Consider the following 115,343-nt stretch of genomic DNA (forward strand, 5'->3'; position numbering starts at 1 on the left):
CTTCTTCGGCAACCAGCTGCACAACTCAACCCCGCAGTTATTGTTTTTGAATACAACACAGGCGGTCACCTATAATAACGGAACCAATCAAAATAATATCAACCAACCGATTAAGATCATAAAAGAAAAAAAGTTCCATAAAAAACATGTCCGGACATTTCTGCAAAAACTTGCAGCAAAAAAAGACCGGTCAACCGCTGCGAAAATTTTACTCATTACACTCACTGTAATTGTCGCTCTTGCTTTATTATACTTGCTGGCTGCTTTGTCATGTACCATTGCCTGTAACGGAGTTGAAGCTGTGGCTATATTGGTTGCTGTTGCGGGAACGTTTGGAATTGTTTTTGGTGCAATTCGTATAATTCAGGCGATACTTGGAAAAGAGCGAAAGAAAAAAAGAAAGGAAACAGCTACTGGTTGATCTTTAACTACAAATCAATTCATTCGTCATCATGTTTTATTCCTATAAAGGATTTGTACCGGTTGTTCACGAAACATCGTTTGTGCATACGCAAGCTGCAGTAACAGGCAATGTTGTTATTGGTAAGCATTGTTATATCGGGCCGGGCGCTGCATTGCGGGGCGATTGGGGCGGCATTGTTTTAGAAGATGGGTGTAATGTGCAGGAGAATTGCACCATACATATGTTTCCCGGAGTAACGGTGCTTTTAAAAGAAGGAGCACATATTGGTCATGGCGCAATAATACACGGCGCAACAATTGGTAAAAACTGTTTAGTGGGCATGAACAGTGTGATCATGGATAACGTGGTGCTGGGAGATGAATGCGTTGTGGGGGCTTTAAGTTTTCTTAAAGAAGGCGATGTGTTTGAAGCAAGAAGTTTAATTGTGGGCAACCCGGCCAAAAAAATAAAAGAAGTAACAGATGAAATGATAAGTTGGAAAACAAAAGGCACACTACTGTATCAATCATTGCCTGCTCATATGTTTAAGGAATGGGAAGTTTGTGAACCGTTGAGGGAAATGCCATCCTCTCGTCCGAAGCAGGAAACTTTGTATGAGAACTGGAAAAAGTTGAATGAATAATTTAAAGCCCACGGTTAGCCGTGGGCTTTAAAATTTTATTGAATTGGATTGTTTCGTTGCTCTGCATTTTTTATAAGGCCGGCAATGCGACTTCTTTCTCTTGAAATTCTCCTTCCACGAAAGAAGAGATAAAGATTAAAGAACAGCATGATGCCAAGGTAAATGCTAAAGCCTCCAATTTTATAACTCAGTATCTCCAGCATTGTTTGTCCATCAAGTATGTCAACTGCTATTTTCATGATCACAAGTGCAAAGCCAAGGTTCAATAAGTAAAAACCTGTTTTGAACAATGTATTGGTAGATGTTGCAATTTCTTCTTTGCCATTAAAAATATCGAGCATAAATGTTCGGCTGCTTTTAAATAATATATAAGCAACATACCAGGTTAAAATAATAACAACAGGCAGATAAATAAGATAAGCGGTGAAGTTGAAAGAAGCGTTCATGATAATTTATTTTTAGAAGTTAGAGAAGTTTGTTTTTGCTTACTCAGAAAATAAATGACAGTCATATTGATAAAATGAATAAAACCAAGTGTAAGCATGATGCGGCCGGTCATGATGCAAATGCTGGTGAACAGATCGATCCAGCTGGTAATGTTTTCCCAAAAGCTGATCATGATAGCTGCATAGCCCAGATTGAGCAAGTAATAGCCCACCAGTAATAATCGGTTGATGAAATGTGTAAGAGGCTCATCTCCGTTGAGCAAGTTGAGAATATACAGCCGGCCATTTTTATAAAAACGAAGCCCTACGTGAACAGTGATAATATAAGTGAGCAGTAAGTAAACGATGTAGGCGATTGTGTTCATAAAACCTGTTTTGATTAAATGACAAAACAAACTTAAATCTTATTTTCCGAATTTTCAATATTTTCTGAAAATAAAGTCTGCCAGCTCATTCTTTTGCATCGGTACAAGAGTGCGACGCCAATGTAGTTCAATAGAAATACGGCAGCTCGGCTCATAAAAACTATCTTTGCCGCCAGCATGGAAAAGAACTTTATTGATTACATACGGGTATTTTGCCGCAGCGGACATGGCGGAGCAGGCATCAAGCATTTTATGCGTAATAAGCTTACTGCTTTTGGCGGGCCCGATGGTGGCGATGGTGGCCGTGGTGCACATATTATCCTGCGGGGCAATTCGCAATTGTGGACCTTACTGCATTTGCGTTACTATAAAAATGTACTGGCCGATGATGGCGACCCGGGCGGTAAAAATAATATGACGGGCAAGGATGGAAAAGATATCATTATCGAAGTTCCACTTGGCACCATTGCACGTGATGAAGAAACAGGAGTAGTAAAGGCCGAAATATTAGAACATGGTCAGCAGATCATTTTAATGAAAGGCGGGCGTGGCGGTTTGGGTAATGCCAATTTTGCTACACCAACCAACCAGGCACCTGAGCATGCGCAACCTGGTGAACCCGGAGTTGAAGGCTGGATGTTACTTGAGTTGAAAGTTTTGGCCGATGTTGGTTTGGTTGGATTCCCTAATGCAGGTAAATCAACTTTGCTATCATCTATCACAGCAGCGAAACCAAAGATTGCTGATTATGCATTTACAACGTTGGTTCCTCAACTTGGCATGGTTGAATACCGTGATGGAAAAAGTTTTTGCATTGCCGATTTGCCGGGCATAATTGAAGGTGCGGCAGAAGGTAAAGGTCTTGGCCATCGTTTCCTGAGGCATATTGAACGCAATGCGGTGTTGTTATTTTTAATACCTGCCGATAGCAACGATCATAAAAAAGAATTTGAAATTCTGCATAAAGAACTGGAAGAGTATAATCCTGAAATGCTGCAGAAAGAATTCATCATTGCAGTAAGTAAAAGTGATATGCTGGATGATGAACTGAAAGCTGCTATTACCAAAGAACTGCCAAAGAATATTCCGCATGTATTTATTTCTTCTGTAACCGGTAAAGGTCTTACTGAGTTGAAAGATGTATTGTGGCAGAAATTAAATTCGTAAGCAAACGTTTCGTTGGTCAACACTAACTTTTTGTGAAAAAACTAATCGCCAATACTGTTGCCGACCTGCTGCAGCCTGCAATGTTCAGAAAATATGCCATCAGCTTTTTGTTGATAGCTGTTACCTGCTTCCTGAACTATTATACAGGTTTTTCATTCTGGTTACGTAGTGCTGCTTTTTCGCATGCGCTTGTTTGGTACAGTTTGCTGTTCTTCTTCTTTTTTACAGCTGGCTTCCTCGTTCAAAACGGAACTGCACTTGTACAAAAAAAACAGGTGCAGTTCATATTGATCGCTGCATCCATTTTGTTTGCATTGAAAGTGGCGCTGCCTTTTCACAAATTACTACCCGCTTCCCTCGGCAGTAATTACCAGAAAGCTTTTCAACAACCGATGAACTGGCTGGGCGCTTTACTTATTATGCTGCCATTGCTCATGTTCATGCATTGGCTGCTTGAAAAAAAATGGAACCTATACGGAAGTAAACAAACTCAATCGCTGAAAACGTATGTTCTGCTGATCGCTTTCATGATGCCACTGCTGGTATGGGCATCTATGCAAACTGATTTTTCATTGGTGTACCCTAAAGCAGCAATTGTTGGGCGGCAGTTGGGCGACGATGCAAACCCTTTTCATTACCTCTTGTTTGAAATTGCTTACGCTGCCGATTTTTTCACCATTGAATTTTTCTTCAGGGGCTTTCTCATCATTGCTCTTTCAAAGCTTATCGGCAAAGAATGCATTTTGCCGGTAGCATTGTTTTATTTCTCTATTCATCTAGGCAAACCCATGATGGAAGCTGTGAGTAGTTTTTTCGGCGGCTTGATTCTTGGCAGCATTTCTTACCACAGTAAAAGTATCTGGGGCGGCTTATTGGTGCACATCAGCATTGCCTTGCTAATGGAGATTTTCGGGTTTATTTTTTAACAAGGCTGTGCGGCAGCTTTCGTTAATTTTATCTTTCATCAATTCGTTATTCATGAAGCCGATAAATGTTGTTTTAGCATTCTGTGTTTGCGGTATTTTTTTAGTCACATCGGTTAGTGCTCAATCTGTACGCCAATTACGTAAAACCATTGAGCTGAAAATGCCTAGAGGTGGAGAGAACGGTGGCACCGTTGCTCAAAACGGCAAGACCCGTAATTTCTACGCAACTATTGCCGGTAATAAAACATACAGCTTCGCTTATTTTAACCAGGTGGGTGAAATGATGTCGGCTCCCGATCTTTCTTTGTTGGCTGATGTTCGTGGTCTTTGGTATAACAACGCACTCAAAACGTTCCAGGGAAATACATATGGCAATGGTGGTTGGGTAACCTATGTGATAGATGATTATGGAGTACCTTTCGACGTGAAACCATTTTTACCGGGTCAATTGCAACCGCACCCTAATTCAGTTGCGCAGTATAACCTGCGTGAAAATCTTGTTCATTTTCTTAAAGGATCAACAGTTGTTTCATACAATGCTGCAACCGGTGCAGAGGTAAAAGAAAAAACTTTTTTATTGAAGACAGGCTATTCAAAAAAAGTTCCACCACCTGCTGATCTTGTGATCGACTCTAATACAGTGCTTTCAAAATACAATTCAACTACTGTTGTGTATACCGGCATCAGCAACGCAGAGTTTGGTTTGCTGAATATTCAAACAAAAGAAATTGAATTGTACAGCAAGAACGACGGTTTAATGTACCAGAAATTAAAGCTTCCGGCAGATGCTGTGGTAAAAGACAAACTTAATTTCAGTTTCAGCAACAACACTTACTTTTTATACGACTCACGTAACAGAACCTGGGTAGGTTACCGTTAATTCCACTAGTTTGTTTTTTCATTTGCTGTATTTAATTTAGGGTATGCAGCAATGTCTTTTTTGTGGTCATACAGTTGAGCTGGTTCATGTGCATGGCCATTACCAATGTCCTGTTTGTTTTACCAATGCATTGCCTTGTTGCGATGGAGATAATTGTCACACCAATATGTTCATGAAGGACAATGAGAAAATTGAAGTGGATAAACCCAAGGAAGATCTTCATTTAAAAAATAAACTCCTTTAATAAGCAAAAGAGCGTTCAATCGAACGCTCTTTTTTATTTTATCCCTGGTAATTGTTATCGCATGATCATTTCATCCAGCGCTACATAATGTCTTTTGGTTTTATTGTCTTTCCAGATATTATAGCGTGTAGGATAATTTGTTCCTGTTGGTGAAAACAATAATGGTTGCCGATACCATTTTTGAATGGTGGCACCACTATTTAAAAATGCATGTGTGATCATGGGCTCCACAAACGTAACTTCTCCATCATACGAACCATAGATCATGGTATGCGTAAAAGCAGCATAACCCGGGGCATTCGGTGCTTGTAATTCAGGAGACATCAAGTCAACCCAATGTGCTCCCATCATGGGCACACCGCCTGCAAACAAATAAGCCGTTGGAATATAACCTGCCGGCGGCTGTATATTAAACTTCACCGGATCAGTTGTGCTCATCACTTCTTCCATACTTACTTTATAAAAATGAAAATCAAAATGCGGCAGGCCATAAATGGGCGGCGGCTCGTGACCCATAACATTCCAATTGATCATGAGGTGATCAAAAGGAGTAACGTCATGCGCTTTCTGATGCAGCTTTACATGCCAGGTTGCTTCCATATGATTGGCAGGATCAGTTGGAAGATTACTTAAAGCACCATCTGTCATTTCAAGGCCAATTGCCAGTGGTCGTCCGCTATGTGTAATGTTGATCCAGGAACGCATGTGGCCGTTTCCTATTTCTAATTGCGGACCGTAAAATGTATTATACTTTTCATCATTTCTTCCAATCACGTTCGAAGAAGAAGAATTGCCACCAGGCATTACTACCAGACTAGCATCATTTTCCGGAAAAGGATCATCCATTTTCGCAAGCTGGTCGTTCACCGATTTCTTACAAGAAACTAAAACTCCGCTGATCATTATCAACAATAGCAAAAGTTGAAAAGAATGTTTTTTCATGCTCTTAGTTTTAAGGTTAAATAATCTGTTACATGTTCACGAGCAGGATCAATCCGTGGCTGAGGTAATAAACTGTGTGCGCCAAATAGCTATTGTAGCGTAGAAACGAAGAACGGGTTAGTTTTAAAAAGGAAATATAAGTTAGTCAAGCTTTTACGCAACTGCAAGGATGTGAACGTATATTTTTTAAACTAAAGTTTGATACAGATATTCTTCATCATTATCTTCATTCATACAATTAGAACCTCCTTATTAAGTTACCGGGTGGTTTGTTATTGTTTAATGATTCTCACCAATGAAACGATTTGTTCTTATAACCCTCTCCTTCTTTTTATACCTGCAGCTTAATGCACAGGACAGTGCCTTCATTGCAAACTCGTTCAACCGCTATTACCGCTCTTCTGTTGAAAAACTACGGGATCTTTATATGGCTAGGGGAGCAACATTTATATGTGATGCAGATGGTACAGATAAAAATTTTCTCGCCGAAATGGATCACTTCCTGGGTGAGTATGGAAGCGTAAAGCGATTGATGGGTGTATTGTTCTATAGTCATCAAAACGACACGCTCCGAACCTGGCTTTATAAAAACGGGCAGCTACATTTTGCAGCCCAGGCAATTACAACTGAGCAACTCATTCAACGGGAGTTTGAATTACGACATTCCCTAAACGTAACACGTATGGTTACAAAACGAACAGTAACCCTACGTGGATCAGAAGCTGAGGCAAGCACAAATGAAAAACCAATGCTCCTGAAAGATGCTATTCAACAAACAACCGACTTGCTGTTGCCTCCAGCCATCAGGAATAAACTGGCGAATACAACACATCTCATCATTATACCTGAATTCAACATTGGCCAATTCCCATTTCATCTATTAAAGCCTTTTGGCAATGATCAATACCTTGTTGATCGTATCTCTTATTCATTTGCTCCACATCTCTGCAACCTGAAACAATTTGCAGAAAAGAATGATCAGAGAATTGGCAAGGCCAATGGTTTAAAAACTCTGCAGCCATTTATTGCCGGCAATCCTTCGTTTAGTAAATCCGGAAAATATAATTTCCCTGATCTTCCTGCGGCGGAAGAAGAAGCGAGAAATGTTGCTGCCGTTCTACATGCTACTCCATTTATTGGACCATCAGCAACAGCCGATACGTTAATTAAGAAAGCTGCAACTGCTGACTTCATTTACCTCGCTACTCATGGTTATTTTAATTTTGAAAAGATATTAGATGGTAGCTTCTTGGCGTTTACTCCCGATCAACATCATACTGAAGGATTGCTTACGGCCCGTCAAATTCAGGAATTACATTTAAGAGCAGAAATGGCGGTTCTCAGTGCTTGTCAAACGGGTTATGGCAAAGTTGTACCCGGAGGTTTTATTGGTTTAGCACGTGCCTTTTATAAAGCTGGTGTCGATTTTACGGTGATGAGTTTATGGAGTGTTGACGATGAAAAAACAAAAGAACTGATGTTACTGTATTTAGAAGAACTCCAGGAGCCTTCGTATTTTTATCCGGCATCCAATCTGCGTAAAGCGATCAAACGATTAAAAGAAAAAAATCCTGATCCGGTTTATTGGGCACCTTTTTCAGTTTTTGGTTTCACCTATTAATTAGCATACATGCAAATTACTTCCGTTGAATTATACAAACTAAGTATTCCGTTAAAACAACCTTTTGTTATTTCATTAGGGCCACAGTATGATGCTGATAATATTATTGTCGTTATTAACACCAATGCAGGCATAAAAGGTTGGGGCGAATGCAGTCCATACATGAGTATTAACGGTGAGAGCATGGATACTTGTTTTGTTGTAGGTCAATATTTAGCCACAGCGTTAAAAGGAAAAGATCCATTAGATATTGAAGCATGTACAACTGTAATGGATCGCATTATTACCCGTAACGAAAGTATTAAGAGTGCATTTGATATGGCTCTATATGACATTGCAGCGCAACACACCGGCTTACCATTGTATAAATTTCTTGGAGGCGAAAAAAATAAGATCATTTCAACAGATATGACTGTTGGCCTCGGCAGCCCAGAGAAAATGGCAAGTGATGCTTCAGAATATAAAGCAGCTGGTTTCCCTTCCATAAAAGTAAAGCTGGGCACAAAAACGGAAGAGGACGTTGCCCGTATAAAAGCTATTCGTGCTGCTATTGGCAATGAATTGCCATTGCGAATTGATGCTAATCAAGGCTGGGCTGTTGAAACAGCCATTGCAACGTTGCAAGCCTTGAAAGGGTTTGGTATTGAACATTGTGAAGAACCGATTGCACGTTGGAACTATATGAGTTTACCGGAAGTGAGAAAGAACAGCCCGATAAAAATTATGAGCGATGAAAGTTGCTTTGATGAACATGATGCCTTACGACTGGCTCAATTGAATGCCTGCGATTATTTTAATGTGAAGCTGGGTAAGAGTGGTGGTATTTTTCATGCGCTGAAGATTCTTGAAGTTGCGAAAGAATATAACTTGAAACTGCAGGTCGGCTGTTTTATGGAAAGCCGTTTAGCTATTACTGCTTTGGTTCATTTTGCTTACAGCAGCGATTTGATTGTTCATTATGATCTTGATACTCCGTTAATGTTGAAAGAAGATCCCGTTATGGGCGGAATGAAATTCCTTAATAATGGCGTAGTGGAAATTGATGAAACGCTTGGTATTGGTGCAACGGTTGATGAAGAGTATTTGAAAAGCTGCGAAAGGGTAATCGTTTAGTTTTTGTCGTAGAGAAAGGAGATAGAGAGTTCAACGCAGAGTTACTCTGCGCAACCTAAGCGTTCTTTTTTCTCTGCGGTTAGGAAAATTAATCCAACCTCTTCAACACCACCGCAACATCATCCAAAGATCCTGATCTAACAAGAATCAACCCTTCCTTATCCAGCAACATATATGTTGGGAACTCTGATATTTTTAATACATCAATTACATTAGCGCCTTCAGAATTTGTTTGCCGGTATTGCAGTAAGTGTGCCCAGTTGAGTTTATGTTTTGCTGTCATGGCTTTTGCAGCAGGTATCTGTTGTTTGTATTCGTAAGGAAAGCCATACACGGTGATCTTTTTTTCATATTGTTTGATCAACGCTACCAATGCAGGAAATTCTTTCACACAACTATCGCTTTCGCTTTTCCAGAAATGAAATAATGTATACTCTTTTGCCTCCCTGAATACAACATCAATCACTTTGCCCGAGATCATATCCACGCCCGACAGTGACCGCAAAGCTGAACCTGCCGTCGGGCCATCCTGTGCACGCAAGTGCGTGGCACAAAACATCAAGGCTATCAACAGAAATTTATTCATTCGGCATGCTACTTCGTTTTGTCAACCGGTGGTTTATTATCCTTCCATTTCCACAGGTGTACACAAGCATAAGTGCGGTAGGGCTTCCATTTGGTTGCATGCTTTTGCATTTTTTCGTAAAGTTCTTTTTTAGTTTCGTATTCTATCTTGTAAAGTTTGGTCATTGCCTGCTGAATACCAAGATCATCTACTGGCAACACATCTTCGTGCTGTAAGGCAAACATCAGGATCATCTCGGTTGTCCAACGACCCACTCCTTTTATCTGTGTTAATTTTTCGATCAGCAATTCGCTGTCCATTTTATAAAGCTGAGCATCGGTAATTTTTTCTTCGATAAAAAACCGGCAGACATTGTGCACATAGTTTGTCTTTGCATTGCTTAAACCAATACCACGAAGCGTTTCAAATGGTGTATCAAGTATCTGTTGTGCGGTTGGTTCTTTCTTTCCATAGAGAGCAAGAAAACGATTGTAAATGACCTCAGCCACTTTCGTGCTTAACTGCTGACTCATGATGGATGCACACAGGTATAAGTAAATCTTCTTCCGCTTCACCAATTTGTGCGGCTCCTGTGCGTCAAGTACTTTTTTTAGCTTTTTATCTTTTGACAGATGTGGAATATAATGCATAACAAAAAATAGGAAGAGAGTGCTTAACAATTTCCTTACAATTTATTCATTCTCTTTTAATCATTCATCAATATTATGGTAACAGGAGAATGGAAGCTTTGTAAAACCTTTCGCTGTGAAGACCTATTATAAAACAATTATCCTCTCCGACATCCACCTTGGAATCCGAAACTCACGTGTAAAAGAAGTTGTGGATTTTCTGAGTCATCACAAGTGTGATACTCTGATTCTCAACGGCGACATCATTGATGGCTGGCAACTCCGTAAATCAGGCGAATGGAAAAAGAAACACACCTCTTTTTTCCGCATCATTATGAAGTACATGCACAAATACAATACAAAGGTTATTTACCTGCGGGGCAATCATGATGATTTTCTTGATGAGATATTGCCGTTCTCGTTTGGGCAATTCATTATTAAGCGTCATCATATTCTGCAAAGTAGAGATAAGAAATACTATGTGGTGCATGGTGATATATTAGATACGGTTACTACCAAATTAAAATGGCTTGCAAAGCTGGGCGATATCGGTTACACTTTTTTACTCTGGCTCAACCGTCATTACAATCATTACCGCACCAAAAGAGGGTTGCCTTACTATTCGTTATCGCAGGTTGTAAAAGCAAAAGTGAAATCAGCCCTTTCTTTTATTTCTGATTATGAAGAACAGTTAAGTGAAGTAGCAGCTGCTAATCATTGCAATGGTGTTATCTGCGGACATATTCACCAGGCTGCGGATAAAACCATCAACAATATTCACTATCTCAACAGTGGCGATTGGGTGGAAACCATGAGTGCATTAGTTGAAACAGAAAACGGACAGTGGAGTATTCTCTATTATAAGGATTGGCTTCAAAAGCAATCGACCGTTGCAAGACCATATTCAACTGTAAACAGCAATGGTGATATTTATTTTCCAAGTTTAACACCTGAATTACTATGAACAACCGTTTTGTATTTGCCGTGCAGGGCGAAGGACGTGGACATTTAACGCAGGCCATCGCTACTTATGAAATGCTTATTGCACGTGGTCATACAATTTGTGCTGTATTGATTGGTAGCAGCAAACGAAGAGAGATTCCCTGCTTTGTTCGTGAACGCATTAAAGTACCGATCATCAGTTACCGCAGCCCGAATTTTGTAACGGATAAGGCAAACAAATCAATACGCATTGGCAGAACGATTGTAAAAAATATGTTGCAATGGAGAACATACCGCAGAAGCATGCGCATGATCCGTGAAGTAATTGCACAATACCAACCGGACATGTTACTGAATTTTTTTGAACCATTGATTGGCTTATCCTCCATCTTTAAAAAACTGGATACCAAAATTATTTCCATTGCTCACCAGTTCATTTACCTGCATCCTGAATTTCAATTTCCCGAGGAAGGAAACAGGAGAGATGCATTTGCAATAAAACAATACACAAAACTTACTGCAAAAGGATCTGATAAATTATTAGCGCTTTCTTTTTATCCATTAAACCTTTCATCTTATAAAAATGTTTTGATCTGCCCGCCATTGTTACGTAAGGAAGTATTTCAGCAGGAAGTGTTTGCTGGCGATCATGTCCTGGTGTATTTGCTTAACTCCGGTTATATGCAGGATATAATCAGTTGGCATAAAGATCATCCGGATATTGAACTGCATTGTTTTACAGATAGCGCTACCGTGAAAGGGAAATGGCATTTCGATGAAACACTTTGCTTTCATTCAATCGACGATCAAAAATTTTTGCAATACATGGCCAGCGCAAAAGCGTTGGTTACAACCGCAGGTTTTGAAAGTGTTTGCGAAGCCATGTATTTAGGCAAACCCGTGTTGATGGTTCCGGTGAAAGGACATTTTGAGCAATGTTGCAATGCAAGAGATGGCGCCAAAGCAGGAGCCGGCACACATGCCGATTCATTTAACCTTGATGTGTTGCTTGATTACATGCCGGGGCATACAAGCAGCAGCACATCTTTTCACGCATGGAGCAAACAAACAAAACATATCATGCTTCAATGTTTCTCCGACGTGTTACATCAACCAATGGAAGAAGACGCAATAGAAGAAAAGTCAACGCCGTTTTTCCAGTTGCCTTCCATTCTCTCCATTAACCAGCAATTAGGACATAGCTGAAGAAAGTACGAGGTACGAAGTGTGAAGTAAGTTGCCGAAAGAAGTACTGCCGTGAGCAAAGTCGAAAGGTGTCTTGCTTGTATCGAGCGGAGTCGAGATACAAGCGTCTTAAAATAAAAAAGAGGAGCGACGCTCCTCTTTTTCTATACTGCTAAAAAATATTACAAAGAATAACTCATCCCGCCATCTTTCTCATCTTTCAACTGAATACCAAGTTCAGCCAGTTGATTGCGGATTTTATCGCTCGTTACAAAATCCTTTTTTGATTTTGCGTCTTTGCGTAAGTCAATCAGGATCTGCATCACCGAATCAAAACGTCCACTGTCTTCACTGCTGATGCTCTTCAATCCAAAAATATCTTCGATATACGTCTTCATTTTTGTTTGCAGCAAAAGAATGGTTTCACTGCTTAGTGCATCTGCAGCAATATGTTTGTCTTTTAACCCGTTGATAACGGGAACAAGTTCAAACATACTCGCCAATACTTTCGCCGTGTTCAAGTCATCATTAATAAATTCATCAAACTCGGCAATCAACTGCAACACTTTTTCATTTAGCGATTTGTCTTTTGCGTCGTACTTCGCATTTCCAACTTCGTACTTACCAAACCATTCATGTGCTTCCAGCAAACGTTTCAATCCTTTTTCTGCTGCCTGCAATGCTTCGTTACCAAAATCAAGTGTGCTTCTGTATTGTGTTTGCAGAATAAAGAAACGAACTGTCATTGGGTGATAAGCTTTTTCCAAAAGTGGATGGTCGCCACTAAACAATTCCGTTAACTTGATGACATTGTTATAACTCTTTCCCATCTTTTTGCCGTTGATGGTGATCATGTTATTATGCATCCAGTAACGAACAGGTGCTGTATGATTGCAGATGGTACTTTGTGCAATTTCACTTTCATGATGAGGAAACTGCAGATCCATACCACCACCATGTATATCGAACTGTGCACCTAAATATTTTGTTGCCATGGCCGAGCATTCAATATGCCAGCCTGGAAAACCAACGCCCCACGGACTTTGCCAACGCATGATATGTTCAGGTGCTGCACTTTTCCAAAGAGCAAAATCTGCACGGTCACGTTTTTCTTCCTGTCCTTCCAGCTCACGTGTGGTTTCTAACAAATCATCAATTACACGTCCGCTTAATTTTCCGTAATCATGACTTGCTGCATATTTCTTTACGTCGAAATAAACTGAGCCATTTGTTTCATAGGCATAACCGGCTTTAATAATTTCCTGGATCATCCCGATTTGCTCCACAATATGTCCGGTTGCTGTGGGCTCAATGGATGGAGGAACAGTATTGAACTGATCCATCGCCCAATGAAAAAGATTAGTGTATTTCTGCACCAGTTCCATCGGCTCCAGCTTTTCTAATATTGCTTTGGTAGAAATTTTATCTTCTGCTTCACGACCTTCTTCTTCAAAATGCCCTGCATCAGTAATGTTGCGTACGTAACGCACTTTATAACCAAGATGAGTTAAGTAGCGATACAATACATCAAATGTAATGTAAGGCCTTGCATGACCAAGATGACTTTCGCCGCTAACCGTTGGTCCGCACACATACATACCTACATGACCGGGTGTGATGGATTCGAATACTTCTTTTTGACGTGTAAGCGAGTTGTAAACTTTTAACTGAGACATAAATACGTAATGGTTGAAATGAAGAATGTTGTACGAGGGGAATGCGTTGCTAAAAATCAGCAACAGCAGCTACAACAACAGGTATAGAAGTATTTCTTCATTGAAACAAAGATAATGTTTCAGATTATTTCTCCGGCAAATTAAAATCGGCAAGAACGGGGCTGTGGTCACTTTGTCGTGACCTTAACACTTGCACCCGTTTCAAGGGTAACGATTGACTATGCAGCACATAATCGATACGCAAGGTGGGCGACAGGAACTTAAAAGTGCGCCCTATTCCCCAGCCTTTTTCGGTGAATGCATCGTGCAGGCCATCGCTTATGATCTGGTATGCATTTGAATTGGGCACATCATTCATATCGCCACAAACAATGACTGGGTAAGGACTTTTTTCAATTACTTCTCTCACAGCTCTGGCCTGGCTCGAGCGTTGTAAGTTGGCCATTTTCATTTTCCGCAGAATATTTTTTCCGGTGGTTTGCACTGCGTCCACATCTATTCCTCCCTCATCAATCTTCTCCACAAACTCGTAATCTTTCTTTGCAAAATGCATGCTTTGCAGGTGAATATTAAAAAGCCGAATAGTATCACTATTCACTAAAAGATCAACCCACAAAAACGTGTGATTGTACTCTTTAATATCCTGCACTTTTTCCCAACGTAAAATGGGATAATTTGAAAAAACGGCAACACAAAAAGGATGATAGCGTTCATTCTTTTGCCTGATGTTGGTATGCACCCCAAAGGCCCGGTCGTTTGCTGCAGCCACATATTTATAGCCGAGCTTTTTCTTTACTTTCTCCAGTGTAATGGGCGAAAAAGTATCGAGCGAAAAAACAAATTCCTGCACAGCCAACACATCAGCTTTAAAGTTTTTTGCTTCCTGCAACATACCAAGATCGAGAAAGCCCTGGTTTTCAAAAAAATTAAAAAGATGGGCATTCCATGTGGCTACCCTCAGTGTTGACTGGCCAGGTTGTTCTTTGTTTGTTGATGGATGAAAACCAAAAAAGGAACCAATAAGGTTCCAGCAAAGCAATAATGTAACGATTGGAATGAAAACAAGTTTTCGTTTAGCAATCAACCAAAAAATGAGAAAGCCGATTTGAAGAAGAAGAAAAAACGGGAATAAAAGCGCAAACAAATTAACGATCCATGAAACAGAAGGCGGAAGCATTGTTAGGAAATAAAGCAGCAGCATACAAACACTAAGTGCAACGTTGCAGAAAATAAAAAAGCGTTTTGTAAAACTGCGAAAAAATCCGGCCATTTGGTTTTCAGGTTTCGTTGTCAGCCGCTTTTTTCAGAATATCTTTTTCTTCCTGTGTCAATGAAGAGTATCCTTTCTGGCTGATTTTGTCGAGGATATCATCAACACGTTGCTGTGTAATATTGGGTTTCTTTGAAAACGGCTCCTGCCCTTTTGTATTGTAAAATACTTCTTTCTTAATTGTTCTCTTCACAGGTTTTTTATTTGGTTCAAATAAATTGATGAACCAGTTATACAGCGCATGCATCCATGCACCGGGATCTCTCCCGTTTTGTATTTGTTTGATGTAAACAAAACCTATTGCTGCCCCACCAAGGTGAGCGAGGTGATGAGGAAAGGCAGAACTCGCAAGACCGGCAAAATCAATGATGACATAGATCAACGTGATTACCCATAGCGGTATACCGCCATTAAGCATGGGGAACACACGGTAATCGGGAGCAGTTACGGTAGCTGCAATAGCAATGGCCATTACACAAGCGCTTGCACCTAAATAATTAAAACTATTGATCTCAGCAGCAAAACGTGGCAACAGGTTAGCGCTTGCAATAAACAAAACAGCGCCAGCTAATCCGCCATAAAAATAAAGGGGAACAATATGTTTATTGCCTACAAGGTCCTGCAACAAAAAACCAAATGCCCAGAGAAAAAGCATATTGCCCAGCAATGCCCATAAGCTGTAATGTGCTATCATGTGAGAGAGCAACACCCATGGCCTTGTAATAAACGTATTAAGATTTGCAGGTAAGCTTACCCAGTCAAGCACTTGTGATTTGTATAAACTCACATTGGCATCGGGCGTAAGCTGAAATACGATTTCAATAAATTTCAGTATTACGAATACGATCACATTAACAGCGATTAGCCGCATTACTGCATCGCCATCTTCACCAAATCTTATCCCTCTTTTCTTTTCTGCCTCCAGGTAACTCATACTTAATTTCTTTTATCAATAAAACGTACGCCGGTTGTTTTTGTTCCAGTACCACACTAATATAAAACCAATTAAGGCGCCACCGAGGTGAGCAAAGTGCGCCACACTTCCACCACTGTTACGAATGCCCATCCAAAGTTCGGCAGCCGCATACAAAATCACAAACCATTTTGCTTTTATAGGGAAGAAAAAATAAATGTAGATAAGCGTATTGGGAAACAGGTAACCGAATGCAGCCAGGCATCCAAACACGGCACCTGATGCGCCAACAGTGGGCGTATTCAACATCACATCGGCTCCCTGCTTTACGTAAACAATACTTTGATCGATATAAGCCTGGTTGCTGATATCGTTCGACCACGCATCAGCAAACGCCTGCAACTGTTGTCTGTCCAACAATCTTGTGAGGCCATTTTGATCAAAGAAACTCATAAATGCCGATGGCGAGGGTGAAGTATTGTACGAAGCATAATCCCGCATCAACGGCTGTATTTCATAAAACAGCCAGCCGAGGTGAATAGCTGCAGCGCCTAAACCGCATAATATATAGAATATGAGAAAACGTTTTGATCCCCACAAATTCTCCAGCATGTTACCAAACATCCACAACGCAAACATGTTAAACAGGAAGTGGAAGAAATCACCATGCATGAACAGGTGAGTAATGAGCTGGTGCGGTTTAAACAAATCGGATTGAACGCTGTGTAAAGCAAAAAAATCGGTGAGTGTTTCTTCACTTCCCCAAACACCACTGGTGTATTGTGCCAACAGCACCAACCCGTTAATAATGATAAGATTTTTTATTACCGGTGGTAATACATTAAAACCGCCGGGCCGTATTTGCTGATAACTCACTAAAATTTAATTTGAATGATGAAGTACAAATTTCGGGATTGTGGTTGAATACTATAGCAAACATATTTGCCGAAAATGTTAAACTGTTTACTTCCTTAATATCAACGCCGCCACATTTTCAATATGATGAGTATGCGGAAACATATCAACCGGTTGCAATTGCTCTACTACATATTTTTCGTTAAGCAGTTGCAAATCTCTTGCCTGTGTGGCAGGATTACAACTCACATACACAATACGTGGCGCTTCAATCTCCAGCAGTTTTTTTACCAGCTTTTCATGCATGCCCACACGAGGCGGATCGGTGATGATCACATCGGGCCGGCCATGCGCTGCAAAAAATTCATCATTACAAATATCAATTACATCCCCCGCATAGAATGATGTGTTGGTGAGGCCATTTGTTGCTGCATTTATTTTTGCATCTTCAATTGCTTCGGCTACCGCTTCCACACCTATAATTTTTTTTGCGCCTTTACTGCAGAAGATACCAATGCTGCCCGTACCGCAATAAAGGTCGTACAGGGTTTCATTGCCCGTAAGCTTTGCAAACTCTCTTGTTACTTTGTATAATTCTTCTCCTTGTTTGGTATTGGTTTGGAAAAATGATTTGGGGCCGATCTTAAAAAGAAAATCTTCCAGTTTTTCGCTCACAAACCCGCTGCCGAAATACGTTTCAGGTTGCAGATCATAAATGCTGTCGTTCCATTTAGGATTGATGGTATAGAGCAAGGTTGTGATCTCCGGAAACTCAGCAAGCATGGCGTTAAATAGCAATTCACGGTTGGGCACATCTTCATAACCAAAAGTAATATTCACCATCACTTCGCCCGTGCTGGTCATGCGGAAGATCATGGTGCGCAACCAGCCTTCATGAGCTTTAATATCGTAAAATGAAAACCCACTCTTCTTTGCAAATTCACGTACAAAATTGCGGATGGCATTGTTGGGTTCCTGTTGCAGGTAGCAAGTGTGTATGTCGATCACCTTATCGAAGATCTTGGGAACGTGAAAGCCTAAGGCCACATCTGCCGGTGCAGGTGTTTGATCAGTTTCTTCTCCATTATTCACTTGTGCTGTCTTAGCCCGCTCTTCATCTTTTTTCAACAGTTCCTCACGGGTTAGGTAACGTTTATTGCTAAACGTGTACTCGAGCTTATTTCGATAATACTTGGTTTGTTTCGCACCAACAATGGGTAGCAGTTCCGGTAAATCAACACGGCCGATGCGCTTCAGGTTTTGCTCCACCTCCCGCTGTTTATACTCCAATTGCTTTTCGTACGGTAACATCTGCCATTTACAACCGCCGCATAAACCAAAATGTTCACAAAAGGGGTTTACACGCTCAGGCGAATACTCATGAAAAAACACTGCCTTTCCTTCGGCCCAGTCTTTTTTGCTTTTCCCTAATTGAATATTTACCACGTCGCCGGGCACAGCGCTTTCAATAAAGATCACTTTGCCATCAACACGGGCTATGGATTTGCCTTCGGCAGCATAATCTTCCACTTTCACCTTTTCGAGTATGCGTATTTTCTGTTTTTTTCTCACGGCGCAAAGGTAACAATCAACCACTTTGCAAATCGTTAACAGCTAAAGAAAGCTTTTGAATTAACTTTACGTATTCGCTATGAAGAAGACAACCCTTGTCCTTTCAATCCTTTTATGCTGCAGTACCCTTTTCAGCCAGGGTTATCGTATTGCCGTACAATACAAGCCTGTACCCAACAGTCATATTTACCTGGGCTATTATTTTGGCACGCAAAAATATGTGCTTGATTCAGCCATGCTCAATGCTAAGGGGGAAGCAGTTTTTACAGGAGCGGAGAAACTGACCGGCGGTTTATACATTGTTGTTGATCCTCAAAAGAAAACTTTTGTTGATATACTCATAGATAAGGAGCAGGATTTTAGCGTCAGCATTGATACGAACGCATTCACCATTGTTTCTATTAAAGGTTCTAAGGAAAACGATTATCTGAAAAAATACAAAGATGCTTCCGCCTTATACTACAGCACTTATCCAAAGTTGATGAATGAACTTGCGGCTGCTAAAACAAGACAGGACAGCACTGCTATTCAGCGCCAGCTAAACGAAGCGAATATAAAAGCACAGCAATGGCGTGATAGTTTCATAGCTGTTCAACCCGATGCTTATCTTGCTTTGCTCTTCCGTTTGTTGAAAGAACCTGTTTACTCTGCCGCTGCTGCAAAGAACAGGCAAGACAGCATCAATGCATTTTATAATTACAAGAAACAGTTTTGGCAGGATATTTCATTTGCTGATGATCGCTTGCTTCGCACACCTATGTTCGAGCAAAGGCTTAGCAGGTATTTAGAAACAGCGGTGATACGTGAGCCCGACAGCATTAAACTGGAGCTGGATAAATTTATTCTTACCAGTCGCACCAACAAAACCATGTTCCGTTATTTCATCAATCGTTTTACCAACGAGTATATGAATCCAAAATACATGGGGCTTGATGTAGTGTTTCTCCATCTTTTTGAAAAATACTATATCACGAATCAAGTCGACTGGCTGGAGAAAAAGGACCGTGACCTTGTGTTTAACCGGGCTTACAGTCTTTACGGCAATATACTTGGAGAACCAGCCGCTGAATTAAATCTGTTGGATACACTAAACAGAAAGGTTAATTTGTATTCCGTTAAATCGCCTTATACCATAGTTATTTTTTGGGATCCGGATTGCGGACATTGCAAAGAAACTGTTCCAAAAGTTGACAGTCTTTACAGGGCCAGCTGGAAAAAACAGGGTATAAAAGTAATTGGCGTACTCAGCGACGGCTCAGGTGATGATGAAGCAAAGGCAAAAGAAATACAAAAACGCTGGACCGAATATATACGCACACATAATCTGAATGAATGGGTTCATCTTTATCAGTCAACTCAAATGCGTAAGGCGGAACAAGCCAGTCAGACACCGGGTTTTAGACAAGCATATGATGTTTTTCAAACGCCCACAATATATTTGCTAGACGAACAGAAGCGAATTGTCGCAAAAAAAATAAATCCTGAGCAGGTTGATGAGATCCTGCAAGCTAAAAAAAACAACCAAACGTCCAAACATCCATAACCACAGCTTATGCGTAACATTCTATTTTTTCTTTTGATGGTTGCCGCAACAGGCAGCCAGGCTCAAACTCTTTTTACCTACGGCACCAACAAAGTTGATAAGAAAGAATTCTGGCGTGCATTTTCAAAAAACAACAATGGTGCAACCGATGAGAAATCGATACGTGAGTATCTAGATCTTTTTATTCGTTTCAAACTGAAAGTGCAGGCAGCAAAAGATGCAAAGCTCGATACCTTGCCCAATATTCAAAATGATATCGCTGCTTTTCGTGCACAAATGATTGAGCAATACATGCGCAACCAGGGTAGCAATAAAGAACTGGTGAATGAAGCCATTGAACGCAGTGGCACCGAAATGGAAATAGCACATGTGTTTGTTGGGTATGATAATGATACATCGAAAGCAAAAGCTGCCGTTGACAAAGCATATGCTCAGCTGCAAACCGGTGCCGATTTTTCAGCAACATCAAAAGCATTCTCTACAAATGAATATGTAAAATCAACTGCTGGTTATATTGGTTATGTAAGTGTATTCTCCCTGCCTTATGATTTGGAAAATGCCATTTATACAACTACACCCGGCAGCTTTTCAAAACCTGTTGCAGGCAAAAGCGGGTACCATATTTTTAAAGTGATTAGCAAGCGTGCAGCAGCAGGCAAAATGAAAGCGGCACAAATTCTTGTTGCTTTACCTGCCAATGCATCACAGGAAGAAATTGCAGCAGCACGTACAAAAGCAGAAATGATTTACGGTTTAGCGAAGAAAGGCGATGCATTTGATAAACTGGCGCAAACGTATAGCGATGACAAATTAACCTTTCAAAATGGTGGTGAGTTACCAGAGTTTGGTTTTACAAAATATGATGCAGCGTTCAGCAATGCCGCTTTTGGCCTCAGGAACAATGGCGATATCAGCACACCAATACAAACAGCTTCGGGTTTTCATATCATCAAACGATTGGAATTAAAACCGGCAGTAACAGATAAGAATGATGCGGCACTTGTTCAGGAGTTTAATGAAAAAGTAAATACTGACGCTCGTATTAATGTGGCTATTGCAAAACAAAGAGAGCAAATTTTAAAGAACAGTCATTACAAAGCACTTCCGTATAATGAAAAAGAAGTGTGGATCATTACTGATACATTACTGAAAGCAAAAAATTATGCAGCCATCTATAAAGCCAACCAACAAAAGCCAATATTCCAGTTAGGTACAAAAGTTTCTTCGGTTGCTGATTGGTTGAAATATGTAAAGAGTTTGCAAACGGCTAACTACATTCCTAAACAAACAGATTACAAAGAACTGATGAAGCAGTTTGTTTACGCAACTGCGGAGCAGTATTATAAAGATCGTCTTGAATCAACAAATGAAGAAGTGGGTTTCCAGGTTAAAGAGTTCCGTGAAGGGAGTATGCTGTTTGAAATTATGGAACGTAAGATATGGAGTGTTGCACCTGCTGATAGCGCCGGGCTGGTTGCATATTATAATCGTAACAAACAAAAATATACCTGGCAGCCAAGTGTAAATGCCATTGTCTTTAATTGTGCAGATACTGCAGTTGCAAACCGTGCATTGGAAATGATGAAGAAAAATCCTTTAAAATGGAAAGATCATATGGAAGTTCTTGGTGGAACGGCTTTAGCTGACAGCAGTCGATTTGAATTGAACCAATTACCTGTGGCAGAAGGAACAAAATTTACTGCAGGTCAATTTACACCGGTTGTTACCAACCCGAACGATGGTTCTGCTTCTTTCTGTTATATTCTTAAAGTGTACGACAGCAAAGATCAACGTACGTATGATGAAGCAAAAGGTCTGGTGATTAACGATTACCAATTGGAGATGGAAGAAAAATGGATCAATCAACTTAAGAAAAAATATCCCGTAAAAGTGAATGAAGCGGTGGTGAAGAGTATGGTGAAGTAGTTAATTAAAAGGCCGGTGTAATTCACCGGCCTTTTAGTTTGGTTCGTGATTTTTTTTTACATCACAGCTTTCACCACATTATAAATTACTTTCGGACTACCGAGTGTATAATAATGCAATACCGGCACACCAAAATCTTTCAGTTCTTTTGATTGCTGAATGAGCCATTCCGTTCCAACTTTCTTACAATCTTCATCCGTTTTTGCACGCATTATTTCATTACTAAGTTCTGTTGGAATATCAACATGAAACGTCCGTGGTATAACAGAAAGTTGTTTCTTGCTTGTCAGTGGTTTTAGTCCCGGGATGATGGGAACATCAATGCCCATGTCACGACATTGTTTTACGAACGCAAAAAATTTACTGTTGTCGAAGAACATTTGCGTCATGATATATTCGGCACCAGCATCAACTTTATCTTTCAGGCGCTGCATTTCAATTTCCTGGTTGGGTGTTTCAAAATGTTTTTCAGGATAACCTGCAACACCTGCGCAGAAATCGGTGCGGAAACCATCACGAATATCTTCTTCCAGATAAATGCCGTGATTAAGATTAATGGTTTGTTTCAGCAAGTCAATTGCTAAACGGTTGCCTTCGGGATGAGGTTCAAAAAATGTTTCATTCTTTGCAGCATCACCACGAAGCACCAATACATTCTGTACGCCAATAAAATTGAGGTCGATTAATGCATCTTCCGTTTCACGCTTCGAAAAACCGCCACAAATCAAATGTGGAACAGCATCAAGATTGTAATGATTCTGTAACGCTGCACAAATGCCAACAGTGCCCGGGCGTTTGCGCACTTCCACTTTTTCAAATGTACCATCTACTTTCTTTTTAAACACCTGCTCTGCACGATGATACGTTACGTTGATCCATGATGGCTTGAATTCCATTAATGGATCAAGATGATCAAAAATGGAATTGATGGTCTTTCCTTTTAATGGTGGAAGTATTTCAAAAGAAACAAGCGTGTCTTTTGCCTGTGCTATATGCTCGGTTACTTTCATTTGCTGATTCTGTTTTATTTGATTGCTGCTGTTTCCTGCTCAATACCTGCATTTAAGACGAAAGGATTGCGACGCAAGGAACGATGCCACAAGGAACCAAAGCCCGTATCAAAAAATGTTTCCTGCAAACATATAACAGGAGTGGCTCTTAATCAAACAATGTTTGGCTGCTACTTTCACATTTTAAAAGGGAATGAAAGGGTTGCTATTAACGGGAATGCGGTATTTTCGCAACTATAATTTTTTGCTTTGAGTTTAACTATCCACACATCTGAACTTGTTAAGCGTTACCGCACACGCACGGTTGCCAATAAAGTGAGTATTGAGGTGAAACAGGGAGAGATCGTTGGTTTACTGGGGCCCAATGGTGCCGGTAAAACAACAACGTTTTATATGGTGGTGGGATTCGTAAAGCCCGATGAAGGCGAAGTGTTTCTCAACGATGAGAATATTACCAATATGGCCATGTACAAACGGGCGCAATTGGGTATTGGTTATCTGCCACAGGAAGCGAGTGTGTTTCGTAAATTATCGGTTGAAGAAAATATTGCTGCAGTGTTAGAGATGACAAAGCTGAGTAAAGATGAACAACGGGAAAAACTGGAAGATCTGTTGAGCGAATTTCGTTTGCATCACGTGCGTAAGAATAAAGGCGATTCGTTGAGCGGTGGTGAACGCAGGCGTACAGAAATTGCCCGTGCCCTTGCAGTTGATCCGAAGTTTATTTTGTTGGATGAGCCGTTTGCAGGTGTTGACCCGATTGCCGTTGAAGATATCCAGGCCATTGTTGCAAAATTGAAATATCGCAATATCGGTATCCTGATCACAGATCATAACGTGACCGAGACCTTATCAATCTGCGACCGTGCTTATTTGCTGATTGAAGGAAAGATCTTTAAACATGGTACAGCCGAAGAGTTGGCGGATGACGAACAGGTGCGTCGTTTATATCTTGGCCGCAATTTTGAACTAAAACGGAAAGACTATTTGCATGAAGAGGCGGCAGCCCAAGACCAGCAAACCGAATAGCTATTTCAGTTAACAGAAGTCAATTATTTTTTATCTTGCCGAAACATGAGACTGCTTAGCCCTGCAATATCAAGACTTGCACGCCTTCGTATGTGGAGGATAGAAAGCTGGATGAATAACCCGGCTGCTGCTCAGCGTGAAGTATTGCAGGATTTGGTTACCACAGCTCAATACACTCAGTTTGGTCACCAGCACAAATTTGCCAAGCTGTTTAACATTCGTGAATTTAAAAACACAGTTCCTGTTCATGAATACGATGAAGTAAAACCTTACATCGAACGAATGATGCAGGGCGAAGAAAATGTGCTGTGGCCTACACCTGTCACCTGGTTTGCGAAAAGCAGTGGCACTACCAGCGATAAAAGCAAGTTCATTCCGGTTAGTGACGAGAGTATGAAAGATGGCCACTTCAAGGCCAGCAAAGATGTGCTTACACTTTACTACAATAATTTTCCCGGTTCCGATCTGTTAACAGGCAAAGGGTTGGTGATTGGCGGTAGTCACAACATTTCGCCATTTAATGAAGAAATTCAGTTTGGTGATTTAAGTGCTGTGCTAATGCAGAATGCTCCGTTCTGGACCAATTGGATTCGCACACCTGAGTTGAGTGTGTTGTTAATGGATGAATGGGAAAGTAAAATTGAAAAGCTTGCTGAAACAACTACAAAAGAAAACGTTACTTCCATTTCAGGTGTGCCCACCTGGAATCTGGTGTTGTTCCGCAGAATTTTAGAATTAACCGGCAAACAAACCATTGCTGAAGTGTGGCCAGAGCTGGAATTGTTCATGCATGGCGGTGTATCATTTGTGCCTTATCGTGAGCAGTTTCAACAACTCATTGGCAAGCCCATCAACTACCTGGAAATGTATAATGCCAGCGAAGGTTTTTTTGCAGCACAGGATCATCCTGGAGAAGATGGCATGTTGTTATTTGCAGATCACGGAATCTTTTATGAGTTCATGCCGCTGGAGGAATACGGCAAAAAGTTTCCCCATACTATTGGTTTAAATAAAGTGGAGCTCGGAAAAAACTATGCATTGATCATTAGTACCAATGGTGGTTTGTGGCGATATATTGTTGGCGATACTATTCAGTTTACGTCCTTAAGGCCGTTTAGAATAAAAGTAAGCGGCCGCATTAAACACTTCATCAACGCTTTTGGCGAAGAGTTGATGGTTGATAATACAGATAAAGCAATTGCCATTGCCTGCGAGCAAACAGGTGCAGTTGTAAATGAATATACTGCTGCGCCTATTTACTTCAGCCAGGGTAATAACGGTGCACACGAATGGTTGATCGAGTTTGAAAAAGATCCTGTGGGCTTGAATGATTTTGTGTACGAACTTGATACAGCATTAAAAAATCTCAACAGCGATTACGAAGCAAAGCGTCATAAAAATATTGCACTGCGTTTGCCATTTGTACAACCAGTTCCAAAGGGAACTTTCCACCGCTGGCTTCAAAGCAAGGGAAAGATGGGTGGGCAGCACAAAGTGCCAAGGCTCAGCAACGATCGTATTTATGTAGAAGAGATCATCCGCTTTAACCAATAATATGAAGCTGAAGGATAAACTTAAAGATTACAAACCTCTTCATTGGGTCTACAATCTTCTTCATGCAAAGCAACTGCGGCACAATAAAGATGCTTATAAGAGGTACGATGTTCACAAACCTTTGTTCGACTCTATCAGCAGTAAAGATTTTCCTGATAAAACCTCAAGGGCATGGCTCGATGTGAATGATTCAGCAGCGGTTGTATCTGGCAAAAAAGATTTTCAGCATTTTACAACTGAGGTACAACAGCAATTGATCGACTGGAGTAGCAAAGGTTTTCTTCACGTTAAAAATTATTTCAGTAGTGAGCAAGTTGATGAAGTGAATAATGCTGTTGATGAACTCATCAACCAAAAACATCTTCCTATCACACATGATAATAAAGTGATGTTTGGCTTTAAACATTCACCTGTTATTAAACACATGATGCAGGATGAAGGATTGAAGAAATTACTTTCGTTTGTGCTGGATAAAGAAGTGCTGCCTTTTCAAACACTCAACTTCGTAAAGGGCAGTGGCCAGCGTGCACACAGCGACAGTATTCACATGACAACATATCCTTTGGGCTATTTAATTGCGGCATGGATTGCATTGGAAGATATACATCCCGATAGCGGGCCCTTATTTTATTACACGGGCAGTCATAAACTTCCTTACCTATTAAATGATGATTTTGAAAATTACAGCACAAGATTAAAGCTAGGCAAAAAGCAATACAGCGATTATGAGGACATGACGGATGATATCCTTGCACAGAATCATTTTCCAAAAGAAATCTTTCTGCCAAAAAAAGGCGATGTACTCATTTGGCATGCCAACCTTATTCATGGTGGTATGCCAGTTGTAAATCCTAGTATCACACGTAAAAGCATGGTGGTACATTATTATGCAAAGGATGTGATCAAGTACCACGAAATAACAGAGCGCCCATCTTTGATGGAAGAAGAATAAAACGCCTTACTTTGCAATCATTACAAAATCAATGACATGAAATTACTAGAAGGAAAAGTTGCCATAGTAACCGGTGCCGCCCGTGGAATTGGCGAAGCAATTGCCATAAAATTTGCCGAGCATGGTGCAAACATTGCTTTCACCTATGTGAGTGACAGTAGTAAAGAAAAAGCAACCGCTTTAGAAGCTAAGCTTCTGGGCATGGGTGTAAAAGCGAAAGCATACCAAAGTAACGCAGGTGATTTTGCTGCTTGCGAAGCATTTGTTGCAGATGTGCTAAAAGAATTTGGAACAATTGATGTTTGTGTAAACAATGCCGGCATCTCAAAAGATAATTTGCTGTTGCGTATGAGTGTGGAGCAGTGGGATGATGTGATCAAAGTAAATCTCAACTCTGTGTTTTATATGACCAAGCAAATCATTAAACCAATGATGAAAGCAAGAAGCGGCTCTATCATTAATATGAGCAGCATTATTGGTGAAATAGGTAATGCAGGTCAAAGTAGTTATGCAGCAAGCAAAGCAGGTGTCATCGGGTTTACAAAATCAGTGGCAAAAGAATTAGGCAGCCGTAACATTCGTTGCAATGCAATTGCTCCGGGTTTTGTTGAAACCGATATGACTTCTTACTTAAAAGATGGCGAAGCTGCCGATAAATACAAAGCCGGCATTCCGTTAGGTCGTTTTGCAAGCTCTGAAGATATTGCGAATGTAACTCTCTTCCTCGCAAGTGACCTCAGCAGTTATGTAACGGGACAAACCATTAGTGCCTGTGGCGGTTTGAATATTTAGTACAACTATTATCTGATAAGAAAGCCTCCCCGATCGGGGGAGGCTTCGTTTTTTTTAAGGTGGGGATCTATGATGAACAACTCGTCAATGCACAGATTGTACGTTCGATTGATTTTCGATATTGTATGCATCTTTAAATCCAACTAAACTTAGTGATATATCTTTCAGCGGGGCTTTAATATCCCTGAACTCCTTTATTGTTTCCAGCACATCAAAATCAATATACTTTGTATTCGATGCATCAATTACCACTTTGGAATATGCAGGCAGATGATCGAGGGTTTGCCTGATAGCCGCTTTGTTCAGGAACGAAACTTCTTCCGACAATCTTATATTGATAGTATCTCCTTCTTTATGTTTTTGAGAATGGAAATAATAGGAATTTTTCAGATTACCGAGAAGAATTGAACCTGTCGACATCATTAATCCAGCACCCACACCAATGATCAATCCTTTTCCGCTTAATGCGGGAACAATGGCTAAAAGATCAATAGCAATAATCACAATCACCGTAACAATGAAAGGAAGAAACTGGTACTTGCCTGCTTTCCAAAAACTAATAAACACAGCCGGTTTAGCAAGCTTCCATCCCGTTAGAATAAGAATTGCTGCTAGTGTTGCCAACGGAATTTTATTTAAAATAAACGGAATGAGTATAACCGTTGAAAGCAATAATACAGCATGAATGATGGTAGAAAGTTTTGTCTTTGCGCCGGCATTCACATTCGCACTACTTCTTACAATTACACTTGTTACCGGCAATCCGCCAATTAGTCCTGAAACGGTGTTGCCAATACCCTGCGCAAGTAATTCCCTGTTAGTATTGGTGACTCTTCTTTCGGGGTCAAGGTTATCAACGGCTTCAATACTTAAGAGTGTTTCTAATGAAGCGATCAACGCAATAATAACACCATACATGATAACCGTGCCATTTGCAAATCCGCTGAAATTAGGCAAAGTAAAAAATCCAAAAAACTCACTGGCCGAACTGGCTTTAGGTAAGCTCACCAGGTGCGCATTTTCCAATATTCTGAGTTTACTTCCTGTAGTAAGCCATATCTCATTCACCACAACTCCTGCAATAACGGCAACCAATGCACTTGGTATAAAAGGAAGTTTCTTTTTAAGAAACGACTTGTCCCACAGTATCATGATCAAAATGGAAACAACAGAAATAACTGCAACGCCAACTTCGATCGATTGTAAAGGAATTAATAACTCATGCCAATCTTCGTTACCATACTCAAGCAATTCAGTCATGTGCCCTTGGTTGTCGGTGTCTTTGCCAAAAGCATGAGGCAACTGTTTTGCAATAATAAGTATGCCAATACTGGTAAGCATACCTTTAATTACACTGCTTGGAATATAATTAGCGATACCACCCAGTTTCAAAAATCCCAATGTCATTTGTATAACACCTGCTATCACTACGGCGCATAAGAACAGGTTGAAGTTTTCCAGCCCACCCAGTGAAGTGATAGCTCCCGCAACCAATGTAGCCAAACCCGCTGCAGGGCCACTTACACTCAATGGCGAGTTACTTAATGTTCCTATTACCAGGCCGCCGATAATACCTGCAATAATGCCACTAAAAGGAGTAGCCCCACTTGCAATGGAAATACCGAGACATAACGGAAGTGCAACTAAAAAAACAACAAGACCCGATGGCAGATCAAATTTCAACGTTTTTGTACTAATCATTCTAATCGCTTTTCAACTTATGTTATAAAATCTATACAGCTTCTTTCACTGCAATACCGCTTTTTTGCTTCTGACCATTGGTAAGATTTTTAAAGAAATCTACTTTGCCAGTTTCAACATCGTAAACACCACCCACAAGTCCTATCTGGCCTTTCTCAAACATTTCTTTTACAATACTGCTTCCAGTGAGGATTTCTTCAAGACTATTCTCCACGTTTGCATAAGCTACATTATCTCTGAACATATGCGTATGCTCACTAAGCATTGCTTTGCTGATCGATGGCTGAATGCGTTTCAACAATTGTGTAATATGTCCGTCTTCAACACCAGCTTTAGCACTTTTAATTGCACCACATTCCGTATGGCCCAGCACCATTAATACTTTTGAACCAACATACTTTACAGCGTATTCAATGCTTGCAACAATGTCGTTGTTAACGATGTTGCCGGCAATCCTGATGCTGAACAAATCACCGAGGCCCTGGTCGAATATCAACTCAACTGAAGTGCGTGAATCCATGCAACTTAAAATCACTGCAAACGGGTACTGCCCTTCTCTTGTTTGATTGATCAACTCAAGATGATCATGATTCGTTGATAAATTTTCTACGAAACGTTGGTTGCCCTCAACTAAGATTTCATATCCTTGGCTTGGGGTCAGTTTTTCTAAGTATTCTTTCGAATGCTTTCTCATTGTTTATAATTTAAAAGGTGACATCACACGTATACGTATGACAACGAAAATTGTTTAAGTAATGTAAAGGGGAACGGGCCATAAGAGCCCATAATCAATAAAAGAAAAGAATTAAGCAGCGTTTGGAGGAGGAACTAAAAGTTCGCCATGAAAAGCAATATAGTTTCTTGCATTTTCACAAGAACGATATTGTTTGGCCAATGCTAATAAACCATCTTCTTTGTGATGGTCGTGAAGGTGATATTCCTCAGATAGGGAATTGTTTCCAGGGCTTTTTTCTTCGGTTGAATTGCCCAACGGATTAGTACTCTCTTCTTCACTACTTGCAAAAGGTGAGTTGTTGTTGCCTGTTTGCTGTTGCTTTGCAATTTCCTGCTGACCAGCATAAACGAACGGAAGACTGATCGTAAGCCATACCAATGCAGCCATCATAAAAATGGTGGATGCAAGTTGAATGATATTTCTTTTTTTACGGTTCATCTTCATTAAACTGTGTCGCAAGATATGGTTTTGCTGTTTGGAAAACAAGCCACTTATTACTTACGGCCGGCGAAAATAACAACGAATCAACAGCTTTGTTTACTTTTATTGTCATAATTATCTTAAAAAATTTTAACACTTAACCACTCTAGTACACAAACATCTGTTTGTTAATACGGGTAAAATAACTGCTGATATGAAGTCATATGATGTATTGCTAAACGAGAATAAAATGTGGGCCGCCAAGAAAGTAGCTGATGATCCGGACTACTTTAACCGTTTGGCACATTTACAAACTCCCGAGTTTTTATGGATCGGTTGCAGCGACAGTCGTGTGCCGGCAAACGAAATTACCGGCACTGATCCTGGTGAAATATTTGTTCACCGCAACGTGGCAAATCTTGTAATTCACACCGATGTAAACCTGTTAAGTGTTCTTGATTACGCAGTAAATCATTTAAAAGTAAAGCATGTAATTGTTTGCGGACATTATGGTTGCGGAGGTGTAAAGGCGGCCATTACCAATCACGATTTTAAACAAGTGCTGAATATGTGGCTGCGTAATATTAAAGACGTGTATCGTATTCATAGAACGGAGTTAGATCAAATTACAGATGAAACGGCAAAAGCCAACCGACTCACAGAACTAAATGTGCAGGAGCAATTATTTAACCTGGCAAAAACTTCCATAATTCAACGTGCATGGAAACAAGAGCAACGCCCTGATTTGCATGGTTGGGTATATGGGCTTGATAACGGCATCATTAAACCTGTGTTTGAAATGAAGGCAGGTACGCATATTGATGAGTTGTATGAGTATGATGATTTGTGATCATCGCTCATCATTATTGCTCAATCTTAATATTTCTCTTCTTAATATAAGAATGCCAGAGAATCATGGCGGCTATTGTGCGGTAAGGTCGCCATGGTTCAGCAATGCTGAGCATTTCTTCCTTTGTTATTTGTGGATGCAGTTGCTTGTTTTCTTTTAAACTATTCACTAATGCGACATCGCCTAAAGGAAAAAGATCAGTGCGTTGCAATGCATGCATGAGGTAAACATCGGTGGTCCAGTTACCAATTCCTTTAATGGATGTAAGTTGTGTTCTTACTTCTTCATCAGTTAACAGCGTAAACTTTTTTAGCTGAAGTTTTTTTGAAACAACCGCAGTTGCCAATTCTTTTGCATACACTTGTTTCTGCCGTGTGAAGTAACACTCCCTCAACTCTTCATTGCTCATGGCAAGAATTTTTGCAGGCGTGACTATTCCGATTTTTGACTTTAATTTTTTATAGGCTGCATAAGCTGCTGCCAATGACACCTGTTGTTCAAGAATAGTGAGAATGAGTGTTTCAAACCCTTGCTTGCGTGTCCACATGGGAGGATAGCCATGTTGTGTAATAATTGCTTTTAGATGTTTGTCTTTTTTGGAAAGAAGATCGCAGTATGTTTGAAAAGTATCCGCAGAGAACGTTTGAATCATAGCTAAGAAATAAAAAAGAAAAAGAGTAAAAAAGCAATGCGTTCTGTAAATGTATAGATAACTTCTTTTCTCTTTCCACTCCTTTAACTCTTAGTCTTAAATTTTGCAATTGCGTTTTTTGTAAACTCACTCAGCACTAATCGTCCGCTGATTTTTGCACGTTCATTCAACAATTCATCCCAATGTTCTGTTCCCTTCCAGAATATTTTTTTCATTTCGTGCATCGCTTCAGGTGAAGAGTGCGATAATGTATTTGCAAGTTTGGAAATGGACTCGTCCATATCCTCAATGGTAGGATGTAGTTCAGCAAATAAACCTTTACGTTTAGCCCAATCGGCATTTCGCCAGCTGGCAGCATCAATCGCCAATTGTGAAAATGCGGAGCTACCGATCTTACGTTCAACCGCAGGGCCAACTACAAACGGTCCAATGCCAACGGCCAGCTCACTAAGTTTTATATCGGCACCTTCAACAGCAATTGCATAATCAGCAGCGGCAGCAATACCTAAACCTCCACCAACACATTTTCCATGAATACGTGCTATGATCAGTTTCGGACATTTACGCATAGCATTGATCACATGCGCAAAGCCGCTGAAAAACTTCAATCCTTCACTTTCATTTTTTATTGATACCAGTTCATCAAAACTTGCTCCGGCGCAAAATGCTTTTTCGCCTGATGATCTTAGCAAGATCACTAACACATTCGGGTCGTGAGCGAGGTGAGAGATGGTATGTGCCAGTTCGTTTAATAAACTACCGGGTAGCGAATTACTTTGCGGATGATAAAACTCAACAGTTGCAATTCCTTTATGTAATTCTTTTTTTACATATGCTTCACTGATCTGCGTAACCATGATTCATTGATTTTGTCTTATTAAATTACATTTCTCTTTGCACAAATGCAATGCCTGCTACTGCTTTAATTTTTTAACCATCGTTAAAATGGTGGCAACACCGGTTATTTCATTTGTTTCGTCAAAAAACTCCACCAGCCATTTTACAATTCCCTTTTCAATATCGTCGCCACGTTTAAAATCTTCCGGCTTTTCTACAATTCGTTTATCATTTGGCAACTTTTCTTTACAGGTAAAACGGATATATACTTCTGCGCCGGGATAAACTGGTTTTGTAAAACGTAACTCATCAATGCCATAATTCAACAACACAGGATTTATTTCGTAACTATCCACGAACAACCCTGCTGCAATGCTCATGATGAAGTAGCCGTGTGCCACCTGTTGTTCAAACATTGTGCCGCTGAAATCAGTTGTTTTGATATGCGCATAAAAATGATCTCCGCTTAAATCAGCGAAGCGATCAATGTCTTCACTGGTTATGATTCTTTTCTCCGTTGTTATTTGATCACCGATCTGCAGCTCTTCAAAATATTTTTTGAACGGATGATTTCCCGGATCTTTTCCTTTAGCATTAGGCTGATAAACATTTGTAATTACTGTAAGCGTTGTTGGTGAACCTTGAATGGCTGTGCGCTGTAAATAATGTTTCACTCCACGCAAACCGCCCATTTCTTCTCCACCACCGGCACGGCCCGGACCTCCATGCACCAACAATGGTAAAGGTGAACCATGACCTGTACTTTCTTTCGCACATTCATTATTCAACACAAGAATGCGACCGTGATGCGTTGCAGCACCAATTACATATTGTCGTGCAAGTTTGTTATCAGCGGTTACAATAGAAGAACACAAACTTCCCTTTCCTAATTTGCTTAAGGCAATAGCTTCGTCCATTGTTTTGTATGGCATGATCGTACTCACAGGACCGAAAGCTTCCACTTCATGCGCCTCAGTTGCGGCAAAAGGTTTTTCATTCATCAATAATATTGGTGAAAGAAAAGCACCTTTAGTTGCATCTGCATCAACAACATCAACGCTATCTAAACTGCCGTAAACGATTTGTGATGATGCTAATAGTTTCTGAACCTGCTCTCTCACTTCTTTGCGTTGTGTTTCACCAGCCAATGAACCCATCCGTACTTTTTCATTAAGTGGATTGCCAATGGTTGTTTGCGCAAGTGATGTTGCAATGGCTTTCCACAAATCCTCCATCTTATTTTCCGGAACAAATATTCTGCGAATACCCGTGCAACGTTGTCCCGCTTTCAACGTCATTTCTTTGCGAACTTCTTTTACAAAAATGTCCCACTCCGGCATACCGGGATTTACATCATCGCCCAATACAATACAATTGAGTGAATCGGCTTCCATGTTAAATGGTACATTTTCTTTTAGAATGTTCTCCTGGCTCTTCAACATTAAGCCGGTTGATGCGCTGCCGGTAAACGTTACAATATCCTGGCTATTTACATAATTCAAAATATCTCCCGCACTACCACATACCAATTGCAATGCACCTTCGGGTAATATTTTTGAAGAAATGATTTCTCTTACTACTGCTTCCGTCAAATACGATGTGACTGTGGCAGGTTTTACAATGGCGGGAACCCCAGCTAACAAATTCACGGCAATTTTTTCGAGCATGCCCCACACCGGAAAATTGAATGCGTTGATGTGTACTGCTACTCCTTCTTTTGGCGAAAGAATATGTGTACCCATGAACGTATTGTTCTTGCTGAGGTTATGACTTTCACCATCAATACAAATTACATCATCAGGAAATTTTCGACGCAGCGAAGCGTTGGCAAAAAGGTTTCCAATACCGCCTTCAATATCCACCCAGCTATCGGCTTTTGTTGCACCTGTTTTGTAAGAGACTGCATAAAATTTATCAAGATGATTACGCAAATGCAAAGCGAGTGCCTTCAACATATTGCCACGCTCATGAAAGGTCATCTTGCGTAAGGCAGGATTACCAACGTTTCTTCCATATTGAAGAATAGATTGAAAATCTATTCCTTTTGTTGAGGCTGTTGCCACTGGATCGCCGGTAACGGCATTGTATAAAAGCTGACCATCCCCATCGCCGTTGATCCAGCTGCCAGTGATGTAATTACCAAGTTTGTTCATACGTGCTAATAATCGTTAGGTTAACGAAGTTAAGACAGTACAGCTTCTGTAAATTACTGTTGTTGATTTTTTACTGGCTTATAACAAGCCGAACTGGCGAAGATGATGGGTTACATGTTTGTAATGCAAACGAACCCATTCCTCAAAATGCAATTCTCCAAACACGGGATGAACGGCAGTTGCGGCAGGATCAGTTTCATAAAATGCAAAGAAATGATCAACTTCCTTTTCCAATTTTTTAATTGCTTCCTCAACAGAGGGATAGTGAACTGGAAAGGGCTCTTCGCCAATAATGCTTAGAGGGGCTTTGGTGTTTTCCCGGAACTGTTTATCGCTCATTAAAAATTCTTTGAGCTTAGACATATGTTCAGGTGCAGAAACAAGATCGAACTTTATCTTTTGGGTTGATACTTTGAAAAATGCAGTCACATGCTCCACCATTTGCTGGAAATTCATTTTGCCCCATTTGGGTTGAGTAGTTACATCTGCTTTTTGAATCAATGGAATGTATTGCTCTCGTAAAAATTCAAGTTGTTCCTGCATAGATAAATTTTACAGTATAAATGTAGGAGAGTTAGCGTAATAAAAAATCCCGTGCACTTTCGTACACGGGACTGTATTATCAGGATTACATTATTTTATTATCCTAAAGCAACACGCTTAAACTCGGTTACTTTTACATCGCCTGAAGATTTCAGGAAATCACCTACGCTCTTAGAAGCATCTTTTACAAAAGCCTGAGCTAACAATGTTTGTTCTTTAAAGAACGCATTCATTTTACCGTCAGCAATCTTAGCGATCATTTCATCAGGTTTGCCAGCCATCTTAGGATCTTGTTTCATCAATTCAACGATGATGTCTTTTTCACGAGCCACAACATCAGCGGGCACGCTGTCAGCATCAACTGCTACAGGATTCATTGCAGCAATTTGCATTGCCACATCTTTTCCAGCTTCAGCAGCTTCTTTATCTAACCCTACCAATACACCCATACGGTATGCACCATGAATGTAAGATGCAACGTAAGGAGCTTCAATACGTTCAAATTTGCTTACACCAATCTTTTCGCCAATGGAAGCAAGTTTGTCGTTAATAAGATCAGCAACTTTTGCACCATTTACTTCAGCAGCATTCAATTCATCAACAGATTTTACATTGTTTGCTACAGCAGCATCGGCAATTGATTGAGCAAATGCAACGAAGTCTGCATTTTTACTTACGAAATCAGTTTCGCAGCTAATACAAACAACATAACCAATTTTCTTATCGGCACTTGTTTGTGCAATTACCACACCTTCTTTAGCTTCACGGTCGCTACGTTTTGCAGCAACTTTCTGGCCTTGTTTACGCAACCAATCGATCGCTGCTTCAAAATCGCCGTTTGTTTCAGTTAACGCTTTACGGCAATCCATCATACCTGCACCAGTTGCCTGGCGGAGTTTATTAATATCCTGTGCACTAATTGTTACAGTTGACATTGTATAAAATTTGAAAATTTAAAATCGGTTTCATTGTAAAATGCTTTCTGCAAAAGTTCATAACTCAACTTAAGCAGAAAGCATTTTTATTTTATGAGATGGTTATTTCTCAAGACTTACTTTCTGCAGAAATTATCTTGCAGAAGTACGTTTCTGTGTGCTTGGTACACGGCGCTTCGGAGCTCCACCAGGACCACCGGTGTTACCACCAGGACCTCTTCCGGGACCACGGCCACCACGTCCGCCTCTATCGCCACCACGACCACCTTCTTCACCTTCGTCGAACTTAGCACCTTTGTCTTCTACTTCTTCTGTTTCGTCTTCTTCTTTTTCAACCTGGCGCTCTGCTAAACCTTCAGCAATTGCTGCAGTAAGGTATTGAGTGATGATAGCAATTGATTTTGTAGCATCATCGTTACCTGGAATAAAGTAATCTACTTTATTAGGATCGCAGTTTGTATCAACCAAACCAAATGTAGTGATGCCTAAACGTTTTGCTTCAGCCAAACCAATATGTTCGTGACCGATATCAACTAAGAACAAAGCAGCTGGTACACGGCTCATGTTAGCGATACCGCCCAGTACTTTTTCCATTTTTTCTTTATCACGACTTAATTGCAAACGCTCTTTCTTTGTAATGCTGTCGAAAGAACCATCATTCAGCATTTTTTCAATGCTCTGCATTTTCTTCACGCTCTTACGAACAGTATTAAAGTTTGTAAGCATACCACCTAACCAACGGTCCGTTACATAAGGCATGTTTACTTTTTGTGCGCATTCAGTAACTATTTCTTTTGCTTGTTTCTTGGTAGCAACAAACATGATTTTTTTACCGCTGCGTGCCAGCTGTTTCATAGCTGCTGCAGTTTCCTGCAAACCTTCAACAGTTTTGTTGAGGTCGATGATGTGAATACCTTTCTTTTCAGCAAAGATGTAAGGTAACATCTTGGGATTCCACTTCTTCTTCAGGTGACCAAAGTGTACACCCGCTTCGAGTAATTGCTGTTGTAATGAAGTGTTATTTTCCATTGTATTTGTATAATCGTTTTTAATAATTGTTTGGAAACAACCACCGGCCAAAGACCGGTGAGTGTTGTATTAACGTTTAGAGAACTGGTAGCTTCTACGTGCTTTCTTCTTACCAAATTTCTTACGTTCAACACCACGTGGATCACGCTTCAGTAAACCTGCAGCTTTCAACACAGGACGATACTCAGGATTCACTTCAAGCAAAGCACGGGCAATACCCAACTTCACTGCTTCGGCCTGACCTTTAATACCGCCGCCGTTTGCGTTGATCTTCACATCAAACTTATCTAATGACTCGATTGTTTTTAAAGGAGCTTCTACCTGGTTTTGTAAATAAACCAAGCTGAAATATTCTTTATAGTTTTTGTCGTTCACGGTAATGGTTCCGTTACCCTTGCTGATGAACACACGGGTAATGGCTTCTTTACGGCGACCAACTGCGTTTTTTTGCTTTTCCATTTATAAGGAGTTTGAAAAATTTGAAAATGATTAGAACTTCAGTTCTTTAGGTTGTTGTGCAATGTGTGAATGTTTATCGCCAGCATACACAAACAACTTCTTATACATCTGACGGCCCAAGCGGTTTTTTGGAAGCATACCTTTAATAGCACGCTCAACAACTACTTCCGGACGACGACGCAGAAGGTCTTTTGCGATTTCAATTTTCTGACCACCTGGATAACCACTGAAGTTGTGGTATTCTTTGTACTCAACTTTTGTTCCCGTAAACTGAACTTTGTCGGCATTAATTACGATTACATAATCGCCACAGTCAACGTGGGGAGTGTAATAGGCTTTGTTCTTACCACGAAGGATTGCAGCGATCTTTGAACTCATGCGTCCAACGGTTTGATTGGTGCCGTCAACAACGTACCAGTTACGTTGCACAGTAGCCTCGTTCGCATGCTTCGTAGTGAAATGTAGTTTGCTCATTGTATTTTATTTTTTCCACGCCATCCCGTGGAGTTTTTAGAAAATCCGCTTTTTAGAACGGGTTGCAAAGGTAGGCCTGCTTCGCCCAATTGGCCAAAGAAAGTAAGAACTATTTTTACAAGCACTTTTGCAATTAATTGATTTACAGTAAAAATTTTGCACAAAAATTTTAATCCGTGGGTGAAACCGTTATAAAATGGGCAAAAAAAAACCTTGATCCTTTCTTATACAGTGGCATCAAGGGTTTTGAAAAGTTTATTACTGGTTAATTAGCCGTAGGACACTTATAAGAAGTGATGCTGAACGTTATGCCAACAGTTGCCATAATGTACTGATCTCTCGGGCCACTAAAGCCTCTTTGTGTGCCAGCCACGCCAATGGGTGTTCCGGTTTCATAACTTCTATCCTGTAAAAACGACGCAGCCGAACCAACGGGAAACGTTGAAAGACCGGCGTAGGTACCAGACACATCATCAATAAAATCGGTTGTGGTAAAGCGATGGGCAATTTCGAAATTGAGATTGGTTCTATCGGTAAGCGCAAACTTCACACCCACGCCCACGGGAAATGCAAAGGATGTTGTAGAATAAAGTTTACGATCGGGATATGCGGCAGATCCTTGTCCTTCAGTACCCAATGGACGGAGAAAATATTTTGTATCGTTGAGATAGGCATATGGATCGAAATTGAAAACGCCGGCGCCAAAGGTGATATAGGGTGTAAATCGTTCGCCTGGATTAGTTGGGTTGAATTTGAAAAAATTAAAATCGCCCTGCAGCATCAACTCCCACACATTGGTATTAAAGCTGAGGTTTCGGCGCATTTGAAATTCATTCTTCTTTTCATAAACATCGCTGTAGCCCAATTGAGCAAAATTTGCTCCTATGCGCACAGCCACGTAATTATTTATTTGTTTGCGGAAAAAAACGCCACCCGCAAGTTTAGGTCTGTTAAGTTTTTTGCCTGGATTAAGATCGCCGAAATAATGAGCAGCACCCAGCTGAACTCCAAATTCCCCTTCGTGTTTGTAACCGTCATATTGAGCATGTACCAAAAAAGGGGCAACACATAGGGGCAGCAGAATGAGAGAAATAAGTAATGGTTTCATTAGCATTGAGTAATAACGCAAATATCAGGGTTTTCATGTGCCTTGCGACGATGTTTTTATAACTGTGAACTTTTGTTATATAAACTGGTCATATCTGCACATTAGTTACGTCGGTCAAGTCCCCAGGAAAGTTTGTTTCGTAATGTTTGCAGGAAATTGTTTTCGTTCAACCTGATGAGACTTACTGTAAAATCTTCACGCTTCACCGCCAGTTGTATGGTTTTTTGAACAATCTCTTTTCGTGAATCGAGCGTACAAAGGAAGCTATCTGTGCGTCCTTCAATTTCAAAGGAAATAATATTGTTATCCGGCACTACAATAGGTCGCACGTTTAAGTTGTGTGGCGAAACAGGTGTAATTACAAAACTTCCCGAATCAGGAAAAACTACCGGACCGTTACAGCTGAGAGAATAGCCTGTTGAGCCCGTGGGTGTGGCCACTATCAATCCATCGGCCCAGTAACTATTTAAAAATTCACCATTGAGATAAGCGTGAATTTTGATCATGGATGATGTGTCGAGCTTGTGAATAGCAAATTCATTCAGAGCATATGGCGTGTCGCCAAAGAGTGGCATATTGCTATCAAGATGAATTAATGTACGTTCATCTTCAACATATGTGTGATTTTTTAATGATGCAACCACCGTTTCTAATTCTTCACGACCAATGCTTGCTAAAAAACCTAAACGACCGAAATTAATACCGAGCAATGGTATAGGCAATTCTCTCACCATTGTAACAGTGTCGAGTAATGTACCATCGCCTCCAAGGCTGATCATGCATTCAAACGCATCATCTAATTCTTCAGATGAATGAAATAAAGGTGGCTCTTCATCAAAAGGAATTTGATCCTTGATCTGTTCATAAAACCCACGGTAAATATGTGCCCGGATATTATTGGCTTTTAACTCTTTTAATAAACGTTGAATATCTTCTTGCTGATCAGCTTCAAACACCCGGCTGTAGATAGCTACTTTCATATGTTCATTTTTATAGCTGTTTGCCATATGTTATGTTCCATAAAAATTATCATCGTCATTAGTTTAAAATTACCCGGTAATTAATATAGCTCATTTCATGTGTTTACATTAATTGCTATTACTGTTCATAAGAACATTTAACAGCTTGAGAATTTGTTTGTATTAAAGATGTAAACGAAGATTAAAAATCTCTGCGTATGTGTAAAAATAATCCCTTTTCGCCCAACTGGTTAAATGAATATTCAATACGAGCAATAAAATCGTAGTAACTCAACACATCAACCCCTGCGCCATAAGTATAGAGAAAACGATTGTTTAATATGCTGTTAGTATATGCAGGCAAATGACTGGCGCCAATATCGCCATAAACTTTTGCAATAATTTTGAACGGAATTTTCTTATACTTTTCATTCTTAAAGAAGAAAGTGGGCACATTCAGGTTCAATACTTCCTGTCTTAATGTTCCCTTTAGTATTCCGGCTTGCACGCCATCTATTACATAATATTCAAGACCTCTTAAAAACCAATCGCCATAACCCAAAGCACCAATATTATACATCGGCTGCTTAAAAGGAACCTTCACTAAATAATAACCCACTGCTGATGCGGATGTTTTTTTAGCTAACTGGAAAAACTTGCCTGCTTTTCCTGAGAACTGCCATACGTTCATTCCCTTTACGCCCAAACCTCTTTGCATAAACGTTCCGTTGAAAAGAAATCCCTTCCAGGGATACACGATGTTGTTGGCATTATAATATTGGTATGAATACGAAAACTCCCCAAAGGTCTGCCTTGATTTGTTATCGGTAAAATAGGGAAGATATCCCTTGAGTGAATTTGCTGCAATTAGTTTGCTTATGGTATCCGGTATTGATTCGTTTGAATAACTGAGACGAAAAGTATGTCGATGATTTATTCCTTTCCTGATGGTGTATCCCGCTTCCATTTTGAAAGTGGTGCGTACAAATTCATTGATCTGGGAATTACTTACAGGAAAGAATGCCTGCTTGTTGCTGTCTGTTGCAAAAGCCATTTGTCTTGATTGTTTGAAAAACACAGCACCAAGAAAACCTCTCTCCAATTTTTTATCAGCATATGGTTGCTCATAAAAAATGGAATACTCACGGGTGTAACCATTAACAAAATTAAAGTTGAGTTTGTCTCTACGGCCCGAGACGTTATCCCAGTTTAATTTTAATCCATAATTCACACGCTCAAGACTTCTGTTCTGTTCAGTGAGCCATTGGTTAACGTTGCGATCAACCAGTTTAAAATAAGGAAAGGGAAATAGATACCAACGCTCTTTCACTTCAAAAAGAACATCGATATTCTTTTCATCCCAAGCAGTTATTTGGGGTACTACTTCAAGAAATAATTGTGTATTGGAAACATTTAATCTTGCCTGGTCAAACAATTCTTCCATTTGACGGGGCAACATTTTGGATCCTTGCTGAAAAGGCACTTCACGAAGAATAATATATTCCTTGGTTTTTTTGTTGCCTGTTACTGCTAATGATCGTACAACAAATTCCGTTGAATCGGGCAAGCTTTGAATAATCTTTCGAAGCTTTTGTTTTGCTGCATCAATTGTAACGGATGGCTGTGCACAAAGCTGCCCTGCAACCACCTGCAGAATAGCCAGCAGGCAAATAGTATAAATCCACTTTGGCAGCATATAGTTTTCTGTTAAGACAGATTTTAAATGTACTATGTTATGGGTGGAAAAAACGGGTTAGCTGCCGAAACTATATGTTAAGATAGTTCATGAGGTGATCGTAGTTAAGGCGCAACTCTTCTTCCGAAAGGTTTTCACCAAAATACTGGATCACATTGTATTCATAACGTTCAAACGACGAAAGTATATCCTGTATGTCGTTCTTGTTTACTTTAATAGCAACCATCAACTCACCGGTCGACATATCCGTCCACGTGTTGAGGTGAATGATCTTTGCATTATTGGATTCAACAATCCGGCCAATTTCAGAAATGTAAAAACTGTTCGGCTGCATTTGAATAATGATAATGCCGCCCGGCACCGCTGCTGCGTTGTAGTGTGATGCTGCCTGTAACAGATCTTCTCTTGTTATAACACCCATCAACTCGCCATCTTCTTTTACAACAGGCAAAAGACTTAGCTTTTGCTGATGCATAATTTTTAATGGAACAAGAAAAAAATCGGCTGGATTAATATTTATGGGGGTGCCGTTATGAAGAAATGACTCAATTACAGCGGTTTCATTTTCATCTTCAATTTCGTCTTCATACACAAGCCCTATATACTTTTGATCATTGACAACTGGGAGTTCAGTTGTTCTGTTTTCCCTCATCCAATCCAAAGCCTGCCGAACCGTATCTGTGGTTTGAAGTGTGGGAATGTGATTTGATATAAGTTCGGCTGCTGTCATTTTCATATTCTTTCTACGTTAGACGGGTACCGGGGTATTTAACTTGGTAAGGAACCCGTTTAATATTTCGTTAAACTCATCGGGCCGTTCCATCATTGGAGCATGGCCACATTTATCAATAAAATGCAATTCTGAATTTGGAATGAGTTTGTTGAATTCTTTGCCTACAAATGGCGGCGTAATAGTGTCATTATTTCCCCAGATCAAAAGTGTAGGTGTTTTGATTTCCTTCAACTCATCACCAAGGTTATTACGAATAGCACTTTTCGCCAGTGCAATTACTTTAATTACTTTCAGCCGTTGATTCACGATGTCATATACCTCGTCAACCAATTCTTTTGTTGCCATCGCCGGATCGTAAAATGTTACTTCCGTTTTTTTACGGATGTATTCGTAATCTCCACGCTTTGGATAAGTGTCGCCCATCCCATTTTCAAACAAGCCTGAGCTCCCTGTAAGAATAAGCGATTTAATTCGCTCCGGATGTTTCAATACATGCACCAATGCCACATGTCCGCCTAAAGAATTACCGAGAAGGTGAATGTTAGCATACCCTTTAAATTCAATAAATTTTTGAACGTACTTTTCTAATCCACCAACTGTTGTGTGCAGCAAATCAAGCTCAAACAAAGGCAACATAGGAACAACCACTTTATTTCGCTTGCTGAAATAATCGAGCAAATCTTTAAAGTTACTCAATGCACCAAATAATCCATGCAGCAGCATGAGGGGTTCGCCTTCACCTGCTTCAATATATTTAAACTTTCCTTCCTGTATAATTTCGTAGTTCATTCCTGGCAGCAAATAACAGTTGTTAATTGCTAAAATAGTTGATTTGTGTGAAAAATTGTAATTCAGTTGCAGATTGCCGTTATTGCGGCTTCATATGTGTGCCAAGCTTTTCAAAGAAGTCTTCTAACTGTGAAAACATATTGCTGAAAACAGGCAGTACATTGCCAATTGCATCCATCACTTTTGGGCCTAACGGTTGAATAAAAGCATATGTTCTTGAAGCTGCTATTGTTTCTGCTGTAAACAATTTCATTTGTGATGCATAAAAAAACAGCACACTAAGTATTAACAGGTAAAGCACTGCATATCCTAACACGCCACCCAATTTATTGGCCCAGCCCATCCATGCAAGATCAACTGCTTTTTCAATGAGCTTGGCTACCGCTCTTATAGCAAATACAACCAGGAAAAAAACACCTGCAAATGCTATAAACGGCAACCATTGTGTATTGATATTAGTTGACTCTGCCAACCATGCTGCAACCACCGTACTTAGCTTAAGTGCGGCTACCAAACCAATGATAAATGCAAGAATTGAAAATACAGCAACAATTAATCCGCTGCGCAAGCCTTTTATTATTGCAAGAGCCATAGCGATCACTACAATAACATCAATGATCATTCTATTTGCTTAAGAGTTCTTTTACCACAGCACTGATTGTTTTGCCATCGGCCTGGCCAGCTAATTGCTTACTGGCAACACCCATTACTTTCCCCATTTCAGCAGGTGATGAAGCGCCTGTTTGGGTGATGATTGCGGCAATGATAGTTTTCAATTCTTCTGTGTCCATTTGTTTGGGCAGAAACTTTTCAATGATGGCAATTTCTTCTTCTTCTTTTTGTGCAAGATCTGCCCTGTTTTGCTGACGAAAAATATCGAGTGAGTCTTTTCTTTGCTTTACAAGTTTCTGTAACAATTTTATTTCATCATCAGCTGTGATTTCACTACCGCTTCCCGATGTTTTTGCTAAAAGTATCGCTGCTTTAATAGCTCTAAGTCCACGTAGTCCTGCTTCGTCTTTTGCTTTCATGGCATCTTTCATTTGTGCCATAATGTTTTGTTCCAGGCTCATAGTTATTACTGATTTTGTTTAAGCTGTTCTTTTTTGAATTTCTGCATAAAGTCTTTTGCAAATTCCTTCATTTCTGAACTTAGCTCGGGCTGATTGGTTGCCCGGTTAAAGGTATCGGCCATTGTCATTAACAATTGGTAGTAGAAATCCGCCATTTCATCTACCATCATATCTTTCGTCCAAAGATCAATACGCAAGGCCGATTTGTCAGCGCCATCCCAAAATGCAACCATCATTGCCTTTGCAACCTGTTCCATATCTGCATTGCTGTCGCTCGCCTTCCATTTAATTTGTTCGGGCACTTTCTGATCATCTAAATAAACGTCGATGGATATATTACTTTTATGCATACTCAATTTTGTGTGGCAAAGGTAAGTTATTCAACAGAGGCAGCCAGCTCAATGCAGGTCCACATTTTTTTTGCAGATTCATCCCAGCTGAATAGTTGAAGTCGTTTCTTTCCATTTTCAATAAGCCTGCTTCGAAGAGTTTCATCTTTATAAATCAACATCATCTTCTCAGCAATATCATCTGTGTTTTGTGGATCGATATACAGATAGGCATCTCCGCCCACCTCTGGCATAGCACTGTTTTTCGAAACAATAGCTGGCACCCCACAACATAACGCTTCCAGTGGAGGAACGCCGAACCCTTCAAAAAAAGATGGGTACACTAGTGCGTACGCTGAGGCAACCACTCTGGCCAACTCTTCCCTTTCCATATAACCCGTATGGATTACATCATTCCGGAATTTAAAGGTTGATAGTAACTTTGTAAACTCATCAGTTTTCCACGCCAGTCTTCCTGCAAATATCAATTTCATATTGCTATGTTGCCTCTTTTTAAACTTTGAAAAAGCTTTCAATAAGTTGACAGGATTTTTGCGTGGATGAATGGAACCCGTGTAAATAAAATATTCACAACCAGCGCTGTACTTATTTTTTACGGCATCTTTCTCATCATAATCTAAGGGCTTGAAAACAGCATTTGGAGCATTAGGTGTGACATGAATTTTTGAAGGCTCTATATTGTAGTTCGCTACGATATCCAGTTTCGAATATTCAGAAACCGTAGCAATTACCTTGGCTTTTTGTAAAAACTTCCCCGTATTTTTTTGATAATAGCGAAGATGTGAATCCGAAATAAATTCAGGATGATGAAGAAAGGCAAGATCATGAACCACTAGACATTGCGGCACCTTTGTGCGAAGCGAACAAAATCCATCAGCACTAACAAAAACATTCGCTTTTATTTTTCGGAGAAAAGCAGGCACCGTCCAGTTATACCAAACACTCCATGCCAGGGGAAAACGTGCCTGAGGTTTAATGATAACGGGATGAATATTAGGCGCATAGACAACTCTTTCATCAAAGGGCCGGTCGAACAGAAAATAAAATTGATGCTCAGGACGATCGACAGCCAACCGTGAGAATATTTCTTCAATGTAATATCCATAACCTTCCATTTTACCCGGAAGCAACGCTTTTGTATTAATTGCAATCACCATAGAGAGTTGCAAAGGTAGGTGTGAAACCATGAGATTGAAATTGGACAATATTGTTCTACAAATCAGGAAATTATGCAATTAAAAACGTTGATTTCCCAAGCAATTATTCAAAAGAAGTACGATTGCATTGTATCGTTCAGCATTTTAATTTTACAGCCAATCCTAATCATAAAAGCCACAAAAAATAAAAGCTAAACAGGTTGAAAATGCAGAAATTACGGTCACGGTTTTAAGCAGTTTCACTTAATATTTGAAATAACTTTTGAATCAAAAAAAATAATCCGTGCATGGCAAAAGTTTGGAACAGTAATTGCTATTTATTATATGTTCTTTCAAATCGAAATAATATTATAAACTTATGTACGTTAATAGTTTATAGTTTACAAATAATTCTTTCGCAACAGGGAAGAGTCAGGATACATTGATGGTTTTACAATGTGGATTTTGGGTAAACGACCCCGCTTTCCAGCGGGGTCTATTTTTAAAATACAGATTAACACCTATTGCCTGATTTAATTCTACCTTCTACATTTGTTTCGTAATCCAGTATTCCAATATCCTAAAAACGTATTCTATGAAAAAGCTAGTCTTTGTACTCGCATTTTGTACACTATCTATTTTTTCTTTCTCTCAAGAACAGCAATTTCAATCGGGTCGTGAAAAGCATGATGGCAAACCATCGATGTTCAGCAATGTGTCTTCACGCTTTGCTCCTTCACAAACATTCATCAACGATGTAATGAACGCACGCTTGAATGAAACAATTGATCTGGTTATAACAAATGGTTTTCGTTTCAAAGGCGAAGTAACTGCCATCACAAGCGATGCCCCGGGTCTTACAACCGTTACTGTTGAATCAAAAGATCGTTCTGGTCTTATTCTCTCCATTTCAAGAACCACTTTACCTGACCGTAGTGTCGTTTATCGTGGTATTATGCTAAGCCAAAAACATAGCGATATGTTGATGATGGAGAAAGATGCTGTTACTGGTTCTTACAACTGGAACAGAAAGCAGGTTTCACATATGATAGCCGACTAACACTAAAATATTTACTTGTTCCAGCAGGTATATTTATTTCTTTTTAAAATCCAATACTATGACTCGTACTCTACTCTTAAGCCTTGTTGCTGTATTTGCAACAACAGCTTTCAAAGCATCAGCTCAGGTGCCTAAACTGAGCAGCAATCCAACTGCAAGCGCAACTATTTTTCTCGACTTCGACGGACAAACAGTAAGCACCCCTTACTGGAACGGTGGCAGAACTTTCTATTGCACACCATCAGGTTTGACTGAAACACAAATAGCAACTGCTTTTTACCAGGTTGCGGAAGATTTCAATCCGTTTAACCTGAACATCACAACAGATTCAACAGTTTATTTTGATGCACCTATCAATCAACGCCAACGCATTATTGTTACTGCTTACAGTAGCTGGTACGGTAGTGCAGGTGGTGTAGCTTATTTAAACACATTTCGTTGGGGAATGGAAATTCCCGGATTTGTATTTGCAAATCTCTTAGGTTATAACGAAAAAAATATTGGCGAAGCTTCTTCACATGAAAGCGGTCATACCTTAGGTTTAAATCATCAAACCTTGTATGATGCAAGCTGCAATTTTGTTTACGAATATAATCCTGGCACTGGTGCTAATGGAAGTGCAACAAGCTGGGCGCCAATCATGGGCAACAGCTATGGTAAAACACTAACGCTGTGGCATAAAGGAACAAGCACACAAGGTTGTACAAAACTACAAGACGATTTATCAATTCTTGCCGGAACTGAAAACGGTTTTGGATATAAAGAAGATCTTGTTGGTAATACAACACGCACTGCAACAGCATTGCCAATGTCAACAACATTATCGGCGAACAGCCAACCAACAACTGGTTTTAACGTAAGTAGCGAGATAAACACATCTTCTGATGTTGACATCTTCCGCATCGATATTACTTCAGATACTCGTTTGCAACTTTCTGCAACACCCTCTGCAAGTGGTTCAACCAAACCAAATGTAGATATGCAAATGGCTATACTCGATTCAAGAGGTAATACCATTAATACTTACAATCCGCCATCTTCGCTTAACGTTTCAATTGACAGTTTTGTAACTGCAGGAACTTACTACCTGCGTTTAACAAATGCTGCGAACACAAACGTATCGAATTATGGTATGTTGGGCGACTATTCTGTTGCTGGTGCTGCTCTTCCCTCAACGCTCCCTGTACAAAGCATGAAGTTGAATGGTAAAGCAAACAACAGTAACCATGAATTAAACTGGAACATTGTTGCAGATGAACCAATTGAATCAATTTCAATTGAAACATCAACAAACGGTATGAGCTTTAGCAGCATGCGAAATGTAAATAGCAGCAGCACAAGTTTCGGTTACCAACCTTCAGAAAAGAAAACAATCTACTATCGCTTATTGGTGACAACATCTTCACAATTGAAATACTATTCTAATGTAGTTGCGCTGCGTGAAGTTGGGGGCAAATCAAAAGTTGACGTAGTTACAAATATTATCAGCAAGAATGAAATTGGCCTTAACAGCAACGGTTCTTACAATTGGCGTATTATTGACATGAGTGGTCGTGCATTGGCAAATGGCCGCACAACAACGGGCTTTAATCAATTACAAGCCGGAACACTCAACAGTGGTATGTATCTGTTACAGATCATCGATGGCGGTGAAATCATAACAGAAAAAATAGTAAAACAATAAGTTTTTCGATAGTCATAGTTTACCACTGGAACCAGCTGCCCCCTAAAAAGGGCAGCTTTTGTTATCAACCCTTTGCTTACATTTGCTATTATCAAGTTTATGGAATATAACACTACAAGAAATCATTTAACCATTCGTGAGTACGGAAGACATATCCAGAAAATGGTTGATTATATCATCACAATTGAAGACAGGCAGAAGCGCCAGGAACAAGCGCATGTGGCAATTGAATTGATGGGCTTTTTAAATCCTCACCTTAAGAACGTAGAAGATTTTCGTCATAAATTATGGGATCATCTGTTCCTCATTTCCGATTTTAAATTGGATGTTGACAGCCCCTATCCAATTCCCACAAGAGAATCATTGAAAGCAAAGCCGGAGCGTTTACCTTATCCGAAACGTTACCCCCGCTATAATCACCTAGGTAAGAATATTGAAGTGATCATCGACAAAGCACTGAAAGAAGAGAACCCTGAAAAGAAACAAGGTTTTGCTAATGCGGTTGCTTATTATATGAAACTTTCATACAACAACTGGCACAAAGAAAATATTCATGACGATGCAATACAGGCAGAGTTGAGTGCCATTACCAAAGGTGAATTGGAATTTAATAACCGACCTTTTGTTCGTCAATATCGCCCAAGCGATGACTTCAGGGAAAACCGTGGCGGAGGCGGAGGTGGAAAATTCAAAAAGCATTTCCAGCAACGCAGCGGTGGTGGAGGAGGAAGAGATAACAGAGGTGGCGGTGGGGGCCGTGACAATCGTGGAGGCAATGGCGGAGGCGGAAAGTTTAAAAAGAGATATTGATCGTTGTTTCACTAAACTATTTAAAGGTTAATAAGAAATGTTCTTGTTAACCTTTTTTATTTCCCTGTACTTTGTAGTATTCAAGCCTTACCAGCAATACACTTAAACATTTAACTACAGGTCATGCATTCTTTTGAAGTAAGAGGTGGTAAAAAACTCAAAGGGGAAATTATTCCCCAAGGTGCCAAAAATGAAGCTTTACAGATCATCAGTGCAGTTTTGCTTACCCCCGAAAAAGTAACGATAAACAACATCCCCGATATTGTAGATGTAAATCTTCTCATTGAATTACTGGTTGATATGAATGTAAAGGTTGACCGGCCACAACGTGACACCTGCGTTTTCCAGGCCGACGATGTTGATATTGACTACCTGCACAGCGAAACTTTTAAAAAGAAAAGCGGTAAACTTCGGGGAAGTGTAATGCTTGCCGGACCAATGTTGGCCCGTTTTCAAAAAGCATTTATTCCAAAACCCGGCGGCGATAAAATTGGAAGAAGAAGATTGGATACGCATGTTGTTGGATTCGAAAAATTAGGTGCTGCATTTAACTATCACTCTGAAGATGGGTTCTTTCATCTCACAACAAAAAAATTGCAGGGCGTAAATATGTTGCTGGATGAACCATCGGTAACGGGTACTGCAAACATTGTGATGGCGGCAAGTATGGCAAGTGGCACAACAACAATTTATAATGCAGCCTGCGAACCGTATATACAACAACTCTGTGCTATGCTTAATCGTATGGGTGCCAAAATCAGCGGCGTTGGAAGCAACTTGCTGACAATTGAAGGCGTTGATTACTTAGGCGGAACTGATCATCGCATTTTACCTGATATGATTGAAGTTGGTTCTTTCATCGGCCTAGCTGCCATGACGCAAAGCGATATTATTATTAAAGGTGCAGGTATTGCACAACTCGGCATTATTCCTGAAAAATTCCGACAACTGGGTATCGACTTACAAATTGAGGGCGATGATATTCATATTCCTGAACAAGAGTTATACGAGATACAACGTTACTTCGATGGTGGTGTATTAACTATTTATGATCATCCATGGCCTGGCTTTACTCCCGACTTGTTGAGCATTGTGCTTGTGACTGCAATCCAGGCAAAAGGAAGTGTATTGATACACCAGAAAATGTTTGAAAGTCGTTTGTTCTTTGTCGATAAACTTATTGATATGGGTGCACAAATTATCCTGTGTGATCCACATCGTGCAGTAGTGATTGGTTTGGAACGTGAACAAAAGCTAAGAGGTATTACTATGAGCAGCCCTGATATACGTGCAGGGCAAGCATTGCTTATTGCTGCTTTAAGTGCCGAAGGAAAAAGTGTAATTCAAAATATTGAACAGATCGACCGAGGTTACCAATACATTGATGAGCGCTTGCGTAAACTTGGTGCAGATATAAAACGTATCGAAGGTTAAACGAAAACAACACTGCAATAAAAAATCCCCCGGTATTATCGGGGGATTTTATTTTATGTCTTATGCCATCTGCGCACTCATGGCTTTTGATTGTTTCTTTCTTTCTTCTTCATCCAAAATCACTTTACGCATACGAATATAATTTGGTGTTACTTCAATACACTCATCAAACTGAATGTATTCCATACACTCTTCCAGCGTAAGTAATGTTTTTGGAGCAATGCGTGTTGCATCATCACTACCACTTGCACGGTGGTTGGTTAATTTCTTCCCTTCGGTTGCATTTACTACAAGATCACCTGGTTTAATATGTTCAGCAATGATCTGCCCTGCATAAACATCCTCCCCTGGGTCAACAAAGAAAGTACCACGATCCTGCAATTTATCAATTGAGTAACCGGTTGTTTTATCCTGGAATTTAGAAAGCAACACACCATTGTTACGGCCAGGGATAGCACCTTTCCATGGTTTGTATTCACTGAAACGGTGTGCCATTACTGCTTCACCGGTTGTTGCAGTGAGCATTTGTGTACGCAAACCAATTAAACCACGTGAAGGAATATCAAATTCCAAATGCTGCATTTCACCTTTTGTTTCCATTACCAGCATTTCTCCCTTGCGACGTGTAACAAGATCGATCACTTTACTTGCAAACTCTTGTGGCACATCCACAACCAATGTTTCGTATGGTTCAGATTTTTTACCGTTGATCTCTTTCACAATTACTTGTGGTTGACCCACAGTTAATTCATACCCTTCACGACGCATGGTCTCAATTAAAATACCGAGATGTAGAATACCACGACCATATACAACTAGGCTATCACCATCTTCGCTATCCGAAACACGAAGTGCAAGATTTTTTTCTGTTTCTTTCATTAACCTGTCACGCAAGTGACGGCTTGTAACAAACTTACCATCCTTACCAAAGAAAGGTGAGTTGTTTACACTGAACAACATGTTCATTGTAGGTTCATCAACACTGATAACTGGTAATGCTTCAGGGTTTTCAGCATCAGCTAAAGTATCACCAATATTAAAATCCTCAACACCCACCACAGCACAAAGATCACCGGCAATTACTTCTGATACTTTCTTCTTGCCCATTCCTTCGAACACATACAATTCTTTTACTTTCAGTTTACGAACTGTACCATCGGCTTGCATTAAAGCAACCTGTTGGTTTTCTTTAATTGAACCACGACTTACTTTACCTATGGCAATACGACCAAGGAAAGAAGAATAATCCAATGAGGTGATTTGCATTTGCAATGGACCTTCAGCAACTTTCGGTGCAGGTACATATTTAATAATGCCATCTAACAATGGATTGATATTATCGATCTCCGTTAAGCTATCGTTGAACCAACCGTTTTTACCACTACCATAATAAGTAGGGAAATCAAGTTGTTCTTCTGTAGCATCGAGATTGAAGAAAAGATCGAATACTGAATCATGTACTTCATCAGGACGACAGTTTGGTTTATCAACTTTGTTGATCACCACTATCGGTTTCAGGTTCAACTGAAGTGCTTTTTGCAATACGAAACGTGTTTGCGGCATAGGACCTTCGAATGCATCCACTAACAGAATTACACCATCAGCCATTTTTAATACACGCTCCACTTCACCGCCAAAATCGGCGTGGCCCGGAGTATCGATCACGTTAATTTTTACATCGTTGTAGGTTACAGCGGCGTTCTTGGAGAAAATAGTGATACCACGCTCTCTTTCAAGATCGTTGCTGTCCATGATCAGCTCACCGGTATCCTGGTTATCACGAAATACCTTGGTTGCATGCAATATTTTATCCACAAGGGTGGTCTTTCCATGGTCAACGTGTGCAATGATTGCTATGTTACGAATGTTCATATTCAATGAGTTAGGCAGGGAGATTGGTGATTACTGCCAATTTTAAGGCGGCAAAGGTATGGCATTTAAGCGGGGTGGCAAGGGAAAAAACGGTTAATGTTTGATTACGTTTCGGCCGATAGTCAACTCATCTGAAACGCAAGCTACATCAGCTTTTGCACAGCCTATGCACATTTGCACCCTGTAACAATTTGATAAATAAAGCTTGGCATTCTTTTTACATGAATTAATGTAATTCACCTAAAATCGAAGTTTATGCAAAAGCAAGTTTTGGCTCTCACAAGAAACCTACTTAGTAACGGAGTGTTTAACCATCTTTCCGATTCAGCTTTAGCCCGCATGCAATGGTTGCTTCTTACACGAAACAACAATAACGCTGATATACAATTAATGCAATATTGGTACAGCGGCAATTATTACACAGCAGGTGTGCCGCAGGATTTATTGTATACCTGCAACCTTTTGTTGATGCAAGCTGGCAAGCCGATGATTGATGTATTTATGAACGAAGAATCAGAAGCCTGATTTGAACTTCTGTTCTTGATTTGTTATTCTCCAATGGAGCTGCAATTTCTTTCTCCACAGCACCCTATCTCCCATTTGCTTCATGTAAATTGCAGGCTTATTTCTTCGTATGATCGATTATTTAAAAGGACTTAACGAACGACAAAAAGAGGCAGTAACATCCATCGATGGGGCCTTGATGATTGTGGCGGGAGCTGGTAGTGGTAAAACAAAAGTGTTGACGACACGTATTGCTCACTTAATGGCTTTAGGTGTGGATGCATTCAATATCCTGGCGCTCACCTTTACCAACAAAGCAGCCAAGGAAATGAAAGAACGTGTGGAGCATATTCTTGGCAACCACGAAGCAAGAAATTTATACATCGGTACTTTTCATAGTGTGTTTGCAAGAATATTAAGAAGTGAAGCCACAAAGATTGGTTATCCTTCAAACTTTACTATCTACGATACAGATGATGCTAAGAGTGTGATCAAAACAGTGATCAATGAAATGAATCTCGATGATAAGCACTATAAACCATCAACTGTTTACAACCGCATATCTTCGGCAAAGAATGCATTAGTAAATGCAGACGAATATAAAAACGACTGGCATATTCAACAGGAAGATATGCGTGCAAACCGTCCGGCTATTGCACAGATTTATGATAGCTATGCAAAACGTTGTTTCAAGAACGGTGCAATGGACTTTGATGACCTGTTGATCAAATTTTACGAACTATTGAAAACTGTTCCTGAAAGTTTAAGCAAATATCAGCGCCGGTTTAAGTTTATCATGATCGATGAGTACCAGGATACCAACCCTGCCCAATACGAGATCATAAAATTACTCGGTGCCATGCATGAAAATGTTTGCGTGGTAGGCGATGATGCACAAAGCATTTATAGTTTTCGTGGAGCAACCATAGAAAACATTTTACAGTTTCAGAAAGATTACGACAATGTAAAAGTGGTAAAGCTTGAACAGAACTACAGAAGCACAAAAAACATTCTGAACGTTGCAAATGAAGTTATTGCCAACAATAAAGGACAGATCGAGAAAACGTTGTTTACTGATAATGGTGATGGAGAAAAGATTCGTTTGGTAAGAACCATGACGGATAACGATGAAGGCAAGTTTGTAGCCGATACCATACAGGAACAGAAGCTTCGCAATCATTATCGTAATAAAGACTTCGCTATTCTTTACCGCACCAATGCGCAAAGTCGTGCATTTGAAGAAAGTCTTCGCCGCATGAATATTCCTTATATTATTTATGGCGGTATCAGCTTCTATCAACGTAAAGAAATCAAAGATTTTATTGCTTACCTGCGCTTGATTGTTAATCCGAAAGATGAAGAAGCATTAAAGCGTGTGATCAATTATCCTGCACGTGGGATTGGTAAAACAACGGTTGATAAATGTGTACTGTATGCCAACGAACAAAACATCAGTATGTGGGAAGTGCTTACACGTGCACAGCAGTTTGGCTTTAGAGCAGGCACACTGGAAGCCATCGACAATTTTGTGATTATGATCCGCAGCTTTGCCAGTATGCTGCAAAAAAATAATGCTTACGATGTAGCCGTGCATGTGGGTAAGCAAACCAATATTGTAAAAGAATTATTTAACGATAAGAGTACAGAAGGTTTACAGCGTTACGAAAACACGCAGGAGTTGCTCAACTCAATAAAAGAATGGGTTGATGACACAGCTAACCGTCAGCAAATAGATGACGATGGTGTTGTGATTGAAGAAGCTGATCCATTTGCTGAAGTGGAAAAGCCACAACAGGAATTATCATTCGATTCTGCACCTGCGCAAACAGAGGAACAAAAAAAAGTTGGCGCTGTTAAGCTGGGCGCCTATTTGCAACAGATCACGTTGTTAACTGATGCAGATGATAAAGATCCTGATGCGGATAATGTAAAATTGATGACGATTCATGCTGCGAAAGGTTTGGAATTCGAATGTGTATTTGCTGCAGGTTTAGAAGAACAACTTTTTCCAAGTGCACTATCCATCAACACAAGAGAAGAACTGGAAGAAGAACGTCGGTTGTTTTATGTGGTGATCACAAGAGCAAAGAAAAAATTGTGGATCTCTTACGCCAACACACGTTATAAGTTTGGTCAAATTGTACAAAATGAACCCAGTCGTTTCTTAGATGAATTACCAGAGCTGTTTGTTGACAAAAGTTTTGCAGGAGGTGGCTTAAGAAATCAAGGCTCATCTTTTGGAGGTGGCTCTGCATTCGATCGGTTGAAAGGTGGCTTTGGAAATAAAAACAACGATTATAATGATTTGGCAAATGCTGAGAAACGTTATGGTGCTCCACCAAAAACAGCGGCATCAAAACCAAGTTATGCAACAACGCCGGCACGACCTCAAACAATCGAACATAAACCTACCAATGATTTTGTTGCGAGCGACACCAGCAATTTGCAGGAAGGTCAACGGGTCGAACATCAGAAATTTGGCTTTGGTGAAGTAGTGAAAATGGAAGGCAGTGCACATAATCCAATTGCTACAGTGAAGTTTGAACTGAATGGTGAGAAGAAGATCATGCTCAACTATGCCAAACTGCGGATAGTGAGCTAAGAGCTTAAAATACTTTAAAGCATATTAATAAGAAAGCCTCCGCATGCGGAGGCTTTACATTTACTATTGAGGCCGACCAATTAAAACAATCCATCAACGCTGAAATAGCGTTCACCTGTATCGTAGTTAAAAATCAACACACGACTTCCTTTTGGAATTTCAGGCAATTTTTTAGCAAGAGCCGCCATTGTTGCACCACTTGAAATTCCCTGGAAAATGGCTTCTTCTTTTGCTGCACGTTGTGTGTAAGTAAAAGCCTCGTCTTTGCTCACTTGTATCACACCATCCAAAACACTTGTATCAAGATTGTTTGGAATAAAGCCCGCACCAATTCCCTGGATAGGATGTGGTGAAGGTTCACCACCACTGATCACTGGAGAAAGTTCAGGTTCAACTGCAAACACTTTCAGGTTTGGAAATTTCTTTTTCAATTCACGACCAACACCCGTAATATGTCCGCCGGTACCAACGCCGGTAATTAAAAAATCTAACCCTTCAGGAAAATCTTTGATAATTTCCTGTGCAGTTGTTCTTGCATGCACATCAATGTTTGCAGGATTGTCGAACTGCTGCGGCATCCAGCTGTTGGGCGTTGATTCAATTAATTCAGTTGCTCTTGCAATGGCACCTTTCATGCCTTTTTCACGAGGCGTTAATTCAAATTCAGCACCATACACACTCATGAGTTTTCTGCGTTCGATACTCATACTCTCCGGCATAACCAGGATGATTTTATATCCTTTAACAGCAGCAACAATCGCTAAGCCAATGCCGGTGTTTCCACTTGTTGGTTCAATGATCACACTACCTTCTTTCAAAATACCTTTTGCCTCAGCATCTTCAATCATGCTTAATGCAATACGGTCTTTAATGCTTCCTCCGGGATTTGCACGTTCAAGTTTGCTCCATACTTCCACATCGGGAGAATACAAACGATTAATACGTACGTGTGGTGTATTACCTATCGTTTCTAAAATGTTGTTTGCTTTCATTGTCGCTTATATTTTTTATATGATGAAATTGAGAGGTTCAGTAAAATCTTTTTTATCGGCCACTACTATCTGGTTCTTTGTGTACACAACACTGTGCGGTATTACACTTTCTGTAACCCATGTATTGCCTCCAACAATACTGTCGTGCCCAATAACTGTTTTGCCACCAAGTATGGTGCTGTTTGCATACAGCACTACATTGTCTTCAATAGTAGGATGACGTTTTGTTTGCGCATCTTCTTTACGCACTGCCAATGCGCCCAATGTTACACCCTGGTAAATTTTTACATTCTTTCCAATCACGGACGTTTCGCCAATAACAACACCGGTTCCATGATCAATAAAGAAAGGGCAGCCGATCTCTGCACCGGCATTAATATCTATACCTGTTTTGCTGTGCGCCAGTTCACTCATCATACGTGGAAGAATCGGAACATTAAGTTTGTATAACGGATGAGTAAGTCGGTAGATTTTAATAGCATAAAAGCCGGGGTAAGATAAAATTACTTCTTCAACCGAATAGGCCGCAGGATCAAACTCAAGTATAAGTTCAGCATCCTTTATCAGTTCGGCTTTAATGTTAGAGAGCTTATCAAGATATGCGTTTGTAATTCCGGTTACATCTAATTCGTAACGTTTTGAAAGCGGAGTGAGTATTTCAACCAGTTGTGTTCTGAGCGCTATGTTGGCACTGCATTGTTGTTCTATGTACGCTTCTTCATCTCCCACCATTGGGAAAATGCAGTTGATTAAATCTTCCGTAAACGAAGCCACCGTATTCCTCGAAGGGAAATTGCTGCTAAGCAGGTAGCCGGGAAAAGCACTCATGATAAAAAATTTAAACGTCTTGTTCTCTGGCAAGCAAACGAACGATCACTCACATTCTCAAAAGGCAATCATGCGAAAGTAAAGCTTCTTTTGTTTAGTCTACTAACTCGGTTGATTTTTAGCATTTCCGAAACCTTGCTCTCCTTCAGAAATGACAAGGAACAAACAAATTACTTAAAAACTGTTTGAGTTAATAGTTCGATATACCTTATAGCGATTTTTGGGCTGCAACTGCGTTGAATTTTTCGTCTTAGGCGTTTAGACTGGCTGCAAAATTCGCCTTGTTTCGCTCCAAAAATCATCCATAATCTATTCAAACAACTAACTCAAACAGTTTTTATTGCAGGGCTTTTTTCAAGGCTTCTACCGTTTTTTTATCGTTGCCGATAAAAATCTTATCATTCAGAATTGTTACCGGGCGTTTCAGAAATGTATCTTCCTCAAGGATATAATTTTTATAATCTTCTTCCGTGAGTTGTTTATCCTTCAGGCCAAGCTCTTTGTATTTAAGCGCCCGCCGGCTGAATAAGGCCTCATAGCTACAAGCCAGTTTTTTCATTTCTTCCAACTGTTTTGCGGTAATCTTTTCTTCACGTATGTTTTGAAAAGTAAGACCGGCTTTATCGGCACCTGTCTCTTTAATAATTGCCTGGCAGGTAGTGCAATGAGCAAGGTGATACATTTTCTTCTTCATAAAAATTCAAATTTGCATGTAACTTAAATGAAAATCCTGCTACATATACATTTACGCAAACCAATTGGTTGAATGACCACCAACGCTGAACAGAATTTTCTACAACTGGTGCAAGAGCACCAGGGCATCATTCGGAAAGTATGCCATCTCTATGGCCGCAACGATGCGGACAGGGATGACCTGTACCAGGAAATTGTTATTCAACTATGGAAAGCGTTTGGCAGCTTTCGTGGCGATTCCAAGATCAGTACATGGATGTACAGGATCGCTTTAAACACAGCCATCAGCAACCTGCGAAAACAATCACGTAAAGTAATACTCAGTTTCCCGGAGTTTATTCCCAAGGACGAAGCAGATACAAACGAAGAACGGATTAAAGAAGACAACCTCATGCAAATGTATGCAGCCATCACCCGATTGTCGGAAGTGGAAAAAGCGATTGTGATGCTTTACCTCGAAGACAAGAGTTATGAAGAAATGGAAGATATCCTTGGCATCAGTAATGGAACACTGCGGGTAAAAATGAATCGTATCAAAGATAAATTACGTACACTCACAAAAGCCGAAGCGTATGGAGCTTGATCAGTTAAAAGAAATGTGGAGCGATTTGGGAGAAAGCAAACCTTCAACTTCAAAACAGGAGTTGCAGAGCATTATGCAAAAAAGGTCAAAGAGCCCTATTGCAAAAATGAAACGCAACCTCTTCATTGAAATGATCTTTATTGTTGTGTTGTACTCCGTTAGTATTATTTATTATTTCATGCAATTTAAAGGAGCAATGCTGAGTGTTGCATGGCTCATGTTGTTTACTGCAGTTCTTTTTATGATCTATTACTTTAGTAAGCGGAAATTATTGCAGCAAATGGAATGTGTTACCGGTGAAGTAAAATCCAATCTTCTGCACCAGGTAAAAACATTGGAAAAATACATCAGGCTTTACCTTGTTACCGGCACGCTAATGTTTCCTTTTGTAATGATCACAGCAGGTATTATCATTTTCCTCTTCGATCCTAAAATGCAAACCAATTCAGCTCATCTTTCTTTCTGGCCATTTTTTCTTTTGCTTATTACTTTTTCTTTCCTTGCTACAATACCTATGTATTTTCTCAACAAGTGGTATATACGTAAGTTGTATGGGCAACATGCAGATAAACTAAAACAGATCGTAAACGAAATGAATGAGGAAGAAGATTAAATTTACAACTATGAAAAAAAACCTCGGCTTCCTTCTTGCGACTTTCTTTTGTGTTTCGTTGAGCTATAGTCAAACAAATATTAAGAGCAGTTTACTATGGGAAATTACCGGTAAGGATTTAAAACAACCTTCTTATTTATTTGGCACCATACATATTATTTGCAAGGAGGATTTCTTTTTCCCTGCAACTGTAAGCGAAAAGTTTACAAACGCAGACAAAGTTTTTCTTGAAATGGATATGGATGATCCCATGATGATTTTAAAGATGATGCAACTGCTACAATTACCAAAGGGACAAACCATAAAACAATTATTTGGCGATAGTGCATTCAAAGAGTTTGATCAAAAGTATAAAGCGATCACAGGTAGTTCGGCTATGATGTTCAACACCTTTAAACCGTTTATGCTCATGAGCATGCTTACCGAAAAATCGTTGAGTTGTTCTGCAAAAGAATCATACGAGCAAACCTTTATTGCGATGGCTGCCAAACAGAAAAAAGATATTAAAGGACTGGAAACTATCGAAGACCAGGTGGCAGTATTTGATTCTATTCCTGATAGCACAGAGGTTAGCAACCTGAAAAATATGGTGTTGAATTTCGAGAAGAGTAAAGATGAGTTCAATAAACTTGTTGCTGTTTATAAAACTCAGGACGTGGATTCAATGTACCGTGTCACCAACCAGGCACCCGAATTAATGCATGCTGAAGATGAATTGCTGGTTAAGCGAAACAGTAAGTGGATTCCTGTTATGAAAAACAATATGCAGCAGGCAGCTTGCTTTTTTGCAGTTGGCGCAGCACATTTGGGTGGCGATATTGGTGTAATTTCTTTGCTGCGTAAACAAGGATATACTGTGAAGCCTGTAAAGTTGTAATTTTTTTCGCAACACATGCGCTTCTTATCTTCGTGCCATGCATCACTATGCTATTTTTCTTTCTAACACTTTTAATAAGCAGGCATTCATTCAGCAATTGCTCGACAAAAAGGCGAATGGTTTATTTGCTTCATTCAACAATTACGATGCTGTTCTTTTCTCTGCTTATACCATTCAGCAGTTTTTATTAGAAGAAGAAATACATGGATATAGTGGTATAGAGTCAACCCGACAACAAACTCTGCGTTCCATGTCTAGTGGTGAACAAAAGAAAGTATTGTTGCAACACCTTCTATCTTTAAAACCAGGCGTGCTGATCCTTGATAATGTCTTTGATAATTTAGACATAGCAGCCCAAGCATGGTTCAAACAAGATCTGCAGCTGGCTTCAGCTGATACAACACTCATTCAGTTTACTCATCGCCGGCGTGATCTGTTATCCTTCATTCAAAACAAATTAACGATTACAACGGCAGGTGAGTTTATACCTCTTCAACAAGATATTGGTGAAGACACTAATACTGATGTATTACCTGTCCCTTCAGCATTACATCATTATAAACTTCCAACAAATGAGTTAGTACGTTTTACTGATGTGCATGTTAGTTATGATGGCCGGCAAGTGTTGCAACAAATCAACTGGACCATTAGCGCTGGTGAATTCTGGCAATTGAAAGGACCCAACGGTTCAGGCAAAACAACTTTGCTTACCATGATCACTGGAGACAACGTAAAAGGTTATGGTCAGCAGTTATACATTTTCGGTAGAAAAAAGGGAAGTGGCGAAAGTGTTTGGGATATTAAAGACAAGATCGGTTATCTCACTCCTGCAATGACTGATCTTTTTACTACAAGACACAGTTTATTGCAAATGATCGTCTCAGGTTTTGTTGATTCCATTGGTCTTTACACAATTCCCACTGATATGCAAATCCGGTCTGCATATGAGTGGTTGCAATTATTACAATTGCAACATAAAGCGCATCTTCCTTTTCCAAAGCTTACACAAGGTGAACAGCGTTTGGCGCTTGTTGCAAGAGCAATGGTAAAACATCCGCCTTTACTTATCCTTGATGAACCGCTGATGGGATTAGATGATACGAATACTGAAAAAATTATTCAGCTCATTAACAAATTGGCCGCCGAAACAAATACGGCTGTATTGTATGTTTCACATCAAATAGAAAAAAATCTGCAGGCGCAAAAAGTATTTGAACTACTAAAAACTGAGAACGGATCGATTGGTCAAGTTCTGTAAATAGTATTGATCCCTGAATTTTAGTCGCACATATTCATCGCTTTTGCCCACCATTGGTGGGGATTAAAAGGGAGGCGCTTTACTTACCAATCTTTTGATAAACTTCTTCTTCTTTTTCATAAAAGAAGGAATGCTGCATGTTTTTTTGAATGAATGCTTTTAACTCTGCAGAGCTGTTGAATTGTTCATCTATGTTTTCGGTAACAGCACTAAGTGTAATACTTGAACCGTTTGCAGCCACTACCATTTTATATAAATAATAAGCCCCGTCTGAACTTTGTTCGCCAACCTCCGAAATATTTAGAAAGGTAAGAGCTCCTACTTCAGACAAAAAGGCTTCAAATTCTTCCGGCTTATCGTCAGCTCCCGGGTTCTTTTTTGTTTTACTGACGCTTACGATAAAATCTGTTTTTCGTTTGATTGTCATCACATCATCTGCCGAACCCTTTGGTTCCCACTTACCAAGCAGTTCAGCAGGAAATTTTACGCTCGGTTCACTAATGGGCACTTCTGTTTCATAAGGACATCCCATTAGCATAAAACTAAATGCTGCAACGCCAAGAAACTGGATAAACTTTTTCATTCCTGTTGTTTTTAACGTGAACTGATAACGAAAGTAGAGTTATTCATTTTCATGCCCAACAACATTATCAACTCAGCCAACCGAGAAAGGCCTTCCGTTTCGCATTACTGCTAACGAAAGGCCGGTACTTACAAACAAACCCGAAGTTTACGAAGCAGCTGCTCCGCTTTGAATTTCTTTTATTTTCGCCCGAATTTTTGCTTCAATCTCTGCTGACATTTCAGGATTATCGATCAACAGATTTTTTACTGCGTCTCTTCCCTGTCCCAGTTTATCTCCATTGTAGCTATACCAGCTACCGCTTTTCTGAATAATGGCAAGATCAACACCCATGTCGATGATTTCACCGGTTTTGCTTACGCCTTCACCAAAAATGATATCAAACTCAGCAGCTTTAAACGGAGGAGCAACTTTATTTTTTACCACTTTCACTTTTACACGGTTACCAATTGCCTCATCGCCATCTTTAATCTGGCTCATACGACGAATATCCAAACGAACCGATGCATAGAACTTTAACGCATTACCACCAGTGGTAGTTTCAGGGTTGCCGAACATCACACCAATTTTTTCCCGCAACTGGTTAATGAAAATGCAAATGGTATTTGTTTTAGAAATGGTTGCTGTGAGTTTACGTAAAGCCTGGCTCATTAAACGGGCCTGTAAACCCATTTTGCTATCGCCCATTTCACCTTCCAGTTCACCTTTTGGTACAAGTGCAGCAACTGAATCGATCACCACAACATCCAGTGCACCTGAAAGAATTAAACGATCGGCAATTTCCAATGCCTGCTCGCCATAATCGGGTTGAGAAATTAATAGATTATCTACATCAACACCCAGTTTCTGAGCATATACACTATCGAATGCGTGTTCAGCATCAATAATGGCGCAAATACCACCTTTCTTCTGTGCCTCAGCAATAATATGAGTAGCAATGGTTGTTTTACCAGAGCTTTCCGGACCATAAATTTCAATCACCCTTCCTTTAGGAATGCCGCCAATACCCAATGCGGTGTCTAGTCCTATCGAACCGGTTGATATTGCTTCAATCTCATGTACGCCTTTCTCATTCATCATCATCACGCTGCCTTTTCCAAAATCTTTATCAATCTTGTCGATGGTGAGCTTTAACGCCTTGAGCTTCTCGTTATTCACATTGACGCTCTCTTTACTCATTTTTTCCTTTTTTGGTTTCTCCAAAATTAAAGCCTCTTCCATAACGGGTTTGTTTTGTTTGTTAACACTAATTTGTTTAGCAAACGTAAAACTAATTATTTTAGAAGCCAAATATTTTAGCAAAAAGATTTTAAGTTGCTAAATTTTAAAGGAGCTGATGCTGTTGGAAAAAACTCCACAGCAGATCATTGGCGTTAATGGATGTGGATGGAATATCAGAATTTGGTCCGCCTGGTAAACCACCCGGCCAACCGTGACCGCCATCGTTCGTTAAGTAATAATCGATGTTTCGTTATTTGTACAATTGCGCCATCGTTTTTGTGTATAGTTCGAATTGCTTGTAACGACTTCGCCGTTTGTTGTACAATTATTCTTTAGCGACCAAACATTCATCACCGAATCGAGCGGCGGGCAATACACTCCGCTTATTCCATTTCCATAACCTCCTGTGTACACAACATGCTGATCAAGTTTTGAATGCATATGTAATACCGGCACCGCTCTGGAAGGATTGCAGGCTTGTGTTACAACCATAGTAGAACCGTTAGGCGCAATGGCGGCAATTTTATTCGACAACTCGCAAGCCAGTCTGTAACTCATCATGCCGCCGTTTGAATGCCCGGTTGCATATACTTTCTTTGGATTGATCTTATATGAACCAATTAATTTATCAATGAGCTGGCTGATGAACTTAACATCATTGATATTATTGGTTACGGCGGATCCACAACAAGTGCCTGCATTCCATGTATTGATAACACCTGTTCCTTCGGGATAAACAACAACAAAGCCCGATGCATTTGCTTTCTCTGTCAGTTTTGAAGTGGTTTCAAACTGGCTGGCACTTCCTCCACCACCATGCATGGCAATCACCAGGGATAACCCCGAACTTTCGTAATAACCAGGCGGCAGATTCAACACATAACTTCGGGATATGCCATCCACAATCATTGTTTCACTAAATCGAAAAGTTTTTGCGGAAGATTTGTTTTTCCGGCAGGAAAACGAAAAGGTTGAAAAAATCAAAAACAGAACAAACAAAAATTTGGGCTTCATATAGAATTGGTTGGCTTTGTTTTTCAGAAGGGTAGACTAATTTAAGATGAAACGGTTTAAACAACGGATTATTTTCATTTTTGCTTCCCGTCGTGGATTTTTAACAGCCGAAGTTTGGTGCCATCAGGAAGCTTGTTAACTTTACGGTTCTAAAAAATGATAAGCATGAAAAAATTGTTTTTTGTAGTAGTTGCAGCATTTGTTGGAACAGTTGCTGTTGCCCAAAATAATCCAAAATCTGCTGATAAAGGTGTTACCTATGGTGCAGGCACCGTTAACAAAGATGTTGTTACCATTGGTAATATGGAAGAACAGGTGCAAAGCAGTGGTAAGTTCAATGGAAAAATTACAGGTAAAGTAACTGAGGTGTGCCAGGAAAAAGGCTGCTGGATGAAAGTGGATAAAGGAAATGGCGAAACTGTAATGGTAAAATTTAAAGACTACGGTTTCTTTATGCCAAAAGATATCGTTGGTAAAACAGTGGTTTTGGAAGGCGAAGCTAAAGTAAAAGAAGTAAGTGTAAAGCAACAGAAGCACTATGCTGAAGATGCAGGCAAAAGCAAAGACGAAGTAAACAAAATCAAAGAAGCAAAGAAAGAAGTACAGTTTGTAGCAGCAGGTGTGCTGGTATTGTAAACGAAATCCTTCCTCTTTATAAAAAAAGCAGGCTCTTAAACGAGCCTGCTTTTTTTATAACCGGTTTGTATTTTCTTGTTTGTTTACCTACTTTATGGTTCTAAAAAATAAACGGATATGCAAAAAACTTATTCATCCCTTATCATCATTACCCTGCTTCTATTGGGTTGTAAAGAGGAAGCAAAAGCTCCACGTGAAGTAAAAGAGTATACCATTGAACAGTTCTTTCAAACCGAAGGAGTTAATGGCGGCTCTTTTAGCAAAGACGAAAATTATTTGCTCATTAATAGTAACCGATCGAAGATTTTTAATGTTTATGAACTAAGCCTTGCCGATACCTCTGTTAAGCCGCTCACCTCTTCTACTAAAGAATCTTTTTTTGCTGTTGACTACCTGCCCGGCACAAATGATTTTTTATATAGTGCAGATAAAGGAGGCGATGAAAATGATCATATCTATTTACAGCGCCGCAATGGAACGGTAACTGATCTTACGCCTGGTGAAAAAGAAAAAGCAATGTTTTATGGCTGGACAAAAGATAAGCGGTCTTTCTATTACGGCAGCAATAACCGTAACCCTCAGTTTTTTGATTTGTATAAAATGGACAGCGCAGACTGGAAGCCAAAAATGCTTTACAAAAATGACAGCGGGCTTGATGTAGGCAGTATTTCCTTTAATGAGCGTTGGTTGGTGCTAACAAAATCGGTTACCAGTGATAAAAATGAAATGTATCTCTTCGATGCGCAATCAAAACAAATCAAAAAACTTTCTACTGACAGTTTAGGCGATGCCAGTTATTCGCCTGCGGGTTTTGAAACCACCGATACACATCTCTACTATATAACAAATGAAGGAAAAGATTTTTCTTACATCGTTAAGTATAATCTTGAAACCGGTGCAAAAGAAAATTTCTTCAGCACCAACTGGGATGTGAGCTACATGTTCATCAGTGAAAATGGAAAATATCATGTGATCGGTATTAATGAAGATGCAAGAGATAAAGTTCTGCTCTTTGATCACGCAAGTGGAAAAGAACTGGAAATGCCAAAGATCGATGGCGGGTATATTGCAGGTGTTACCATTTCACCAAGTGAAACAAAAATGTTACTGACTGTTGTGAGCGACAGAAGCAGCGCCAATAAATATCTTTACAACATTGGAACCAAAGAATTAAAGCAGCTAACAAAAACATTAAATCCTGAAGTTGCCAGCGAAGATCTGGTTAATGCAGAGATCGTTCGTTTTAAATCTTTCGATGGACAAGAAATTCCAGCTGTGTATTACAAACCGCACAATGCGTCTGCAAGTAATAAAGTTCCGGCATTGGTGTGGGTTCATGGCGGGCCTGGTGGTCAAAGTCGTGCAGGCTACTCTACCAGCATACAATATTTCGTAAATCATGGTTATGCCGTGCTTGCAGTTAATAACAGAGGCAGTAGCGGGTATGGTAAAGCGTTTTATAAAATGGATAACCAAAACCACGGCGATAAAGATTTGAAAGATTGTGTGTGGGGTAAAAAATGGTTAGCGGAGCAAGAGTATATCGATAGCAGTAAGATCGGTATTTATGGCGGCAGCTATGGAGGTTTTATGAGTCTTGCGGGCATTATCCAATATCCGAAAGAATTTGCAGTGGGTGTGGATCTCTTTGGTGTAACAAACTGGATACGTACTTTAAGAAGCATTCCTCCTTACTGGGAAAGTTTTAAACTGGCTTTATATGATGAAATGGGTGACCCTGGTTCTGCTGACTCTGCTCGCCTGAAAAACATTTCACCATTGTTCAACACAGATAAAATAAAAACTCCTTTGCTTGTTTTGCAAGGCAGTAATGATCCACGAGTGTTACAGGTTGAAAGCGACGAAATTGTTGCAGGTGCAAAAAAGAATGGTACCCCAGTTGAGTATGTGTTGTTTCCCGATGAAGGTCATGGTTTTGTGAAAAAAGAAAACCAGATAAAAGCAGCTGCAGAAACATTGAAGTTTCTCAACAAGCATTTAAAGAAAGAAGAGCCGAAAAGTAACCTGAACTAAAATATCAAAAAGGGTAAGCAAGTTGCTTACCCTTTTTTAATACTTAAACACTTCTTTGATTTTATTCATAAACTCTTCCTTCTTCCTTCTACTTACTTCCACTTCCATCCCATTATCCATCACCACCGTTCCCCCTTCTCCACGTTGGTATTCCACCACATGCTCCAGGTTTATCATAAATGTTTTATGTATCCTGAAGAAAGAAGTGTTCTGCAGAATTTTTTCATATTCCAGTAAGGTGCGTGATACAGTAATGGTTTTTTTATTCAGTAAATGAAAGATGGTATAATTCTTTTCTGCTTCGCATACCACGATCTCTTCCAGTTTCAATACTGAGAAACCTTTGAATGTGGGCACCACAAGTTTCATTTCCTGCTGACGATTATTCTTCTGCAGGTTGTGCAACAACACATCAATATTGTCTGAATCTTCTTTTTGTTCTATCCTGCTTTTTACACGATTCACTGCTTCAATCAAACGGTCTTCATCAACAGGTTTTAATAGATAGTCAGCAGCACTGAATTGCAAAGCCTGCAACATGTACTCATTATGTGCGGTTACAAATATGATCTCAAACTTTCGCTCCTGCATCCCGGCCAGCATTTCAATACCACTTTTACCCGGCATTTGAATATCGAGGAAAACAACATCGGGTTGCAATGCCTGTATTTGTTGGGTGGCGGTGTCTGCGTTATCACAAGTAGCAATGATCTCTACTTCGTGACAGGTAAGCCGAAGCAGTTTGCTCAATGTTGCAATACCATCTGCTTCGTCATCTACTAATACGACACGTAACTGTTTCATACAAGATCCCTGTTTTTAAATTTTAAAACCACCAATGTTCCGGTAAGTGTTATATCTGTTTCGCTTAGATCAGTAATGGTAAGACTGCAATCCATATCAAACTTTTCATTCATGATAGCAATGCGGTTACGCAAATTATCCAGACCCACCGATTTATGCGTGGCATGTTGTTGATTTTTATTCGCTTCTGATCGCCGAATACCGATACCATTATCTTCAATAGTGCAAATGATATAAGCCCCGTTCGCTGCAAACCGGACAGATATTTTTTTCTTTCCTTCTTTGTGCAGCAAGCCATGCCATACAGCATTCTCTACCAAGGGTTGTATCATCAGCGATGGAATATACACTTCGTCATCATCAACAGCGGCATCAACTTCTACTGTAGCAGTGAACGAATCTTTAAACCGCAACTGTTCCATTTCAAGATAAGCATTGAGATACTCTACATTCTCCCGCAGCGTTACAAAGGTTTCTCTTGAATGATTTAATGTTAAACGAATGAGTTGCGCAAACTTGCTGAGGTAGCGTGATGCTTTCTCTTTTTCATCATCCAGTATCATCCGTTTGATGCTGTTGAGTGCATTGAATATAAAGTGCGGATTCATTTGCGCTTGCAATGCCGACAATTGTGCTTCAGCTAAATGCTCGTTAATAGTTGCCAGTTCTTTTTTCTTTACATCAAGCACATGTTCACTCTCCACCTGTTTTATTTTATTACCTGTAAGTGTAGCAATGGTGGTCATTATTTGAAGATCACGTTCTTTGAAATGATTGAGATTGCTGTTTTCGGAATCAATAATACCCAGCAATTCACCTTCATGAATAATAGGTACACAAATTTCACTGAGGCGTTGCTTATCGTCTACCCGGTAACGTTTATCGGTTCTTGTATCTGCAATGATTACTGGTTCTTTTGTTTGCATGACATAACCAACTACTCCTTGCCCCGGGTCTACTTCAAATAACTGCTCAGCAAGTTTCTCCGGTGAATTTTTATTGCCAAAGCCGGCACGTTGCTGCATTTTTGTTTTGTCTTTGTTCCACAAATAAATCATGCAATCTTCACAGCCCATTCTTCCAATAAGGTTTTTTGCAACATCCCATAACACATCGTCTGTGGTCTTTTTATCAGCCAGAGATAACGAAAAATAGTTGCTGATCTGTTCCAGCTCAAATTGTGTTTTGTATTTTTCGGCACGTAGTTCCTGCATGCGGGCCTTTTCACTTTCTGCTTTACGCACAAAAAATATTCTCCAGCGATAAAGCAGGTACCCAAAAAATAAAATGATTGCGCTGATGATAGCAAGGAACCAGCCGGTTTTCCAGAAGGGAGGTTTCACTGTAAAATCAAACTGTTTTAGCTGCACCGGCCAACGTTCATTTTTCGCCGACATTTTTATTTCGAACTTATAATTACCGGGGGGGAGATTATTAAAGTTGACTTCGGAACCGGTGATCATTTTCCAACTACTGTCGTGTGAGTTTAATATCCGGTAGCTTAGTAAATAATTACTGATTTTCTTATAAAAATAAACGCTGCCAATCCTGAGGGTAAAGTCGTTGTGATTATAATTTGTTGTGAAAGAGTTGCCAGGTAAATAAACACTTGAATCATTGCTGAAACGGATACTTTCTACAAACAATTGCGGCGGTGCCGTTGTGTACAACAAACTATCGGCACAAAAACGTACAAGAGCAGTTCCAAAACCTGAGTAGAGATAGTTTGCTTCTTTATCGTAATAAAAGTTGACAGAAGTAACCGACTGAACAGGAAAGCCATCATCTTTATCAAAAGAAGAAACCTGTTTTGTTCGTAGATCAAGACCTGCAATACCTGTTTCGGAACCCATCCACAATGTATTATTGTAAATACCTGTTGTATAAATATTGTTTGATGGAAGTTTGTTTTCAGTTGTGTAGTGCTCAAATCTCTTTTCATTAATTGAATAACCGACAATGCCATTACTGATATTTCCAAACCATAGTTTATTCTTATCATCGCAATACAAACCCAATACAGCTTTGCGTGGAAACAGAATTTCAGGAAACGTATCAACAAAAAAATCGGGTTTATGGGTTAACCTGTTAATGCGGCAAAGCCCTTGCCCGCCCAACCAAATATCACCGGCTGTATCTTCTGCAATAATATTTGAAATCAACAGCTTGGCCATATAAGGATGGTCAATTGACTTCAGGTAGAATTTATTTAGTTTATTATGATAGAAATAAATTTTATTGGCATTACTCGTAATCCAGACATTACCATCCCTGTCTTTAAACTGCGAAGAGATCCAATTCGTATTTGTCCATTTTTCTAATTTGCAAATACCTGTTTCATAGGTTTTCATATTAAACCAACACAAGGGACCATTTGTACCAATGAATAATGTATCGCCACCAGGATGTGATATGTTAATAATATCATCTGAAATTGTTCCGTGTTTGGTAAAGCTGACCTTACGGATTAATTTGAATGTATTTTTTTCGAACACAAGCAATCCGCCATCTCGCCTGCATCCCACATAAATTTTATCGCCAACAACAAATACATAGCTGATGGTTGCGGCAGGAGCTTGTTGCAAGACTTCCTCCGGCAATGTTTTCCATGTCACCGAGTTATTGATCATGTTTTGCTTCAATAATCCAGCGCTAGTAGTTATCCATAACCTTCCCTCTCTATCTTTCAAAAAGCTGGCACATGAATAATCAGTTAACTCTTTCTCAGGTAGTAACCGAAGCGTTCCTGTTTGGGGATGAAAAATGATTTTATAAAAACCATTCGTACGGGAAGTGACGAAGTACGTTGTATCATCGTATCGAAAAAGATTGGTGCGCCAGTTAAATTCACTGTTAATTCTCTTATCCGGTGCTTTTGAGACAATTCCTTTTTTTGAAGCAGTGCTCACATAAATAATACTGTCTGATTTTGTTTTAAAGATCATGTATCCTTCTTTATCGGCCTGCCGTACAGCAGCAAAATCACGGGGCATATCGCCAACAAACGGAATTCCTTTATCACTCCCAGCCTGCACTTTTTGCAATTGCTTTGTTGTGATGTTATATAAAAAAATGCCCTCGCTGGTTGATAACAACAACTCATTCTTTGAGTAATACAAAAGCAATTGGCCGAAGATGAAATACTCAGCCTGATCTTGTTCTTTCTTGTACTGATCAAAACGGAATACAAGTTTGTCATGCTCATCAAAATGATAAAAGCCTGAACGGGTCAAGATAAAAATATGCTTGCTGTTATCCGCAGCAACATCAAACACATCGTTGTATTTGAATGCATATTCTTTATACGAGGTTGGAATAAATAAATTTCTCGATTTTCTTGTTCGGGTATCTATGATGTGTAAACCAGTGTTTGTTGCTACAGCCATCTTCCCGGGCTCTAACCATTTCAGTAAACGGATATTTTCATCAGGCAATGAATGTTTGTCTTTCGCCGGATGATATTGAACAAACTGGTTGCCATCAAACCTATTCAATCCATTTGCACTACCGATCCATAAATAACCTTTCTCATCTTGCACAACACTTGTGAGCAGGTTGCTGCTTAACCCGTTTTCAATTGAATAAAGTGTAAAATCGGACGAACGATATTGTGCCGATGTAAAAGAGTACAGCAGCAAAAATAAAACACAGAGAAAATATCGTACAGTCAGGAATAGCCATTGCATATTCTAAGGTAATTCCATATTCTCAAAATTGGAAGCGCTTACCGTTGGCAGTAAAATGCAGTGGCCGTTCGTTCAACAGGCATCGTCTTTCGTCATAACAGCACTTCCGTTTATTCAAATTACCAGGCAAAATAAAATTCAGGCATGGTAAAGCTTTTGTAAAAACAAGTTCTGCTTCTTAAAACCATTTACACAACAGTTTCTGCTGCTTTATTTTTTTTACTCCGCCGTTTGTTCATTGGTGCTTTCAAACGGTTCATTGCTGGTATATGTTTGTGCCCGATTAAAACAACATGTTGCAAAAGCAGCATTAACCATTAAACCTTAAAAATGAAAAAGAAAAAAAACACAACAGCAATGCTGTTGCCCCTACTGTTCATTGTAATTGTAGTGGCCTGTTCAAAAAACGAATCGGTTAACCCGGCTCTTCCTGCTAATCAAATTAAAGCAAGTGAAAAATTATCCATCCCTGCTGAAATAGAATTACCCATTAACGCACCTTTTGGAAATGCACGTGTGGCAACTTATTATGCTACCGGTGTGCAGAAATACACAGCCCAGCAAAAAGCAGGAAGTGAAACGGGTGTGTATGAATGGGTATTTGTTGCGCCGTTGGCCGATCTGTTTGATGTAACCAATAAAAAGATCGGGATTCACGGTGCAGGTCCTTACTGGACCATCAGTGTAACGGATTCCATTTTTGCACAACAATTTACTCCGGCTAAAACAGCAACGCCTGATGTTAACAGTATTCCCTGGTTACTACTGATGCCGAAAGTTGGCACAACGCCCACAGGTATTTTCAGCAATGTTGCTTACATCCAGCGTATTGCTACAAAAGGCGGAAAAGCGCCTTCAGACGCACCAACAAACGCAAGCCAAACTGTTGATGTTCCTTACACAGCAATTTATCGCTTCAGCAAGAAAAATTAATCATTACATATTCATCATTAAACCTTACAAAATGAGTACAAAAACAATTCAAGGACAACTCTGGAGTGTAGCTCCACAACAATGGTCACAACATTTTGAACCATGGTTTCTTCCCATGTACAAAACGGCGTTACGTCAATTGCAATTAAGTGAAGATCTTTTACTGCTTGATGCCGGCTGCGGCTCCGGTATGTTTTCGGCAATGGCAGTGAACGAAGGTGCTGAAGTAGTAGGCATTGATGCCGCCGGCGGTTTGCTGGAAGTTGCAAGACAACGTAACCCCAACAATAATTTTTTAGAAGAAGATCTTGAAGCACTTCCGTTTGAAGACAACAGTTTTGACGTGGTGACTGCTTTTAACTCGTTGCAATATGCAGGTAGTTTTGAAAAAGCATTGTCAGAAGTTGCACGTGTTGTTAAGCCTGGCGGAAAAATTGTGATCGGCATCTGGGATCAGCCACAATACAGCGAAGCAACACAAATATTAAAAGCGATCGGAAGTTTATTACCTCCACCACCTCCCGGAAAGCCTGGTCCGTTTGCACTTTCAGAAGATGGAAGAATTGAAGAAGCATGTTTACATGCGGAATTGAAACTCTTATACAAATCAAGTATTCCTTGTCCGTTCCTTTTCAGCAATCTTCGACATGGTGTAGATGCATTCATGGGCACGGGACCTGCTGCTATTGCTTTGAATAGCCATAGCAAAGTAAAAGTGGAAGAAACCATTGAGCAAGCATTTCGCCCTTTCCATATCACTGATGATTTCTTTTTCCTTCAAAATAAATTCCTCTTGTTCATCGCAGAAAAATAAGTTCACACTAACCTAAAAAAAACAAAAATGAAAAAAACAATTTTCAAAGGCATCATATTATACACTGCTCTCCTAACAGTAATCGCTTCCTGCCAAAAAGCAGATTATCCAAAGCAGTACAATGAATACAATGCAGAAGTAGCGACCTCGTGGATGAACCTGTATTTACGTTTAACCAAAGTAACACCTGGCTTTAATTCGGTTGTAGCAACTCGTGCTTATGCTTACGCCGGTTTAGCAATGTACGAATCAGTAGCGCCAGGCAATAAAAACCTGCAGTCGATCATGTCGCAACTGAATGAAGCACCTTCGATTCCTGCTGTACAAAATGGAAAGAAGTATCACTGGCCGGCAAGTGCTAACGCTGCATTAGCAAGCATCACCAAAAAATTATTCGGTAATGCATCCGCAGCGTCAATAGCTACTATTGATTCATTGGAAAATGATTGGAACAACCGTTTTCAATCGAAAGCAAGTGCAGATGAAATTCAGGATGCAGCCACATTTGGTAAAGAAGTAGCCTCTATTATTTTTGATTGGTCAAAAACTGATGGCGGCCATGAAGCTTACAACAACACAACTTCAGCTTCTTACATTCCTCCAACCGGTGCAGGTATGTGGGTGCCCACGCCTCCTGCATTTGGCAAACCTTTGCATCCTTACTGGGGTAACAACAGAAGCTTCATTAAAAACATTGTTACAGAAACGCAACCCGCCCCGCCCATTCCTTTTTCTACACAACAGGGAAGTACGTTTTACAATGAAGTGAAATACCTGTATGATCGTTCAAAACAATTATCAGCAGTTGATTCTGTAACTGTAAAATTTTGGGGCGATATAACCGGCAATTTCAATGCACCTGCACATGCAGCCAATATTGTAACACAATTAGTGAAGGATAAAAACTTATCGTTGCATGATGCGGCTATTCTTTATTGCAAACATGGTATTGCTTACAGCGATGGATTGATTTCTTCCTTCAAAGCAAAATATCAGTACAACTTGTTGCGTCCAGTTTCTTACATACGCACTGTATTTGAAGAAACGAGCTGGAACCCGGTTATTCCAACACCACCGCATCCTGAATATGCATCGAATCATGCGGTGATTTCTTCAGCTGCTGCACAAGTACTTACTGCAAGATTTGGAAACAATCACATGTTTACTGACAGCACCTATGCAGTTGAATACGGTGTAAGAGTTTATGCATCTTTTCAGAAATATGCAGAAGAAGCAGCTATCTCAAGAGTATTGGGCGGCATACATTATCACTTTACGGCTTTATCTGGTTTGGAACAAGGAAAGAAAATTGGTAATCGTGTAAACCAATTGGATTTTTTAAAGTAAAGAGGCGCTAACCTAAAACACCTTCACAGCTAACAAATGAAAATATCTTAAAAACGGGCACTGATTTTTCTTACATGGGTAGCCTGATTTTGGTTACCCATTTTTAAACTGGTCTAAACAAAAACATCAAACCTTATTATTATGAAAAAGATAATTGTAACAGTTGCAGCAGTTTTGCTTCTTGCATTTACACATGCTGCAGATAAAGTTGAAAAACGGGTTGAACATTCCTTTCATTCAGAATTTCCCGGAGCAATACATGCATCCTGGTCAAAAATTGAAAACAAAGATCTTTATGCCGTGCGTTTTGTTTTTAACGAGGAAGCGAGGATGGCCTATTATGATGCCGATGGAAATTGCCTGGCAGTTGTAAAAGGCGTGCGGGAACAAGAATTGCCAACACAGGTAAGAAAAGAAATTACAGGCATAATCAACAATTCTGATATAACAACGTTTGAAGAAATTAACAGGCAGGGTGAAATAAGTTACCTGCTTCAGTGCCGATCTAAGGGAGAAGTAAAAGCTTATCATGTAAGCAACAACGGAAACATCATAGAAATAAAATTGAAAGACGCTCTTATTCAGAAAAAATAGTTTGCATAAGCAAAAAGCCTCCGCAATGCAGAGGCTTTTTGTTTATCATTTTACAAGGTAATTACTGAGCTTTTGCTTTATTCATTTCAAGTAAAACAGTAATATCAACATCTTTACCTACAACCAATCCACCTGCTTCTGTTGCACGGTCCCATTTCAAATTGTAATCAAAACGGTTGATTGTAGTAGTCGCTTTAAATCCTGCTTTATCACCACGTGTGCTTGCAGCAATACCACCAAAGCGCACCGCAAACTTTACACTTTTAGTTACATCACGGATCGTAAGATCACCAACGAGTTCATATTTATTATCACCAAGTGGCTTGAATGATTTACCAACAAATGTTGCTGTTGGAAATTTCTCAGCATTAAAAAAATCATCGCCCTTCAGATGTTTATCACGGTTTTCATTCTCTGTATTGATGGAATTCATATCAACTGAGAAATTGATCTTCGCATCACTCATATCGGCTTTTGTATGTTCAACTGTACCGTCGAAGATTTTAAAAGATCCTTCTGTTTCAGAAACCACCATATGTGTAACAGTGAATTTCAGGTTTGAATGAGATTTGTCCAATGTCCACTTTGTAGGTGTTTGCACATTTGCTGAAAGGGGTTGGATTGTTTCCTGTTTTTCTTTAGGAATAAATGCTGCCAAAGCAACCACTGAGCCAACGGCAACTACTGATAAGAAGAACTGTTTCATACTGTTTTCGAGTTTAGGTTTTTAGTGTTCGAACATCAAAAATAAAGATTTCACATTTGGCGTAGTGTTAAAAGCTGATTAAACGTTTTAATCATTGTATTTAACAAAAAAGCAAATGAGTATGAGCTTAGTCGCTAAAACTGTTCCATACCTGTGCCGTTTATAAAAAACATTTGGATTGGCCGCAATGTTTTCTCAATTTCAGTTTTCCTAAAACAAGCTTGTATGAGAATGATCGCTCTCGGCCTATCGGCCATGCTGTGCTTTTCGGCCACAGCCCAAATTAAAAATGAACAGTTTAAGAATCTGAAACCCCGCAATATTGGCCCGGCCGGTATGAGTGGACGTGTAACGGCTATAGATGCTTTGCATAGCAACCCCGAAACAATTTTTGTGGGCGGTGCAAGTGCCGGTGTTTGGAAAACGGATAACGGCGGCGCAACATGGGCTCCTTTATTCGACGAGCAACCCCTTTTAAACATTGGTTCTATTAAAGTGCAGCAAACTAACCCATCGGTTATCTGGGTTGGTACCGGTGAAGGTAATCCCCGCAACTCGCTCAATCTTGGCGAAGGCATTTTTAAAACATTGGATGGCGGTAAAACATGGAAGCGTATGGGTCTTGAAAAAACAAGAAACATCCATCGCATCCTCATCGATCCCACAAACCCTAACACTGTTTATGCAGCTGCTATTGGAAATCCATACGGTATCCATAGCGAGCGTGGTGTGTATAAAACAACTGATGGTGGTGAAACCTGGCAACGCATATTGTACACCAATGATACAAGTGGTTGTGCGGAGTTAGTGATGGATCCATCAAACCCAAATAAACTTATTGCCAACATGTGGCAACACCAGCGTAAGCCGTGGAACTTTAACAGCGGTGGCCCCGGTGGTGGCGTGTACATTACCGTTGATGGTGGAAAGAGTTGGAAGAAATTAGGTAAAGAAGATGGCCTGCCTGCTGATCCTATTGGCCGTTGCGGCTTGGCATTTGCGCCAGGTCGTTCAAACTTTGTGTATGCAAAAGTTGAAGCAACAAAAAATGGTTTTTATAAAAGTGATGATGGTGGTTTCACATGGAAGCTGGTGAACAGCGATCCTGCACAAATCACAGATCGTCCGTTCTACTACCAGGAAATTTATGTTGATCCGAAAAATGAAAACCGCATTTATGATATTCACTCAACAGTAACTATTAGTGAAGATGGTGGTAAATCATTCAGCACATTAATTCCTTACAATGGTATTCACCCCGATCATCATGCGTGGTGGATCCATCCAACAAATGAAAATTTAATCATTGAAGGCAATGATGGTGGTATCGGCATCAGTAAAGACCGTGGTAAAACATGGCGCTTCGATGAGCAATTACCTTTCGGACAATTTTATCATATTAATGTTGACAACGACATTCCTTACAACGTAATGGGTGGTTTGCAGGATAATGGCAGCTGGCGTGGTCCTGCTTATACATGGGTTGATGGTGGAATCCGCAATTACTATTGGGAAAGTCTTTGGGGTGGTGATGGTTTTGATGTAGTTCCTGATCCTACTGATAGCAAATGGGTATATGCCATGAGCCAGGGAGGTTCTGTTGGTCGTTACAATGTTTCAACTGGCCAATCAGAATTTGTTCGCCCGCCTGCTCCTGAAGCAAGAAAGAAAATGCGTTTTAACTGGAACAGTGGTATTGCTCTTGATCCGTTTGATAACAACAGTGTGTATTTCGGTAGCCAGTTTTTACACAAGAGCACTGATAAAGGAACAACATGGAGCATCATCTCTCCCGATCTTACAACCAACAATGCTGAACAGCAGAAAGAAGAAACAGGTGGTTTAACATTGGATATTACCGGTGCCGAAAATTTCAACACTATCATGGCTATTGCACCATCACCAAAAAACAAAAATGTTATTTGGGTTGGTACCGATGATGGCAATGTGCAGTTAACACAGGATGGCGGTAAAACATGGACCAATTTCCGTGGTAAGATCAAAGGCATGAACACTGGTGCATGGATCACACAAGTTCAGGCGAGCAAGTATAATGAAGGTGAAGCTTTTGTGGTGAGCAATGATTATCGTCGTGGCGATTTCGCTATCACAATTTTCCGCACAACCGATTTTGGAAAAACATGGGATAATATGTTAGCCAATAAAGGAATGAAAGGTTATGCTTTATGTATGATTCAAGATCCTGTTGAACCAAATTTAATTTTTGTTGGAACAGAGCATGGTTTATGGGTGACCTATAACAATGCAAAAACATTTGAACAATGGACAAATGGTTACCCAAGTGTATCAACTTACGATCTTGCTATACAGGAACGTGAAGCCGATCTGGTGATCGCAACATTTGGTCGTGCTGTTTGGGTGTTAGATGATATTCGTCCATTGCGTGCTGCGGCTAAAGCTAACGGCGCATCGCAAACGACAAAAGTGAAAGTGTTTGAAGCACCGGTTGCTTACCAGGCAAGTTTCCGTAATGCGCCGGGTTACGAGTGGAGCACATGGGGATTGTATGAAGGTGAGAACCGTCGCAGAGGCGCCATGGTTTCATTCTTTGTAAATCATGCAGCCGATACCAGCAAAGCAAAAATGGATAGCGCTACTGTAAGAATTTATGATGATGCAGGCAAACAACTCCGCACATTAAAAGTAAAAGCAGATACTGGCTTCAACCGTTTCTATTGGAACTTCGATACAAAGGGCAGCCGTTTCCCCGGTGCGCCTAAACCAAGACCGAATGCAAATGAGCAAGGTGGTGGATGGCCGGTTTTTCCTGGAACGTACAAAATGGTTGTATCGCTGGGCAAAGCAAGTGACTCAACAATGCTGTTAGTGAAAGATGATCCACGCATACCAACACCACGTGCTGTTTATGATGCAAAGAAAAAAATGAGTGAGCGTTTACAGGTGAGCTCTGATAAATTAACTGCAGCAGTTGATAAAATAGTTGATGCTGAAGAAACACTTACAAAAATTGAAGGTCAGTTGCGTGGTAATGAAGGAAAAGACATTGACAGCTTGCGCAAAGAAGTAACAAAGATGAGAGACGAGATCAAGAAAATACGTGAAAGCATTTTTGGACGTAACGCAACCGATAGGCAGGGTATCACCCGTTATGCTGATATTACTACGCAAAGTATTTTGCAAACAGCCCGCCAGGAAATTGTTGGCAAAATTGCCGCCCCAACCGCACAATCAGAACGTTTGATTGTTGAAGCCGAAACAGCAGTGAATGAAAGTGTAACAAGGATCAACGAGTTTATAACCGGTAAGTGGGCTGCATTTAGAAAGCTTACTGAGAGTACGCCGGTGAAATTGTTTAAAGATTAGACTAAGAGTTTGAAAAAGTTGAAAGAGAAAAAGAGGGCTGCTTCATTTTGAAGCAGCCCTCTTTTATTTATGCAACGTTTGCTGTTTTACGTTTCAAGATCAATGCAGCAACAAACGACACCAATAAACCCACTGGAAAAATTTCGAAGTAAGTAAACAGAACAAAGTAAACGGGGTTCTTGTACATTTCCTTTTGTGTGTTCATTTGCGCTGTTAGTTCCTGCAGTTTGGCAGGTGAAGATGTTGCTTTGGCATTCTCGATCATCTGTGCACAATATCGGTCCATAAAATCGGGCATGTAAAAATTGTAAAGTAAAGCCCACATGATCACATACATGGTGGAGCCGATAAGCGCTATCAACAATCCAATCTTAAATGCCTTACCAAAGCTGATAACGCCGCCGCTCTGTTTATCCCGGTAATTTTTTACAGCAACAAAAATGAGGGAGAAGGCAACCAGCATACTCAGATAGCCTACAACCATGGAGCCACCTCCGTGACCAATGTCCGGATTATTATACATCGTAATCATGCTTGTGGCCATTAAGGTGGAAACAATAAGACCTGCGATCAAACCAAAGACAAGTACATTTCTTTTCATACAAGAGATTTTAGGCAGTAAAGATGAAGTTTCGGGTAAAGAAAGTTCTCATACTAAAGTATGAAACTGTTGATACTGAAGAAATATTATGCTAAAGGATGAGGTGTCAGGCAATCAACCCCAACTGTCTCGCCTTCTCTACCGCCTGCGTTCGTCTCTTTATATCAAGCTTTTCAAATAGTTTGGAAGAATGCGTTTTTATTGTTGGTAAGGAAAGAAATAAACGTTCAGCAATTTCCTGGTTGCTTAGCCCTTCGGCCATCAACTGTAATACTTCAAGTTCACGTGCACTTAAGCCCAGTTTTTGTCGTTCAGCTTCCATCAGTTTCGCCTCTTCTTCGCTGAGTTGTTTTACGTACACATTCTTTTCAACAATGATGGTTTGAATTTCTTTTTTCGGCTTCACCAGTTTAAGCGCCAGCCAAATTCCCAGGCAAGTAAAAATGGCAGCAATACTAAAAATATAGATCTCGAATGAATGATTAATGAGCACGAACTTATACTGCAACACCTGCAGCAGGAGCAGAATGGCCACCAGAGATGCAGCATAAAGAAAAGCCTGCTTATATTTCTGCAAAAAGCGTAGCATAGAATAAAAATAAGGTACGCCTTAATACGATATCAGGTTTCAATACTTTTTTCACGTATCCTCAGTTCCTCCATATCAATAAGTGAATGATATTTCCTGATGAGCTCTTCATCAAACTCAGCTTTTTGATTCATCTTATTTAAAATTCGTCGCTGCTCATCGAGCAGTTCGAGGTAAACGTTATGATAATCGTTCAATGAGTGATCAACAACCTTTTCCTCTTCTTTCAGTGAATGATTAAAGTAATCTAACTCAGCTCTCAGCTTTGTCCTAAGATTGTTGAAATGATCGTTGTCCAGTAAATGATCGCCATACTTCTCATCTAAAAACTGGAGTGAGTAATGAGCCATTTTCTTTTGAATGATCTTTTCCTGCTGCAGTTCGGGAATTGAATCATCTTCATCTTCAAGGTTTACTTTGCGGATAACCCATGGAAGCGTTAATCCTTGTAACACCAATGTTACAAGAATAACAATAAAGGTGACGAACAGAATAAGATTGCGATGCGGGAAAGGTTGCCCATTAATATAAAGCGGTATTGAAAGTGCAGCAGCTAACGAGACCACACCCCTCATACCCGACCATCCGAAGATCATGGGACCTTTCCAACCCGGGTTTGGATTTGCTACTGTTATGAAGCGACTCATAAAGCGTGTAAATAAAGAAGCTCCGAATGTTGATGCAAGTCGAACGATAATTAAAACAAGTGATACAGCAAGTCCATATCCAATTGCTGTTCCCAAACTAATATCTCCCAATTGATCTGATACTGCAGGCAGTTGAAGACCTATAAGAAAAAAGATCAACCCGTTTAATACAAAAACAAAGCTGCTCCACACATTTACACTTTCCACCCTGCTGCGATAGCTAAGCATAACTTGTCGTTTACTTGATAACAGGAGCCCGCCCGCAACCACAGCAAGCACACCTGAAAAATGAAAATATTCCGCTGCATAATACATGCAGTAAGGAGTGATCAGTGTTAAAATTATTTCTATTCCGGAGGTTGTAGGCAGCCAGCGGTGAATAGCATAAAAAATCAGTCCAATGGCCAACCCGATTAATGTTCCCATCACAATCACTAAAACAAAACTTAATGCGGCTTCCTGCCAATGAAATTGCCCCGTGATAACAGCTGCTAAAGCAAAACGAAAAACAATAAGCGAAGAAGCATCGTTCAACAAACTTTCTCCTTCTGCAATACTCACCAGCAGCTTTGGTGCTTTTACCTGGCGCAAAATGGTTGTTGCAGAAACTGCATCCGGCGGAGAAACAATTCCACCTAATAAAAAACCCAACGCTAATGTAAAGCCGGGAATAATTGCATTAGATGCAAACGCAACAACAGATGAGGTGATAATCACAATCGGAAAAGCAAAACTCATGATGATGCGCCGCCATTTCCAGAATTCCTTCCACGAAACCTGCCATGCAGCCTCGTATAGTAAGGGTGGCAGAAAAATAAGAAAGATCAGTTCGGGATCAATAGTAACATTTGAAAACAGTTTCGTGAAACTCAGCAACAATCCACCCACCACTAACACGATGGGGTATGCCAGCTTCCATTTGTTGGCAAGCATTACTAATGCCAGGATGATGAGGATGAGATAAACATATTCAATGAAGTGGCTCTGCATGTCACGAATGTTTTTATAAAAATAATAAAAGTGCATATGGGCACTTCAGCAATTTTCGCTTTGTACTATCGTTGCCCTGACAGGGAACAAATATTTATGCCAATGTTGGATTAGTAACTTTACATAATGTGATCAAATCAATTCGGCTGCACGTCATTTTATTTCCATTCTGCTTTTAATTGATTGATCATGGTTGGCGACCCTCCATTGTATTCAATGCCAAATGCACCCCATTGATTGGATGTTACCCATGTTTCCAGCTTTACAGCTTTCACAATGCCCGGTCTGTCACGGCCAATGTTGTTCGATGATGTTGTTAATTCAGCAATAAGTTGATTTCCTTTTAACGCTACTGAAATTGTGCAAGGAGTGCGGTAAGCAGATGTGGAAACAGGTTCGGTCAACGGCGTTGCAACACCATTTTCATATTTCATCAACAGGCAGTCAACAGCATCGCCATATTTTGTTGTCCTTATTAATCGTAAGGCGTAACCCGTTCTTGTTTTCGCATCCATCTTTATCAATACATCCATATACAAATGCGCCACACTAAAACCCTGGCCGGCGGTTTTAAAAGGAGCAACAGTCAACACTAATTTCATGTCAGTAAAAATTTCGCCCACGGGTGTATAACTCATGCGTGCATGCCTCCCCTGCAAAAGGCCCTGCATATTGGCAGCGCCTTCCATTCCCTCACCATAGTACCATGCATCTTTTGAACGATCAACATTATTTCTTGCATCCTGTTCCTGTACATTGATATGATCCCATGACCAAAAGCCCGCCATTATGTTCAACTGGTTTTTAACCGAAGTGTTTTTGAAACCTGTTTCAAGCAGTTTGGAATCTACTTTAATATCCAATATGTTGTGGAGCGATGGACATGGCAATGTAATACCCTTCATCAGCTGGAGACAAAGTATAGTTTTTTAAGGGCCTGTTAAACCGTGAAACCATTATTTCAACAGGATTACTTCCTTTTGCATCAGTACAACGGAACCATTTTATATCGGAACGGTCGACATAAATGCTATTGAGTTTGTAAGTTGCTTTTAACACACCGTTGTTTTGCAAAACAACTGAAGGTGTAATAGCGAAAGCAGGGGCATCAAGTATTTGGGGTGTTACAACAAGCAACACTGCCGCTTCCAAACCAGATCTTGTTGAAGCAGTTACAAGTATATTCCTTGCAGTATCTAAATTGTTAATAGGAATCACCATGCAACTTTTTCCATCAAAAGTTGGTTTTAATTGTACGAAGGCTTTGTCTGTTGCTGCTATTTGCCAGGTGATTTTTTCCATGGCAGCTCTATAATTTCCAAACCGAAACAGGCTTGCGGTTAACAGTGCTTCATTCTTTTTTGTTTCGATAGTAGTGCTTGATGTAGAGATAGTCAATTGTATGGGCAGGTTTCTGATCGATCTGTTGTTTTCTTTTTCCCATTCCAACAATGTTTGTTTGAGGAACATGGGATCCCAATCGTCATCACCACTCAATAAGTTGTATGTATTGTAAAATGTTTTGCCTTTGTAATTGAAGCGATACAGCTCTATTGCATATTTCCCGTGCAAATCAACCGTTGTTGATTTATCTTTTTTACTGATGAACAGATCTTTTCCATTCAGTTTTACATTGTACTGGTAATTTTTTGTTGATACAGGCACTACTTCCTGCCATCCCCAATACTGATCTTGCTGCGAAGTAATTCTGCTGTCGATGATTGCCACCTGCCCACCTGCCTTTGTAAAATATTGCTGCCCTCCTGCCATTGATCTGATATCGCAATTCAAAAAAACTGCCCCGGTGCCGGTAGTACGGTAAAAGGGTTTCGACGAATAAAAATCCAATGTTGAATTCAGATACACTGCTGTACCGCAAAGTGCATCATCAGTAGATTCGAAATGACATCGATCGAATAATACACGCTTTCCACCAACAAACGGACAAAGATTTAAACGACTGATGAAGTTCGTATTGCGTGCAACAATTTTATCGCCATTGCAATGGATCAACTGCGCCTGCACAATTGCAGAAGCCCTTTTTGCCCGGTTTAGTGACGGCTTCAACGGATACACAAGATCCACATTGCAATAATTTCCAAACGTTACATTTTCAGCAGCAGTGCCTTGCCCAATAAAACGAAACATGGTAAAGTTTCCTTTTGCACCAATGGTTTGTCCACGGTTGCAAGCCAATACTACATTGTATGGATCATTGGTTAATCCATAGAACTGAAGCCATTCACATTTAATAACCATACCGTACGGCGTTGATCCTTCGGCCGGAACTCTTGTTGTGGTATCATCAGGATTATCGATCCAGTAAACATATGGTGCCATGTATAACTTCATCGGCTCCTGTTCAGTACCATCTTTTAATTTCTTTACTGCCTCCTGCACTGAATTGAAAACATAAGGATGTTGTGCAGTAATTGCATCGTTGAGGTTGCCGTCAATAAAAAAAGCATTTGGCCCGAGCTTGATCGTCTTTCCATCAAACACAATATGATCGCCATAAAATGCAATGGGCTGTTTTGGATCGAGGCTTTGGTAGTTACCCGTTTGAGCAAAAGAGCAATAACTGCCAAGCAGGAAAAAAAAGAATTGAATACTTTTCATGATACATGAAGGTTGAGCTTCGTTTCAAAAAGTAAACAGAAAAATTCAGAATGGACAATTTTTTTGTGAGTACTGCCTTCCTTGATAATTTTCCAGCGGTGTGGGCATGTATAGTTCCGTTTATTCAATAACTTAACAATATGAAGAGTTGCATTTGCATACTGACGACGATCTTACTTTCCTTCACTTCGTTTTCTCAAAGCGTAAAGCTTGACAGAAAAAATCTTGAAGCAGTGCAGGTAGAAATGTCAATTGAAAGATTAATGGGCAGCCAGGTAGTGAAAGTGATTAAAGATTCAGCTGTGAAAGCAGTTGATGAACCCACTTTTGTAAAGATCAAAGGAATCGATTTTAGAAATGGTACGATCGAGATTAAGGTATTGAGCAGGTTGTTGAAAAATGCCTCGGAGTTTGCAAGAGGGTTTATTGGTATTGCATTTCGTATAAATGAGAGTAATACAAAATTTGAGAATATTTATTTGCGGCCAACCAATGGCAGAGCAAACGATCAGGTGCGACGGAATCATTCCATTCAATATTTTTCTTATCCTGATTATAAGTTTGATCGTCTTCGCAAAGAAGCCCCTGAGCGTTATGAATCTTATGCCGATATGGAGTTGGATAAATGGATCACCATACGGATTGAAGTAAACGGTACGCAGGCAAAACTTTTTCTTGGCAACGATCAACAACCATCATTAATCGTAAATGATCTGAAGCATGGTGCAAATGCATCTGGCGCCATTGCTTTATGGGTTGATGTTGGAACGGAAGGATATTTTAAGGATCTGAAGATCACAAAAAAGTAATTTTTCCATCTGTCAGCGGATGCTGGTTTCAATAAATAAAAGACAATTAAGATTTAGGTCGAAACTTATAAACGCTAACGACCTATACCAATGCCTTCAAGCATCTGAGGTTTTACTTTACCATCAAATGCAATTATGAGCATGGTTTCATCATTTATAATGTGATTGTGTTGTGCAAATTCCTGCCAGTTAAAATTTATTGGCAGCATAGCAAAACGAAGTTTATGATGATTGAGTTTATGCTGTTCGATCAATTGCTGCTTGGTAACATTGTCCACTTCTGGTAAAAAAACAGAAACTGGTTTTATTTTGTGCTGAAGGTAGTAATCAATGGTAATGAGTTGATGCAATACGGCATCGTCGGGAAAAGCTTCTTTTGCATATGCAAACAACATACTGTACACATCTTTCAGATCGTGTTTATGAAAATCGCAATGCTCAGTAAAGTAATTGCCTAAGCCTTGTAAGAAATCGAACACACTGTAATAAGCCGTAACATATTTCAGTGTGTGAATTGCACGAGGCTTGTTCCAGTAAATTTCCAATGCTTCTTCTGTTAGTGTAACCTGTCTTAATTCTTCTTTGCCCAGGTAGTTGCTTTCGATGATCTGGTAAGGCGCAACAGGATCGTAGATATAGCCATGTGCAGCTGCTGTTTTGCGTACCGGTGTTCCTTTTAAGAATTTGAGAAAGCCCAGTTGTAATTCGGGTGCAAAAAGTTTGAATACTTCTTCGAAGCTGTATTTAATATCTTCAAAATAATCGAGCGGTAAACCAACGATGAGATCGAGGTGCAGATCAACTACATCCTGCACCTGTTTGATGATACCTTTAGTTTTTTCAAAATTCTGTTTACGGCTTACTTCCAGGTTTGCTTTTTGGTTGACGGTTTGAATTCCTATCTCGAAACGGAACAAACCTTTCGGTACTTTTTCGTTGATGAACTTAATAATATCAGGATGCAGAATATCAGCGGTAATTTCAAACTGGAACACATTCCCTGGCTTGTAATGATCGAGAATAAACTGAAATACATCGAGTGTGAAATCACGCTTCATGTTAAACGTACGATCAAGAAATTTGATCACACGGCCATGCGTCATTAAATAAAGGAGGTTGCTTTTAATATCGCCCATTGGCAGGTAACGAACATTATTATCTAAACTCGCCAAACAAAAACCACACTTGTAGGGACAACCACGGCTTGTTTCAATATAACATACCTTGTTATACAGGTCTTCCAACGGATCATTGATGTATGGATTTACGCCCATGAAATTGCTCACATCATAAGTAACGCCTTTTTCTTCGTAACGTACTTCACCATCAACCTTATAAACAAGATTGGGAACTGCATTTACATTCGGGTAATGTGTTAAGAATTCATGGAACGGAATTTCACCTTCACCTGTAATGATGTAATCGATACAATCGTTGGCAATGATCTCTTCCCATTCGTAACTCACTTCGGGTCCGCCCAATAAAATTTTGCAGTTGGGGTTAATGGCCTTGATGCGTTCCGCCACTTTCAGCGTTTGTGTGATATTCCAGATATAACAACTGAACGCCACCACATCGTTTTCCGCACACTCTTTGGCGATCTCGTCTACATTCATGCGTATGGTAAACTCCTTCCACGATAAACCTTCGTGGTGCTTATTCAATTCATACAAAATGCGGATCGCAAGATTGAGATGAATATATTTCGCATTAAGGGTGGTGAGTAACAAACGCATCCGGCAAAAATACTATAGTATGCCATACCTACGCAGGTTGATGATTTTGCGAGAGATGGCATATCCAATTTAAAAATTCTTCTTAAAAATTTGCGTAAGTAAATACTTACGCATACTTTCGTGTAAGTAAACGCTTACATATATGGCTTACGAAGCAAGACGGGATGTGTTTCAGGCAATTGCCGACCCCACACGTAGAGAAATAATCGGGCTGGTTGTAAAGCAGCCCCAAAACCTGAATGCACTGGCGGGCAATTTCAATATGAGCCGTCCGGCTATTTCGCAGCATGTGAAAATATTAACGGAATGTGGTTTGCTCATCATCAAACAAAAAGGCAGGGAACGCTATTGCGAAGCAAAGCTTGATCAGTTGAATGAAGTATCGGCATGGATCGAACAATACAAACAATTCTGGGAACAAAAACTGGATGCTTTAGAAAGCTACCTCGAAAAAATTCAACAGCAACCAAAAACAAAAAAGAATGTCGGCAGGAAATAACAAAGAAGGGCGTTTCATCCTCTTAACAAAATTACTCAACGCTCCTGTTGAAAAAGTTTGGGAAGTATGGAGCAATCCCGATCACATTAAATATTGGTGGGGACCGAACGGCTTTTCTAATACCATTACAAAAATGGATCTGCAAACCGGTGGTGAATGGTTACTCGTTATGCATGGGCCCGATGGTACAGATTATGATAACAGGAGTGTGTTTACGGAAGTTGCTATAAACAAGAAGATCGCTTATGAACATATTAGCGGACATTATTTTATTGCAACAATTGAATTTGAAGCAAACGCTGAAACAACGGTGATGCATTGGGAGATGCTATTTCCAACCAGGGAGGAGTATCATCTATTTGTTCACGAGTACAAAGCAGGGGAAAGTTTGCAGCAGAATATTGATCGCCTGGCAAACTATCTCGAAACATCAAATTAATCATTCTAAAAAAGAAAAGCATGTCTGTAACAACTAACACTTCCGACAGAGAACTCCGTTTAACACGTTTGTTGAAAGCACCGGTTGAATTGGTATGGGAAGTATTTACCAACGCCGAACATATTAAGCACTGGTGGGGACCAAACGGTTTTACCAATACCATTACAAAGATGGATGTGGAACCAGAAGGCGAATGGGATCTTGTGATGCATGGCCCCGATGGTACGGATTATAAAAACAAAGCGGTGTTTAAAGAGATCATCAAACATAAAAAGATCGTGTATGCTCATGTAAGCGGTCCGAAGTTTTTAACCACGATCGAATTCGAAGACAAAGGCGATCATACACATATCAGCTGGCACATGTTATTTGAAAGCAGAGAACAGTTTATACAAACAGTGAAAACATTTAAAGCTGATGAAGGACTGAAACAAAACATCGAACGCCTGCAACAGTACCTCAATGAACAAATACAACATCAACAATCATAATCGTTAAACCTTATTCAAATGCAAACAACAGAAAGTATTGTTCTCGAAAAAACATACAATGCTCCAATTGCACTTGTATGGTCGGCCATTACCCAAGAACAACACATGCGCCACTGGTATTTTGATTTTCATAACAGCTTTCAATTGATTGTTGGCTCACACTTTGAATGGCAGGGTGGTGATCCGAAAGGAAAACAATGGTTGCACCGTGGTGAAATGCTGGAGATTGTTCCTAATAAAAAGTTAGTCCATAGCTGGACGTATCCTGGTTACAGTGGCAAAGCCATTGCATACTGGGAATTAACTGAACTTGATGCCAACAGCACAAAACTCAACTTTCGTTTTGAATTTGCAGAACCATTTGATGCAAATGAACCTGCCTTGGTGCGTGGTAATTTTGTAACGGGTTGGAACGAACTCATTAACAACAGCCTTGAAAATTATCTCAACAAACAATAAACTATATCATCATGTCAACAGTAAAAGAACAGTTTTCAATCAGCAGAACATTTAACGCATCAAAGCAGCAGGTGTTCGATGCATTCAGCAATGCAGAAGCATTAGCCCAATGGTGGGGACCGGCAAACATGGACATTGATGTAGTGAAGTTGGATTTTCGTCCGCAAGGAATTTTTCATTATGGTATGAAGATGGGCGATACAATGCGCTATGGTGTATTTCATTATGTAGCTATTGAAGAACCAAACCGTATTGAATGGATCAACTCGTTTGCAGATGAAGCAGGAGAAATTATCCAGGCCCCTTTTCCCGGTTTGGTCTTTCCGAAAGAAGTGATGAACATCATGACACTCAGCGAAGAGAATGGAGTAACCACATTACATTTAACCGGCTATCCCATCAATGCAAATGTAGAAGAAGAAAACACATACTATTCAATGTTTGCAAGTATGAACCAAGGCTTTAATGGTACATTAGATCAATTGGAAAATTACCTGGAGAAAGCAATCGAAAAATAGAAACACTAATTTATTTTACACAACAGATTCAAATAAAAAGCAGTGGTACCTGATCGATCGCTGCTTTTTATTTTTTCGACCTTAACAGATCATGAAGATTTGTAATTACGGCTTCCGTATAATAATGCTGTGCATCAGCAGGTTTTTCTGTATCACTTTGTAATTCGCCAGAACAAACTATTTCTCTGCCATAAGCAATAGAAAAGTAGGCGTATGTTTTACCGCCCGATTCAGGCACGGGTGAAGCATAGCCAGTTATACCTGCACCCCAATGACTGGCAAACATTTGCTGTACATGCAAAGCCATTTGGTTAGCCACCTGTTGCGACACAGCGTTCACTGCTAATGCATGAACAGGCTCTACTTGTAAATGTTTAAATTTTTGCGCAGTGTTGTATACCGTAATTCCTCCCTGAAATAATTGTGCTGCATTTTCTATAGAACTAAGTGCAAATTGCAGCAGGCCACTACTCACACTTTCGGCTACGGCAATGGTTTCTTTTCGCTCTAATAATTTAAGACCAATAAGGGCCAGCTTTTTCTGATCAAATTGTTTCATGCGCTGTTTTCTTCTCCTCGTTTCAATACAATCTTTTGACTAGCAATTTTTACAACTATCACAAATTCAATTTGTATGCCAGTGGTTTAGCGCAAAGAACAATTTGGAGCACGAGATGATTATTGTGCTTTTGCCCCTAAAAATCCACACTCCCCTTCAACAATTAGTTGGCACGTAAATTTCATGGATGTTAAAGGCAGCTGTTAACAGCTTATGCAAACAACAACTGCCGCTAATTCTTACAAAAACATTTAACTTATGGCAACAAGAACAATTGAAGTGTTAAACGATCTCATCGAGATCAATTACGACCGCATCGAAGGCTATCGTAAAGCCGCTGAAGAAAGCAAAGAATTTGATGTATCGCTGCATCCGTTATTTCAAAGCAAAGCTGATGAAAGCAGGAAACATGTATCAGCCTTGGTTGAAAGTGTGAGAGCAATGGGCGGCGAGGCCGAAAGAGGTTCAACCACCATGGGAAAAATTTATCGTGCATGGATGGATGTGAAAGCGAGTTTTTCAGGCAATGATCGCCAAAGCATGATTGAATCATGTGAGTACGGGGAAGATCAGGCATTAAAAGCTTACGACAAAGCTCTTGAAGTTGATGAGAATGTTGATCCTGCTGCAAGGCAAATGATCAGCATGCAAAAGAATACGATCCAGAGAAGTCATGATGAAATAAGAGCATTAAGAGACGCTGGTAGATAAAAGAAAAACACAACAGGCGGAACTTTTTCGTTCCGCTTGTTGTGTTTAATCAACTGATCATGCCTTCAACAGTGATACGTTCGTATGAATACTTGCCGGAAAAAAACAGTTTGATTGTTACGTTTATTTCAGGCAGCCGCTACATGTATACGCATGTATCAACTGAAACCTTCGAAGCATTTAAAAACGCTTTTTCCAAGGGCACTTATTTTAACCAGTTTATAAAGCCCTTTCATTCGTTTAAGAAATTGGCAAGTTGATCTTCCGCACCTTATTGTATTTATAGAGTGGCAGTGGGCGTAACTTTGATCCGGTATTCTCTATGCAACTACTTACCAATATACAGCAGTGCCGTCTTTGCAAACAATATTTACCCTTTGCGCCCAATCCTATTTTACAGTTTTCTCCCAAAGCGAGAATCATTATTATTGGTCAGGCGCCGGGTGTTAGAGCACATGAGAGCAATAAACCATGGAACGATGCCAGTGGTGAACGTTTACGTAGTTGGTTAGGTGTTGATGCAGATAGCTTTTATAATGCAGAAAAGTTTGCGTTGGTACCAATGGGCTTCTGTTATCCCGGCAAAGGAAAAAGTGGCGACCTGGCTCCAAGACCTGAATGCTCGCAACAATGGCATGCTGCTTTGCTGGGTAAGGCAAAACAAGTGCAACTAAAAATCCTCATCGGCAGTTATGCCCAGTCTTATTATTTAAAAGAAAAACAACAACCTACCCTCACAGAAACTGTAATGGCATTTCAATTATACATGCCGGAGTACATAGTTCTGCCACATCCCTCGCCAAGAAATAATATCTGGCTAAAGAAAAATAAATGGTTTGAAGAAGAATTGCTGCCGATATTAAAAGATCAGGTAGAGAAGACTTTAAATCAATAATTATATCTATTTGTTTTAGCTATGGAAACGACATTCTAACCGCACATCAAAAAAGGAAGAGTGAGTTTATGCAACATTCTTCAATCCATTAATTTCGCTCCCAAACCAAAACCCTTCCATTATAATGAAACAATTAATCCTTATCATTTTGCTTAGTCCCGCAATGATGCTTCATGCTCAAACAACATCAAAAAATCAAAAACCGGTTCGTTTTTTATTGGGCGCTGCACTGGAATTTGGTGGCGATAATGTTGCTGAAGTTTATTTTACCGATGGCAGCACACAAAAAATGAATGCCGGTCAAGGAGGCACTTTGTTCGCTGGCGGACAAGTACGTTTAGACAAATCAGAAAAATTATTCTTACGTGTAAGTGTGGGCATTAAATATCTTACCACCAAGGCCGATAATGTGCATGTTCGTTTAACACGTGTTCCTTTACAACTATCACTTAACTATATGCCAGTGAAAAAATTAAGATTTGCTGCTGCTGTTGTTTCGCATCAGGCTGTTAATTTAAAGTTTGATGGAATTGGTGAAGATGCAAAGTTTAAATCATCTCCGGGTTTGCAACTGGAAGCAGGATATGGCTTGTTTGCATTATCCTACACGTTTATGAAATACAAAGATGATAACAGTAACTCGTATAATGCCAATGCTATTGGTGTTACTATTTCCGGAGTGTTTTAAAAATTTTCAGTGTTTTTAAAAATAAACGCCTCCAAATGGAGGCGTCTTCATTTATTAAATTAAAAAGTGATTAACTAAGTTGTTCTATAAAAGGCAACTTACGAATTCGTTTTCCTGTAGCAGCAAAAATGGCGTTTGCCAATGCAGGAGCTACCGGTGGTAAGCCAGGCTCTCCCAATCCAGTAGGCGCTTCATCGCTCTCCACAAATTTTACTTCAATATCCTGCGGAGCCTCTCTCATCCGAAGCATCCGATATATATGAAAATTTGTTTCAGCCACAGCGCCATTCACAAAAGTAACTTTTGGAAACATCGCATGTGAAATACCATCAACAATAGAACCTTGTATTTGATTTTCAGCTCCGCTTAAATTAATTACACGTCCGCAGTTAACAGCGCAATACACTTTCCTGATCTTTGGTTGGCCATCCACCAGTTGCACTTCTACAACTTGTGCCACATATGAACCAAACGAGAACCAGGTAGAAAAACCTTTGAACACACCGGCAGTTTTTGTACCCCAGTTGCTCATCTTCGCCACAAGGTCAATCACAGTTTTATATTTATCCGGATCGTAATTAATTTTTCCTACTGTTGACTGCTTTGCTTTTTGCAACAGCTCTAAACGAAATGCTACAGGATCTTTCGTCAGTGCTGTGCATATTTCATCCATAAAACTTTCAGCAGCAAATGCAAGTGTATTAGCGCCCGGTGCACGCCACCACCCCGTTGGTGTGTTACTGGTGAAGCCTTGTCCTTCGGCACGATAATTTGCCAGTGCTCCTGCAACATAACTATCACCTCTCACTCCACGACCAATACCAACTCCCGATTGATGCCATGCTAATAAATCATTTGCTGATAGTGCAGCACGGTATCTCCACATTTCTGCCGGACGATAAAAATCATTTTGCATATCATCTTCACGAGCCCATTGCACTTGTACAGGCGCTTGAGCCGCTGCAGAAATTAATGCAGCCTCAACGCCATTATCAGTCATTAATTTTCTTCCAAAGCCACCGCCTTGTCGGGGTGATGAAATAGTAATATTCTCTTCAGTAATTCCTAATTGTTTCGCCACTTCAGTTCTTACTGCACCCGGAACCTGCGTTGGGCCAAATAACTCTGCTTTTCCGTTCTGCACATTTGCATAAAAGTTAAGAGGCTCCATTTGTCCGTGCGACAGTGTTGGTATTTCGTAAGTAACATCAAGTACTTTGCCTGCTTCTTTCAATACGGCATCAACATCTCCATCATTTCTTGCAGGTGCCGTTGGAGCTGGTTTTTCTAACAGCGTTTTAAACGCAGCGAAATGATCGGTGCTATTCTCCAGTTTTTCTGTTGCATTCCATTGAACAATTAATGCATCTCTTCCTTTTTTTGCTGCCCAGGTTGATGTAGCCAGCACCGCAACTGAATTTTTCAGCTTTACTACTTTTTTTACGCCTTCAATTTTAAATGCCGCGGCATCATTTACTTCACCTAATGTTTTTCCATACGCAGGGGGTCGGCTCACCATTGCATACAGCATTCCTTCTCTCCTTGTATCAATACCAAAAAGCGGTTGGCCCGTTACAATTTTATGCGCATCAATGTCTTTAACACGTGTGCCTATGAGTTTAAAATCTTTAGGATCTTTTAATGTTGGCTTGGCAGGAACTTCAAGCTTGGCTGCAGTTGCAGCCAACTGTCCATAACCCAGTTTTTTACCAGAAGGTTTGTGAATCACTTCACCATTTTCAACTACGCATTCTGTTACAGGAACACCCCATGTTTGTGCCGCAGCAGCTACCAGCATTTCACGTGCTGTTGCTCCAACGGTTCGTAATTCTGTAAATCGTCCTCTTACTGAACCACTGCCCCCTGCAGTTTGTCTTCCGAACTGGCTGTTTAGCGGAGCTAAATTAACCTGTATCTTTTTCCAGTCAACACCCAGTTCCTCTGCAACAATCATTGGAAGCGATGTTTTTACACCCTGGCCAATCTCTGGATTAGGTGCTAACAACACAATTGAACCATCGGCTCCAATTTTGATATAAGCATTTGGAGCAAAGACCACATCTTCCAATCCTTTTGCTTCGGCAGGAAGATTGAATAAACTAAAACTGATAAGCATACCTCCGCCCGATGCAGCGGATACTTTCAGAAAATTTCTTCTTGAATATGTTGTTGACATAAATTAGTTTTTGCTTTGTTTTTCAGCCGCCAAATGAATTGCTTTCCTGATACGCATATGTGTGCCACACCTGCAAATGTTTCCCGACATGGCATCATCGATATCTTTATCTGTAGGTTTTGCTTTTCGTTTCAATAGCGCAGCAGCACTCATGATTTGCCCCGCCTGACAATAGCCACATTGGGAAACATCCAATTCTTCCCATGCCTGTTGAAGGGGATGATTACCTGTTTCACTTAACCCTTCAATAGTAACAATGGCGTTTGTTTTTACTGACGAAACCGGCAGTGTGCAGGAGCGAACGGCGTTACCGTTTAAATGAACGGTACATGCGCCACACTGTGCCATGCCACAACCGAATTTTGTTCCAACTAAATTTAAATGATCCCTTAACACCCATAATAAAGGTGTATCGGCGGCAGCTTCAACCTGCAGGGTTTTGCCATTTACAGAAAGTGAATAGTTCGGCATAAAAGTGAATTAATTATTTTTTGATCTAAAAGACGCAGCAAAAGCTTGGGCTACTAAAATTAATTTTTAATAGTCATCAAAACAAAGAGAGATTTAATAAAGGGATGACCGGCAAACAAAAGCAGCAAGAATCTGGAATAGTACAGCTGGTGGGCGGGTGCGTTGTTACAAACCCTGTTGCAAAAGATAGCGAAGCATACCAAACACTGCACTTATTGCAATCCAGGTGATCATGCCAATTTTAAAACGGTACATGGCCAGAAATGAAAGAAGCACCCATACAAAAGAGACCGGTTCGAAACCTGCAAATGAAAACCCTTTTGGAAACAATACCGCTTTACCAAGGTAAATACTAAGGTTCAATACAACACCCACTACAGCAGCAGTTACCAGTGAAAGTATTTGTTTGATGGTTTTGTTTTCCTGTGTACGTTCAATGATTGGAGCGCCAACAAAAATAAACAGGAAGCAAGGAAGAAATGTATAAAACGTTGTAGCAACGAGACCTAACGAACCCATAGCAAGAGAATGATTGAACCCGTTATAACCTGCCATAAATCCAACAAATACCAGGATCATAATTAAGGGCCCCGGAGTTGTTTCGCCGAGTGCAAGTCCATCGATCATTTGCAGGTTTGAAAGCCAGTGAAATTTTTCAACACTCACCTGCGCCACATAAGGCAACACTGCGTATGCTCCTCCAAAGGTTACCAATGCAGCCTGCGTAAAAAATAACGCCAGTTGTTTCCAGAAAGCGAAATCGCTGGTAAAGAAATAAAATAAAGCGAGTGAGCCTCCCCAAAGTAAAACGGCCGTTAACACCTGTTTCCAAAAGCGGTGCGGATTAAATCCTATGCCTTCTACTTTGGTATGTTTGTTTATATAATATTCCGTTTCGTCTATTTCCTTTGTGCTTCTTTTATTACTACTACCCACCAGCAGCACTGGAAAAATCTTTTGGGCTATTGCTGCCATTACAATAGCTGCAACAATGATGAGTGGAAACGGAATGTTGAAAAAGAAAATGCAGATAAAAGCCGCAGCTGCCACTACATAATGGAAAGGACTGAGCAATGATTTCTTCCCGATCTTGATTAAAGCAAGCAATACAATGGCGATAACCGCAGGCTTTAAACCATCGAATAATGCATACACCAATGGCAATTGACCAAAAGAAACATATACGGCACTTAAGCCAAGCAAAATAAACATTGATGGAAGCACGAAAAGAATACCTGCTGCAAGTCCGCCTATTGTGCCATGCAACATCCAACCGATATAAGTTGCCAGTTGCTGTGCTTCGGGCCCGGGCAATAGCATACAATAATTCAACGCATGTAAAAACTTGCTATCGCTTATCCATTTCTTTTTCTCAACAAGAAACTCATGCATGATGGCAACCTGACCTGCAGGTCCGCCAAAACTGATAAAGCCCAGCTTTATCCAAAAAATAAGTGCTTCCTTGAAGGTGGGTTTTTGTGTCATACCGCCAATAATCCTTGGGGCAAAAAAACGACATTTCTTTCATTAGTCTACTAATGAAGTAGATTTATTTACAAATAGTAACTCCCGAAACGCCACAGCTGCTTTATGCACAAGTTCGTTCCAGTCATCCGCCGCCGAACCATCGGCACCATCAGAAATATATTTTAAACACAGAAAAGGAATGTTTTCTTTTTGAGCGATCAATGCAAGCGGATAAGCTTCCATATCTACAACCGAATATTCTGTAACCGCATGGTTCATTTCAAAACTATCGCCTGAGCCGCAGATTCCCTGAGGCAAACCTTCAATCTGCAACCCGTATTGCAAAAGAGGATCAATTCCGCTTAATGGGGTTTCGTAAAGTTGAAAACCAAGTCCACGTACATCCATATCACGTTGAATAAATTTTGTGCAGCAAACCACTTTTCCCTTGCTAAATGTATTACTCCCTGCCGAACCAAGATTAATGATCATGGCAGGTTTATGATGAGCCAGGTATTTTGTGAGTGCATAAGCTGCACACACTTTACCAATACCTGTAATGAGTGTATTGCAGTCGGCGAACTCTTCTGCTGCTTCCGATTCAAGTGCAAAAACAAAGAGTGCATCTTTTAACGGAAGTTGATGTTGAACGGATAATGCTGATGCCATGCTGCAAAATAAGTAATGAAATAACTGTGTAAAAAATCTATCTGATACTGCTGAATACTTATTAAAGTCAAAATTTCTGCAGTACGAACAAGTATGGGATGACCTCAAAGCTGCAGGACATGAGCATCCGAAAGGAATTATTTCTCATGTAGGTTTTGAAAAGTCCAACGGTTGGTGCGTGGTTGACGTTTGGGAATCACAGGAAGCATTTGAAAAGTTCAGCAAAGTGCTGATGCCAATCGTTGAAAAGAATGGTTTTGGCGGAGGAAAGCCTGTCGTTTACCCCGCACATTATGTGTATATCGGTGAAACCGAGCATGCATATGCCTGAGAACATTTACAAACAACGTAAAGCAAAGGGTGAAGTTTCTTCGCCCTTTGTTATACCATAGCTTATATTCCTTGCGGCTAAGCTTCTTACATTTGTCTTTATGTACAAACAGCAACTCACAAAGGAGCAGGCACATCAAAAAGCAAAACACTATTGTGCCTACCAGGAGCGTTGCCACAGCGAGGTAAAGGAAAAACTTTATGGTTTTGGATTACGTAAGTTGGATGTGGAAGAGTTGTTATCGAAATTGATCGAAGAAGATTATCTCAACGAAGAACGTTTCGCCGTGCAGTTTACCGGCGGTCGGTTCCGGATGAAACAATGGGGCCGGGTAAAGATCAAATATGAACTGAAACAAAAACAAGTAAGTGAATACGTGATCAAAAAAGCATTGAAAACAATTGTTGAAGAAGATTACTGGTTAACAGCACAAAAGTTGCACGATCAAAAACTAAAACAATTGAAAGGCGAAACAAACATGTTCATCCGTAAAAGAAAACTGAACGACTATCTTTTGCAAAAAGGTTTCGAACAAAATATTATTAGCGAATTGTTACGTTGATTTCAATGTGTAGATAATTCGTAATCTTGTAACCGCATGTGTAAACCAGCCGTTGTAATTCTTATCCTTATGTTGTTTTCTGCCTTTGTACAGGCGCAGGACAGTGAAGTTGTTTATACAAAAGAACTCTCGTTTACTACGGAGAACGATAATTACAATTTTACCAAACAGGATCGCTATTATTCCAACGGAATTTTTTTACGCTATCAATGGCGATCGAAAAAACCTTTGCCGTCAAAACTTGCAAATAAGATTCAGCGCATTGAAGCGGGGCATATGATTTTTAATCCGCATCTCAACCGCCGCTCTTTGGACCAGGTGCTGGAACAACAGGATCGTCCTTATGCCGGTTGGTTATATGGCAGCTATGGACAAACAATTGTGCGCAAGAGTAACGGTGTTTTGCAATTCGATGGAATGGTTGGTATTCTGGGCCCCGGTGCTAAAGGCGAGCAAGTGCAGGTGAATTATCACAAGATCATCGGTCTTTATAAAATTTACGGGTGGGAAAACCAGGTGCAGAATGAAATGGGTGTAAATGCATCGGTTCGATATTATCAGCCACTCATTCCATCAACAAAAAATATAAGTCTTCATGCCGCTGGCAAAGCTACGTTGGGCAATACATTCACAAATGCATCGGCAGGAGTATTATTAAAACTTGGTGCGTTAGAAGATGAGCAGTTTTCAAGTTTCTGGACCAGTCGCCTCGGGCAAAACAAGCAACAGCAACGTCATCATACCGAGTTCATCTTTTTTCTTGAACCGACATTGATGGCACAAGCCTATAATGCAACTGTGCAGGGAGGTTTGTTTCGCAAGGATAAAGGCAGCTATACTTCAGAATTGAATCCCTTTATTTATATCATCAAAACAGGGCTCAGTTTTTCAACACGGCAAACCTCGTTTTCGATGTATTATCATATCAAGCAACGGGAAGCAAAAACCATGATCGATCCATACGAGATATATGGTGCGTTTGCATTCGCCGTTCGCTTTCGTTAATAGCAATTGATATAACTTCGTTGCATGAGTCATCTCACATTCACACTCATTCAAACAAACCTTCATTGGGAAGATAAAGCAGCCAATATGCAAATGCTGGAAGAGAAGATCAATTCTATTCAGCATCCTACACAGATCATTGTGCTTCCTGAAATGTTTAACACAGGTTTTAGTATGAAACCGGAAGAATTAGCAGAGCCCATGAATGGCCCTACTATTGAATGGATGAAAAAGATTGCCGGAGAAAAGCGTGTGATCATTACAGGAAGTTTAATGGTAAGCCAGGTTGCAGAAGATGGCTCTACTCAATATTTAAATCGACTTATTTGGATGTTGCCAAACGGACAACATGGTGTTTATGATAAGCGTCATTTGTTTGCCTATGCTGATGAAGACAAACATTACACTGCAGGAACAAAACGCTTGATCGCTTCTGTGAATGGATGGAAGATTAATCTGATGGTTTGTTATGATCTGCGTTTCCCCGTATGGGCGAGGCAGCAAACTACAAACGATGAAACTGAGTTTGATGTATTGATCTATGTTGCCAACTGGCCCGAGCGCAGAGTGCATGCATGGAAAACATTACTTACTGCAAGGGCTATCGAAAACCAGAGTTATGTAATAGGTGTTAACAGGACCGGTAACGATGGCAATAATATTTATCATAGTGGCAGCAGCATGGTCATTGATGCTATGGGTGAAGTATTGTATGAAAAAGAGCATGATGAAGATGTGTTTACTATCACTCTCTCAAAAGAAAAGCTTGAAGAGATACGTCATAAACTTCCTTTCTTAAAAGACGGAGATGCGTTCAGCATTCTTCCATAACATACCATGCTGGCATTTTACAACGGAACAGTTTTTACAGGTGATCGTTTTATAAACGATCATGCAGTGTTGGTGAATAACGGAACAATTGAAGCAATAGTGCAAGTAGCTGATATCGCAAATGATGTTGACCGCTACGATCTGCAGGGAAATTTATTAGTACCTGCATTTATTGATCTGCAATTGTACGGCGGTAATAGTCTTTTGTTTTCACAGACATTAAATAACGAAGCAATACTTGCAACCGACGCCTATTGTATAAGTGGCGGCTGCACACGTTTCCTTTTAACCTTAGCTACCAACAGTATTGATGTTTTTTTTAAAGGGATTGAAGTTGCAAAATCATTTTTGCAGCAACATCCTGAAAGTGGGTTGCTCGGTTTGCACCTTGAAGGGCCTTATATAAATCCTGTAAAACGTGGAGCACATTTGTTGGAGCATATTAAAGAACCAACAACTGATGAAGTAAAATTATTGCTCGATAAAAGTGAAGGCGTTGTAAAAATGATGACGCTTGCACCTGAGCAATGCAGCGATGAAGTGATAAATCTTTTACTGGATCACAACGTTATTATTTCAGCAGGTCATAGCAATGCAACATACCAACAGGCAACTGCGGGTTTCAATAATGGAATAACAACAGCTACACATTTGTTCAATGCTATGTCGCCATTGCAGGGAAGAGAGTTGGGAATGGTAGGTGCAATTTATGATCATGCAACTGCATACAGCAGTATCGTGGCCGATGGCTTTCATACATCATTTGAAGCAGTACGTATCAGCAAGAAGATGATGCAGGAACGTTTATTCCTCATTACCGATGCAGTTGCTGAAACAAGAGAAGGTGCATACCAACACATACTGAAAGATGATCGCTATGTATTGCCCGATGGAACATTGTCGGGTTCTGCATTAACGATGATAAAAGCAGTAAACAATTGTACAAAGCATGCAGGTATCGAATTTGATGAAGCATTGCGCATGGCATCACTGTACCCCGCACGTGCAGCAAAGCTTCAGGGCCTAGGTAAGATCGAAGAAGGCTTCAAGGCCGATCTCGTGATGCTTTCAAAACAACGCACGATAATTCAAACTTTTAGAAGCGGAGTTCCTTTTGCTTTCTAACGATTTCGAATACTCTTTATCTCGTACACCTCAAGTGGTACAGCACAAAAGCATTGATACTTTTCGTCTGTTTTGCGGAGACAGACATTTACCTGCAGGCTGTCTTTTAAATACTTCTCCGGGATTGTTTTCAATTTCACGGGTCGTTCACCTAACTCAGCAGAAGTAAAATACCAGCCTAATCCATCAACGGCAGGCTCACCACCCCAACGGATCAATCCATCGGTACAAGTTTGTTCTTTATTGCAAGATGCGAAAAGAAGAGTGGCTATTGTTGAGATTAATAAAAAGTACTTCATATACTACTGACAGCATTAGCTTTTTTTCCGTTGCATGATCAGTTCCACTGCTTTTTCCATTTTAGGGTCACGGTTTTGACGAATACTTTCAGCGCTTGCCTTCACTTCCACATCAGGCAATACACCATGCCCATCTTTAGGATAGCTTTTATTATTTACAATACGGTAAAGCGGTAACCGCACACGCAGTTTACTGTTAGGTAAGATCATTTCCGGGATGAACACGCCATTATTTCCATAATAACCGCCGCCCGTTTCTTCGCCAACAACTGTAACATTCTCCTGCCCTTTCACTACCGAAGCAAATAAAGTTGTAGCAGAAAATGAATAACCACCCGTGAGTAAATACACATGTCCATTGTAATACGACGACAGTGGTTTGTAAGTGCGGTTATTGAAAAACCTGAACCGGTACATTCCGTCGTGTTGCTTATGATTTAAAAAGAACAGTCCGAGATTATAAATAAACTTCCTGCTCACTTTAGCGTTACTGCTGAGCTTGCGTTTTACAGAATAAATAGAATCGGTAAACAAAAAAGGTTCATTGCTGATAAAACGTGTAAGGTATAATGCTTTTTTAATGAGACCACCACCATTGTTTCGAACATCAATTACCAGATGTTGAATATTTTTCTTTTCTAACTGACGGAACGATCTTTTTAAAAAATGTTTTTGCAAGGCGGGACCAAAACTGCTGATGCGTAAAGTTGCAAACCTGTTTGATGAATCGATGTTGAACGAACGGGTACGCAATAGCCGTTGTTGCCGTTCCGAAATTTCCGGTTGCTGTTGTGGCGGTGGATTTTGCGGAGTTATAGAAATTGGCCGGCGACGGCTCGTATCTCTTGCGGGATCAAACAATGGAAGCATTGTATGTTTTACTTCACCTCTTGTGTTGATGTAGCTGATGCCGTAACTCTTTTGCAATCCAAACCGGATGTTATAATAGCTGGTGAAGTTGTTGCTGATGTTCTGGTAGCTGAAATTCTTTGCTTTGCCATCGATCGATACCAATGGCAACAGCGAATCTATCACTTCACGTGCCGATAATCCGTTGATAGATAAAATGGGAGTACCCGTTCTGATCAATGAATCACGACGATTAAGGTTGGCTGTTACAACCAACGTGGAATCATCAATCACTTTTGCAACAAACGGAAAAGTAGGTAGCCGCTTACCAGCAATAAATTGATTGTATTTTTTTGAAAACCGTACACTGGTATGTCCGCAACGGATCGGGAAAATTGTTTGGGCTACAATATTCCGGAATTGAATTTCATTCAGCGAATCGGTCAGTTGTTCATAAGCCTGCCTGAACGAAGCTTCAATTTCTTCCGGTGTGCTATACCAATAAAGCGAAGGATGATTTTTTTTAAATGTTTCTTCCATCACCTGCACATCTTCTTTCAACTGCCCGGCACTGTACTTTCGCTCAGGTGTATAGGCTACACTTCCTGTTGCTCTGCAGGAACTCAGCGCATACAGCAGTACCACTGCAATTATAAAAAAGATGTTTTTCTTCATACCATTATTTGCCAAAGGCATTCCAACCCTGGGCCGTAAGTTCATGCTTATTACCGCCTCTTGTGATGATGTGTGCTCCTTCAGCCGCCGCTGTTACATGGCCCACGATGCGGATGCCATTCACATCCTTTATCTTATCATAGTCTGCCTGCGCAATAGTAAACACCAGTTCATAATCTTCACCACCGCTCAATGCGCACGCCGTTGGATCGATCTCTAACTTATACGCAAACTCTTTTGCATCCGGATGTACCGGTATTTTGTCTTCGTAAATCACTGCACCTACTTCGCTTTGTTTGCAGATGTGCAAAATTTCGCTGCTCAACCCATCGCTGATGTCCATCATTGCTGTAGGAACAATCTTCCCTTTTTCAAAAAACTCGATGATATCTTTGCGTGCTTCCGGTTTCAACAAGCGACCCACGATATAATCTCTGTTCTCCAGATCCGGTTGCACTCCTTTAGTTTCAAGAAAAATTTTCTTTTCTCTTTCTAGCAATAACAAACCGAGATAAGCACCACCGAGATAGCCACTCACACAAATCAAATCATTTTGCTTTGCAGTGCTGCGTTTTACAAATTTATCCGGCGCTACTTCGCCCAAAGCAGTTACACTGATCACAAAACCTTTGTTTGATGAAGTAGTATCACCACCAATAAGATCAACGCCATATTCTTCACATGCCACATACACACCATCATAAAATTCTTCTAATGCTTCAAGACTGAAACGGTTGCTCACTGCCAGGCTCAAGGTAATTTGAGTGGGCGTGGCATTCATCGCATAAATGTCGCTGACATTGACCACCACACTTTTATAGCCGAGATGTTTCAATGGCGTGTACATCAAATCAAAATGCACACCTTCTATCAACAAATCAGTGGTGATAACAGTTTGTTTACCGAAATGATCGATCACAGCTGCATCATCGCCCACGCCAAGTATTGTTGATGCATTCTGATGCTCAATATTTTTTGTGAGGTGATCGATAAGACCAAATTCACCAAGGGTTGATAGTTCTGTACGTTCTTCGCTCATACTGCAATTTCAATTTTAGATTTACGATTTCGGGTTGAATTCTAAATTTCCACTTTTCACTTTCAATTTTCTTACAACTTCTTCCTGTCATTAATCACCTCAACCAGGTCATCATGTATTTTTCCGTTGGTTGCAACGATATGTGGTTGATAGGGTGAATAATGATCGCCTTTGAAATCTGTAACCTTTCCGCCTGCTTCCTCAACCAACAGGAAACCTGCTGCACTATCCCATGCATTTAGTTTGTGTTCATAAAACCCATCAAAACGTCCGGCAGCAACCCAGCAGAGATCAATAGCCGCACTTCCTAACCGGCGAACAGGAATCCCCTTGCGGATAAAACGTTCAAACACCTGCAAAGGACCATTTGGCATATCAAGATAAGTATAAGGGAAACCGGTAACCATACATGCTTTAATGAGTTCGCTTTGTTCGCTCACATGAATTTGCTTGTCATTTAAATAAGCACCTTGCCCACGTTCGGCGAAAAAGAATTCGTTCATCAATGGGTTGTACACAGCGCCCATGATCATTTGGCCATCTTTTTCAATACCAATACTCACGCAACAAATTGGAATACCATTCGCAAAATTCACCGTTCCGTCAATAGGATCAATGATCCACTTGTAATTTGAATCCTGCGCAATTTCACCAGCTTCTTCACTCAAAATATAATGATCAGGAAATTCTTTTTTAATCGCTTTAAAAATGGCTTTCTCTGCTGCATGATCAGCTTCGGTTACAAGATTATTCACGCCTTCTTTGTTGTGAATCGCAAAATCGCCATGAAAAAAGTGTGTCAGTTGTTCTGCACCAGCCTTGGTTGCAGCAATCAGGGTTTGTTTAAGCATGCGCAAAGATAACCCCGACAATACAGATTTGAGATTGCAGATTTTACCTGCCCGCCTTTTTATAATAATATATTTGCATTGGTCAGGCGGGGATTTTAGATTTGGGCTTTCTCAACCTATGCAGCTTTCGGTCATCATTGTCAATTACAACGTAAAATTTTTCCTGGAGCAATGCCTGCTTTCGGTGCAGAAAGCCATTGAGGGTATGGAAGCCGAAGTGTTCGTGGTTGATAATGCCTCAAGCGATGGAAGCCGTGAATACCTGGAACCCAAGTTTACAAACATTCATTTTAGCTGGAATAAAGAGAATATTGGTTTTGGAAAGGCCTGCAACCAGGCATTGAAACAGTCAAAAGGCGATTTTGTATTGTTCCTGAATCCTGATACGGTTGTGCCCGAAGATTGCTTTACCGCCTGTTTCAATTTTTTTCAGCAAACACCAGATGCAGGCGCCATTGGTATACGTATGCTTGATGGTAGCGGTAAATTTTTGCCTGAAAGCAAACGTTCTTTTCCATCGCCCATTACTTCTTTTTATAAGTTAAGTGGTTTGTCGTCCATTTTCCCAAGATCAAAAACATTTGGCCGTTATCATTTGGGTTACCTCGATCAACATAAAAATCACGAAGTGGATGTATTGGCTGGTGCTTTTATGATGATTAGAAGAGATGTAATTGATCAGACAGGCGGCTTCGATGAAAGTTTTTTTATGTATGGCGAAGATGTTGACCTCAGTTACCGCATACAAAAAACGGCTTGTTCTGAAACGGGCGTGAAGTACAAGAACTATTATTTCAGCGACAGATCAATACTTCATTTCAAAGGCGAAAGCACAAAAAAATCATCGGTGAATTATGTGCGCATGTTTTACGATGCCATGAGTCTTTTTGTGCGGAAACATTATTCTGGTTCCCGTGCGGGTGTTTTCAGTTCGCTTATTAATGCAGCCATCTGGATGAGGGCATTCGTGAGTTTGATGAAACGTTTTATTCTGCAGGTGGGTTTACCGTTGCTTGATGCAGCGTTGATTTTTCTCAGCTACATGCTGGCAAAATTTGTATGGACAAGTTATATACGCCCCGAAATTGTTTACCAGAATAAATTGCTGTGGATCTCTTTTATTGTCTTTTCATTTTTGTTTTTGCTGGTGAGTTATTACACGGGTTTGTACGAGCAAAAATTTCGTTACAAAAATCTATGGCAGTCGTCGTTTGTTTCTATTCTTATCATATTGGCGGTTTATTCGTTATTGCCTGAAGCATATCGTTACTCAAGAGGCTTGGTATTGTTAGGTGCAATGTTCAGTTACCTATCGCTTTATTTATGGACAAGGATTTTGTTATATGCTGATATTTTGGAAAAGGCAATTGATGAAGATGATCATTTTTCGCTGGTGGCTGGTACCGAAGCGGATCTTGTGAAAGTTAATAATCTGCTGCTTCAACATGGTCGTAAGCAAACCATTCAGGGATTTGTAAGTCCGCTAAACGAAGCAAGATCTCTCGGGCCTTTAACTGAATTGCAGCAACTTTTACAAAACACACCTGCTAATGAGTTGATATTATCTCAAAGCAAACATCTTTCTTTCGCTCAAATTATCAGTTTGTACGAACAAACGGGCAAACGGGTGAAGTTGCGCTTGCATGCAGAATATAGTGAAAGCATTATTGGCAGCGATTCAAAGAACGAAGCAGGCGAAGTATTGCACCGTGATAAATTACAACTAGGCGAAGAAGTGAATCTGCGATTAAAACGATTGATCGATGTCAGCACTTCTGTCTTCTTTTTGCTCAGCTTTCCTTTGCATTTTATTATGAACAGGCACGGAGTTGGATTATTGAAACATAGCATTTCGGTTATTACAGGCCGTAAAACATGGATCGGATTCTCAACAAACCGTAAACATCTTCCTTCAATTCCATCATCCATCTTGGGGCCGGCAGGTCAACCGCATCATTTGTCGCACTTAAAAGAAGAAGGTCTTTTATTGGCCGACGAATGGTATGCCCGGGAATATGAGCCTGTTTATGATCTCAAAACCATCTTTGCGAATTATCAAAAATTAGGCAGTAAGTAAGGCCTTGAGTCGTTACATTTGTCAACACTGAACGGTAAGCATGTCATTAATCGAAATCAATTTACCTAAGACGTTGCGCAAGGCGCTCAACCTCCCCGTTAATTCACCGAAGCGTCAGCAAATAAAAGTGCTGAAAAAGCTGATGAAGAAGGCGAAGCATACCGAATTTGGTCAGCAATATCATTTTGATGAAGTGTTGAATAACCGCCATCCCGGAAAACGTTTCCAGGAATTGGTGCCCGTTCATGATTACAATAAGATCTATAAAGATTGGTGGCATAAAACACTGGAAGGAAATACTGATGTGTGCTGGCCCGGCAAGATCAAATATTTTGCACTCAGCTCAGGTACAAGTGAAGCAGCAAGCAAATACATTCCTATTACCAACGATCTTATGAAGGGCAATCGCATTGCCATGATCAAACAGTTGATCTCATTACGCACTTATGAAAATTTACCCGTGCGTAGTTTAGGAAAAGGCTGGTTGATGTTAGGCGGCAGTACCGATTTGCAAAAAGGCCCGGGATATTATGCGGGTGATCTTAGTGGTATTACCGCTAAGAAAATGCCTTTCTGGTTTAGTCCCTTTTATAAACCGGGAAAGAAAATTGCAAAGACAAAAGACTGGAACATTAAGCTTGATTATATTGTTAATGAAGCGCCCAACTGGGATATTGGTTTTGTTGTGGGCGTACCTGCGTGGATACAGATGTGCATGGAAATGATTATTGAGCGTTACCAACTCAAGAACATTCATGAGATATGGCCCAACCTTGCATTTTTTGTGCATGGTGGAGTTTCATTTGAACCATACAAGCATGGTTTTGAAAAATTGCTTGGTAAACCGCTGATCAATATTGAAACCTACCTGGCAAGTGAAGGATTTATCGCTTATCAAAACAGGCAGGATGCCGAAGGCATGCGTCTTGTTTTGAATGAACACATTTTTCATGAATTTGTTCCTTTTGAAGATAAAAATTTTGATGCTGATGGAAACATCATTGCAAAACCTGAAGCGTTGATGATTCACCAGGTTGAAGAAGGAAAGGATTATGCTTTATTGATCAGCACAAGTGCTGGTACCTGGCGTTATTTAATTGGTGATACCATTCGTTTTACAGATAAAGAGAAGTGTGAAATTGTTATCACTGGCCGCACTAAGCATTTCTTAAGTCTTGTTGGCGAGCATTTGAGTGTAGACAATATGAACAAAGCCATACAGGTGGTAAGTGAGAATATGAATATTTCAATTCCCGAATACACCGTTATTGGCGAACCTCACGGTAACTTCTTTGCACATCATTGGTATGTTGCGTGTGATGATAATGTAAATACAGAAGAACTACGTGTTGCCATTGACAATGCTTTGAAAGAAATTAATGACGATTATGCAGTTGAGCGTGGCAGTGCGTTAAAAGATGTTTTCCTTGATATTTTGCCTGAATCAACTTTCATGGAATTTATGAAACAGAAAGGTAAGATTGGAGCACAGCATAAATTTCCACGTGTATTAAAAGGTAAAATGCTGGCCGATTGGCAAAAGTTTTTAGCAACTGGTAAGTTGTAATTTTCACCGCCAAGAATGGAGAAAAAGAGTCAAACGCAGAGACTTCTCTGCGTAAACTTTGCGTGCTCATTTCTTTGCGGTTCGTTTTCTTCTCCCAAAAAATAAAGTACATTCACGAACATTTCTTGTTGTAATTGTTGTTTACATGACCGAAGCAATCATCAAAGGTTTGGCGCTAGGTTTATTGCTGGCCATTAGTATGGGCCCGGTTATTTTTTCCATCATTAAACAAAGCATCAGTAACGGGCACAAAGGTGGGTTAGCATTTGTGTTTGGTGTATCCGCCAGTGATCTTACGCTGGTACTTGTGAGCAATATTTTTACTGAACTCTTTAACCGTCTTTTGAAATTTGAAAAAGTAATAGGTGTTGGCGGCAGTGCTTTGCTCATTGGTATTGGAGTCTATTTTCTCTTTTTCAAAAAAATAAAACTTAATGAGTTGGGCGATGGCATTGAAATGAAACGCAGTGCAAGCGACTATGTAAAGATATTTTTTGCCGGCTATTTTATGAACACGCTCAACCCGAGTGTAATTGCTTTTTGGTTTACCTGGGCCACCGCTTTTATTACCATCCCGGTAAACGAGCGCATTGCCACGTTCGCCGTATGTCTTTTCGTCGTGTTGATCTTTGATTTGCTGAAAGTATTTCTTGCCAACAAACTAAGGAGTCGCCTCACGCAAAGAACAATTTCATTGATCAACAAAGTATCGGGCACTATCCTGATTGTATTTGGTGTTGTACTCATGATCGGGATTTTATTTTACCGTAAATAAATAAGCCGTATCTTCTTAACAAAGAATTTCAATTTTCTAATGTTCTTTTGAGCCTTGTTATGAAACCAGCCATTCTTTTACTGCTTTTATTTTTTACATCTGTTGCTAATGCACAATTCAATGAATTGGTATTACGTAAAAACGGCATTGCTAAAAAACGTTACGCCGAAGGTTCAACCATCACTCTGCAAACAAAACTTGGCTTACGATATACAGGAACAATCTATTTAATTCAGAACGATAGTATTTATTTTCTTGGCGGGGGTATTCATAAACGGGATGTTGCTATTGTATTTAAAAAACAAAAAAGGAAACATCAATTTATTCCGTTTAACAAACAGGCATTTTTATATAGTAACCTTGGCATTCCTTTATTTACTGCGGGTTTGGCTATTAGCGGTGAGCCGTTGGGCAAAGCCATTGTATCAGGCGTGGCACTGGTGTATGTGCCGGTGGTGCTATACAATGCCCAACAAATTATTTTCAAGGGAAATAAAAAATACCGACTCGGAAATAAGTATGATCTGCAGATACTGGATCTTTATCCGTCAGAAAAACTTCCTGAGAAAAAGCAGTAACGTATATTGCAAGCATGGCGGCAAAAAAATCCAATTCCTCCAACAGCACATTCTTCCAAAAAACGTTTCGTTTTCTGAAACGCTTATTCATTATCCTGTTTATTGCACAATTAGTTTATATCGTTTTATTAAAGTGGGTCGATCCACCTATTACTATTACGCAACTCGTAAGTGTGATTAAGGGCGAAGGCTTAAAACGGGAATATATTTCCATTGAACAAATGGGCAGCAATGCAAGGCTTGCTGTTATTGCTGTAGAAGATCAGCTTTTCCCCGATCATGCCGGTTTCGATTGGAAGCTGATCGAAAAAGCGATGGATCACAACGAAAAAAAGCCAACACGTATTCGTGGTGCATCCACCCTTTCGCAACAAACGGCCAAGAACGTTTTTTTATGGCAGGGTCGCAGCTGGTTTCGTAAAGGATTAGAAATGTATTTCACCAAAATGATAGAATGGATCTGGGGGAAGAAAAGAATTCTTGAAGTGTATTTGAACGTTGTTGAAATGGGTAAAGGTGTTTATGGCATTGAAGCAGCAGCCAGAAAATATTATACAAAACCTGCCCTTCAACTTTCACGTGCGGAAGCGGCACAAATTGCCTCATCATTACGCAATCCAAAAAAGTATACCGTTAAACCATTATCAAAACAAGTTGCTGCCCGCACAGGATGGGCTTTGCGTCAAATGAATAATCTTGAAGGCGATGAAGATATTCAACCATTGATTCGTGATAAGGTGCAGCCGAAAAAAGAAAAGAAAAAGAAAGTATCAGCCAAGTAAAGCATCCACTGCTTTTACCGCCTTGTTGAATCGTTCTTCAAAACTTCCGCTAACAATACTCCAGGGTGTGCCTTGTTGTTTCAATTGTTCTTTGTACACATTGAATAAATCGTTACGCACTTCCTGTTCAGGATATTCTCTTAGTTCATCTTCCACCCACGGAATGTCCGGTTTGCAAAGAAGATAAAGATCGTATTGTTGTTGTTGGAGTTGTTGAATGATCCACGGATCGCATGTGCCAAATACCACCTCGCTCCACACTTTCATTACATGCATGTCCGTATCGAAAAAAATTGTGTTTACTTTTTTGGCAAGGGCATCGGCTGTGTATTGCTCTGCCAGCTCGGTTTGATTTTTGGCGATCACCAACAAATCATCCGCAGTGTATGGCCGTCCAAGCATAAGCAAATATTCACGAGCATATTCAGGACACCACACAGACTGATAGTGATTCGCTAACCGTTCGCTCAAAAAAGATTTACCTGTAGATTCCGGGCCCAAGAGAACAACTTTCTTCGGGAAATTCATAAAGGTTGCAATGTAACGGGTGATGCAATACAAAACAAGGGTAAAATCGCTATCGTAATTTTACTCTTCGCTTCCATTCAACTAAACCAAACACAGCCATGACCAACAGCACAACATAAAAAATACTGGTAAACACATATTGTTTCACAAAGTACAGCGGCACAGATGCAATGTTCGTAGCTATCCACCAATACCAACTTTCTACTTTCTTTTTTGCCATCAACCACATGCCCGTAAATGCTGTAGCAGCTGCAAACGAATCGGCCCATGGAATAGCACCTGGAGCAAACTCCTTTTTAAGGTACGATAAGGAAATGTATAATGCAACATAAAACCCCGCAAAGAACAACAGTTGATACAGGACCCACCTTTTATTGGAAAAACTGATATGCAATACATGGTGATGTTCCCTGTCCTTTTTTGCCCACAGCCACCATCCGTAAATACTCATTGCTGTATAATAAACATTCACGGCTGCTTCGCCGAGTAAATGCTGCTTATAGCTTAACCATATATAAATTGTTGTACTTACAAGACCTACGGGGTATAACAGGATATTTTCTTTTCGGCTATACCATACACTGGCGATACCAAAAAAAACAGCAATGTATTCAGGCAGCGTAGTTGCCCTCATTCCATCAACAAACTGTTGCCAGATCGTTTCACTCATATTTCAAAAATGCATTGAAATTTTCAGATTGAGTGCTAAAAATTTTTCGATGATCTTTGCTCAAACCTTTGCTGTATGACGATTGCTGTACTTGGTGCCGGAATGGTAGGCCGTGCCATTGCCCTTGATCTTGCCACTGCATTTAATGTGACTTCATTTGATGTGAATGAAAAAAACCTGCAACTATTAGAGGAAAGGGCGGATAACATACAAACTATTGTTGCCGATTTGCAAAACACATCAGCTTATTCTTCTTTGCTTGAACCTTTTGATCTTGTTGTTACGGCTGTGCCCGGTTTTATGGGATATGAAACATTAAAAGCTGTAATCAATACAGGAAAGAACGTTGCAGATATTTCTTTTTTTCCGGAAGATGTTTTGCTGCTTGATGCACTGGCTAAGGAAAAAAATGTAACGGCCATTGTTGATTGTGGTGTAGCACCGGGAATGAGCAACTGGATCATTGGGCGTTACAACGCAGAAATGAAAATTGAAGCATTTGAAATTTATGTGGGCGGATTGCCTCTGCATCCAAAGCCGCCATTCTTCTATAAAGCACCTTTCTCACCCATTGATGTTATTGAAGAATATACACGTCCGGCACGTTTGAAAGAGAATGGAGTTGTTGTTACGAAGCCTGCATTAACTGATCGGAAGATGATGCTGTTTGATGGCGTTGGAACTTTAGAAGCGTTCAACACTGATGGATTGCGTTCACTTTTGTTTACCATGCCGCATATACCAACACAAATTGAACAAACACTTCGTTATCCCGGTCATATTGATTTAATTGTCGCACTAAAGCAAAGTGGTTTTTTTAGTGAAGAAAAAATAATGGTTGATGCCCGCCCGGATGACAAGGTCGGACAGGGAAAAGAAATAACACCGCTTCAATTAACGTCAAAACTGTTGATTAATGAATGGAAATTAGGCGAAACAGAAGAGGAACTTACGGTGATGAAAGTCATCATTCATGGCGAAGGAAAAACAATAGAATACAATTTGCTTGACAAGTACGATTCTGTTACAAAAATTTCGTCTATGGCCCGAACTACCGGCTATGCCTGCACAGCCGCAGTTCATCTGTTGGCAAATAATATGATAAGTAGGAAAGGCGTATTTCCGCCGGAGTTATTGGGCAATGATAAAACCTGTTTCAATTTTGTACTAAACTACCTAAAGGAAAGAAATGTGAATTGGATAAAGAAGGCATAAAAACTTTCATTGGCCCGGTTTGTGACGAATACATTTTTGCGCTAGATTTACCAGCGCAAATAAAAAACAAACATTATGATACGTCACGCAACAGCCGTTTGGAATGGCTCAGGTAAAGAAGGTAACGGACACCTAACAACACAAAGCACCGTTTTAACTGATACGCAATATTCTTACCTCTCCCGTTTTGAAAGCGGTGTTGGTACTAATCCTGAAGAACTGGTTGCAGCTGCACATGCCGGTTGTTTTAGTATGAAGTTGAGTTTTGTATTAGGTGCTGCAGGTTTTACACCAGAAAAAATTGATACAAAATGTGAGATCACATTTGTTGATGGAACAGTTAGCAAATCTCATCTTATCGTTTCTGCTTCTGTGCCTGGTATTGATGATGCAAAGTTCCAGGAATGTGTAAAGGATGCTGAACAAAACTGTCCTATTTCAAAATTGTTAGGAAAAGGTTTAGAGATCAGCAGCACTGCAACTTTGAACGCATAGTTAATACGCTTTTTTTATACAGCCGGTTTTCAATTGAAGACCGGCTTTTTTATTTTACAGTATGGAAAAGATAAACCTTGCCGAAAAGTTCAGCTTGTTTTCTGATCATTGGAGTCCGCAAATTGCTGGCGAGTTAAATGGGCAGCATGTAAAACTGGTGAAGTTTAAAGGGCCATTCACCTGGCACCATCATGAACATGAAGATGAATTATTTTATGTAGTGAAAGGAAGTTTTGATATGGAGTTAAGAGATAAGACCATCCGCATTAACGAAGGCGAATTCATTATTATACCACGAGGTGTTGAACACCGTCCTAATGCAAAAGAAGAAGTGCAGGTGCTGTTGTTTGAACCAGCAACTACATTAAATACAGGTAATGTAGATAATGAGTTTACGAAGAAAGAGTTAGGCAGATTGTGAAAAAAGTAATTGTTCAGTTTTTGTTTTGTGAGGAGTTTTCTTTTCTCTGGGTCACTATCAATATTACTATTGCAATTGCGAGTATAGTTAAACCAGAGCTGGTATATAGAAAGTAATTTGGTTTGACTTTTTTTGCAACTATTTTCTTTGATTCTTTTTGCGGCTGTTTATACAACTGGTTTATTTCATTAATCCGGCCTTGTATCAATGATCCTGAAAAGCCATATCTTTTTGCTTGCTCATAGTCGGCAAGAGCATCATCAACATTTCCCAAAATAAAGGCAACATTACCCAAATCGAATAGGAGTTGTGCCACGATCTTCTCTTTAGGCTTAACAAATGATACTCTTTCATTTAATTGATAGTAAAGTGCATTCGAAAGCTTATAAAGCTGGCCTCTATCTAAGTTTGATTTAGGTAAAAGATCAGGTCCAAAATCAGTATTTAATAAAAATGATGTGTTGTAAAATTGTTCGCCTTTTATTTTCGCTTCTAAAATTTTAACATGAATCCATTCCGAATGATTATGCGATTTAGGATTAATCGCAACAGCTTTTTGAATCCATCTTAATGCATTTTCATTTTGCCCCATAAGCTCATAGGCAGTTCCTATATTAGAAGCTGTTGAGTATCTGTTGGGCTTTATCCTTTCTATTTCCAGGTATAAATTAATCGCTTCCTGATAGCGCTTAAGTAAAATGAGTAACAATCCCTTGTCCGAAAGGTAATCTAACTGCCTCGTCGCTTTGTATAAGCTATCAAGACGTATTAAAGCTGTTTCAAACACTTCATCGCTGTAAAACCGATGCCCGTACGGAACATTTCCTTCCCGGTCTTCATATATACCAGTTCCATCTTTAAGCTCCTTGATTTCCTCATTTAAACAAGCATACCCAGGATTTAAAAAACTAAATATTAGAATGGACAGAAAGAACAATTGTTTCATTTTCGACTTTTGTTTTGATTATCGTGGTTGTAAAATAGAATTACTTTTCAAAACAATAAGCTAAAACAAAAAAGCGCTGCACTTTCATGCAACGCTTTGTGTCATTAGAATCTTTTAATCAATTCATCAGCGATCTTATTCTGCTTCTGCTACCACTTCTTCCACCTCAGGAATCATACGCTTCATCATTCCTTCAATACCTGCTTTCAACGTGATCATTGAAGAAGGGCATCCGCTGCAGCTTCCCTGCAATGCAAGATTTACTTTTCCATCTTTAAAACTTTTGAACTGGATAGCACCGCCGTCCATTTCAACAGCAGGCTTCACATAGTTTTCCAAAATTTCCTGGATGCGTTTTACCACATC

General features: G+C 40.0%; 117 protein-coding genes (2 of these 117 cut by a window edge). 57 read left to right on the top strand and 60 right to left on the bottom strand.

Annotated elements, in window-relative coordinates:
* On the top strand, window positions 1-421 hold the 3' portion of the coding sequence (locus tag ACO1QW_RS18735) for a hypothetical protein (protein ID WP_486260908.1). The gene continues 263 nt to the left of window position 1, outside the view; the window shows 421 of its 684 coding nt (coding positions 264-684); its start codon lies beyond the left edge, outside the window; it ends in the stop codon at window positions 419-421.
* Between the two features lie 31 nt (window positions 422-452).
* The gene (locus ACO1QW_RS18740) at window positions 453-1,046 is read left to right on the top strand and encodes an acyltransferase (RefSeq protein ID WP_486260909.1); all 594 of its coding nucleotides are present in this window, start codon (window positions 453-455) and stop codon (window positions 1,044-1,046) included.
* 35 nt (window positions 1,047-1,081) lie between these two features.
* Here ACO1QW_RS18740 and ACO1QW_RS18745 read toward each other — a convergent pair whose 3' ends face one another.
* Together ACO1QW_RS18745 and ACO1QW_RS18750 are read right to left on the bottom strand one after the other, a co-directional pair.
* Window positions 1,082-1,492 (bottom strand): hypothetical protein, encoded by a 411-nt coding sequence (locus ACO1QW_RS18745; protein WP_486260910.1) that lies wholly within the window; start codon window positions 1,490-1,492, stop codon window positions 1,082-1,084.
* Window positions 1,489-1,857, bottom strand: coding sequence for a hypothetical protein (locus ACO1QW_RS18750; protein WP_486260911.1), 369 nt, complete (start codon window positions 1,855-1,857; stop codon window positions 1,489-1,491). The genes ACO1QW_RS18745 and ACO1QW_RS18750 overlap by 4 nt, the downstream gene beginning before the upstream one ends.
* A gap of 177 nt (window positions 1,858-2,034) precedes the next feature.
* Between ACO1QW_RS18750 and obgE the strand changes: the two genes are divergently transcribed.
* The 4 genes from obgE to ACO1QW_RS18770 are packed head-to-tail and all read left to right on the top strand — an operon-like array spanning window position 2,035 to window position 5,074.
* Complete coding sequence (gene obgE / locus ACO1QW_RS18755; protein ID WP_486260912.1) at window positions 2,035-3,024, top strand: GTPase ObgE; 990 nt, start codon at window positions 2,035-2,037, stop codon at window positions 3,022-3,024.
* Window positions 3,025-3,056: 32 nt separating this feature from the next.
* Window positions 3,057-3,950, top strand: a complete 894-nt coding sequence (locus ACO1QW_RS18760) for a CPBP family intramembrane glutamic endopeptidase (protein WP_486260913.1) — start codon at window positions 3,057-3,059, stop codon at window positions 3,948-3,950.
* Between the two features lie 52 nt (window positions 3,951-4,002).
* Window positions 4,003-4,830, top strand: a complete 828-nt coding sequence (locus ACO1QW_RS18765; protein ID WP_486260914.1) for a hypothetical protein — start codon at window positions 4,003-4,005, stop codon at window positions 4,828-4,830.
* Window positions 4,831-4,873: 43 nt separating this feature from the next.
* Window positions 4,874-5,074 carry a hypothetical protein gene (locus ACO1QW_RS18770; RefSeq protein ID WP_486260915.1) on the top strand — a complete coding sequence of 67 codons (201 nt, stop codon included), beginning with the start codon at window positions 4,874-4,876 and terminating at the stop codon, window positions 5,072-5,074.
* Between the two features lie 54 nt (window positions 5,075-5,128).
* Here ACO1QW_RS18770 and ACO1QW_RS18775 read toward each other — a convergent pair whose 3' ends face one another.
* Complete coding sequence (locus ACO1QW_RS18775) at window positions 5,129-6,016, bottom strand: DUF5602 domain-containing protein (RefSeq protein WP_486260916.1); 888 nt, start codon at window positions 6,014-6,016, stop codon at window positions 5,129-5,131.
* A 295-nt stretch (window positions 6,017-6,311) separates the two neighbouring features.
* Here ACO1QW_RS18775 and ACO1QW_RS18780 point away from each other — a divergent pair, with 295 nt between their 5' ends.
* Together ACO1QW_RS18780 and ACO1QW_RS18785 are read left to right on the top strand one after the other, a co-directional pair.
* On the top strand, window positions 6,312-7,637 hold the full coding sequence (locus ACO1QW_RS18780; protein WP_486260917.1) for a CHAT domain-containing protein: 1,326 nt from the start codon (window positions 6,312-6,314) through the stop codon (window positions 7,635-7,637).
* Between the two features lie 9 nt (window positions 7,638-7,646).
* Window positions 7,647-8,750: a mandelate racemase/muconate lactonizing enzyme family protein gene (locus tag ACO1QW_RS18785; RefSeq protein WP_486260918.1), complete on the top strand. Its 1,104-nt coding sequence runs from the start codon at window positions 7,647-7,649 to the stop codon at window positions 8,748-8,750.
* Between the two features lie 88 nt (window positions 8,751-8,838).
* Here ACO1QW_RS18785 and ACO1QW_RS18790 read toward each other — a convergent pair whose 3' ends face one another.
* Together ACO1QW_RS18790 and ACO1QW_RS18795 are read right to left on the bottom strand one after the other, a co-directional pair.
* The gene (locus tag ACO1QW_RS18790; RefSeq protein ID WP_486260919.1) at window positions 8,839-9,336 is read right to left on the bottom strand and encodes a TlpA family protein disulfide reductase; all 498 of its coding nucleotides are present in this window, start codon (window positions 9,334-9,336) and stop codon (window positions 8,839-8,841) included.
* Window positions 9,337-9,344: 8 nt separating this feature from the next.
* Window positions 9,345-9,965 carry a DNA-3-methyladenine glycosylase family protein gene (locus ACO1QW_RS18795; RefSeq protein ID WP_486260920.1) on the bottom strand — a complete coding sequence of 207 codons (621 nt, stop codon included), beginning with the start codon at window positions 9,963-9,965 and terminating at the stop codon, window positions 9,345-9,347.
* 115 nt (window positions 9,966-10,080) lie between these two features.
* Here ACO1QW_RS18795 and ACO1QW_RS18800 point away from each other — a divergent pair, with 115 nt between their 5' ends.
* Window positions 10,081-10,908 (top strand): UDP-2,3-diacylglucosamine diphosphatase, encoded by an 828-nt coding sequence (locus ACO1QW_RS18800; RefSeq protein ID WP_486260921.1) that lies wholly within the window; start codon window positions 10,081-10,083, stop codon window positions 10,906-10,908.
* Window positions 10,905-12,092 carry a glycosyltransferase family protein gene (locus tag ACO1QW_RS18805; protein WP_486260922.1) on the top strand — a complete coding sequence of 396 codons (1,188 nt, stop codon included), beginning with the start codon at window positions 10,905-10,907 and terminating at the stop codon, window positions 12,090-12,092. The genes ACO1QW_RS18800 and ACO1QW_RS18805 overlap by 4 nt, the downstream gene beginning before the upstream one ends.
* A 161-nt stretch (window positions 12,093-12,253) precedes the next feature.
* Here the strand turns inward: ACO1QW_RS18805 and cysS are convergent, their stop codons facing one another.
* The 5 genes from cysS to rlmD form a co-directional block, all read right to left on the bottom strand.
* Complete coding sequence (gene cysS / locus ACO1QW_RS18810; protein WP_486260923.1) at window positions 12,254-13,747, bottom strand: cysteine--tRNA ligase; 1,494 nt, start codon at window positions 13,745-13,747, stop codon at window positions 12,254-12,256.
* A 124-nt stretch (window positions 13,748-13,871) separates the two neighbouring features.
* On the bottom strand, window positions 13,872-15,017 hold the full coding sequence (locus ACO1QW_RS18815; RefSeq protein ID WP_486260924.1) for an endonuclease/exonuclease/phosphatase family protein: 1,146 nt from the start codon (window positions 15,015-15,017) through the stop codon (window positions 13,872-13,874).
* Between the two features lie 7 nt (window positions 15,018-15,024).
* Window positions 15,025-15,951 (bottom strand): rhomboid family intramembrane serine protease, encoded by a 927-nt coding sequence (locus ACO1QW_RS18820; protein ID WP_486260925.1) that lies wholly within the window; start codon window positions 15,949-15,951, stop codon window positions 15,025-15,027.
* A gap of 15 nt (window positions 15,952-15,966) precedes the next feature.
* Window positions 15,967-16,806 carry a rhomboid family intramembrane serine protease gene (locus ACO1QW_RS18825; protein WP_486260926.1) on the bottom strand — a complete coding sequence of 280 codons (840 nt, stop codon included), beginning with the start codon at window positions 16,804-16,806 and terminating at the stop codon, window positions 15,967-15,969.
* 87 nt (window positions 16,807-16,893) lie between these two features.
* Window positions 16,894-18,357, bottom strand: coding sequence for a 23S rRNA (uracil(1939)-C(5))-methyltransferase RlmD (rlmD, locus tag ACO1QW_RS18830; RefSeq protein WP_486260927.1), 1,464 nt, complete (start codon window positions 18,355-18,357; stop codon window positions 16,894-16,896).
* Window positions 18,358-18,436: 79 nt separating this feature from the next.
* Between rlmD and ACO1QW_RS18835 the strand changes: the two genes are divergently transcribed.
* Window positions 18,437-19,900, top strand: coding sequence for a DUF4369 domain-containing protein (locus ACO1QW_RS18835; protein ID WP_486260928.1), 1,464 nt, complete (start codon window positions 18,437-18,439; stop codon window positions 19,898-19,900).
* Between the two features lie 9 nt (window positions 19,901-19,909).
* Window positions 19,910-21,826 (top strand): peptidylprolyl isomerase, encoded by a 1,917-nt coding sequence (locus ACO1QW_RS18840; protein ID WP_486260929.1) that lies wholly within the window; start codon window positions 19,910-19,912, stop codon window positions 21,824-21,826.
* 56 nt (window positions 21,827-21,882) lie between these two features.
* Here the strand turns inward: ACO1QW_RS18840 and ACO1QW_RS18845 are convergent, their stop codons facing one another.
* Window positions 21,883-22,836, bottom strand: a complete 954-nt coding sequence (locus ACO1QW_RS18845) for a methylenetetrahydrofolate reductase (protein WP_486260930.1) — start codon at window positions 22,834-22,836, stop codon at window positions 21,883-21,885.
* A 249-nt stretch (window positions 22,837-23,085) separates the two neighbouring features.
* Between ACO1QW_RS18845 and lptB the strand changes: the two genes are divergently transcribed.
* From lptB to fabG, 4 genes are read left to right on the top strand one after another with little or no spacing between them, the layout of a single operon-like run.
* A complete protein-coding gene (gene lptB, locus ACO1QW_RS18850) occupies window positions 23,086-23,865 on the top strand; it encodes an LPS export ABC transporter ATP-binding protein (RefSeq protein WP_486260931.1) in 780 nt (259 codons plus the stop codon).
* A gap of 45 nt (window positions 23,866-23,910) precedes the next feature.
* Window positions 23,911-25,419: a GH3 auxin-responsive promoter family protein gene (locus ACO1QW_RS18855; RefSeq protein WP_486260932.1), complete on the top strand. Its 1,509-nt coding sequence runs from the start codon at window positions 23,911-23,913 to the stop codon at window positions 25,417-25,419.
* A 1-nt stretch (window position 25,420) separates the two neighbouring features.
* Complete coding sequence (locus ACO1QW_RS18860; RefSeq protein ID WP_486260933.1) at window positions 25,421-26,371, top strand: phytanoyl-CoA dioxygenase family protein; 951 nt, start codon at window positions 25,421-25,423, stop codon at window positions 26,369-26,371.
* A 36-nt stretch (window positions 26,372-26,407) separates the two neighbouring features.
* A complete protein-coding gene (gene fabG, locus ACO1QW_RS18865) occupies window positions 26,408-27,163 on the top strand; it encodes a 3-oxoacyl-[acyl-carrier-protein] reductase (protein WP_486260934.1) in 756 nt (251 codons plus the stop codon).
* Window positions 27,164-27,247: 84 nt separating this feature from the next.
* Here the strand turns inward: fabG and ACO1QW_RS18870 are convergent, their stop codons facing one another.
* From ACO1QW_RS18870 to ACO1QW_RS18880, 3 genes are all read right to left on the bottom strand, one after another.
* A complete protein-coding gene (locus ACO1QW_RS18870) occupies window positions 27,248-28,864 on the bottom strand; it encodes a SulP family inorganic anion transporter (protein ID WP_486260935.1) in 1,617 nt (538 codons plus the stop codon).
* A gap of 31 nt (window positions 28,865-28,895) precedes the next feature.
* A complete protein-coding gene (locus tag ACO1QW_RS18875; RefSeq protein ID WP_486260936.1) occupies window positions 28,896-29,558 on the bottom strand; it encodes a carbonic anhydrase in 663 nt (220 codons plus the stop codon).
* A 111-nt stretch (window positions 29,559-29,669) separates the two neighbouring features.
* Complete coding sequence (locus ACO1QW_RS18880) at window positions 29,670-30,038, bottom strand: hypothetical protein (RefSeq protein ID WP_486260937.1); 369 nt, start codon at window positions 30,036-30,038, stop codon at window positions 29,670-29,672.
* 196 nt (window positions 30,039-30,234) lie between these two features.
* Between ACO1QW_RS18880 and ACO1QW_RS18885 the strand changes: the two genes are divergently transcribed.
* Window positions 30,235-30,870 carry a carbonic anhydrase gene (locus ACO1QW_RS18885; RefSeq protein WP_486260938.1) on the top strand — a complete coding sequence of 212 codons (636 nt, stop codon included), beginning with the start codon at window positions 30,235-30,237 and terminating at the stop codon, window positions 30,868-30,870.
* 13 nt (window positions 30,871-30,883) lie between these two features.
* Here the strand turns inward: ACO1QW_RS18885 and ACO1QW_RS18890 are convergent, their stop codons facing one another.
* The 17 genes from ACO1QW_RS18890 to ACO1QW_RS18970 all read right to left on the bottom strand — a co-directional run bounded on the left by ACO1QW_RS18890 (window position 30,884) and on the right by ACO1QW_RS18970 (window position 45,847).
* A complete protein-coding gene (locus tag ACO1QW_RS18890) occupies window positions 30,884-31,522 on the bottom strand; it encodes a DNA-3-methyladenine glycosylase family protein (protein ID WP_486260939.1) in 639 nt (212 codons plus the stop codon).
* A gap of 83 nt (window positions 31,523-31,605) precedes the next feature.
* Window positions 31,606-32,379, bottom strand: a complete 774-nt coding sequence (locus ACO1QW_RS18895) for an enoyl-CoA hydratase/isomerase family protein (RefSeq protein WP_486260940.1) — start codon at window positions 32,377-32,379, stop codon at window positions 31,606-31,608.
* A 57-nt stretch (window positions 32,380-32,436) separates the two neighbouring features.
* The gene (gene paaZ / locus ACO1QW_RS18900) at window positions 32,437-34,512 is read right to left on the bottom strand and encodes a phenylacetic acid degradation bifunctional protein PaaZ (protein WP_486260941.1); all 2,076 of its coding nucleotides are present in this window, start codon (window positions 34,510-34,512) and stop codon (window positions 32,437-32,439) included.
* A 78-nt stretch (window positions 34,513-34,590) separates the two neighbouring features.
* The gene (locus ACO1QW_RS18905; RefSeq protein WP_486260942.1) at window positions 34,591-35,055 is read right to left on the bottom strand and encodes a DinB family protein; all 465 of its coding nucleotides are present in this window, start codon (window positions 35,053-35,055) and stop codon (window positions 34,591-34,593) included.
* 98 nt (window positions 35,056-35,153) lie between these two features.
* The gene (tsf, locus tag ACO1QW_RS18910) at window positions 35,154-35,990 is read right to left on the bottom strand and encodes a translation elongation factor Ts (protein ID WP_486260943.1); all 837 of its coding nucleotides are present in this window, start codon (window positions 35,988-35,990) and stop codon (window positions 35,154-35,156) included.
* Between the two features lie 132 nt (window positions 35,991-36,122).
* A complete protein-coding gene (rpsB, locus tag ACO1QW_RS18915; RefSeq protein WP_486260944.1) occupies window positions 36,123-37,019 on the bottom strand; it encodes a 30S ribosomal protein S2 in 897 nt (298 codons plus the stop codon).
* 69 nt (window positions 37,020-37,088) lie between these two features.
* Window positions 37,089-37,478, bottom strand: coding sequence for a 30S ribosomal protein S9 (rpsI, locus tag ACO1QW_RS18920; protein ID WP_486260945.1), 390 nt, complete (start codon window positions 37,476-37,478; stop codon window positions 37,089-37,091).
* A 30-nt stretch (window positions 37,479-37,508) separates the two neighbouring features.
* On the bottom strand, window positions 37,509-37,952 hold the full coding sequence (gene rplM / locus ACO1QW_RS18925; RefSeq protein WP_486260946.1) for a 50S ribosomal protein L13: 444 nt from the start codon (window positions 37,950-37,952) through the stop codon (window positions 37,509-37,511).
* A 265-nt stretch (window positions 37,953-38,217) separates the two neighbouring features.
* The gene (porG, locus tag ACO1QW_RS18930) at window positions 38,218-39,060 is read right to left on the bottom strand and encodes a type IX secretion system protein PorG (protein ID WP_486260947.1); all 843 of its coding nucleotides are present in this window, start codon (window positions 39,058-39,060) and stop codon (window positions 38,218-38,220) included.
* 101 nt (window positions 39,061-39,161) lie between these two features.
* On the bottom strand, window positions 39,162-40,040 hold the full coding sequence (locus ACO1QW_RS18935; protein ID WP_486260948.1) for an NAD kinase: 879 nt from the start codon (window positions 40,038-40,040) through the stop codon (window positions 39,162-39,164).
* 181 nt (window positions 40,041-40,221) lie between these two features.
* The gene (locus ACO1QW_RS18940; protein WP_486260949.1) at window positions 40,222-41,715 is read right to left on the bottom strand and encodes a POTRA domain-containing protein; all 1,494 of its coding nucleotides are present in this window, start codon (window positions 41,713-41,715) and stop codon (window positions 40,222-40,224) included.
* A 70-nt stretch (window positions 41,716-41,785) separates the two neighbouring features.
* On the bottom strand, window positions 41,786-42,445 hold the full coding sequence (locus ACO1QW_RS18945) for a CBS domain-containing protein (RefSeq protein ID WP_486260950.1): 660 nt from the start codon (window positions 42,443-42,445) through the stop codon (window positions 41,786-41,788).
* 18 nt (window positions 42,446-42,463) lie between these two features.
* Window positions 42,464-43,237: an alpha/beta fold hydrolase gene (locus tag ACO1QW_RS18950; RefSeq protein ID WP_486260951.1), complete on the bottom strand. Its 774-nt coding sequence runs from the start codon at window positions 43,235-43,237 to the stop codon at window positions 42,464-42,466.
* 79 nt (window positions 43,238-43,316) lie between these two features.
* On the bottom strand, window positions 43,317-43,859 hold the full coding sequence (locus ACO1QW_RS18955; protein WP_486260952.1) for a CvpA family protein: 543 nt from the start codon (window positions 43,857-43,859) through the stop codon (window positions 43,317-43,319).
* A gap of 1 nt (window position 43,860) precedes the next feature.
* Window positions 43,861-44,310 carry a GatB/YqeY domain-containing protein gene (locus ACO1QW_RS18960; RefSeq protein ID WP_486260953.1) on the bottom strand — a complete coding sequence of 150 codons (450 nt, stop codon included), beginning with the start codon at window positions 44,308-44,310 and terminating at the stop codon, window positions 43,861-43,863.
* Between the two features lie 5 nt (window positions 44,311-44,315).
* Window positions 44,316-44,660, bottom strand: a complete 345-nt coding sequence (gldC, locus tag ACO1QW_RS18965; RefSeq protein ID WP_486260954.1) for a gliding motility protein GldC — start codon at window positions 44,658-44,660, stop codon at window positions 44,316-44,318.
* Between the two features lie 26 nt (window positions 44,661-44,686).
* Entirely contained in the window at window positions 44,687-45,847 is a 1,161-nt protein-coding gene (locus ACO1QW_RS18970) for a glycosyltransferase family 4 protein (RefSeq protein ID WP_486260955.1), read from the bottom strand.
* A gap of 544 nt (window positions 45,848-46,391) precedes the next feature.
* On the opposite strand from ACO1QW_RS18970, the gene ACO1QW_RS18975 reads away from it, so the two are divergent.
* The 4 genes from ACO1QW_RS18975 to murA all read left to right on the top strand — a co-directional run bounded on the left by ACO1QW_RS18975 (window position 46,392) and on the right by murA (window position 50,784).
* Window positions 46,392-46,856, top strand: coding sequence for a hypothetical protein (locus tag ACO1QW_RS18975; protein WP_486260956.1), 465 nt, complete (start codon window positions 46,392-46,394; stop codon window positions 46,854-46,856).
* 58 nt (window positions 46,857-46,914) lie between these two features.
* A complete protein-coding gene (locus ACO1QW_RS18980) occupies window positions 46,915-48,540 on the top strand; it encodes a T9SS type A sorting domain-containing protein (RefSeq protein WP_486260957.1) in 1,626 nt (541 codons plus the stop codon).
* A 99-nt stretch (window positions 48,541-48,639) separates the two neighbouring features.
* Window positions 48,640-49,350, top strand: coding sequence for a DUF4290 domain-containing protein (locus tag ACO1QW_RS18985; protein WP_486260958.1), 711 nt, complete (start codon window positions 48,640-48,642; stop codon window positions 49,348-49,350).
* 123 nt (window positions 49,351-49,473) lie between these two features.
* Complete coding sequence (gene murA / locus ACO1QW_RS18990; RefSeq protein WP_486260959.1) at window positions 49,474-50,784, top strand: UDP-N-acetylglucosamine 1-carboxyvinyltransferase; 1,311 nt, start codon at window positions 49,474-49,476, stop codon at window positions 50,782-50,784.
* Window positions 50,785-50,844: 60 nt separating this feature from the next.
* On the opposite strand, the gene typA is transcribed toward murA, so the two are convergent.
* Window positions 50,845-52,656: a translational GTPase TypA gene (typA, locus tag ACO1QW_RS18995; protein ID WP_486260960.1), complete on the bottom strand. Its 1,812-nt coding sequence runs from the start codon at window positions 52,654-52,656 to the stop codon at window positions 50,845-50,847.
* A 255-nt stretch (window positions 52,657-52,911) separates the two neighbouring features.
* Here typA and ACO1QW_RS19000 point away from each other — a divergent pair, with 255 nt between their 5' ends.
* Together ACO1QW_RS19000 and ACO1QW_RS19005 are read left to right on the top strand one after the other, a co-directional pair.
* Window positions 52,912-53,181 (top strand): hypothetical protein, encoded by a 270-nt coding sequence (locus ACO1QW_RS19000; RefSeq protein WP_486260961.1) that lies wholly within the window; start codon window positions 52,912-52,914, stop codon window positions 53,179-53,181.
* Window positions 53,182-53,290: 109 nt separating this feature from the next.
* A complete protein-coding gene (locus tag ACO1QW_RS19005; RefSeq protein ID WP_486260962.1) occupies window positions 53,291-55,762 on the top strand; it encodes an ATP-dependent helicase in 2,472 nt (823 codons plus the stop codon).
* Window positions 55,763-55,842: 80 nt separating this feature from the next.
* On the opposite strand, the gene cysK is transcribed toward ACO1QW_RS19005, so the two are convergent.
* The 3 genes from cysK to ACO1QW_RS19020 all read right to left on the bottom strand — a co-directional run bounded on the left by cysK (window position 55,843) and on the right by ACO1QW_RS19020 (window position 58,276).
* Window positions 55,843-56,754, bottom strand: coding sequence for a cysteine synthase A (gene cysK, locus ACO1QW_RS19010; RefSeq protein WP_486260963.1), 912 nt, complete (start codon window positions 56,752-56,754; stop codon window positions 55,843-55,845).
* Window positions 56,755-56,769: 15 nt separating this feature from the next.
* Entirely contained in the window at window positions 56,770-57,582 is an 813-nt protein-coding gene (locus ACO1QW_RS19015; RefSeq protein WP_486260964.1) for a serine O-acetyltransferase, read from the bottom strand.
* Window positions 57,583-57,919: 337 nt separating this feature from the next.
* Window positions 57,920-58,276: an arsenate reductase family protein gene (locus tag ACO1QW_RS19020; RefSeq protein WP_486260965.1), complete on the bottom strand. Its 357-nt coding sequence runs from the start codon at window positions 58,274-58,276 to the stop codon at window positions 57,920-57,922.
* Between the two features lie 72 nt (window positions 58,277-58,348).
* Between ACO1QW_RS19020 and ACO1QW_RS19025 the strand changes: the two genes are divergently transcribed.
* Genes ACO1QW_RS19025 through ACO1QW_RS19040 form a run of 4 tightly spaced genes read left to right on the top strand, consistent with a single transcriptional unit; the run spans window position 58,349 to window position 61,606 of the window.
* Window positions 58,349-58,858: an RNA polymerase sigma factor gene (locus ACO1QW_RS19025; RefSeq protein WP_486260966.1), complete on the top strand. Its 510-nt coding sequence runs from the start codon at window positions 58,349-58,351 to the stop codon at window positions 58,856-58,858.
* The gene (locus tag ACO1QW_RS19030; RefSeq protein WP_486260967.1) at window positions 58,848-59,471 is read left to right on the top strand and encodes a hypothetical protein; all 624 of its coding nucleotides are present in this window, start codon (window positions 58,848-58,850) and stop codon (window positions 59,469-59,471) included. Before ACO1QW_RS19025 ends, ACO1QW_RS19030 begins: the two co-directional genes overlap by 11 nt.
* 10 nt (window positions 59,472-59,481) lie before the next feature.
* Window positions 59,482-60,348 carry a TraB/GumN family protein gene (locus tag ACO1QW_RS19035; protein ID WP_486260968.1) on the top strand — a complete coding sequence of 289 codons (867 nt, stop codon included), beginning with the start codon at window positions 59,482-59,484 and terminating at the stop codon, window positions 60,346-60,348.
* Window positions 60,349-60,385: 37 nt separating this feature from the next.
* Entirely contained in the window at window positions 60,386-61,606 is a 1,221-nt protein-coding gene (locus ACO1QW_RS19040; protein ID WP_486260969.1) for an ATP-binding cassette domain-containing protein, read from the top strand.
* Between the two features lie 79 nt (window positions 61,607-61,685).
* Here ACO1QW_RS19040 and ACO1QW_RS19045 read toward each other — a convergent pair whose 3' ends face one another.
* The 3 genes from ACO1QW_RS19045 to ACO1QW_RS19055 all read right to left on the bottom strand — a co-directional run bounded on the left by ACO1QW_RS19045 (window position 61,686) and on the right by ACO1QW_RS19055 (window position 64,313).
* A complete protein-coding gene (locus ACO1QW_RS19045) occupies window positions 61,686-62,189 on the bottom strand; it encodes a hypothetical protein (protein ID WP_486260970.1) in 504 nt (167 codons plus the stop codon).
* A gap of 147 nt (window positions 62,190-62,336) precedes the next feature.
* A complete protein-coding gene (gene recA, locus ACO1QW_RS19050) occupies window positions 62,337-63,368 on the bottom strand; it encodes a recombinase RecA (protein WP_486260971.1) in 1,032 nt (343 codons plus the stop codon).
* Window positions 63,369-63,638: 270 nt separating this feature from the next.
* Entirely contained in the window at window positions 63,639-64,313 is a 675-nt protein-coding gene (locus tag ACO1QW_RS19055; protein ID WP_486260972.1) for a CE1 family esterase, read from the bottom strand.
* 276 nt (window positions 64,314-64,589) lie between these two features.
* Between ACO1QW_RS19055 and ACO1QW_RS19060 the strand changes: the two genes are divergently transcribed.
* A complete protein-coding gene (locus ACO1QW_RS19060; RefSeq protein ID WP_486260973.1) occupies window positions 64,590-65,060 on the top strand; it encodes a DUF4920 domain-containing protein in 471 nt (156 codons plus the stop codon).
* A 117-nt stretch (window positions 65,061-65,177) separates the two neighbouring features.
* Window positions 65,178-67,094: a S9 family peptidase gene (locus ACO1QW_RS19065; protein ID WP_486260974.1), complete on the top strand. Its 1,917-nt coding sequence runs from the start codon at window positions 65,178-65,180 to the stop codon at window positions 67,092-67,094.
* A gap of 36 nt (window positions 67,095-67,130) precedes the next feature.
* On the opposite strand, the gene ACO1QW_RS19070 is transcribed toward ACO1QW_RS19065, so the two are convergent.
* Window positions 67,131-67,898: a LytR/AlgR family response regulator transcription factor gene (locus ACO1QW_RS19070; RefSeq protein WP_486260975.1), complete on the bottom strand. Its 768-nt coding sequence runs from the start codon at window positions 67,896-67,898 to the stop codon at window positions 67,131-67,133.
* Complete coding sequence (locus ACO1QW_RS19075) at window positions 67,895-71,584, bottom strand: sensor histidine kinase (protein ID WP_486260976.1); 3,690 nt, start codon at window positions 71,582-71,584, stop codon at window positions 67,895-67,897. The genes ACO1QW_RS19070 and ACO1QW_RS19075 overlap by 4 nt, the downstream gene beginning before the upstream one ends.
* Before the next feature lie 330 nt (window positions 71,585-71,914).
* Here ACO1QW_RS19075 and ACO1QW_RS19080 point away from each other — a divergent pair, with 330 nt between their 5' ends.
* The 4 genes from ACO1QW_RS19080 (at window position 71,915) to ACO1QW_RS19095 (ending at window position 75,272) form a co-directional block, all read left to right on the top strand.
* A complete protein-coding gene (locus tag ACO1QW_RS19080; protein WP_486260977.1) occupies window positions 71,915-72,517 on the top strand; it encodes a DUF3455 domain-containing protein in 603 nt (200 codons plus the stop codon).
* Window positions 72,518-72,548: 31 nt separating this feature from the next.
* Window positions 72,549-73,331 (top strand): class I SAM-dependent methyltransferase, encoded by a 783-nt coding sequence (locus tag ACO1QW_RS19085; RefSeq protein ID WP_486260978.1) that lies wholly within the window; start codon window positions 72,549-72,551, stop codon window positions 73,329-73,331.
* Between the two features lie 27 nt (window positions 73,332-73,358).
* Complete coding sequence (locus ACO1QW_RS19090; protein WP_486260979.1) at window positions 73,359-74,678, top strand: vanadium-dependent haloperoxidase; 1,320 nt, start codon at window positions 73,359-73,361, stop codon at window positions 74,676-74,678.
* A 141-nt stretch (window positions 74,679-74,819) separates the two neighbouring features.
* Window positions 74,820-75,272, top strand: coding sequence for a hypothetical protein (locus ACO1QW_RS19095; protein ID WP_486260980.1), 453 nt, complete (start codon window positions 74,820-74,822; stop codon window positions 75,270-75,272).
* Between the two features lie 61 nt (window positions 75,273-75,333).
* On the opposite strand, the gene ACO1QW_RS19100 is transcribed toward ACO1QW_RS19095, so the two are convergent.
* The gene (locus ACO1QW_RS19100) at window positions 75,334-75,978 is read right to left on the bottom strand and encodes a YceI family protein (protein WP_486260981.1); all 645 of its coding nucleotides are present in this window, start codon (window positions 75,976-75,978) and stop codon (window positions 75,334-75,336) included.
* 225 nt (window positions 75,979-76,203) lie between these two features.
* Here ACO1QW_RS19100 and ACO1QW_RS19105 point away from each other — a divergent pair, with 225 nt between their 5' ends.
* Window positions 76,204-79,323, top strand: coding sequence for a VPS10 domain-containing protein (locus ACO1QW_RS19105; protein ID WP_486260982.1), 3,120 nt, complete (start codon window positions 76,204-76,206; stop codon window positions 79,321-79,323).
* A 67-nt stretch (window positions 79,324-79,390) separates the two neighbouring features.
* On the opposite strand, the gene ACO1QW_RS19110 is transcribed toward ACO1QW_RS19105, so the two are convergent.
* The 5 genes from ACO1QW_RS19110 to ACO1QW_RS19130 all read right to left on the bottom strand — a co-directional run bounded on the left by ACO1QW_RS19110 (window position 79,391) and on the right by ACO1QW_RS19130 (window position 84,769).
* A complete protein-coding gene (locus ACO1QW_RS19110; RefSeq protein WP_486260983.1) occupies window positions 79,391-79,924 on the bottom strand; it encodes a DUF4199 domain-containing protein in 534 nt (177 codons plus the stop codon).
* Window positions 79,925-80,030: 106 nt separating this feature from the next.
* Window positions 80,031-80,513 carry a helix-turn-helix transcriptional regulator gene (locus tag ACO1QW_RS19115; protein ID WP_486260984.1) on the bottom strand — a complete coding sequence of 161 codons (483 nt, stop codon included), beginning with the start codon at window positions 80,511-80,513 and terminating at the stop codon, window positions 80,031-80,033.
* A gap of 32 nt (window positions 80,514-80,545) precedes the next feature.
* Entirely contained in the window at window positions 80,546-82,150 is a 1,605-nt protein-coding gene (locus ACO1QW_RS19120) for a Na+/H+ antiporter (protein ID WP_486260985.1), read from the bottom strand.
* A 158-nt stretch (window positions 82,151-82,308) separates the two neighbouring features.
* Complete coding sequence (locus tag ACO1QW_RS19125; protein ID WP_486260986.1) at window positions 82,309-82,938, bottom strand: BTB/POZ domain-containing protein; 630 nt, start codon at window positions 82,936-82,938, stop codon at window positions 82,309-82,311.
* A gap of 64 nt (window positions 82,939-83,002) precedes the next feature.
* The gene (locus ACO1QW_RS19130; protein WP_486260987.1) at window positions 83,003-84,769 is read right to left on the bottom strand and encodes a pectinesterase; all 1,767 of its coding nucleotides are present in this window, start codon (window positions 84,767-84,769) and stop codon (window positions 83,003-83,005) included.
* Window positions 84,770-84,909: 140 nt separating this feature from the next.
* Between ACO1QW_RS19130 and ACO1QW_RS19135 the strand changes: the two genes are divergently transcribed.
* Entirely contained in the window at window positions 84,910-85,578 is a 669-nt protein-coding gene (locus tag ACO1QW_RS19135) for a hypothetical protein (protein WP_486260988.1), read from the top strand.
* Between the two features lie 74 nt (window positions 85,579-85,652).
* On the opposite strand, the gene ACO1QW_RS19140 is transcribed toward ACO1QW_RS19135, so the two are convergent.
* A complete protein-coding gene (locus ACO1QW_RS19140; RefSeq protein ID WP_486260989.1) occupies window positions 85,653-87,314 on the bottom strand; it encodes a B12-binding domain-containing radical SAM protein in 1,662 nt (553 codons plus the stop codon).
* Between the two features lie 142 nt (window positions 87,315-87,456).
* On the opposite strand from ACO1QW_RS19140, the gene ACO1QW_RS19145 reads away from it, so the two are divergent.
* The 5 genes from ACO1QW_RS19145 to ACO1QW_RS19165 are packed head-to-tail and all read left to right on the top strand — an operon-like array spanning window position 87,457 to window position 89,720.
* On the top strand, window positions 87,457-87,813 hold the full coding sequence (locus ACO1QW_RS19145; RefSeq protein ID WP_486260990.1) for an ArsR/SmtB family transcription factor: 357 nt from the start codon (window positions 87,457-87,459) through the stop codon (window positions 87,811-87,813).
* Window positions 87,797-88,252 carry an SRPBCC family protein gene (locus tag ACO1QW_RS19150; protein WP_486260991.1) on the top strand — a complete coding sequence of 152 codons (456 nt, stop codon included), beginning with the start codon at window positions 87,797-87,799 and terminating at the stop codon, window positions 88,250-88,252. Before ACO1QW_RS19145 ends, ACO1QW_RS19150 begins: the two co-directional genes overlap by 17 nt.
* Before the next feature lie 20 nt (window positions 88,253-88,272).
* Window positions 88,273-88,743: an SRPBCC family protein gene (locus ACO1QW_RS19155; protein ID WP_486260992.1), complete on the top strand. Its 471-nt coding sequence runs from the start codon at window positions 88,273-88,275 to the stop codon at window positions 88,741-88,743.
* An 18-nt stretch (window positions 88,744-88,761) separates the two neighbouring features.
* A complete protein-coding gene (locus tag ACO1QW_RS19160; protein ID WP_486260993.1) occupies window positions 88,762-89,202 on the top strand; it encodes an SRPBCC family protein in 441 nt (146 codons plus the stop codon).
* Window positions 89,203-89,213: 11 nt separating this feature from the next.
* Window positions 89,214-89,720, top strand: a complete 507-nt coding sequence (locus tag ACO1QW_RS19165) for an SRPBCC family protein (protein WP_486260994.1) — start codon at window positions 89,214-89,216, stop codon at window positions 89,718-89,720.
* 67 nt (window positions 89,721-89,787) lie between these two features.
* Here ACO1QW_RS19165 and ACO1QW_RS19170 read toward each other — a convergent pair whose 3' ends face one another.
* Window positions 89,788-90,279 carry a CinA family protein gene (locus ACO1QW_RS19170; RefSeq protein ID WP_486260995.1) on the bottom strand — a complete coding sequence of 164 codons (492 nt, stop codon included), beginning with the start codon at window positions 90,277-90,279 and terminating at the stop codon, window positions 89,788-89,790.
* 258 nt (window positions 90,280-90,537) lie between these two features.
* Between ACO1QW_RS19170 and ACO1QW_RS19175 the strand changes: the two genes are divergently transcribed.
* From ACO1QW_RS19175 to ACO1QW_RS19190, 4 genes are all read left to right on the top strand, one after another.
* Entirely contained in the window at window positions 90,538-90,990 is a 453-nt protein-coding gene (locus ACO1QW_RS19175) for a ferritin-like domain-containing protein (protein WP_486260996.1), read from the top strand.
* A gap of 59 nt (window positions 90,991-91,049) precedes the next feature.
* Window positions 91,050-91,250 (top strand): KTSC domain-containing protein, encoded by a 201-nt coding sequence (locus tag ACO1QW_RS19180; protein ID WP_486260997.1) that lies wholly within the window; start codon window positions 91,050-91,052, stop codon window positions 91,248-91,250.
* 62 nt (window positions 91,251-91,312) lie between these two features.
* Window positions 91,313-91,885: a uracil-DNA glycosylase family protein gene (locus ACO1QW_RS19185; RefSeq protein ID WP_486260998.1), complete on the top strand. Its 573-nt coding sequence runs from the start codon at window positions 91,313-91,315 to the stop codon at window positions 91,883-91,885.
* Window positions 91,886-92,009: 124 nt separating this feature from the next.
* A complete protein-coding gene (locus ACO1QW_RS19190; RefSeq protein WP_486260999.1) occupies window positions 92,010-92,573 on the top strand; it encodes a hypothetical protein in 564 nt (187 codons plus the stop codon).
* Between the two features lie 70 nt (window positions 92,574-92,643).
* Here ACO1QW_RS19190 and ACO1QW_RS19195 read toward each other — a convergent pair whose 3' ends face one another.
* From ACO1QW_RS19195 to ACO1QW_RS19210, 4 genes are all read right to left on the bottom strand, one after another.
* Window positions 92,644-94,749, bottom strand: coding sequence for a xanthine dehydrogenase family protein molybdopterin-binding subunit (locus tag ACO1QW_RS19195; protein ID WP_486261000.1), 2,106 nt, complete (start codon window positions 94,747-94,749; stop codon window positions 92,644-92,646).
* 3 nt (window positions 94,750-94,752) lie between these two features.
* A complete protein-coding gene (locus ACO1QW_RS19200; protein ID WP_486261001.1) occupies window positions 94,753-95,220 on the bottom strand; it encodes a (2Fe-2S)-binding protein in 468 nt (155 codons plus the stop codon).
* 165 nt (window positions 95,221-95,385) lie between these two features.
* Window positions 95,386-96,705, bottom strand: a complete 1,320-nt coding sequence (gene chrA, locus ACO1QW_RS19205) for a chromate efflux transporter (protein ID WP_486261002.1) — start codon at window positions 96,703-96,705, stop codon at window positions 95,386-95,388.
* A 42-nt stretch (window positions 96,706-96,747) separates the two neighbouring features.
* Window positions 96,748-97,356 (bottom strand): 5'-methylthioadenosine/S-adenosylhomocysteine nucleosidase family protein, encoded by a 609-nt coding sequence (locus ACO1QW_RS19210; RefSeq protein ID WP_486261003.1) that lies wholly within the window; start codon window positions 97,354-97,356, stop codon window positions 96,748-96,750.
* 178 nt (window positions 97,357-97,534) lie between these two features.
* Between ACO1QW_RS19210 and ACO1QW_RS19215 the strand changes: the two genes are divergently transcribed.
* The 5 genes from ACO1QW_RS19215 to nagA all read left to right on the top strand — a co-directional run bounded on the left by ACO1QW_RS19215 (window position 97,535) and on the right by nagA (window position 101,210).
* Window positions 97,535-97,687, top strand: coding sequence for a hypothetical protein (locus ACO1QW_RS19215; protein ID WP_486261004.1), 153 nt, complete (start codon window positions 97,535-97,537; stop codon window positions 97,685-97,687).
* Between the two features lie 100 nt (window positions 97,688-97,787).
* A complete protein-coding gene (locus ACO1QW_RS19220) occupies window positions 97,788-98,249 on the top strand; it encodes a regulatory protein RecX (protein WP_486261005.1) in 462 nt (153 codons plus the stop codon).
* A gap of 36 nt (window positions 98,250-98,285) precedes the next feature.
* Window positions 98,286-99,254, top strand: coding sequence for a lipid A deacylase LpxR family protein (locus ACO1QW_RS19225; protein WP_486261006.1), 969 nt, complete (start codon window positions 98,286-98,288; stop codon window positions 99,252-99,254).
* Between the two features lie 24 nt (window positions 99,255-99,278).
* Complete coding sequence (locus ACO1QW_RS19230; RefSeq protein WP_486261007.1) at window positions 99,279-100,085, top strand: nitrilase family protein; 807 nt, start codon at window positions 99,279-99,281, stop codon at window positions 100,083-100,085.
* 6 nt (window positions 100,086-100,091) lie between these two features.
* Complete coding sequence (nagA, locus tag ACO1QW_RS19235) at window positions 100,092-101,210, top strand: N-acetylglucosamine-6-phosphate deacetylase (protein WP_486261008.1); 1,119 nt, start codon at window positions 100,092-100,094, stop codon at window positions 101,208-101,210.
* On the opposite strand, the gene ACO1QW_RS19240 is transcribed toward nagA, so the two are convergent.
* From ACO1QW_RS19240 to ACO1QW_RS19255, 4 genes are all read right to left on the bottom strand, one after another.
* A complete protein-coding gene (locus ACO1QW_RS19240) occupies window positions 101,207-101,509 on the bottom strand; it encodes a hypothetical protein (protein WP_486261009.1) in 303 nt (100 codons plus the stop codon). The genes nagA and ACO1QW_RS19240 overlap by 4 nt on opposite strands.
* Window positions 101,510-101,524: 15 nt before the next feature.
* A complete protein-coding gene (locus tag ACO1QW_RS19245) occupies window positions 101,525-103,033 on the bottom strand; it encodes a S41 family peptidase (RefSeq protein ID WP_486261010.1) in 1,509 nt (502 codons plus the stop codon).
* A gap of 4 nt (window positions 103,034-103,037) precedes the next feature.
* A complete protein-coding gene (thiL, locus tag ACO1QW_RS19250) occupies window positions 103,038-104,072 on the bottom strand; it encodes a thiamine-phosphate kinase (RefSeq protein ID WP_486261011.1) in 1,035 nt (344 codons plus the stop codon).
* 71 nt (window positions 104,073-104,143) lie between these two features.
* Window positions 104,144-104,923 carry an inositol monophosphatase family protein gene (locus tag ACO1QW_RS19255; RefSeq protein WP_486261012.1) on the bottom strand — a complete coding sequence of 260 codons (780 nt, stop codon included), beginning with the start codon at window positions 104,921-104,923 and terminating at the stop codon, window positions 104,144-104,146.
* 118 nt (window positions 104,924-105,041) lie between these two features.
* Between ACO1QW_RS19255 and ACO1QW_RS19260 the strand changes: the two genes are divergently transcribed.
* The 5 genes from ACO1QW_RS19260 to mtgA all read left to right on the top strand — a co-directional run bounded on the left by ACO1QW_RS19260 (window position 105,042) and on the right by mtgA (window position 110,702).
* Window positions 105,042-107,000, top strand: coding sequence for a glycosyltransferase family 2 protein (locus ACO1QW_RS19260; protein WP_486261013.1), 1,959 nt, complete (start codon window positions 105,042-105,044; stop codon window positions 106,998-107,000).
* 40 nt (window positions 107,001-107,040) lie between these two features.
* Window positions 107,041-108,567, top strand: coding sequence for a GH3 family acyl-acid amido synthetase (locus ACO1QW_RS19265; RefSeq protein WP_486261014.1), 1,527 nt, complete (start codon window positions 107,041-107,043; stop codon window positions 108,565-108,567).
* 145 nt (window positions 108,568-108,712) lie between these two features.
* Complete coding sequence (locus ACO1QW_RS19270) at window positions 108,713-109,342, top strand: LysE family translocator (RefSeq protein WP_486261015.1); 630 nt, start codon at window positions 108,713-108,715, stop codon at window positions 109,340-109,342.
* 59 nt (window positions 109,343-109,401) lie between these two features.
* The gene (locus ACO1QW_RS19275; protein WP_486261016.1) at window positions 109,402-109,920 is read left to right on the top strand and encodes a hypothetical protein; all 519 of its coding nucleotides are present in this window, start codon (window positions 109,402-109,404) and stop codon (window positions 109,918-109,920) included.
* A gap of 14 nt (window positions 109,921-109,934) precedes the next feature.
* Window positions 109,935-110,702: a monofunctional biosynthetic peptidoglycan transglycosylase gene (gene mtgA, locus ACO1QW_RS19280; RefSeq protein ID WP_486261017.1), complete on the top strand. Its 768-nt coding sequence runs from the start codon at window positions 109,935-109,937 to the stop codon at window positions 110,700-110,702.
* Here the strand turns inward: mtgA and ACO1QW_RS19285 are convergent.
* Both ACO1QW_RS19285 and pnuC read right to left on the bottom strand, forming a co-directional pair.
* On the bottom strand, window positions 110,691-111,230 hold the full coding sequence (locus ACO1QW_RS19285) for an AAA family ATPase (RefSeq protein WP_486261018.1): 540 nt from the start codon (window positions 111,228-111,230) through the stop codon (window positions 110,691-110,693). The two genes, mtgA and ACO1QW_RS19285, sit on opposite strands and share 12 nt — an antisense overlap.
* Before the next feature lie 49 nt (window positions 111,231-111,279).
* A complete protein-coding gene (pnuC, locus tag ACO1QW_RS19290; protein WP_486261019.1) occupies window positions 111,280-111,900 on the bottom strand; it encodes a nicotinamide riboside transporter PnuC in 621 nt (206 codons plus the stop codon).
* 75 nt (window positions 111,901-111,975) lie between these two features.
* Here pnuC and ACO1QW_RS19295 point away from each other — a divergent pair, with 75 nt between their 5' ends.
* The 3 genes from ACO1QW_RS19295 to ACO1QW_RS19305 all read left to right on the top strand — a co-directional run bounded on the left by ACO1QW_RS19295 (window position 111,976) and on the right by ACO1QW_RS19305 (window position 114,031).
* The gene (locus ACO1QW_RS19295; RefSeq protein WP_486261020.1) at window positions 111,976-113,115 is read left to right on the top strand and encodes a saccharopine dehydrogenase family protein; all 1,140 of its coding nucleotides are present in this window, start codon (window positions 111,976-111,978) and stop codon (window positions 113,113-113,115) included.
* 75 nt (window positions 113,116-113,190) lie between these two features.
* Window positions 113,191-113,610 carry an OsmC family protein gene (locus ACO1QW_RS19300; RefSeq protein ID WP_486261021.1) on the top strand — a complete coding sequence of 140 codons (420 nt, stop codon included), beginning with the start codon at window positions 113,191-113,193 and terminating at the stop codon, window positions 113,608-113,610.
* 61 nt (window positions 113,611-113,671) lie between these two features.
* The gene (locus tag ACO1QW_RS19305) at window positions 113,672-114,031 is read left to right on the top strand and encodes a cupin domain-containing protein (protein WP_486261022.1); all 360 of its coding nucleotides are present in this window, start codon (window positions 113,672-113,674) and stop codon (window positions 114,029-114,031) included.
* A gap of 13 nt (window positions 114,032-114,044) precedes the next feature.
* Here ACO1QW_RS19305 and ACO1QW_RS19310 read toward each other — a convergent pair whose 3' ends face one another.
* Together ACO1QW_RS19310 and ACO1QW_RS19315 are read right to left on the bottom strand one after the other, a co-directional pair.
* On the bottom strand, window positions 114,045-114,977 hold the full coding sequence (locus ACO1QW_RS19310; RefSeq protein WP_486261023.1) for a tetratricopeptide repeat protein: 933 nt from the start codon (window positions 114,975-114,977) through the stop codon (window positions 114,045-114,047).
* A 135-nt stretch (window positions 114,978-115,112) separates the two neighbouring features.
* Window positions 115,113-115,343, bottom strand: the final stretch of a protein-coding gene (locus ACO1QW_RS19315; protein WP_486261024.1) for a NifU family protein. 366 nt of this gene lie beyond the right edge of the window; 231 of the gene's 597 nt are visible here — the last part of the coding sequence; its start codon lies beyond the right edge, outside the window; its stop codon occupies window positions 115,113-115,115.

The organism is Lacibacter sp., from assembly GCF_057361365.1.

Coding starts and splice junctions, on each gene's coding strand:
- ACO1QW_RS18740 (WP_486260909.1), top strand. CDS start 453: ATGTTTTATTCCTATAAAGGATTTGTACCGGTTGTTCACGAAACATCG.
- ACO1QW_RS18745 (WP_486260910.1), bottom strand. CDS start 1,492: ATGAACGCTTCTTTCAACTTCACCGCTTATCTTATTTATCTGCCTGTT.
- ACO1QW_RS18750 (WP_486260911.1), bottom strand. CDS start 1,857: ATGAACACAATCGCCTACATCGTTTACTTACTGCTCACTTATATTATC.
- obgE (WP_486260912.1), top strand. CDS start 2,035: ATGGAAAAGAACTTTATTGATTACATACGGGTATTTTGCCGCAGCGGA.
- ACO1QW_RS18765 (WP_486260914.1), top strand. CDS start 4,003: ATGAAGCCGATAAATGTTGTTTTAGCATTCTGTGTTTGCGGTATTTTT.
- ACO1QW_RS18770 (WP_486260915.1), top strand. CDS start 4,874: ATGCAGCAATGTCTTTTTTGTGGTCATACAGTTGAGCTGGTTCATGTG.
- ACO1QW_RS18775 (WP_486260916.1), bottom strand. CDS start 6,016: ATGAAAAAACATTCTTTTCAACTTTTGCTATTGTTGATAATGATCAGC.
- ACO1QW_RS18780 (WP_486260917.1), top strand. CDS start 6,312: ATGAAACGATTTGTTCTTATAACCCTCTCCTTCTTTTTATACCTGCAG.
- ACO1QW_RS18785 (WP_486260918.1), top strand. CDS start 7,647: ATGCAAATTACTTCCGTTGAATTATACAAACTAAGTATTCCGTTAAAA.
- ACO1QW_RS18790 (WP_486260919.1), bottom strand. CDS start 9,336: ATGAATAAATTTCTGTTGATAGCCTTGATGTTTTGTGCCACGCACTTG.
- ACO1QW_RS18795 (WP_486260920.1), bottom strand. CDS start 9,965: ATGCATTATATTCCACATCTGTCAAAAGATAAAAAGCTAAAAAAAGTA.
- ACO1QW_RS18805 (WP_486260922.1), top strand. CDS start 10,905: ATGAACAACCGTTTTGTATTTGCCGTGCAGGGCGAAGGACGTGGACAT.
- cysS (WP_486260923.1), bottom strand. CDS start 13,747: ATGTCTCAGTTAAAAGTTTACAACTCGCTTACACGTCAAAAAGAAGTA.
- ACO1QW_RS18815 (WP_486260924.1), bottom strand. CDS start 15,017: ATGGCCGGATTTTTTCGCAGTTTTACAAAACGCTTTTTTATTTTCTGC.
- ACO1QW_RS18820 (WP_486260925.1), bottom strand. CDS start 15,951: ATGAGTTACCTGGAGGCAGAAAAGAAAAGAGGGATAAGATTTGGTGAA.
- ACO1QW_RS18835 (WP_486260928.1), top strand. CDS start 18,437: ATGAAGAAGACAACCCTTGTCCTTTCAATCCTTTTATGCTGCAGTACC.
- ACO1QW_RS18840 (WP_486260929.1), top strand. CDS start 19,910: ATGCGTAACATTCTATTTTTTCTTTTGATGGTTGCCGCAACAGGCAGC.
- ACO1QW_RS18845 (WP_486260930.1), bottom strand. CDS start 22,836: ATGAAAGTAACCGAGCATATAGCACAGGCAAAAGACACGCTTGTTTCT.
- ACO1QW_RS18855 (WP_486260932.1), top strand. CDS start 23,911: ATGAGACTGCTTAGCCCTGCAATATCAAGACTTGCACGCCTTCGTATG.
- ACO1QW_RS18860 (WP_486260933.1), top strand. CDS start 25,421: ATGAAGCTGAAGGATAAACTTAAAGATTACAAACCTCTTCATTGGGTC.
- fabG (WP_486260934.1), top strand. CDS start 26,408: ATGAAATTACTAGAAGGAAAAGTTGCCATAGTAACCGGTGCCGCCCGT.
- ACO1QW_RS18870 (WP_486260935.1), bottom strand. CDS start 28,864: ATGATTAGTACAAAAACGTTGAAATTTGATCTGCCATCGGGTCTTGTT.
- ACO1QW_RS18875 (WP_486260936.1), bottom strand. CDS start 29,558: ATGAGAAAGCATTCGAAAGAATACTTAGAAAAACTGACCCCAAGCCAA.
- ACO1QW_RS18880 (WP_486260937.1), bottom strand. CDS start 30,038: ATGAACCGTAAAAAAAGAAATATCATTCAACTTGCATCCACCATTTTT.
- ACO1QW_RS18885 (WP_486260938.1), top strand. CDS start 30,235: ATGAAGTCATATGATGTATTGCTAAACGAGAATAAAATGTGGGCCGCC.
- ACO1QW_RS18890 (WP_486260939.1), bottom strand. CDS start 31,522: ATGATTCAAACGTTCTCTGCGGATACTTTTCAAACATACTGCGATCTT.
- ACO1QW_RS18895 (WP_486260940.1), bottom strand. CDS start 32,379: ATGGTTACGCAGATCAGTGAAGCATATGTAAAAAAAGAATTACATAAA.
- paaZ (WP_486260941.1), bottom strand. CDS start 34,512: ATGAACAAACTTGGTAATTACATCACTGGCAGCTGGATCAACGGCGAT.
- ACO1QW_RS18905 (WP_486260942.1), bottom strand. CDS start 35,055: ATGCAGGAACAACTTGAATTTTTACGAGAGCAATACATTCCATTGATT.
- tsf (WP_486260943.1), bottom strand. CDS start 35,990: ATGTCAACTGTAACAATTAGTGCACAGGATATTAATAAACTCCGCCAG.
- rpsB (WP_486260944.1), bottom strand. CDS start 37,019: ATGGAAAATAACACTTCATTACAACAGCAATTACTCGAAGCGGGTGTA.
- rpsI (WP_486260945.1), bottom strand. CDS start 37,478: ATGGAAAAGCAAAAAAACGCAGTTGGTCGCCGTAAAGAAGCCATTACC.
- rplM (WP_486260946.1), bottom strand. CDS start 37,952: ATGAGCAAACTACATTTCACTACGAAGCATGCGAACGAGGCTACTGTG.
- porG (WP_486260947.1), bottom strand. CDS start 39,060: ATGAAACCATTACTTATTTCTCTCATTCTGCTGCCCCTATGTGTTGCC.
- ACO1QW_RS18935 (WP_486260948.1), bottom strand. CDS start 40,040: ATGAAAGTAGCTATCTACAGCCGGGTGTTTGAAGCTGATCAGCAAGAA.
- ACO1QW_RS18940 (WP_486260949.1), bottom strand. CDS start 41,715: ATGCTGCCAAAGTGGATTTATACTATTTGCCTGCTGGCTATTCTGCAG.
- ACO1QW_RS18945 (WP_486260950.1), bottom strand. CDS start 42,445: ATGACAGCAGCCGAACTTATATCAAATCACATTCCCACACTTCAAACC.
- ACO1QW_RS18950 (WP_486260951.1), bottom strand. CDS start 43,237: ATGAACTACGAAATTATACAGGAAGGAAAGTTTAAATATATTGAAGCA.
- ACO1QW_RS18955 (WP_486260952.1), bottom strand. CDS start 43,859: ATGATCATTGATGTTATTGTAGTGATCGCTATGGCTCTTGCAATAATA.
- ACO1QW_RS18960 (WP_486260953.1), bottom strand. CDS start 44,310: ATGAGCCTGGAACAAAACATTATGGCACAAATGAAAGATGCCATGAAA.
- gldC (WP_486260954.1), bottom strand. CDS start 44,660: ATGCATAAAAGTAATATATCCATCGACGTTTATTTAGATGATCAGAAA.
- ACO1QW_RS18970 (WP_486260955.1), bottom strand. CDS start 45,847: ATGGTTTCACACCTACCTTTGCAACTCTCTATGGTGATTGCAATTAAT.
- ACO1QW_RS18975 (WP_486260956.1), top strand. CDS start 46,392: ATGAAAAAGCTAGTCTTTGTACTCGCATTTTGTACACTATCTATTTTT.
- ACO1QW_RS18980 (WP_486260957.1), top strand. CDS start 46,915: ATGACTCGTACTCTACTCTTAAGCCTTGTTGCTGTATTTGCAACAACA.
- ACO1QW_RS18985 (WP_486260958.1), top strand. CDS start 48,640: ATGGAATATAACACTACAAGAAATCATTTAACCATTCGTGAGTACGGA.
- murA (WP_486260959.1), top strand. CDS start 49,474: ATGCATTCTTTTGAAGTAAGAGGTGGTAAAAAACTCAAAGGGGAAATT.
- typA (WP_486260960.1), bottom strand. CDS start 52,656: ATGAACATTCGTAACATAGCAATCATTGCACACGTTGACCATGGAAAG.
- ACO1QW_RS19000 (WP_486260961.1), top strand. CDS start 52,912: ATGCAAAAGCAAGTTTTGGCTCTCACAAGAAACCTACTTAGTAACGGA.
- ACO1QW_RS19005 (WP_486260962.1), top strand. CDS start 53,291: ATGATCGATTATTTAAAAGGACTTAACGAACGACAAAAAGAGGCAGTA.
- cysK (WP_486260963.1), bottom strand. CDS start 56,754: ATGAAAGCAAACAACATTTTAGAAACGATAGGTAATACACCACACGTA.
- ACO1QW_RS19015 (WP_486260964.1), bottom strand. CDS start 57,582: ATGAGTGCTTTTCCCGGCTACCTGCTTAGCAGCAATTTCCCTTCGAGG.
- ACO1QW_RS19020 (WP_486260965.1), bottom strand. CDS start 58,276: ATGAAGAAGAAAATGTATCACCTTGCTCATTGCACTACCTGCCAGGCA.
- ACO1QW_RS19025 (WP_486260966.1), top strand. CDS start 58,349: ATGACCACCAACGCTGAACAGAATTTTCTACAACTGGTGCAAGAGCAC.
- ACO1QW_RS19030 (WP_486260967.1), top strand. CDS start 58,848: ATGGAGCTTGATCAGTTAAAAGAAATGTGGAGCGATTTGGGAGAAAGC.
- ACO1QW_RS19035 (WP_486260968.1), top strand. CDS start 59,482: ATGAAAAAAAACCTCGGCTTCCTTCTTGCGACTTTCTTTTGTGTTTCG.
- ACO1QW_RS19040 (WP_486260969.1), top strand. CDS start 60,386: ATGCATCACTATGCTATTTTTCTTTCTAACACTTTTAATAAGCAGGCA.
- ACO1QW_RS19045 (WP_486260970.1), bottom strand. CDS start 62,189: ATGAAAAAGTTTATCCAGTTTCTTGGCGTTGCAGCATTTAGTTTTATG.
- recA (WP_486260971.1), bottom strand. CDS start 63,368: ATGAGTAAAGAGAGCGTCAATGTGAATAACGAGAAGCTCAAGGCGTTA.
- ACO1QW_RS19060 (WP_486260973.1), top strand. CDS start 64,590: ATGAAAAAATTGTTTTTTGTAGTAGTTGCAGCATTTGTTGGAACAGTT.
- ACO1QW_RS19065 (WP_486260974.1), top strand. CDS start 65,178: ATGCAAAAAACTTATTCATCCCTTATCATCATTACCCTGCTTCTATTG.
- ACO1QW_RS19070 (WP_486260975.1), bottom strand. CDS start 67,898: ATGAAACAGTTACGTGTCGTATTAGTAGATGACGAAGCAGATGGTATT.
- ACO1QW_RS19075 (WP_486260976.1), bottom strand. CDS start 71,584: ATGCAATGGCTATTCCTGACTGTACGATATTTTCTCTGTGTTTTATTT.
- ACO1QW_RS19080 (WP_486260977.1), top strand. CDS start 71,915: ATGAAAAAGAAAAAAAACACAACAGCAATGCTGTTGCCCCTACTGTTC.
- ACO1QW_RS19085 (WP_486260978.1), top strand. CDS start 72,549: ATGAGTACAAAAACAATTCAAGGACAACTCTGGAGTGTAGCTCCACAA.
- ACO1QW_RS19090 (WP_486260979.1), top strand. CDS start 73,359: ATGAAAAAAACAATTTTCAAAGGCATCATATTATACACTGCTCTCCTA.
- ACO1QW_RS19095 (WP_486260980.1), top strand. CDS start 74,820: ATGAAAAAGATAATTGTAACAGTTGCAGCAGTTTTGCTTCTTGCATTT.
- ACO1QW_RS19100 (WP_486260981.1), bottom strand. CDS start 75,978: ATGAAACAGTTCTTCTTATCAGTAGTTGCCGTTGGCTCAGTGGTTGCT.
- ACO1QW_RS19105 (WP_486260982.1), top strand. CDS start 76,204: ATGAGAATGATCGCTCTCGGCCTATCGGCCATGCTGTGCTTTTCGGCC.
- ACO1QW_RS19110 (WP_486260983.1), bottom strand. CDS start 79,924: ATGAAAAGAAATGTACTTGTCTTTGGTTTGATCGCAGGTCTTATTGTT.
- ACO1QW_RS19115 (WP_486260984.1), bottom strand. CDS start 80,513: ATGCTACGCTTTTTGCAGAAATATAAGCAGGCTTTTCTTTATGCTGCA.
- ACO1QW_RS19120 (WP_486260985.1), bottom strand. CDS start 82,150: ATGCAGAGCCACTTCATTGAATATGTTTATCTCATCCTCATCATCCTG.
- ACO1QW_RS19125 (WP_486260986.1), bottom strand. CDS start 82,938: ATGGCGGGCTTTTGGTCATGGGATCATATCAATGTACAGGAACAGGAT.
- ACO1QW_RS19130 (WP_486260987.1), bottom strand. CDS start 84,769: ATGAAAAGTATTCAATTCTTTTTTTTCCTGCTTGGCAGTTATTGCTCT.
- ACO1QW_RS19135 (WP_486260988.1), top strand. CDS start 84,910: ATGAAGAGTTGCATTTGCATACTGACGACGATCTTACTTTCCTTCACT.
- ACO1QW_RS19140 (WP_486260989.1), bottom strand. CDS start 87,314: ATGCGTTTGTTACTCACCACCCTTAATGCGAAATATATTCATCTCAAT.
- ACO1QW_RS19145 (WP_486260990.1), top strand. CDS start 87,457: ATGGCTTACGAAGCAAGACGGGATGTGTTTCAGGCAATTGCCGACCCC.
- ACO1QW_RS19150 (WP_486260991.1), top strand. CDS start 87,797: ATGTCGGCAGGAAATAACAAAGAAGGGCGTTTCATCCTCTTAACAAAA.
- ACO1QW_RS19155 (WP_486260992.1), top strand. CDS start 88,273: ATGTCTGTAACAACTAACACTTCCGACAGAGAACTCCGTTTAACACGT.
- ACO1QW_RS19160 (WP_486260993.1), top strand. CDS start 88,762: ATGCAAACAACAGAAAGTATTGTTCTCGAAAAAACATACAATGCTCCA.
- ACO1QW_RS19165 (WP_486260994.1), top strand. CDS start 89,214: ATGTCAACAGTAAAAGAACAGTTTTCAATCAGCAGAACATTTAACGCA.
- ACO1QW_RS19170 (WP_486260995.1), bottom strand. CDS start 90,279: ATGAAACAATTTGATCAGAAAAAGCTGGCCCTTATTGGTCTTAAATTA.
- ACO1QW_RS19175 (WP_486260996.1), top strand. CDS start 90,538: ATGGCAACAAGAACAATTGAAGTGTTAAACGATCTCATCGAGATCAAT.
- ACO1QW_RS19180 (WP_486260997.1), top strand. CDS start 91,050: ATGCCTTCAACAGTGATACGTTCGTATGAATACTTGCCGGAAAAAAAC.
- ACO1QW_RS19185 (WP_486260998.1), top strand. CDS start 91,313: ATGCAACTACTTACCAATATACAGCAGTGCCGTCTTTGCAAACAATAT.
- ACO1QW_RS19190 (WP_486260999.1), top strand. CDS start 92,010: ATGAAACAATTAATCCTTATCATTTTGCTTAGTCCCGCAATGATGCTT.
- ACO1QW_RS19195 (WP_486261000.1), bottom strand. CDS start 94,749: ATGTCAACAACATATTCAAGAAGAAATTTTCTGAAAGTATCCGCTGCA.
- ACO1QW_RS19200 (WP_486261001.1), bottom strand. CDS start 95,220: ATGCCGAACTATTCACTTTCTGTAAATGGCAAAACCCTGCAGGTTGAA.
- chrA (WP_486261002.1), bottom strand. CDS start 96,705: ATGACACAAAAACCCACCTTCAAGGAAGCACTTATTTTTTGGATAAAG.
- ACO1QW_RS19210 (WP_486261003.1), bottom strand. CDS start 97,356: ATGGCATCAGCATTATCCGTTCAACATCAACTTCCGTTAAAAGATGCA.
- ACO1QW_RS19220 (WP_486261005.1), top strand. CDS start 97,788: ATGTACAAACAGCAACTCACAAAGGAGCAGGCACATCAAAAAGCAAAA.
- ACO1QW_RS19225 (WP_486261006.1), top strand. CDS start 98,286: ATGTGTAAACCAGCCGTTGTAATTCTTATCCTTATGTTGTTTTCTGCC.
- ACO1QW_RS19230 (WP_486261007.1), top strand. CDS start 99,279: ATGAGTCATCTCACATTCACACTCATTCAAACAAACCTTCATTGGGAA.
- nagA (WP_486261008.1), top strand. CDS start 100,092: ATGCTGGCATTTTACAACGGAACAGTTTTTACAGGTGATCGTTTTATA.
- ACO1QW_RS19240 (WP_486261009.1), bottom strand. CDS start 101,509: ATGAAGTACTTTTTATTAATCTCAACAATAGCCACTCTTCTTTTCGCA.
- ACO1QW_RS19245 (WP_486261010.1), bottom strand. CDS start 103,033: ATGAAGAAAAACATCTTTTTTATAATTGCAGTGGTACTGCTGTATGCG.
- thiL (WP_486261011.1), bottom strand. CDS start 104,072: ATGAGCGAAGAACGTACAGAACTATCAACCCTTGGTGAATTTGGTCTT.
- ACO1QW_RS19255 (WP_486261012.1), bottom strand. CDS start 104,923: ATGCTTAAACAAACCCTGATTGCTGCAACCAAGGCTGGTGCAGAACAA.
- ACO1QW_RS19260 (WP_486261013.1), top strand. CDS start 105,042: ATGCAGCTTTCGGTCATCATTGTCAATTACAACGTAAAATTTTTCCTG.
- ACO1QW_RS19265 (WP_486261014.1), top strand. CDS start 107,041: ATGTCATTAATCGAAATCAATTTACCTAAGACGTTGCGCAAGGCGCTC.
- ACO1QW_RS19270 (WP_486261015.1), top strand. CDS start 108,713: ATGACCGAAGCAATCATCAAAGGTTTGGCGCTAGGTTTATTGCTGGCC.
- ACO1QW_RS19275 (WP_486261016.1), top strand. CDS start 109,402: ATGAAACCAGCCATTCTTTTACTGCTTTTATTTTTTACATCTGTTGCT.
- mtgA (WP_486261017.1), top strand. CDS start 109,935: ATGGCGGCAAAAAAATCCAATTCCTCCAACAGCACATTCTTCCAAAAA.
- ACO1QW_RS19285 (WP_486261018.1), bottom strand. CDS start 111,230: ATGAATTTCCCGAAGAAAGTTGTTCTCTTGGGCCCGGAATCTACAGGT.
- pnuC (WP_486261019.1), bottom strand. CDS start 111,900: ATGAGTGAAACGATCTGGCAACAGTTTGTTGATGGAATGAGGGCAACT.
- ACO1QW_RS19295 (WP_486261020.1), top strand. CDS start 111,976: ATGACGATTGCTGTACTTGGTGCCGGAATGGTAGGCCGTGCCATTGCC.
- ACO1QW_RS19300 (WP_486261021.1), top strand. CDS start 113,191: ATGATACGTCACGCAACAGCCGTTTGGAATGGCTCAGGTAAAGAAGGT.
- ACO1QW_RS19305 (WP_486261022.1), top strand. CDS start 113,672: ATGGAAAAGATAAACCTTGCCGAAAAGTTCAGCTTGTTTTCTGATCAT.
- ACO1QW_RS19310 (WP_486261023.1), bottom strand. CDS start 114,977: ATGAAACAATTGTTCTTTCTGTCCATTCTAATATTTAGTTTTTTAAAT.